General features: G+C 60.2%; 122 protein-coding genes and 6 pseudogenes (2 of these 128 cut by a window edge). 41 read left to right on the top strand and 87 right to left on the bottom strand.

Annotated features, from left to right (window positions below; genetic code table 11):
* The 21 genes from rplQ to GKR99_04630 form a co-directional block, all read right to left on the bottom strand.
* Window positions 1-184, bottom strand: the 5' portion of a protein-coding gene (gene rplQ / locus GKR99_04730) for a 50S ribosomal protein L17 (protein ID NKB26889.1). Its footprint begins 236 nt before the window's first position; 184 of the gene's 420 nt are visible here — the first part of the coding sequence; it begins with the start codon at window positions 182-184; its stop codon lies off the left edge, out of view.
* Between the two features lie 169 nt (window positions 185-353).
* Window positions 354-1,370, bottom strand: coding sequence for a DNA-directed RNA polymerase subunit alpha (locus GKR99_04725; GenBank protein ID NKB26888.1), 1,017 nt, complete (start codon window positions 1,368-1,370; stop codon window positions 354-356).
* A 118-nt stretch (window positions 1,371-1,488) separates the two neighbouring features.
* Window positions 1,489-1,875 (bottom strand): 30S ribosomal protein S11, encoded by a 387-nt coding sequence (gene rpsK / locus GKR99_04720; protein NKB26887.1) that lies wholly within the window; start codon window positions 1,873-1,875, stop codon window positions 1,489-1,491.
* 15 nt (window positions 1,876-1,890) lie between these two features.
* Complete coding sequence (gene rpsM / locus GKR99_04715) at window positions 1,891-2,259, bottom strand: 30S ribosomal protein S13 (GenBank protein ID NKB26886.1); 369 nt, start codon at window positions 2,257-2,259, stop codon at window positions 1,891-1,893.
* A 199-nt stretch (window positions 2,260-2,458) separates the two neighbouring features.
* Window positions 2,459-3,037 (bottom strand): adenylate kinase, encoded by a 579-nt coding sequence (locus GKR99_04710; GenBank protein NKB26885.1) that lies wholly within the window; start codon window positions 3,035-3,037, stop codon window positions 2,459-2,461.
* A 44-nt stretch (window positions 3,038-3,081) separates the two neighbouring features.
* Complete coding sequence (secY, locus tag GKR99_04705; protein ID NKB26884.1) at window positions 3,082-4,446, bottom strand: preprotein translocase subunit SecY; 1,365 nt, start codon at window positions 4,444-4,446, stop codon at window positions 3,082-3,084.
* 105 nt (window positions 4,447-4,551) lie between these two features.
* Window positions 4,552-5,025: a 50S ribosomal protein L15 gene (locus GKR99_04700; protein ID NKB26883.1), complete on the bottom strand. Its 474-nt coding sequence runs from the start codon at window positions 5,023-5,025 to the stop codon at window positions 4,552-4,554.
* Between the two features lie 138 nt (window positions 5,026-5,163).
* Window positions 5,164-5,697: a GNAT family N-acetyltransferase gene (locus GKR99_04695; GenBank protein ID NKB26882.1), complete on the bottom strand. Its 534-nt coding sequence runs from the start codon at window positions 5,695-5,697 to the stop codon at window positions 5,164-5,166.
* Entirely contained in the window at window positions 5,690-5,998 is a 309-nt protein-coding gene (locus GKR99_04690; GenBank protein NKB26881.1) for a DUF1778 domain-containing protein, read from the bottom strand. Before GKR99_04690 ends, GKR99_04695 begins: the two co-directional genes overlap by 8 nt.
* A gap of 138 nt (window positions 5,999-6,136) precedes the next feature.
* Complete coding sequence (rpmD, locus tag GKR99_04685) at window positions 6,137-6,325, bottom strand: 50S ribosomal protein L30 (protein NKB26880.1); 189 nt, start codon at window positions 6,323-6,325, stop codon at window positions 6,137-6,139.
* 12 nt (window positions 6,326-6,337) lie between these two features.
* Window positions 6,338-6,937: a 30S ribosomal protein S5 gene (rpsE, locus tag GKR99_04680; protein ID NKB26879.1), complete on the bottom strand. Its 600-nt coding sequence runs from the start codon at window positions 6,935-6,937 to the stop codon at window positions 6,338-6,340.
* Window positions 6,938-7,033: 96 nt separating this feature from the next.
* Window positions 7,034-7,393, bottom strand: a complete 360-nt coding sequence (gene rplR, locus GKR99_04675; GenBank protein ID NKB26878.1) for a 50S ribosomal protein L18 — start codon at window positions 7,391-7,393, stop codon at window positions 7,034-7,036.
* Window positions 7,394-7,405: 12 nt separating this feature from the next.
* A complete protein-coding gene (gene rplF, locus GKR99_04670; protein NKB26877.1) occupies window positions 7,406-7,939 on the bottom strand; it encodes a 50S ribosomal protein L6 in 534 nt (177 codons plus the stop codon).
* A gap of 11 nt (window positions 7,940-7,950) precedes the next feature.
* The gene (gene rpsH, locus GKR99_04665) at window positions 7,951-8,343 is read right to left on the bottom strand and encodes a 30S ribosomal protein S8 (GenBank protein NKB26876.1); all 393 of its coding nucleotides are present in this window, start codon (window positions 8,341-8,343) and stop codon (window positions 7,951-7,953) included.
* 12 nt (window positions 8,344-8,355) lie between these two features.
* Window positions 8,356-8,661 carry a 30S ribosomal protein S14 gene (rpsN, locus tag GKR99_04660; GenBank protein NKB26875.1) on the bottom strand — a complete coding sequence of 102 codons (306 nt, stop codon included), beginning with the start codon at window positions 8,659-8,661 and terminating at the stop codon, window positions 8,356-8,358.
* A gap of 2 nt (window positions 8,662-8,663) precedes the next feature.
* Complete coding sequence (gene rplE, locus GKR99_04655) at window positions 8,664-9,245, bottom strand: 50S ribosomal protein L5 (protein NKB26874.1); 582 nt, start codon at window positions 9,243-9,245, stop codon at window positions 8,664-8,666.
* Window positions 9,245-9,550: a 50S ribosomal protein L24 gene (locus GKR99_04650; protein NKB26873.1), complete on the bottom strand. Its 306-nt coding sequence runs from the start codon at window positions 9,548-9,550 to the stop codon at window positions 9,245-9,247. The genes rplE and GKR99_04650 overlap by 1 nt, the downstream gene beginning before the upstream one ends.
* Window positions 9,551-9,919, bottom strand: a complete 369-nt coding sequence (gene rplN / locus GKR99_04645; protein ID NKB26872.1) for a 50S ribosomal protein L14 — start codon at window positions 9,917-9,919, stop codon at window positions 9,551-9,553.
* Window positions 9,920-9,983: 64 nt separating this feature from the next.
* Window positions 9,984-10,214, bottom strand: a complete 231-nt coding sequence (gene rpsQ / locus GKR99_04640) for a 30S ribosomal protein S17 (GenBank protein NKB26871.1) — start codon at window positions 10,212-10,214, stop codon at window positions 9,984-9,986.
* Between the two features lie 3 nt (window positions 10,215-10,217).
* Complete coding sequence (gene rpmC, locus GKR99_04635; GenBank protein NKB26870.1) at window positions 10,218-10,427, bottom strand: 50S ribosomal protein L29; 210 nt, start codon at window positions 10,425-10,427, stop codon at window positions 10,218-10,220.
* A 597-nt stretch (window positions 10,428-11,024) separates the two neighbouring features.
* Window positions 11,025-11,219, bottom strand: coding sequence for a hypothetical protein (locus GKR99_04630; protein ID NKB26869.1), 195 nt, complete (start codon window positions 11,217-11,219; stop codon window positions 11,025-11,027).
* Window positions 11,220-11,472: 253 nt separating this feature from the next.
* Between GKR99_04630 and GKR99_04625 the strand changes: the two genes are divergently transcribed.
* Both GKR99_04625 and GKR99_04620 read left to right on the top strand, forming a co-directional pair.
* The gene (locus tag GKR99_04625) at window positions 11,473-11,760 is read left to right on the top strand and encodes a transposase (protein NKB26868.1); all 288 of its coding nucleotides are present in this window, start codon (window positions 11,473-11,475) and stop codon (window positions 11,758-11,760) included.
* Window positions 11,706-12,602, top strand: a complete 897-nt coding sequence (locus GKR99_04620) for an IS3 family transposase (GenBank protein ID NKB26867.1) — start codon at window positions 11,706-11,708, stop codon at window positions 12,600-12,602. Before GKR99_04625 ends, GKR99_04620 begins: the two co-directional genes overlap by 55 nt.
* On the opposite strand, the pseudogene GKR99_04615 reads toward GKR99_04620, so the two are convergent.
* A pseudogene (locus GKR99_04615) lies at window positions 12,600-12,782 on the bottom strand (hypothetical protein). The gene GKR99_04620 and the pseudogene GKR99_04615 sit on opposite strands and share 3 nt — an antisense overlap.
* A 5-nt stretch (window positions 12,783-12,787) precedes the next feature.
* Window positions 12,788-13,408 (bottom strand): glutathione S-transferase, encoded by a 621-nt coding sequence (locus GKR99_04610; protein NKB26866.1) that lies wholly within the window; start codon window positions 13,406-13,408, stop codon window positions 12,788-12,790.
* Window positions 13,409-13,639: 231 nt separating this feature from the next.
* Between GKR99_04610 and GKR99_04605 the strand changes: the two genes are divergently transcribed.
* Window positions 13,640-13,915: a hypothetical protein gene (locus GKR99_04605; protein ID NKB26865.1), complete on the top strand. Its 276-nt coding sequence runs from the start codon at window positions 13,640-13,642 to the stop codon at window positions 13,913-13,915.
* Between the two features lie 12 nt (window positions 13,916-13,927).
* Here GKR99_04605 and GKR99_04600 read toward each other — a convergent pair.
* From GKR99_04600 to GKR99_04515, 18 genes are all read right to left on the bottom strand, one after another.
* Window positions 13,928-14,886, bottom strand: a protein-coding gene (locus tag GKR99_04600; protein NKB26864.1) for an IS630 family transposase whose coding sequence is annotated in 2 segments (ribosomal slippage) — window positions 13,928-14,542 and window positions 14,545-14,886 — 957 coding nt in all. Because the reading frame shifts where the segments join, the coding sequence is not laid out codon by codon here.
* 341 nt (window positions 14,887-15,227) lie between these two features.
* Entirely contained in the window at window positions 15,228-15,641 is a 414-nt protein-coding gene (gene rplP / locus GKR99_04595; GenBank protein ID NKB26863.1) for a 50S ribosomal protein L16, read from the bottom strand.
* 2 nt (window positions 15,642-15,643) lie between these two features.
* Complete coding sequence (gene rpsC / locus GKR99_04590; protein NKB26862.1) at window positions 15,644-16,357, bottom strand: 30S ribosomal protein S3; 714 nt, start codon at window positions 16,355-16,357, stop codon at window positions 15,644-15,646.
* Window positions 16,357-16,737 carry a 50S ribosomal protein L22 gene (rplV, locus tag GKR99_04585; GenBank protein NKB26861.1) on the bottom strand — a complete coding sequence of 127 codons (381 nt, stop codon included), beginning with the start codon at window positions 16,735-16,737 and terminating at the stop codon, window positions 16,357-16,359. Before rplV ends, rpsC begins: the two co-directional genes overlap by 1 nt.
* Window positions 16,738-16,740: 3 nt before the next feature.
* Window positions 16,741-17,019, bottom strand: a complete 279-nt coding sequence (gene rpsS / locus GKR99_04580) for a 30S ribosomal protein S19 (protein ID NKB26860.1) — start codon at window positions 17,017-17,019, stop codon at window positions 16,741-16,743.
* 3 nt (window positions 17,020-17,022) lie between these two features.
* Entirely contained in the window at window positions 17,023-17,865 is an 843-nt protein-coding gene (gene rplB, locus GKR99_04575) for a 50S ribosomal protein L2 (protein NKB26859.1), read from the bottom strand.
* 243 nt (window positions 17,866-18,108) lie between these two features.
* Window positions 18,109-18,396 (bottom strand): type II toxin-antitoxin system RelE/ParE family toxin, encoded by a 288-nt coding sequence (locus GKR99_04570; protein NKB26858.1) that lies wholly within the window; start codon window positions 18,394-18,396, stop codon window positions 18,109-18,111.
* On the bottom strand, window positions 18,393-18,644 hold the full coding sequence (locus GKR99_04565; protein NKB26857.1) for a type II toxin-antitoxin system ParD family antitoxin: 252 nt from the start codon (window positions 18,642-18,644) through the stop codon (window positions 18,393-18,395). Before GKR99_04565 ends, GKR99_04570 begins: the two co-directional genes overlap by 4 nt.
* A 73-nt stretch (window positions 18,645-18,717) precedes the next feature.
* Window positions 18,718-19,764, bottom strand: coding sequence for a c-type cytochrome (locus GKR99_04560; protein NKB26856.1), 1,047 nt, complete (start codon window positions 19,762-19,764; stop codon window positions 18,718-18,720).
* A 214-nt stretch (window positions 19,765-19,978) separates the two neighbouring features.
* The gene (locus GKR99_04555) at window positions 19,979-20,275 is read right to left on the bottom strand and encodes a 50S ribosomal protein L23 (GenBank protein ID NKB26855.1); all 297 of its coding nucleotides are present in this window, start codon (window positions 20,273-20,275) and stop codon (window positions 19,979-19,981) included.
* Complete coding sequence (rplD, locus tag GKR99_04550) at window positions 20,272-20,892, bottom strand: 50S ribosomal protein L4 (GenBank protein ID NKB26854.1); 621 nt, start codon at window positions 20,890-20,892, stop codon at window positions 20,272-20,274. Before rplD ends, GKR99_04555 begins: the two co-directional genes overlap by 4 nt.
* A complete protein-coding gene (rplC, locus tag GKR99_04545; GenBank protein ID NKB26853.1) occupies window positions 20,882-21,757 on the bottom strand; it encodes a 50S ribosomal protein L3 in 876 nt (291 codons plus the stop codon). Before rplC ends, rplD begins: the two co-directional genes overlap by 11 nt.
* A gap of 14 nt (window positions 21,758-21,771) precedes the next feature.
* On the bottom strand, window positions 21,772-22,086 hold the full coding sequence (gene rpsJ / locus GKR99_04540) for a 30S ribosomal protein S10 (GenBank protein NKB26852.1): 315 nt from the start codon (window positions 22,084-22,086) through the stop codon (window positions 21,772-21,774).
* A 126-nt stretch (window positions 22,087-22,212) separates the two neighbouring features.
* On the bottom strand, window positions 22,213-23,388 hold the full coding sequence (gene tuf / locus GKR99_04535) for an elongation factor Tu (protein ID NKB26851.1): 1,176 nt from the start codon (window positions 23,386-23,388) through the stop codon (window positions 22,213-22,215).
* A gap of 51 nt (window positions 23,389-23,439) precedes the next feature.
* Window positions 23,440-25,557 (bottom strand): elongation factor G, encoded by a 2,118-nt coding sequence (fusA, locus tag GKR99_04530; GenBank protein ID NKB26850.1) that lies wholly within the window; start codon window positions 25,555-25,557, stop codon window positions 23,440-23,442.
* A 42-nt stretch (window positions 25,558-25,599) separates the two neighbouring features.
* A complete protein-coding gene (gene rpsG / locus GKR99_04525) occupies window positions 25,600-26,070 on the bottom strand; it encodes a 30S ribosomal protein S7 (GenBank protein NKB26849.1) in 471 nt (156 codons plus the stop codon).
* A gap of 12 nt (window positions 26,071-26,082) precedes the next feature.
* Complete coding sequence (locus tag GKR99_04520) at window positions 26,083-26,454, bottom strand: 30S ribosomal protein S12 (GenBank protein NKB26848.1); 372 nt, start codon at window positions 26,452-26,454, stop codon at window positions 26,083-26,085.
* 284 nt (window positions 26,455-26,738) lie between these two features.
* Window positions 26,739-27,614, bottom strand: coding sequence for an EamA family transporter (locus tag GKR99_04515; protein NKB26847.1), 876 nt, complete (start codon window positions 27,612-27,614; stop codon window positions 26,739-26,741).
* 209 nt (window positions 27,615-27,823) lie between these two features.
* Here GKR99_04515 and GKR99_04510 point away from each other — a divergent pair, with 209 nt between their 5' ends.
* Window positions 27,824-30,010: a glycosyltransferase family 2 protein gene (locus tag GKR99_04510; GenBank protein ID NKB26846.1), complete on the top strand. Its 2,187-nt coding sequence runs from the start codon at window positions 27,824-27,826 to the stop codon at window positions 30,008-30,010.
* An 83-nt stretch (window positions 30,011-30,093) separates the two neighbouring features.
* Entirely contained in the window at window positions 30,094-31,059 is a 966-nt protein-coding gene (locus GKR99_04505) for a glycosyltransferase family 2 protein (protein NKB26845.1), read from the top strand.
* A 6-nt stretch (window positions 31,060-31,065) separates the two neighbouring features.
* Here the strand turns inward: GKR99_04505 and GKR99_04500 are convergent, their stop codons facing one another.
* Window positions 31,066-32,448: a hypothetical protein gene (locus GKR99_04500; GenBank protein NKB26844.1), complete on the bottom strand. Its 1,383-nt coding sequence runs from the start codon at window positions 32,446-32,448 to the stop codon at window positions 31,066-31,068.
* A 1,254-nt stretch (window positions 32,449-33,702) separates the two neighbouring features.
* Between GKR99_04500 and GKR99_04495 the strand changes: the two genes are divergently transcribed.
* Window positions 33,703-34,650 carry an SUMF1/EgtB/PvdO family nonheme iron enzyme gene (locus GKR99_04495; GenBank protein NKB26843.1) on the top strand — a complete coding sequence of 316 codons (948 nt, stop codon included), beginning with the start codon at window positions 33,703-33,705 and terminating at the stop codon, window positions 34,648-34,650.
* A gap of 106 nt (window positions 34,651-34,756) precedes the next feature.
* Here the strand turns inward: GKR99_04495 and GKR99_04490 are convergent, their stop codons facing one another.
* Both GKR99_04490 and GKR99_04485 read right to left on the bottom strand, forming a co-directional pair.
* A complete protein-coding gene (locus GKR99_04490; GenBank protein ID NKB26842.1) occupies window positions 34,757-35,905 on the bottom strand; it encodes a mandelate racemase/muconate lactonizing enzyme family protein in 1,149 nt (382 codons plus the stop codon).
* Window positions 35,905-36,642, bottom strand: a complete 738-nt coding sequence (locus tag GKR99_04485; protein NKB26841.1) for a GntR family transcriptional regulator — start codon at window positions 36,640-36,642, stop codon at window positions 35,905-35,907. Before GKR99_04485 ends, GKR99_04490 begins: the two co-directional genes overlap by 1 nt.
* A 93-nt stretch (window positions 36,643-36,735) precedes the next feature.
* Here GKR99_04485 and GKR99_04480 point away from each other — a divergent pair, with 93 nt between their 5' ends.
* From GKR99_04480 to GKR99_04445, 8 genes are all read left to right on the top strand, one after another.
* A complete protein-coding gene (locus GKR99_04480) occupies window positions 36,736-36,924 on the top strand; it encodes an FAD-binding protein (protein ID NKB26840.1) in 189 nt (62 codons plus the stop codon).
* 162 nt (window positions 36,925-37,086) lie between these two features.
* Window positions 37,087-38,589, top strand: coding sequence for a choline dehydrogenase (locus tag GKR99_04475; GenBank protein NKB26839.1), 1,503 nt, complete (start codon window positions 37,087-37,089; stop codon window positions 38,587-38,589).
* Window positions 38,579-39,967: an aldehyde dehydrogenase family protein gene (locus GKR99_04470; protein ID NKB26838.1), complete on the top strand. Its 1,389-nt coding sequence runs from the start codon at window positions 38,579-38,581 to the stop codon at window positions 39,965-39,967. The genes GKR99_04475 and GKR99_04470 overlap by 11 nt, the downstream gene beginning before the upstream one ends.
* Entirely contained in the window at window positions 39,903-40,904 is a 1,002-nt protein-coding gene (locus GKR99_04465) for a sulfatase-like hydrolase/transferase (GenBank protein ID NKB26837.1), read from the top strand. The genes GKR99_04470 and GKR99_04465 overlap by 65 nt, the downstream gene beginning before the upstream one ends.
* 9 nt (window positions 40,905-40,913) lie before the next feature.
* A complete protein-coding gene (locus GKR99_04460) occupies window positions 40,914-41,600 on the top strand; it encodes a hypothetical protein (GenBank protein NKB26836.1) in 687 nt (228 codons plus the stop codon).
* A gap of 146 nt (window positions 41,601-41,746) precedes the next feature.
* Window positions 41,747-43,525, top strand: a complete 1,779-nt coding sequence (locus GKR99_04455; GenBank protein NKB26835.1) for a TRAP transporter fused permease subunit — start codon at window positions 41,747-41,749, stop codon at window positions 43,523-43,525.
* Window positions 43,522-44,496, top strand: a complete 975-nt coding sequence (locus tag GKR99_04450) for a TAXI family TRAP transporter solute-binding subunit (GenBank protein NKB26834.1) — start codon at window positions 43,522-43,524, stop codon at window positions 44,494-44,496. Before GKR99_04455 ends, GKR99_04450 begins: the two co-directional genes overlap by 4 nt.
* Before the next feature lie 67 nt (window positions 44,497-44,563).
* Window positions 44,564-44,965 (top strand): sulfatase-like hydrolase/transferase, encoded by a 402-nt coding sequence (locus tag GKR99_04445; GenBank protein ID NKB26833.1) that lies wholly within the window; start codon window positions 44,564-44,566, stop codon window positions 44,963-44,965.
* On the opposite strand, the gene GKR99_04440 is transcribed toward GKR99_04445, so the two are convergent.
* Entirely contained in the window at window positions 44,914-46,284 is a 1,371-nt protein-coding gene (locus GKR99_04440; GenBank protein NKB26832.1) for a transposase, read from the bottom strand. The genes GKR99_04445 and GKR99_04440 overlap by 52 nt on opposite strands.
* A 99-nt stretch (window positions 46,285-46,383) precedes the next feature.
* On the opposite strand from GKR99_04440, the gene GKR99_04435 reads away from it, so the two are divergent.
* Window positions 46,384-47,640, top strand: coding sequence for a sulfatase-like hydrolase/transferase (locus GKR99_04435; protein NKB26831.1), 1,257 nt, complete (start codon window positions 46,384-46,386; stop codon window positions 47,638-47,640).
* 127 nt (window positions 47,641-47,767) lie between these two features.
* On the opposite strand, the gene rpoC is transcribed toward GKR99_04435, so the two are convergent.
* Window positions 47,768-52,024 carry a DNA-directed RNA polymerase subunit beta' gene (rpoC, locus tag GKR99_04430; GenBank protein ID NKB26830.1) on the bottom strand — a complete coding sequence of 1,419 codons (4,257 nt, stop codon included), beginning with the start codon at window positions 52,022-52,024 and terminating at the stop codon, window positions 47,768-47,770.
* Window positions 52,025-52,313: 289 nt separating this feature from the next.
* Window positions 52,314-56,450, bottom strand: a complete 4,137-nt coding sequence (gene rpoB / locus GKR99_04425; protein NKB26829.1) for a DNA-directed RNA polymerase subunit beta — start codon at window positions 56,448-56,450, stop codon at window positions 52,314-52,316.
* 1,068 nt (window positions 56,451-57,518) lie between these two features.
* On the opposite strand from rpoB, the gene GKR99_04420 reads away from it, so the two are divergent.
* Together GKR99_04420 and GKR99_04415 are read left to right on the top strand one after the other, a co-directional pair.
* Window positions 57,519-57,884 (top strand): DUF1436 family protein, encoded by a 366-nt coding sequence (locus GKR99_04420; protein ID NKB26828.1) that lies wholly within the window; start codon window positions 57,519-57,521, stop codon window positions 57,882-57,884.
* 74 nt (window positions 57,885-57,958) lie between these two features.
* Window positions 57,959-58,528: a DUF1436 family protein gene (locus tag GKR99_04415; protein NKB26827.1), complete on the top strand. Its 570-nt coding sequence runs from the start codon at window positions 57,959-57,961 to the stop codon at window positions 58,526-58,528.
* An 80-nt stretch (window positions 58,529-58,608) separates the two neighbouring features.
* On the opposite strand, the gene rplL is transcribed toward GKR99_04415, so the two are convergent.
* From rplL to GKR99_04400, 3 genes and pseudogenes are all read right to left on the bottom strand, one after another.
* Window positions 58,609-58,986: a 50S ribosomal protein L7/L12 gene (gene rplL / locus GKR99_04410; GenBank protein NKB26826.1), complete on the bottom strand. Its 378-nt coding sequence runs from the start codon at window positions 58,984-58,986 to the stop codon at window positions 58,609-58,611.
* A gap of 71 nt (window positions 58,987-59,057) precedes the next feature.
* Window positions 59,058-59,576, bottom strand: coding sequence for a 50S ribosomal protein L10 (gene rplJ, locus GKR99_04405; protein ID NKB26825.1), 519 nt, complete (start codon window positions 59,574-59,576; stop codon window positions 59,058-59,060).
* A gap of 355 nt (window positions 59,577-59,931) precedes the next feature.
* A pseudogene (locus GKR99_04400) lies at window positions 59,932-61,170 on the bottom strand (IS1182 family transposase).
* A gap of 56 nt (window positions 61,171-61,226) precedes the next feature.
* Between GKR99_04400 and GKR99_04395 the strand changes: the two are divergent.
* Entirely contained in the window at window positions 61,227-61,529 is a 303-nt protein-coding gene (locus tag GKR99_04395) for a transposase (GenBank protein NKB26824.1), read from the top strand.
* Here GKR99_04395 and GKR99_04390 read toward each other — a convergent pair.
* Complete coding sequence (locus GKR99_04390) at window positions 61,497-62,393, bottom strand: IS3 family transposase (protein NKB26823.1); 897 nt, start codon at window positions 62,391-62,393, stop codon at window positions 61,497-61,499. The two genes, GKR99_04395 and GKR99_04390, sit on opposite strands and share 33 nt — an antisense overlap.
* Window positions 62,339-62,626, bottom strand: a complete 288-nt coding sequence (locus GKR99_04385; protein ID NKB26822.1) for a transposase — start codon at window positions 62,624-62,626, stop codon at window positions 62,339-62,341. The genes GKR99_04390 and GKR99_04385 overlap by 55 nt, the downstream gene beginning before the upstream one ends.
* A 62-nt stretch (window positions 62,627-62,688) precedes the next feature.
* On the opposite strand from GKR99_04385, the gene GKR99_04380 reads away from it, so the two are divergent.
* Complete coding sequence (locus GKR99_04380; GenBank protein ID NKB26821.1) at window positions 62,689-63,534, top strand: IS3 family transposase; 846 nt, start codon at window positions 62,689-62,691, stop codon at window positions 63,532-63,534.
* Here GKR99_04380 and GKR99_04375 read toward each other — a convergent pair.
* A complete protein-coding gene (locus GKR99_04375) occupies window positions 63,502-64,197 on the bottom strand; it encodes a hypothetical protein (GenBank protein NKB26820.1) in 696 nt (231 codons plus the stop codon). The genes GKR99_04380 and GKR99_04375 overlap by 33 nt on opposite strands.
* A 108-nt stretch (window positions 64,198-64,305) precedes the next feature.
* Here GKR99_04375 and GKR99_04370 point away from each other — a divergent pair, with 108 nt between their 5' ends.
* The 4 genes and pseudogenes from GKR99_04370 to GKR99_04355 all read left to right on the top strand — a co-directional run bounded on the left by GKR99_04370 (window position 64,306) and on the right by GKR99_04355 (window position 66,503).
* The gene (locus GKR99_04370; GenBank protein ID NKB26819.1) at window positions 64,306-65,328 is read left to right on the top strand and encodes a substrate-binding domain-containing protein; all 1,023 of its coding nucleotides are present in this window, start codon (window positions 64,306-64,308) and stop codon (window positions 65,326-65,328) included.
* 364 nt (window positions 65,329-65,692) lie between these two features.
* Complete coding sequence (locus tag GKR99_04365) at window positions 65,693-65,926, top strand: hypothetical protein (GenBank protein NKB26818.1); 234 nt, start codon at window positions 65,693-65,695, stop codon at window positions 65,924-65,926.
* 171 nt (window positions 65,927-66,097) lie between these two features.
* Window positions 66,098-66,352, top strand: a pseudogene (locus GKR99_04360) (transposase).
* Window positions 66,270-66,503, top strand: coding sequence for a hypothetical protein (locus GKR99_04355; protein NKB26817.1), 234 nt, complete (start codon window positions 66,270-66,272; stop codon window positions 66,501-66,503). Before GKR99_04360 ends, GKR99_04355 begins: the two are co-directional and overlap by 83 nt.
* Before the next feature lie 58 nt (window positions 66,504-66,561).
* Here GKR99_04355 and GKR99_04350 read toward each other — a convergent pair whose 3' ends face one another.
* The 3 genes from GKR99_04350 to GKR99_04340 form a co-directional block, all read right to left on the bottom strand.
* Window positions 66,562-66,774, bottom strand: coding sequence for a hypothetical protein (locus GKR99_04350; protein NKB26816.1), 213 nt, complete (start codon window positions 66,772-66,774; stop codon window positions 66,562-66,564).
* Between the two features lie 21 nt (window positions 66,775-66,795).
* A protein-coding gene (locus GKR99_04345; GenBank protein ID NKB26815.1) for an IS630 family transposase occupies window positions 66,796-67,753 on the bottom strand; the annotation gives its coding sequence in 2 pieces (ribosomal slippage) (window positions 66,796-67,410 and window positions 67,412-67,753; 957 coding nt in all).
* Window positions 67,754-67,915: 162 nt separating this feature from the next.
* Complete coding sequence (locus GKR99_04340; protein NKB26814.1) at window positions 67,916-68,743, bottom strand: zinc transporter; 828 nt, start codon at window positions 68,741-68,743, stop codon at window positions 67,916-67,918.
* A 69-nt stretch (window positions 68,744-68,812) separates the two neighbouring features.
* Here GKR99_04340 and GKR99_04335 point away from each other — a divergent pair, with 69 nt between their 5' ends.
* The 5 genes and pseudogenes from GKR99_04335 (at window position 68,813) to GKR99_04315 (ending at window position 72,765) form a co-directional block, all read left to right on the top strand.
* Complete coding sequence (locus GKR99_04335; GenBank protein ID NKB26813.1) at window positions 68,813-69,295, top strand: transcriptional repressor; 483 nt, start codon at window positions 68,813-68,815, stop codon at window positions 69,293-69,295.
* On the top strand, window positions 69,268-70,050 hold the full coding sequence (locus GKR99_04330; GenBank protein NKB26812.1) for an ATP-binding cassette domain-containing protein: 783 nt from the start codon (window positions 69,268-69,270) through the stop codon (window positions 70,048-70,050). The genes GKR99_04335 and GKR99_04330 overlap by 28 nt, the downstream gene beginning before the upstream one ends.
* Window positions 70,050-70,835 (top strand): iron chelate uptake ABC transporter family permease subunit, encoded by a 786-nt coding sequence (locus tag GKR99_04325; GenBank protein ID NKB26811.1) that lies wholly within the window; start codon window positions 70,050-70,052, stop codon window positions 70,833-70,835. Before GKR99_04330 ends, GKR99_04325 begins: the two co-directional genes overlap by 1 nt.
* 147 nt (window positions 70,836-70,982) lie before the next feature.
* Window positions 70,983-71,941: pseudogene (locus GKR99_04320) on the top strand (IS630 family transposase).
* Window positions 71,942-72,027: 86 nt separating this feature from the next.
* Complete coding sequence (locus GKR99_04315; GenBank protein ID NKB26810.1) at window positions 72,028-72,765, top strand: hypothetical protein; 738 nt, start codon at window positions 72,028-72,030, stop codon at window positions 72,763-72,765.
* Window positions 72,766-73,124: 359 nt separating this feature from the next.
* Here GKR99_04315 and gndA read toward each other — a convergent pair whose 3' ends face one another.
* Window positions 73,125-74,522 carry an NADP-dependent phosphogluconate dehydrogenase gene (gndA, locus tag GKR99_04310; protein NKB26809.1) on the bottom strand — a complete coding sequence of 466 codons (1,398 nt, stop codon included), beginning with the start codon at window positions 74,520-74,522 and terminating at the stop codon, window positions 73,125-73,127.
* Between the two features lie 147 nt (window positions 74,523-74,669).
* Between gndA and GKR99_04305 the strand changes: the two genes are divergently transcribed.
* A complete protein-coding gene (locus tag GKR99_04305) occupies window positions 74,670-75,899 on the top strand; it encodes a DUF1479 family protein (GenBank protein ID NKB26808.1) in 1,230 nt (409 codons plus the stop codon).
* A 535-nt stretch (window positions 75,900-76,434) separates the two neighbouring features.
* Here the strand turns inward: GKR99_04305 and GKR99_04300 are convergent.
* Window positions 76,435-77,234: pseudogene (locus GKR99_04300) on the bottom strand (AAA family ATPase).
* Window positions 77,235-77,388: 154 nt separating this feature from the next.
* On the opposite strand from GKR99_04300, the gene GKR99_04295 reads away from it, so the two are divergent.
* On the top strand, window positions 77,389-77,667 hold the full coding sequence (locus GKR99_04295; GenBank protein NKB26807.1) for a hypothetical protein: 279 nt from the start codon (window positions 77,389-77,391) through the stop codon (window positions 77,665-77,667).
* A gap of 193 nt (window positions 77,668-77,860) precedes the next feature.
* On the opposite strand, the gene rpmE is transcribed toward GKR99_04295, so the two are convergent.
* The 11 genes from rpmE to GKR99_04240 all read right to left on the bottom strand — a co-directional run bounded on the left by rpmE (window position 77,861) and on the right by GKR99_04240 (window position 85,362).
* Window positions 77,861-78,082, bottom strand: a complete 222-nt coding sequence (gene rpmE / locus GKR99_04290; GenBank protein NKB26806.1) for a 50S ribosomal protein L31 — start codon at window positions 78,080-78,082, stop codon at window positions 77,861-77,863.
* A 13-nt stretch (window positions 78,083-78,095) separates the two neighbouring features.
* A complete protein-coding gene (gene rplS, locus GKR99_04285) occupies window positions 78,096-78,479 on the bottom strand; it encodes a 50S ribosomal protein L19 (GenBank protein NKB26805.1) in 384 nt (127 codons plus the stop codon).
* 61 nt (window positions 78,480-78,540) lie between these two features.
* The gene (gene trmD, locus GKR99_04280; protein NKB26804.1) at window positions 78,541-79,356 is read right to left on the bottom strand and encodes a tRNA (guanosine(37)-N1)-methyltransferase TrmD; all 816 of its coding nucleotides are present in this window, start codon (window positions 79,354-79,356) and stop codon (window positions 78,541-78,543) included.
* A 579-nt stretch (window positions 79,357-79,935) separates the two neighbouring features.
* A complete protein-coding gene (gene rimM / locus GKR99_04275; protein ID NKB26803.1) occupies window positions 79,936-80,445 on the bottom strand; it encodes a 16S rRNA processing protein RimM in 510 nt (169 codons plus the stop codon).
* 114 nt (window positions 80,446-80,559) lie between these two features.
* Window positions 80,560-81,036: a 30S ribosomal protein S16 gene (rpsP, locus tag GKR99_04270; protein NKB26802.1), complete on the bottom strand. Its 477-nt coding sequence runs from the start codon at window positions 81,034-81,036 to the stop codon at window positions 80,560-80,562.
* Between the two features lie 19 nt (window positions 81,037-81,055).
* Complete coding sequence (locus GKR99_04265) at window positions 81,056-81,352, bottom strand: chorismate mutase (GenBank protein NKB26801.1); 297 nt, start codon at window positions 81,350-81,352, stop codon at window positions 81,056-81,058.
* Window positions 81,349-81,882 carry a GNAT family N-acetyltransferase gene (locus tag GKR99_04260; GenBank protein ID NKB26800.1) on the bottom strand — a complete coding sequence of 178 codons (534 nt, stop codon included), beginning with the start codon at window positions 81,880-81,882 and terminating at the stop codon, window positions 81,349-81,351. Before GKR99_04260 ends, GKR99_04265 begins: the two co-directional genes overlap by 4 nt.
* Window positions 81,879-82,406, bottom strand: a complete 528-nt coding sequence (locus tag GKR99_04255) for a GNAT family N-acetyltransferase (GenBank protein ID NKB26799.1) — start codon at window positions 82,404-82,406, stop codon at window positions 81,879-81,881. The genes GKR99_04260 and GKR99_04255 overlap by 4 nt, the downstream gene beginning before the upstream one ends.
* A 457-nt stretch (window positions 82,407-82,863) precedes the next feature.
* On the bottom strand, window positions 82,864-84,357 hold the full coding sequence (locus tag GKR99_04250) for a signal recognition particle protein (GenBank protein ID NKB26798.1): 1,494 nt from the start codon (window positions 84,355-84,357) through the stop codon (window positions 82,864-82,866).
* 172 nt (window positions 84,358-84,529) lie between these two features.
* A complete protein-coding gene (locus GKR99_04245; protein NKB26797.1) occupies window positions 84,530-84,985 on the bottom strand; it encodes a hypothetical protein in 456 nt (151 codons plus the stop codon).
* A gap of 11 nt (window positions 84,986-84,996) precedes the next feature.
* Entirely contained in the window at window positions 84,997-85,362 is a 366-nt protein-coding gene (locus tag GKR99_04240; protein NKB26796.1) for a DoxX family membrane protein, read from the bottom strand.
* A gap of 230 nt (window positions 85,363-85,592) precedes the next feature.
* Here GKR99_04240 and GKR99_04235 point away from each other — a divergent pair, with 230 nt between their 5' ends.
* Together GKR99_04235 and GKR99_04230 are read left to right on the top strand one after the other, a co-directional pair.
* Window positions 85,593-86,480: a LysR family transcriptional regulator gene (locus GKR99_04235; GenBank protein NKB26795.1), complete on the top strand. Its 888-nt coding sequence runs from the start codon at window positions 85,593-85,595 to the stop codon at window positions 86,478-86,480.
* Window position 86,481: 1 nt separating this feature from the next.
* Window positions 86,482-87,444 (top strand): EamA family transporter, encoded by a 963-nt coding sequence (locus tag GKR99_04230; GenBank protein NKB26794.1) that lies wholly within the window; start codon window positions 86,482-86,484, stop codon window positions 87,442-87,444.
* A gap of 140 nt (window positions 87,445-87,584) precedes the next feature.
* Here the strand turns inward: GKR99_04230 and GKR99_04225 are convergent, their stop codons facing one another.
* On the bottom strand, window positions 87,585-87,974 hold the full coding sequence (locus GKR99_04225) for a metalloregulator ArsR/SmtB family transcription factor (protein ID NKB26793.1): 390 nt from the start codon (window positions 87,972-87,974) through the stop codon (window positions 87,585-87,587).
* Between the two features lie 303 nt (window positions 87,975-88,277).
* On the opposite strand from GKR99_04225, the gene GKR99_04220 reads away from it, so the two are divergent.
* From GKR99_04220 to GKR99_04200, 5 genes are all read left to right on the top strand, one after another.
* Window positions 88,278-88,616, top strand: coding sequence for a F0F1 ATP synthase subunit I (locus GKR99_04220; protein NKB26792.1), 339 nt, complete (start codon window positions 88,278-88,280; stop codon window positions 88,614-88,616).
* Complete coding sequence (locus GKR99_04215; protein NKB26791.1) at window positions 88,606-89,358, top strand: F0F1 ATP synthase subunit A; 753 nt, start codon at window positions 88,606-88,608, stop codon at window positions 89,356-89,358. The genes GKR99_04220 and GKR99_04215 overlap by 11 nt, the downstream gene beginning before the upstream one ends.
* Window positions 89,359-89,402: 44 nt before the next feature.
* On the top strand, window positions 89,403-89,639 hold the full coding sequence (locus tag GKR99_04210; GenBank protein NKB26790.1) for a F0F1 ATP synthase subunit C: 237 nt from the start codon (window positions 89,403-89,405) through the stop codon (window positions 89,637-89,639).
* Window positions 89,640-89,711: 72 nt separating this feature from the next.
* Entirely contained in the window at window positions 89,712-90,239 is a 528-nt protein-coding gene (locus tag GKR99_04205; protein ID NKB26789.1) for a F0F1 ATP synthase subunit B', read from the top strand.
* Window positions 90,239-90,799 carry a F0F1 ATP synthase subunit B gene (locus GKR99_04200; GenBank protein ID NKB26788.1) on the top strand — a complete coding sequence of 187 codons (561 nt, stop codon included), beginning with the start codon at window positions 90,239-90,241 and terminating at the stop codon, window positions 90,797-90,799. Before GKR99_04205 ends, GKR99_04200 begins: the two co-directional genes overlap by 1 nt.
* Before the next feature lie 276 nt (window positions 90,800-91,075).
* Here the strand turns inward: GKR99_04200 and GKR99_04195 are convergent, their stop codons facing one another.
* Window positions 91,076-91,720 carry an OmpA family protein gene (locus tag GKR99_04195; protein NKB26787.1) on the bottom strand — a complete coding sequence of 215 codons (645 nt, stop codon included), beginning with the start codon at window positions 91,718-91,720 and terminating at the stop codon, window positions 91,076-91,078.
* 145 nt (window positions 91,721-91,865) lie between these two features.
* Window positions 91,866-92,705, bottom strand: a complete 840-nt coding sequence (locus tag GKR99_04190) for a methylated-DNA--[protein]-cysteine S-methyltransferase (protein NKB26786.1) — start codon at window positions 92,703-92,705, stop codon at window positions 91,866-91,868.
* 109 nt (window positions 92,706-92,814) lie between these two features.
* Here GKR99_04190 and nth point away from each other — a divergent pair, with 109 nt between their 5' ends.
* The gene (gene nth / locus GKR99_04185; GenBank protein NKB26785.1) at window positions 92,815-93,459 is read left to right on the top strand and encodes an endonuclease III; all 645 of its coding nucleotides are present in this window, start codon (window positions 92,815-92,817) and stop codon (window positions 93,457-93,459) included.
* On the top strand, window positions 93,456-94,418 hold the full coding sequence (locus GKR99_04180) for an adenosine kinase (protein ID NKB26784.1): 963 nt from the start codon (window positions 93,456-93,458) through the stop codon (window positions 94,416-94,418). The genes nth and GKR99_04180 overlap by 4 nt, the downstream gene beginning before the upstream one ends.
* Here the strand turns inward: GKR99_04180 and GKR99_04175 are convergent.
* Window positions 94,415-95,373 (bottom strand): IS630 family transposase gene (locus GKR99_04175; GenBank protein NKB26783.1). Its coding sequence is split into 2 segments (ribosomal slippage): window positions 94,415-95,029 and window positions 95,032-95,373, totalling 957 coding nucleotides; the frame shifts between segments, so codons are not numbered across the junction. The two genes, GKR99_04180 and GKR99_04175, sit on opposite strands and share 4 nt — an antisense overlap.
* 489 nt (window positions 95,374-95,862) lie before the next feature.
* Between GKR99_04175 and GKR99_04170 the strand changes: the two genes are divergently transcribed.
* The gene (locus GKR99_04170) at window positions 95,863-97,431 is read left to right on the top strand and encodes a glycoside hydrolase family 2 (GenBank protein ID NKB26782.1); all 1,569 of its coding nucleotides are present in this window, start codon (window positions 95,863-95,865) and stop codon (window positions 97,429-97,431) included.
* A gap of 140 nt (window positions 97,432-97,571) precedes the next feature.
* Here the strand turns inward: GKR99_04170 and GKR99_04165 are convergent, their stop codons facing one another.
* The 12 genes and pseudogenes from GKR99_04165 to uxuA all read right to left on the bottom strand — a co-directional run bounded on the left by GKR99_04165 (window position 97,572) and on the right by uxuA (window position 109,022).
* Window positions 97,572-98,045 (bottom strand): hypothetical protein, encoded by a 474-nt coding sequence (locus GKR99_04165; GenBank protein ID NKB26781.1) that lies wholly within the window; start codon window positions 98,043-98,045, stop codon window positions 97,572-97,574.
* Between the two features lie 41 nt (window positions 98,046-98,086).
* The gene (locus GKR99_04160; GenBank protein ID NKB26780.1) at window positions 98,087-98,452 is read right to left on the bottom strand and encodes a hypothetical protein; all 366 of its coding nucleotides are present in this window, start codon (window positions 98,450-98,452) and stop codon (window positions 98,087-98,089) included.
* Window positions 98,449-99,502 (bottom strand): annotated as a pseudogene (locus GKR99_04155) (gfo/Idh/MocA family oxidoreductase). Before GKR99_04155 ends, GKR99_04160 begins: the two are co-directional and overlap by 4 nt.
* The gene (locus GKR99_04150; GenBank protein NKB26779.1) at window positions 99,499-100,518 is read right to left on the bottom strand and encodes a gfo/Idh/MocA family oxidoreductase; all 1,020 of its coding nucleotides are present in this window, start codon (window positions 100,516-100,518) and stop codon (window positions 99,499-99,501) included. Before GKR99_04150 ends, GKR99_04155 begins: the two are co-directional and overlap by 4 nt.
* A gap of 4 nt (window positions 100,519-100,522) precedes the next feature.
* Window positions 100,523-101,554 (bottom strand): gfo/Idh/MocA family oxidoreductase, encoded by a 1,032-nt coding sequence (locus GKR99_04145; protein NKB26778.1) that lies wholly within the window; start codon window positions 101,552-101,554, stop codon window positions 100,523-100,525.
* Window positions 101,551-102,639 carry a sn-glycerol-3-phosphate ABC transporter ATP-binding protein UgpC gene (ugpC, locus tag GKR99_04140; GenBank protein NKB26777.1) on the bottom strand — a complete coding sequence of 363 codons (1,089 nt, stop codon included), beginning with the start codon at window positions 102,637-102,639 and terminating at the stop codon, window positions 101,551-101,553. Before ugpC ends, GKR99_04145 begins: the two co-directional genes overlap by 4 nt.
* A 16-nt stretch (window positions 102,640-102,655) precedes the next feature.
* Window positions 102,656-103,666, bottom strand: coding sequence for a hydroxyacid dehydrogenase (locus GKR99_04135; GenBank protein ID NKB26776.1), 1,011 nt, complete (start codon window positions 103,664-103,666; stop codon window positions 102,656-102,658).
* Window positions 103,663-104,736: an ABC transporter permease subunit gene (locus GKR99_04130; protein ID NKB26775.1), complete on the bottom strand. Its 1,074-nt coding sequence runs from the start codon at window positions 104,734-104,736 to the stop codon at window positions 103,663-103,665. Before GKR99_04130 ends, GKR99_04135 begins: the two co-directional genes overlap by 4 nt.
* Window positions 104,729-105,751 (bottom strand): ABC transporter permease subunit, encoded by a 1,023-nt coding sequence (locus GKR99_04125; protein NKB26774.1) that lies wholly within the window; start codon window positions 105,749-105,751, stop codon window positions 104,729-104,731. Before GKR99_04125 ends, GKR99_04130 begins: the two co-directional genes overlap by 8 nt.
* 63 nt (window positions 105,752-105,814) lie before the next feature.
* On the bottom strand, window positions 105,815-107,092 hold the full coding sequence (locus tag GKR99_04120; protein ID NKB26773.1) for an extracellular solute-binding protein: 1,278 nt from the start codon (window positions 107,090-107,092) through the stop codon (window positions 105,815-105,817).
* A complete protein-coding gene (locus tag GKR99_04115) occupies window positions 107,092-107,826 on the bottom strand; it encodes an FCD domain-containing protein (GenBank protein ID NKB26772.1) in 735 nt (244 codons plus the stop codon). Before GKR99_04115 ends, GKR99_04120 begins: the two co-directional genes overlap by 1 nt.
* Entirely contained in the window at window positions 107,823-109,022 is a 1,200-nt protein-coding gene (gene uxuA, locus GKR99_04110) for a mannonate dehydratase (protein NKB26771.1), read from the bottom strand. Before uxuA ends, GKR99_04115 begins: the two co-directional genes overlap by 4 nt.
* Window positions 109,023-109,326: 304 nt before the next feature.
* Between uxuA and GKR99_04105 the strand changes: the two genes are divergently transcribed.
* Window positions 109,327-110,760, top strand: coding sequence for a mannitol dehydrogenase family protein (locus GKR99_04105; GenBank protein NKB26770.1), 1,434 nt, complete (start codon window positions 109,327-109,329; stop codon window positions 110,758-110,760).
* A 59-nt stretch (window positions 110,761-110,819) separates the two neighbouring features.
* Here GKR99_04105 and GKR99_04100 read toward each other — a convergent pair whose 3' ends face one another.
* Together GKR99_04100 and GKR99_04095 are read right to left on the bottom strand one after the other, a co-directional pair.
* Complete coding sequence (locus tag GKR99_04100; protein ID NKB26769.1) at window positions 110,820-111,299, bottom strand: hypothetical protein; 480 nt, start codon at window positions 111,297-111,299, stop codon at window positions 110,820-110,822.
* A 128-nt stretch (window positions 111,300-111,427) separates the two neighbouring features.
* Window positions 111,428-111,683, bottom strand: partial view of an IS6 family transposase gene (locus GKR99_04095; protein ID NKB26768.1) — the 3' portion only. Its footprint extends 443 nt past the window's final position; the window shows 256 of its 699 coding nt (coding positions 444-699); its start codon lies off the right edge, out of view; it ends in the stop codon at window positions 111,428-111,430.

The following is a 111,683-nucleotide window of genomic DNA, read 5'->3' as shown; positions in this document are numbered from 1 at the left end:
CGTGCAGATCGCCGCGTTTGCCCAGCGTGATCAGCTTGTCAGCGATCCGCTTGAGTTCCTTGGCTTTGGGCAGGGTCGTCTTGATCTGTTCGTGTTCGATCAGCGATCCGGCCATGTTGGCGAACAGCGCCTTGCGGTGTTCGTGGGTGCGGTTCAGGCGGCGATAGCCCCGTGCGTGACGCATGTGTCTTACTCCGTTTCGATGCCCTCTACGGGCTGTTTTACTTTGTCCGGCTGGCGATGCGTGTCACCAGCTCTCCTTGGGGCGGATGCCCGGGTTTGCGACGTCGGCAGGACGTCGGCAAAGTGTCGGCAAAACGTATGGCACCCGGCCATACGCCTTGCCTATTCGATCAGAACTGGTCTTCGAACTTCTTGGCCAGATCCTCGATATTCTCAGGCGGCCATTCCTCGACATCCATGCCCAGATGCAGACCCATGCCTGACAAGACCTCTTTGATCTCGTTGAGCGACTTGCGGCCGAAGTTCGGCGTGCGCAGCATCTCGGCTTCGGTTTTCTGGATCAGATCGCCAATGTAGACGATGTTGTCGTTCTTCAGGCAGTTGGCAGAACGGACGCTAAGCTCCAGCTCATCAACCTTCTTCAGCAGAAGCGGGTTGAATTCCAGACCGTCATCGTCGCTTTCGGCGCGCGCGCTTTCCGGTTCGTCGAAGTTGACGAAGATGCTCAGCTGATCCTGCAGGATGCGGGCGGCATAGGCCACCGCGTCGTCCGGGCTGATCGAGCCATCGGTTTCCAGTTTCAGCGTCAGCTTGTCGTAATCCAGAACCTGACCTTCGCGCGTCGGCTGAACGTCATAACTGACCTTGCGCACCGGCGAAAAGATCGCGTCGATCGGCATCAGGCCGATGGGCGCATCTTCGGGGCGGTTACGGTCGGCGGCGACATAGCCTTTGCCGGTGCTGACCGTCAGTTCCATGAACAGGTCGGCGCCATCGTCGAGGTGGCAGATCACGTGATCCTTGTTCAGAATCTCGATGCCCGCGCTTTCGCTGATGTCGGCGGCGGTCACAACCGCCGGGCCTTTGGCCGAAATCGACAGGCGCTTGGGCCCTTCGACTTCCATACGGATCGCAACACCTTTGAGGTTCAGCACGATGTCGGTGACATCTTCGCGCACGCCTGCAACGCTTGAAAACTCGTGCAGGACGTTGTCGATCTGAACGCTGGTGATCGCGGCACCCTGGAGGCTGCTCATCAAAACCCGGCGCAGGGCGTTGCCCAGCGTCAGGCCAAAGCCACGTTTCAGCGGTTCGGCAATCACGGTTGCCTGACGCATCGCGTCGTTGCCCGGTTTCACGTCAAGCTGTGTCGGCTTGATCAGTTCGGCCCAATTCTTATGGATCATGTGTGTCTCCTCAATCCTTGCCTGCTGCCCATGTCCGAGGCCGGCAGACGCCCGAGGTTCAAATGACGAAGCCGGGCCAGCGGCAATTTTCCGCGACCCGACCGGGGTTGTTCTTGCCTTAGACGCGGCGGCGCTTTGGCGGGCGGCAGCCGTTGTGCGCCATCGGGGTGACATCACGGATCGAGGTGATGTTGAACCCGGCGGCGGCCAGTGCGCGCAGCGCGCTTTCACGCCCCGAACCCGGCCCCTGCACTTCGACTTCCAGCGTTTTCACGCCGTGCTCGGCTGCTTTGCGACCCGCATCCTCTGCCGCCATCTGGGCCGCATAGGGTGTGGATTTCCGCGAGCCTTTGAAGCCCATGGTCCCGGCGGACGACCAGGCAATTGCGTTGCCCTGCACGTCCGAGATCAGGATCTTGGTGTTGTTGAACGACGAATTCACATGCGCCACACCAGCGGCGATGTTCTTCGAGACTTTTTTCTTTACGCGACGATCACGTGCCATCTGACCAGACCCCCCTTATTTCTTCTTGCCGGCAATGGCCTTTGCGGGGCCTTTGCGGGTACGGGCGTTGGTGTGGGTGCGCTGACCGCGAACCGGCAGGTTGCGGCGATGGCGCAGACCGCGATAGGATCCGAGGTCCATCAGACGCTTGACGTTCATCTGCACTTCGCGGCGCAGGTCACCTTCGACGGTGAAATTTGCGTCGATATGTTCGCGAATGGCGAGGACTTCAGCATCGCTCAGCTCGTTCACGCGGCGGGTGGCGTCGATCTTGACAGCCTCGCAAATCGCTTTGGCCGAGGTGTGGCCGATACCAGTGATATAGGTCAGCGCAATCGGAACGCGCTTTCCGGTGGGGATATTGACCCCGGCAATACGTGCCATGTAATGGACTTCCTTCTTCGTTGCGGGTCCGTCGTTCCAGACCCTTTTTTCACAACGCAAGCCCGAGGCGGCAATCGGCCATCGGGCTGCTGGTTCTTTCGGTGCTGTGGCGATGCGGGGTGCGACCCCAATCACGCCAATTCCCTTGCGGGATGGGCTGCTTTAGGGGGGATTGACTGGGGCGTCAACCCTGCTTGCCTCAGCTTTTCAATGCCTCTGCAATCGACGCCTCGACCACATCCATCGCGGCCAACCCGTCGACCGATTTCAGGTCGCCCTTGGCGTAGTAATATCCGATCAGCGGAGAGGTCTTCTTGTAGTATTCCATCAGCCGGATCTTCAGGCTTTCCTCGTTGTCGTCGGCCCGTGCAGTTCCACCGGCTGCCACGGCCTCACGCGCGCGGTTGACGATCCGCTCGACCAGAACATCGTCATCGACCTGCAGTTCGACTACAGCATCCAGCGCCTGCCCGTGACGTGCCAGCAAGTCACCCAGCGCATCGGCCTGCGCCAGCGTGCGGGGGAAGCCGTCGAAGATAAAGCCGCCTTTGGCGTCGCCGTTCAGCTTTTCCTCGATCAAGCCGATGACAATCGCGTCAGTGACCAGATCACCACGGTCCATCACGGCGGCGACCATCTTGCCCATTTCGGTGCCAGAGGTCCGAGCTTCGCGCAGCATGTCGCCGGTGCTCAGCTGGATCATGTCGCGCTTTTCAACCAGGCGGTGCGCCTGCGTGCCTTTTCCGGCCCCCGGAGGGCCAAGCAAAATGATGTTCATGTCCCGGTCCCTCTGTGAAACCTGCGGCGCGGTGGCCTTTGACCTTACCGGCGCGCAGGGGCCTTTTCGCCAGTCTTACCACGGCGTTTGCCGCGCAGCTGAGATTTTTCGATCAGGCCTTCGTACTGATGTGCCAGAAGATGGCTTTGCACCTGCTGGATCGTGTCCATCGTCACGCTGACAACAATCAGCACCGAGGTGCCGCCGAAGTAGAACGGGATCGCCAGCTGGCTGCGCAGGATTTCCGGCAACAGACACACCAGCGCCAGATAGGCCGAGCCGAGCACCAGCAGACGCACCACCACATAATCCAGGTATTCCTTGGTTTTCACGCCGGGGCGGATACCGGGAACAAAGCCGTTCTGGTTCTTCAGGTTGTCGGCCACATCCTCGGTCTTGAAGGACACGTTGAAGGTGTAGAAGTAGGTGAAGAACACGATCATGCCACCGAAGAACAGCAGGTACAGCGGCTGACCGGGGCCGAAGTAGGCCAGGACGGTCGACATGATCGGCCCGGTTTGCGCGCCCGAGAACGTGCTGACGGTGGTGGGCAGCAATAGCAGAGAGCTGGCGAAGATCGCCGGGATAACACCCGCCGGGTTCACCTTGATCGGCAGGTGCGAAGACCCGCCATCATAGACCTTCATCCCCACCTGGCGGCGCGGATACTGGATGTGGATCTTGCGCAGGGATCGCTCCATGAAGACCACGAAGGCAATCACCACAACAACCATCAGGATCACACCAACGATGATCGCCGGGCTGATGGCGCCGCTGCGGCCCTGGCTGAGGAATTGCGCAAGTGCGGCGGGAACCTCGGCGATGATGCCGACAAAGATGATGAGTGAGATACCGTTGCCGATGCCGCGTGCAGTGATCTGCTCACCCAGCCACATCAGGAACATCGTGCCGCCAACCAGTGTGATCACTGTCGCGGCGCGGAAATACCAGCCGGGATCGGTGACCAGGTCGCCCGCCTCAAGACTGACGGCAAGGCCATAGGCCTGGAATGTCGCCAGGAACACCGTGCCATAACGGGTCCATTGGTTGATTTTCTTGCGCCCCTGCTCACCCTCTTTCTTCAGCTGTTCCAGCTTGGGCACCATGGCCGTCATCAGCTGAATGATGATCGAGGCCGAGATATACGGCATGATCCCCAACGCGAAGATCCCCATGCGCGAGATTGCGCCGCCGGTGAACATGTTGAGGATGCCACCGATCCCTGCGCCGGCGTCTTCCATGAAGCTGCGCAGCGCGGCACCGTCGATGCCCGGCACCGGAATATACGTCCCAAGCCGATAGACGATCAGCAGTCCGAGGGTGAAGACAATGCGCTGGCGCAATTCGGTTGCTTTACCGAACGCGCTCCAGCTCATGTTTGCGGCCATTTGTTCTGCGGCTGATGCCATGGAAAGCGCCTTTTATCATGTCAGCGCCGCCAGACCGGGTCCCGGTCGGCGGCGCCAGAAAACCTGAAGAAAGATGTAAGCAGCGCGGGCGCTGCAAACAACCTTTTAGTCGGCCTTTGCCGCCGTTGTGACCGTCAGAGAGCCTCCGGCCTTCTCAACAGCTTCGACCGCTGACTTGGATGCCCCGGTCACGGCCAGTTTGATCTTGGCGGAAAAGTCGCCCTTGGCCAGGATCCGCACACCGTCCAGCTTGCGCCGCACCAGACCGCTTTCAACCAGCGTATCCTCGGTAATTTCGCCCTTGGCATCCAGCTTCTTGGCGTCGATGAACTTCTGGATCAGGCCCAGGTTCACGACGGCGAATTTCTTGCGGGTCCGCATGTTGAAGCCACGTTTCGGCAGGCGCTGGTAAAGCGGCATCTGCCCGCCTTCGTACCCTTTGATCGCCACGCCCGAGCGCGATTTCTGGCCCTTGATACCCCGGCCACCGGTCTTACCCGTGCCCGAGCCGACACCGCGGCCAATGCGTTTGCGGGGTTTGGTTGCCCCCGGATTGTCGGAAAGTTCGTTCAGTTTCATGTCGCTTCTCCTTGCCGGATGTGCCCCCCAGCGACGGGAGCGGGCAAACGCGGCGTTTCGGTTTTAGGTGGTCCGGTATGGGCCACCGGCGGCGTATAGACGGGGGGGACGGGGGGATCAAGGGGGATTGGGGCCGAGCTAAACTGCGCTGGACAAGTAATTCAGCTTGGCTGCCTTGATCGACAGGAACATTCGATCTGGCGCGCCAGGATCAACGGCCCGAAACCCAAGCCGCGCATAGAACGCCATCCGTTTTTCGCGGGTTTCATCCTGCAACACATCCAATATCAACGCAGCCGCGCCCAACTGTTCGGAAATCGCGATGCTTCGGGCAATCGCGTCGCCCAACAATGCACTCCCCAGCCCTGCCCTCTGGCACGTCCGATCGACCGCCAAGGCCACCAGATAGATCGCCGGAATTGCGTGTCTGTCGCCACGCTGAGCGATCTGGCCCGCGTGCGCCACCTGAACAGAATGTGCGGCGAGTGCATAGAACCCAACCAGTTTGCCGCCATTTTCCGCTGCGCACCACAGACGGATTCGGTTGTTGGCGATCTTGTCGGTCACCGAGTGTTTCAGCCATCGGTCCATCGCATCAACGCCACAAGAAAAAGCCCCGCGATCGTGCAGGGCCTTGTCGAATGGGCGGATCGTATAGGGTTGTTCAGCCATCCTTCAGCAATGCACGGCGTTTTTCAAACAATGCAGTCAGCGCCTGATTCTTCTGCCCTGCGTGGTCCACAGCTTTCGCGAACGCATCAAACTGATCGGGCTGCAAGGTTGTCAGATGCTGCTGCGCTGAAACGTCCAGCGCCATACGGTAGGCGGCCGAGGCCATGAAGGTACTCATATCCATGCCCACGGCATCCGCACCGGCTTGAATTTCGGCGGCGACGCTGGGTTTCAGCTTGAGTTCCTTGCGCTGCGATTTGGTCTCGGCAATCTGGGACGTATGGTCGGCGATGTGAATCATGATGGCGGCTCCTAGCGCAGCGCTATGTACGTATGAAATACGTATGCGTCAAGTTTTCCGATGTGCCGACGTATGCAAAAAAAACGCCGCCAGGTTTCCCCAGCGGCGCTAAATGTATCGATTGAAAGCTGGCCTGATCTAGCCCTTTTCTTCGACGATCTCCACCAGATGCGGAATCGCTTCGACCATGCCGCGAACCGACGGAGTGTCTTCCAGCTCGCGCGTGCGGTGCATTTTGTTCAGGCCCAGGCCGACCAGCGTGGCGCGCTGTTTGGCGGGGCGGCGGATCGGGCTGCCGATCTGTTTGACGACGATGGTTTTTGCCATGTTCCCGCTCCCCTATGCTTCTGCCGTTTCGGCGGCGGCTTCGGACTTCTCTTCCGGCTTGGCGCCCAGAATGTCAGCCACTTTCTTGCCGCGACGCTGTGCGACAGACCGCGGACTGCTTTCCTTGACCAACCCGTCAATCGTGGCCCGGATCATGTTATAGGGGTTCTGGCTACCGATCGACTTGGCGACGACGTCCTGAATGCCCAGCATTTCGAACACGGCGCGCATCGGACCACCGGCGATGATGCCGGTACCCTGCGGGGCGCTGCGCATTACAACGCGCCCTGCCCCGTGACGACCTTCCATATCGTGATGCAGCGTGCGGCCTTCGCGCAGCTGCACGCGGATCATGTTGCGCTTGGCGGCTTCACCGGCCTTGCGGATCGCTTCGGGCACTTCTTTCGCCTTGCCCTTGCCAAATCCGACGCGACCCTTTTGGTCACCAACAACGACGAGCGCGGCAAAGCCGAAGCGCTTACCACCCTTCACGGTTTTGGAGACCCGGTTGATCGCCACAAGGCGGTCAGCGAATTCCGGCGTTTCCTCGCGGCCACGACCACGGCCACCGCCGCGCTGTCCGCCGCCTCTTTGATTTGGTTCACGTGCCATTATGGCGTCCTTTCCGTTGGGCGCGTCGCCCGGTTGTCTCAATCGCAGTGGGCCAAGGCCCCCCGATCATCGAGGCGACAGATGCCGCCTTCGCTGTTAGAACTTCAGGCCACCCTCACGGGCGGCATCGGCCAGGGCTTTGACCTTGCCGTGGAACAAGAAGCCGCCGCGGTCGAAAACAACGTCTTCGATCCCGGCCTTCTTGGCACGTTCGGCAATCGCCGCGCCAACCTTGGCGGCGGCATCCTTGTTGTTCTTGCCAACAACGCCCAGACCCTTTTCCAACGTCGAGGCGCTGGCCAGCGTCTTGCCAGCCAGATCGTCGATCAGCTGCACCTGGATGTTCTTGTTCGAGCGATGGATGCTTAGACGCGGACGTCCGGTTCCCATCTTGCGGAGCTTGTTCCGGACGCGCATGCGGCGCTTCAGGAACAGCTGTCGTTTTGTGTTCGCCATGTTATCCGGTCCTTACTTCTTCTTGCCTTCCTTACGGAAGATGAACTCGCCCTTATAGCGGATGCCTTTGCCCTTATAGGGTTCGGGCTTGCGCCATTCGCGGATGTTGGCCGCGACCTGACCGACGAGTTGTTGATCTATGCCCTCGACGATGATCTCGGTCGGCTTGGGGGCCGTGACCGTGACGCCTTCGGGTACTTCGAAGTTCACATCGTGCGACAGGCCAAGCGCCAGTTTCAGGGTGTTGCCCTGCATGGTCGCGCGATAGCCGACGCCCGTGATCTCCATCTCTTTCTTGAAGCCGTCGCTGACGCCGGTGACCAGATTGGCCACCTGGGTGCGGGACATGCCCCACTGTTGACGCGCTCGCTTGGACTTGCCGCGCGGCGTGACGGTCAGTTCGTTCCCGTCCAGCTTGATGGTGACGTCATCACCAGCGGTGAAGCTGCGGGCGCCCTTGGGGCCCTTGACCTCGACCGTCTGGCCCGACACTTCGGCCGTGACGCCCGAAGGCAGTTCGACCGGTTTCTTACCAATTCGTGACATCGCGCTTCCCCTCAGAAGACTGTGCAGAGCACTTCGCCGCCGACATTTGCCGTGCGGGCCGAAGCGTCTGACATGACGCCCTTGGGCGTCGAGACGATGGCGACACCAAGTCCCTGGCGCACCTGCGGAATGTCGCGCGTGCCCATATAGACCCGGCGACCGGGTTTGGAGACGCGCTTCAATTCGCGGATGACGGGGGTGCCGTCGAAATACTTCAGGCTGATTTCGATGGCCGGGTGGCCATCTTTGCCCGTCTTGGCTTCGTGGCCGCGGATATAGCCTTCGTCGGCCAGCACATCCAACACCCATGCGCGCAGCTTGGACGCCGGTGTTTCCACCGTCGACTTGCCGCGCATCTGCGCATTGCGGATACGGGTCAGCATATCACCGATAGGATCGTTCATACCTTTGCCCCCTTACCAGCTTGACTTTACAAGGCCGGGAATCTGGCCTTGCGAGCCCAGGTCGCGCAGCGCGATCCGGCTCATCTTGAGTTTGCGATAGTAGGCGTGCGGACGACCGGTCAGCTGACAGCGGTTGTGCAACCGGGTGGCCGAGCTGTTGCGCGGCAGTTTCGCCAGCTTCAGCGAGGCGCGGAAACGCTCTTCCATCGGCTTCTTCTCGTCGTTGACAATCGCTTTCAGCGCGGCGCGCTTTTCGGCGTATTGTGCAACCAGCTTCTGGCGCTTCTTTTCACGCTCTATCATGGATTTCTTCGCCATGGTCAGTTGTCTCCCGCGGCTTCGCCGGTGAACGGCATGTTGAATTGCTTCAGCAGCGCCTTGGCTTCGGCGTCGGTGGCTGCGTCAGTGCAGATGATGATGTCCATGCCCCAGACCTCATCGACTTTGTCGAAATCGATCTCTGGAAAGACGATATGTTCCTTGAGGCCCATGGCGTAGTTGCCGCGACCGTCGAACGAGGTCGGCTTTACGCCACGAAAGTCACGAACCCGCGGCAGTGCCACGGTGATCAGACGGTCGAGGAATTCATACATCCGGTCACCGCGCAGGGTGACCTTGGCGCCCAGCGGCATTTCTTCGCGAACCCGGAAACCGGCGATGGATTTCTTCGCCTTGGTGACCATGGCTTTCTGGCCGGCAATCGTCGTCAGGTCTTCCTGCGCCGATTTGGCTTTCTTGCTGTCGCGCACAGCCTCGGCACCGCAGCCGATGTTCAGCACGATCTTTTCCAGGCGCGGGATCTGCATCCCGTTGGAATAACCGAACTCTTCTTTGAGCGCGTCACGGGCTGTCCCGAAATAATGCGCCTTCAGGCGCGGGGTATAGTCAGCGTTGTCCAACATCAGATCACGTCCCCCGTGGTCTTGGCGAAACGCACTTTCTTGTCGCCATCCATGCGGAAGCCGACGCGGGTGGGTTTGCCCTTGGCATCAATCAGCGCCAGATTGCTCAGGTCGATGGGCGTGGCTTGCGGCACGCGGCCACCCTGGCTGGTCTGGCTTTGGCGGGTGTGACGGATGGCAATGTTTATGCCTTCCACGACGGCCTTGTTCTTCGCAGGCATGACGGCGGAAATCTCGCCCTCTTTGCCTTTGTCCTTACCGGCCAGCACGACGACTTTGTCGCCCTTTTTCAGTTTCGCAGCCATTCAGAGAACCTCCGGCGCCAGCGAGATGATTTTCATGAAGTTTTTGCCGCGCAACTCTCGCACCACCGGCCCGAAGATACGGGTGCCGATCGGTTCGTTGTTGTTGTTGAGGATCACGGCGGCGTTGCCGTCAAAGCGGATGGCGGTGCCATCGTCACGGCGGACTTCCTTGGCGGTGCGCACGACGACGGCTTTGCGCACGTCGCCTTTCTTGACGCGACCGCGCGGGATCGCCTCTTTCACGCTTACAACGATGACATCGCCAACGGACGCATAGCGCCGTTTCGACCCACCGAGGACTTTGATGCACTGCACCCGGCGCGCGCCGGAGTTGTCAGCGACATCCAGATTGGTTTGCATCTGGATCATTTGGGTTCTCCCGACCTTTGGGGACTTTCTGCCCCAGGGTTTCGTCGAACCGGAAGGTTAAGGCTTACTGGGCCAAAACCTCCCAGCGTTTGGTTTTCGAGATCGGCGCGCATTCCTGAATGCGGACTTTGTCACCGGTCTTGAAGGTGTTCTTCGGGTCGTGGGCGCGATATTTCTTGGACGCACGCACGGTCTTGTGCAGCAGCGGGTGGGCATAGCGGCGTTCGACCAGAACCGTCACGGTCTGTTCGTTCTTGTCGCTGGTTACGGTGCCGTTCAGGATACGTTTGGGCATCTCTTAGGACTCCGCTTTCGCCGCATCGCGGGCTTTTTCGTTGAGGATGGTCAGCACACGGGCCGCATCACGACGCGCGCTGCGCATCCGGGCGGTGCTTTCCATGGATCCCGTTGCCTGCTGAAAGCGCAGGTTGAAGGATTCTTTTTTGAGGTTGGCCAGTTCGTCTTTCAACTGGTCAGGCGTCTTTTCACGCAATTCAGAGGCGTTCATCGCCGTTCGTCCTTTCAACATCACCGGAGGGCCCTTTGCGACATGCGCAGGTCACCCTGGTTCCAGTGGAGTGGGTGGTGAAGGGGGCCGTATAGGGGGGGTGGGGTTGGGTTGGCAAGGGATAGTTTTCTACTCAGAGTCACCTGACCAACGTTGTTTCAGGCACGCCAGTTAAAGGGGTCTGGAATTGCGTCAGCATTATCAACTCGGAACTGATCTTCGTTCGCCACGAGAAACTCCCAAACATCTTTTTGTACTACATAAGGCCATTCCAACACCCTGTTGGTCCCACCCCCTTTTTGCAGCCAACCTTTAGATACCAAAGGTATGAGCCTTCGATCATTAAATTCGGCCGAAAATGCACGTCGGCGTGTTGTTACCAAATAGGCAAGAACATCCAGCTCTTCTTGCGGCGCCTGGAAGATTTCGGATTCAATTTGCCTTTTGAAAGCACTTCGCCGCTTTGACCTTTGAAATGCCTTCCAAATTACTACCGGCAGATTGTGTTGAAAAACTCCGTTTTAGGGCCTGAACGATGATTTTTCTTTCCATGCAGCCCGATCCTAAATTTTTGGCGCGGGGGTCGGCCCAAATCGCCTACATGCGCTCACGCGCAGCCATGCGCTGTCTCGTGGTCAAAGCTTTCCGACTATTTCGCTTCATAGGTTTTCGCAAGAAATCCGCGACGCTCTGATTTCGGAGTTTTTCAACACAATCCGCAAATAGGCGACATTCGCCAACAGTACACTTAAAGAAAAAAGTCCAACAATGACTGCGGTCGTCAGCAGCCATCCGGGCGTTTCAGTAAGGTACGGCAACCCAAACCAATCTCCGCCAATAACCAGAAAACAACCGATAAGCGCCGCCAACGCAGGGAACCATCCTGCCTGGAGAGCCGCAACAAATTCCTTCAGGCTTGGCATGGCGATTCAATCCGATTGACCAATTGACTGAGCTCAGAATAGCTAAAGTTGAATTTTAGCACACGACTGTCCTTCCCCCCTAAAACTGGGCCACTACATTGGTCTTGAGAGGGGAATATGTAATGGCACGGAAACGGCATTCGGACGAAGATGTATTGAAGCTGCTGCGTGAGATTGAGCTGAAGCTGACGGGAGGAAGTGACGTTGCATCGGCGTGTCGTAGCGTCGGCATCAGCGATGCGACATATTACAACTGGCGGAAACGGTTTGGTGGTATGGGACGGTCGCAGTTGTCGGAGATGCGCAGCCTGGAAAAGGAGAATGGGCGTCTCAAGAAGATCGTCGCTGAGCTTGAATTGGACAAGCTGATCCTCAAAGAAAGCCTGAACTACTTAAAGCCCAGGGCCTGACGACTGGGGAGCTCCGTCAGGCCGTTATTCATACGCGCCAAAAGCTCGCGACCTCGGAGCGGAGGACCTGCCGGGTCGTCGGTATGGCGCGAAGCTCTCTGCAATATCGACCCGCGCCAAAAGACGATGATGCTCTACGGCTCGCTTTGATCCGCCTGGCCAAGCAATATGGGCGCTACGGCTATCGTAAAGTTTCGGAACTCCTGCGCATCGAGGGCTGGCGGGTCAATCATAAGAAGGTTGAGCGTCTCTGGCAGGAAGAAGGACTGCAACTCCCGCAGCGGCACAGGAAGCGCAGACGGCTTTATCACAAGGACAGCTCGATCATTCGCCTCAGGCCGACGCATCCGAACCACATCTGGAGCATCGACTTCGTTCACGACAAGCTCAGCAATGGCCGGAGCTACAAGATGCTGACCGTTCTGGATGAGTACACCCGGCAGGCCCTGGCCGTGGAAGTTCGCAGCAGGATGGGCGCCGAAGATGTTCTGGAGGCGCTATATCCGCTGCTCCTCTGCCATGGCACGCCGGAGTATATCCGCTCCGACAACGGCCCAGAGTTCGTAGCCAAGGCGATGCAGGAGTGGTTGGTTCGCGTTGGTGTTCGACCAATTAGAATCTATCCGGGGTCCCCTTGGGAAAACGGATACAACGAGAGGTTCAACGGCACTCTCCGGCACGAGATCCTCAACGCTGAATGGTTCACAACAACGAAACAGGCACAGATCGTCATCAATCATTGGCTTAAGCAGTACAACCACACACGTCCGCACCAGGCTCTGAACATGCGACCACCAATGCCAGAAACTCTAATCAGAAATGGCCCAGAACTTGGGGGCTAGACAGGCGTAGCTGGTGTAGCCGGGGAAATCGTTCTCCTCGCACCAGGCTTGCCCGGCCTCATCATCTTCGGCCACCGTCAGGCAGGAAGCGTGGAGTTCGCCCGCATCCACCGGCTTGCCCCGTTCGGACAATTGCGCCTGGTAGAGGCGGGTGACGAAAAGGGACCGGGCCTCGGACATCGGGCTTACGCCACGCCTTCCAGCTTGCGGTTCGCCTGAACCGAGGGGCGCGTCAGCATCCGCTGGTAGTGCGCCTCGACGTTCGCAGGCAAATCCCAACCGGCGACATCCTTCGCCCAGTATTCGCAGTAATACAGCGCCGTATCCGCGATGGTGAAATCACCCATCAAAAAGTCTTTGCCGGCGAGCTGTTCGTTCACCACGGCAAAGGCATCCATCATCGCCGCCTTGCCACGTACCTTAAGTTGTTCGTGCTCTTCCGGGTTGTCGGAATAGGCATCCGGGCGGCGGAACAGGCGCCAGGACAGCATGTGCACGGTGCCGACGACGAAATCCATCGCTTCAAGCGTCCGCGCAAACCCCTCTGGATCCGTCGGCATCAGGTTCTTTTCGGGGTTTTTCATCGCCAGCCAGATCGCAATCGCCGCGTATTCCGTCAAAACCGAACCATCGTCGCGCACCAGGGCGGCCACCTTGCCCTTGGGATTCAGCGCCAGATACTCGGGCGACTTCTGTTCCTTCTTGGAAAAATCTACGACCCGAACATCAAACGGTTCGCCGATTTCCTCCATCAGAACATGGATCCCGACCGAGCAGGTTTTCTTGGCGTAGCAGAGTGTGGTCATAAGCGTGTTTTCCTGTGCGAATTAACTGGCGGATCCTCAGACGACTGCGGATGCCGTGCCATGATTAACAGACCTCTACCCGAGGTGCGTCAACAAAGGAAAGGCCCGGCGCCACCTGCTTGCCTATGCGGGGCGTGAAATTGGTTCAGCGACGTTGACGCTGGCGTAATGTCAAACAGCGTACTAACGTCGCAGGAGGCAACAAGGGGAGGACTTAGAATGTTTGCACGAATGACAAAGTTTCAATCAGATCCCGCACGGCTGGAAGAGATGGTCGCGCGCATTCCGGATATTCGCGCTGGCGTCAGCCAGATTTCCGGCGGCGTTGCAAACTGGGCGATGTGGAACGACGACGGCGCTGGATATGCGGTCGCGATCTATGAAGATGAGGCTGCGGCAAATGCCGCGACGCCTCAGATTCAAGCCATTTGGGGCGGGCTGGCGGACTTGCTGACCGCGCCGCCGGAAGTGACGTCCTTTTCTTCCGCCGAGAAGATCCGCGACTAAAGCGTTTCGACATTAACCTGAGACATATCCGGCGGCCTTAAAGTAGTTCCAGCATTCTACTGGGTCGTAGAGATCGCAGATTGCTCCGATTGCTTCGAAGACCTGGGTAAAGGACCTGGCCCCGATCCGTCGCAAATGGGCTTTCAGTTTAGAGAAGGCCTGCTCGATGGGATTCAGGTCGGGCGAGTACGGTGGCAGGTAAAGGAACCAGCAGCCGTGATTGCGTAAAGCCTGCGTCGCCTCCTTATTCCGGTGGGTTGCCAGGTTGTCGAGAATGACGACAGTGCCGGGGTTGATCTCGGGGACCAGCACTTCGCGGATGTAGGCCGCGAAGGCGGGGCCATCTATCGCTCCCTTGATGACCCAAGGTGCGATCAGCGCGCCTTGGGTCAGGCCCGCGATCAAGGTTTGGGTTCCCCAGCTTCCGAAGGGCGCATCCATCGTCAGGCGCTTACCGCGCTTGGCTCTGCCGCGTAGGCGCGTGAGGTTTGTCTTCACTGCGGTTTCGTCAATAAAGACAACGCGCTCAGGAAAGGTCGCAATGGCTGGCGAGCGGTATCTGAACCAGTCGGCCCGTTGCTGCCTTACCTTGGCGCGGCGGCGCTCGGTTGCGACCAGCGACTTTTTTTGTACGTGAAGCCGAGCCGGGACAGAAGGTTGGCGATGGAGGAGTGATGCACCCGCACACCCTCTGCATCGGCCAGCGCATTACGCAACTCAAAGAGCGTGATGTCAGGGTCTTGTGCGATCAACTCCTCAAAGAATTCCCGATGCGGAGCCAGCTTTCCCTTGCCGCGCGGCGGTCCCTGCCGGGCAGGTTCCGCATGACCCTTCATCCTCACCTGACGCGCCCACCGCGCGCCTGTGGCAGGCGACAGCTTCAACCGCAACGCCGCCGCGCGCCCGCTCAACCCTTCTTCAATGTATCTCTGAAACCGTATCCGAAGCGCAGATGGCAAAGGTGCTGACATGATCCATCCTCCCAAACAGGATGAATCACAGATCAGGTCTCAAGGGAATCCCTCGCGATTCAGGTTCAAGCCGAAACGCTTTAGGATGCCACGGCACCTGAGATGACCAGTGGATCTCAGGTCGTCGTCGCGCGTTTTGTGCATCCGGAGCCATGCCCCCCGTGTGCAAGATCTGCGTCAACGGGGTGCAAGTGTCGTGGCTATTGGCAACCCATACATCGACAAAGAAAAGACCCCGCCGCAGTCGCGACGGGGTCTCCTAAGTTTCACCGGGTTGCGGCCCGCAGGTTTTCGGGGAAAACCCGCTGTACCGCGCGTTGACGCGCTAACGCGCGCCGGGCTTACCAGTCTTCGCGTTGGATCGTCCGGGTCTTGACCGGCAGTTTCATCGCGGCAAGGCGCAGCGCCTCGCGTGCGACACCGTCGTCGACGCCGTCAATTTCGAACATCACGCGGCCGGGTTTGACCTTGGCGGCCCAACGATCGACCGAACCCTTACCTTTACCCATACGAACTTCGATGGGCTTGGCAGTGACGGGCGTGTCCGGGAAGATGCGGATCCAGACGCGGCCCTGACGCTTCATGTGGCGCGTCATGGCACGACGTGCGGCTTCGATCTGCCGGGCGGTGATCCGCTCGGGCTCGATCGCCTTCAGGCCGTAGGTGCCGAAGTTCAGGTCAGAGCCACCCTTGGCCTCACCTTTGATGCGGCCTTTGTGCATCTTGCGGAATTTGGTTCGTTTTGGCTGTAGCATGATTAGTTCCTCCGACCGCCGCCGGCACCACGGGGTGCGGGACCGTCTTGCAGTTCCTGCTGGCGACGATCACGCGCTGCGGGATCGTGCTCCATGATCTCACCTTTGAAGATCCAGACTTTGATCCCGATGATGCCATAGGCGGTTTTCGCGTCGTAACCGGCATAGTCGATATCGGCGCGCAGCGTGTGCAGCGGCACCCGCCCTTCGCGATACCATTCGGTGCGCGCAATCTCGGCACCGCCAAGGCGGCCCGCGACGTTGACGCGGATGCCAAGGGCACCCATCCGCATGGCGTTCTGAACCGCGCGCTTCATCGCACGGCGGAAAGAAACGCGACGTTCCAGCTGTTGCGCGATGCTTTCGGCCACCAGGGCGGCGTCCAGCTCGGGCTTTCTGACCTCAACGATGTTCAGGTGCAGTTCGCTATCGGTCATCGCGGCAAGCTTCTTGCGCAGGGTTTCGATGTCGGCGCCCTTTTTGCCGATAACAACGCCCGGACGCGCAGCATGGACCGTCACGCGGCATTTGCGGTGCGGACGCTCGATGATGATCTTCGAGATCCCGGCCTGCTTGCACTCTTCCTTGATGAATTCGCGCATCTTGATGTCTTCCATCAAGAGGTTGCCGTAATCTTTGGTGTCGGCGTACCAGCGGCTGTCCCAGGTGCGGTTGACTTGCAGGCGCATGCCGATCGGGTTGACTTTATGTCCCATTAGGCTTGCTCCTCAACTTGACGGACTTTGATGGTAAGTTCGACAAAGGGTTTCATGATCTTGCCGAACCGGCCACGCGCCCGCGGACGACCGCGCTTCATGGTCATGTTCTTGCCGACCCAGGCTTCGGCGACGACAAGTTCGTCGACGTCTAGGTTGTGGTTGTTTTCCGCATTCGCAATGGCCGACTGAAGGCATTTCTTCACGTCGATGGCGATGCGCTTCTTCGAAAAGGTCAGATCGGACAGAGCCTTCTCGACCTTCTTGCCACGGATCATCTGGGCGACCAGGTTCAGCTTTTGCGGGCTGGTGCGCAGCATCCGGGTTTTGGCAAGCGCTTCGTTGTCTTCCACGCGGCGGGGATTTTTATCCTTGCTCATGGCTTACTTCCGCTTCGCTTTTTTGTCGGCGGCATGACCGTAATAGGTCCGTGTCGGCGAATACTCACCGAACTTCTGACCGATCATGTCTTCGCTGACGTTGACGGGAATGTGCTTCTTGCCGTTGTAGACCCCGAAGGTCAGACCAACGAACTGAGGCAGAATGGTTGAGCGGCGCGACCAGATCTTGATGACCTCGTTGCGGCCCGACTCACGCGATTTTTCGGCCTTTTTGAGGACGTAAGAGTCCACAAACGGGCCTTTCCAGACGGAACGTGCCATATCTTAACGGCCCTTCTTCTTGGCGTGACGCGAACGCAGGATCAGCTTCGACGACGCCTTGTTCTTGTTACGGGTGCGCACACCCTTTGTCGGCTTGCCCCAGGGGCTGACGGGGTGGCGACCACCCGATGTCCGCCCTTCGCCACCACCATGCGGGTGATCGACCGGGTTCATGACCACACCACGCACAGACGGGCGGATGCCCTTGTGCCGGTTGCGGCCAGCCTTACCGAAGTTCTGGTTCGAGTTGTCGGGGTTCGAAACCGCACCAACTGTCGCCATGCATTCCTGACGGACAAGGCGCAGCTCGCCCGAGGACAGGCGGATCTGCGCATAGCCACCGTCACGCCCCACGAACTGAGCGTAGGTGCCGGCCGAGCGTGCAATCTGCCCGCCCTTGCCCGGCTTCAGCTCGATGTTGTGGATGATGGTGCCGATCGGCATGCCCTGGAACGGCATCGCGTTGCCGGGCTTGATGTCGACCTTCGCGCCCGAGATCACCTGATCGCCGACGGAAATCCGCTGCGGTGCGATGATGTAGGTCTGGGTGCCATCTTCATATTTGATCAGCGCGATGAAGGCGGTGCGGTTGGGATCATACTCGATCCGCTCAACCGTTGCGGCCATGTCATGCTTGGTGCGCTTGAAATCAACGATACGGTAAAGGCGCTTTGCCCCCCCGCCTTTGCGACGCATCGTGATCCGTCCGGTATTGTTCCGTCCGCCATTCTTGGTCAAACCCTCGGTGAGGGATTTGACCGGGCGGCCTTTCCAAAGCTCCGAACGGTCGATCAGAACCAGCCCACGCTGGCCCGGCGTCGTCGGTTTGTACGACTTGAGTGCCATGTTTAACTGTCTTCCGTTTGCTTGGCCGACGGAGGCTGCGCCTCGCCGTATGTGAAAGGGCCCCGAAGGTCCCCGGTTAGGGTGGGCAACGCCCAAAACTACGCCACCCCGGACGAATCCGGGGTGGAGCAGATGGGGGTATTTAGCGGAGGGTTGGGAGGGTGGCAAGGGGGTGTCGAGTTTGCCAAACTTGAAGATGCTGCGAGAGTTGCCGATCCAAATAATCAGCCTCGCATTTGTCGATCATAACCTCGAATTCACATCCATCCGCTGATGCAGAATGCGCATAACGATGATACCTTCATCACCTTCTTTGAAGAAAATCACATGCCTTGCAACAGTATAGCGATAATAGCCCTCTCGACCGTGGTACGCGCGTCCCGAACTGCCGCCGGAAGCGAGGTTTTGAAAAGCTGCATTGAGGTCGCCTGTGTAGAGGTTCGCCTGCGCCTCACCCCAAGTTCTTGCCGTGTACCACCAGATTTCACTGAGATCGTTTTCGGCTGCATGCGAAAGCGTAAAACGGCTCATGCTTTCTCGGCTGCGTACTCAATCCTCATGCGTGCTTTAAAGTCATCAAAGTTGAAATCTTCCGCGACGCCTGAGCGTTCGCCTTCTTCAAGGGCAGCATTCAGCCGCGCAATCGCCTGTGCCCGATCCTGATCCTGCCGGATCAGGTGGCGGACGTAGTCGCTGGAATTGGCGAATTTGCCGTCGTCGGTGCGGCTCTCGACCCAGTCTTTCATCTGGTCGGGAAGGGAAACGTTCATTGTGGCCATGGGGTAATATGGTGCGTCATGGCAAAGATTGTCAAGAATACGAGATTTTGGGCGTGTGCAGGGCTGAAACCCCCTACCCACCCCCATAAGTCTCCGCCAGATACGCAACGATCTGGCTCAGCTCGCCCTCGTCCGCCGTCAGGCCGTTGCCAACCATTCGGCTGACCAGAGACTTGGCATCCTCGGGCGTGTTCAGCACCGCGCCCTGCACCAGACCGGGGGAATGACATTGCGAGCATTTCGCCTCAAACACCGCCATCGCGGCTGCGGTGTCATAGGCTTCGGGTGCTCCGATATCGGATTGGCGCACGGCGGTTCGGGCCTGTTGCGCGTCCTGCTCTGTTAGCCTTCGCTCACTGACCGCCTCGCGCAGGGTCGGCGAAATCGCGATCAGATAGGCCGTTACGTGCCACTGATCGCTTTCGTTGATCGGGTTCAGCGCAGTGGCGCGGTTGGCCATGCGGACCACGGTTTTGTGCCAATCCTCGGGCGTGCGGGGTTTGACCAGGATGGTGCGCAGATCGTGGCATTGGGTGCAGCTTCGGGTCAGCACCGTGCGCCCGGCGGCCAGACCCTGGGCGGAGGCCAGAACCTCCAGCCCGGCCTCATCTTCAAATCCGATCTGGGGCAGGAAGGTCGTCACCCGGTCGATCCGATCCTGCGAGAAATTCTGCCCGTCCTGCGCCGTGGCGCGCAAATACGCCTCGCGCGCGGCATAGGGCAGCGCCAGGCCGGTCAGCAGAAGCGTGCAAATCAGCAGCGATGTCCCCAGGATCGGGGCCAGAGTGCTTTCCATATGTTTGAAGAACCGCACGATGACAATCTTGATCAGCAGGATCGCCCCGACGGCGATGCCTAGGGTCAGGTGTATCACGGTACGGGCAGGCAGCTCGATCTGATAGGACCACAGGCGCGGCACCATATCCCACATCAGCACGACATAGATCGCCACAAACACCCAGCCGAACACCCGGTGCAGGTTCATCAGCGATCGCGGGGCCGAGCTTCGGTGCTCTTTCTTGTTGAATGGAAAACCCCAGAGGTAATACATCAGGAACGTCAGAAACAGCGCAAGCAGCAGGAATGCGCCTCCGAAAATTGCGTTTACTGATGCACCCATGATCTTCCCCGTTCTTTGTCCGGGCAACCCAACGGTTGCCTATTCGGGGCAGATTGATGGTGTTTGCTGAACCGATCAAGGGTTGGGGTGCGGTATTGTGCCAAAGAAAAAGCCCCGCCGGGTGTGGGCGGGGCCTTCTATTCATGTGCCGGGCTGACGCCCGGCCTGCCGGTTTGCAGTGTGTCGCAGGCCGGGGGTGCACCCCGGCGCGACGTCACAGACCGGTGGTCACGTCGATCGTGTTACCCTCTTCCAGGGTCACATAGGCTTTCTTGACGTCCTTGCGTTTGCCCGGCTGGCCGCGGAAACGCTTGGTCTTGCCCTTGGTGATCGAGGTGTTCACCGCCTTCACCTTTACACCAAAGAGGTTTTCAATCGCCTCTTTGATCTGCGGTTTGGCGGCGTCGATCGCCACTTCGAAAACAACCGCATTGGCTTCGGAGGCCATGGTCGCCTTTTCGGTGATGACCGGCTTGCGGATCACATCATAGTGCTTGGCTTCAACGCTCATTTCAGGCGTGCCTCCAATGCTTCCAGACCCGCTTTGGTCAAGACCAGCGTGTCACGCTTCAGGATGTCGTAGACGTTGGCGCCCATCGAGGGCAGCACGTCGACGCCGTCGAGGTTCGCAGCAGCCTTCGCGAAGTTTTCATTCACGTCAGCACCGTCGATGACCAGTACGCGCTTCCAACCAAGATCCTTGACCGCCTTGGCCAGCGAACCGGTCTTGGCGTCCTTCATCTCGATATTGTCGAGCACGACCAGGCTGCCGTCGGCGGCCTTGGAGCTCAGCGCGTGTTTCAGACCCAGGGCGCGGAACTTCTTGGTCAGCTCGTGACCGTGGCTGCGCACCACCGGACCTTTGTAGATACCACCACCGCGGAAGATCGGGGCCGAACGTGCGCCGTGGCGTGCGCCGCCGGTGCCCTTCTGGCGATAGATCTTCTTGGTCGAGTATTTCACCTCGGACCGGGTCTTGACCTTGTGGGTGCCAGCCTGCGCCTTGTTGCGCTGCCAGCGGACCACACGGTGCAGGATGTCCGCACGCGGTTCCAGCCCGAAGATGGCATCGTCCAGATCAACCGATCCGGCCTTCTTGCCGTCGAGTTTGATCGCATCAGCTTTCATTGGACTTGTCTCCTTCGCCGGCATCGCCCGGGGCGTCACCGCTATCGGCGGCAATATCGGCCTCGGCCTCTTTCAGTGCAGCGGCTTCCTGCTCGGCAGCTTCGGCGGCCAGGCGTTCGGCTTCTGCGGCTTCTGCGGCGGCAGCTTCGTCAGCAGCGGCCTGGGCCAGCTTTTCAGCCTCGGCAGCGGCAGACTTCAGCGCAGCGGGATAGATCACATTCTCGGGCGTTGGCTTCTTCACCGCGTCCTTGATCGTGACCCAGCCACCTTTGGAGCCCGGGACCGCGCCCTTGACCATGATCAGACCACGATCGGCATCGGTACGGACAACCCGCAGGTTCTGCGTGGTAATCCGTGCGGCCCCCATGTGGCCGGCCATTTTCTTGCCCTTGAACACCTTGCCGGGGTCCTGACACTGGCCGGTGGACCCGTGCGAGCGGTGGCTGATCGACACACCGTGGGTTGCGCGCAGGCCTTTGAAGTTGTGACGCTTCATCGCACCGGCGAAACCCTTACCAATCGAAGTGCCGGACACGTCGACGAACTGGCCTTCGAAATAGTGGTTGGCCGTGATCTCTTCCCCGACGCCGATCAGGTTTTCCGGGGCAACCCGGAATTCCGCGATCTTGCGCTTGGGGGCAACCTTGGCCGTGGCATAGTGGCCGCGCATGGCTTTGCTGACCCGCTTGACCCGGGCCGTTCCCGCACCAAGCTGAACAGCCGAATAGCCGTCTTTTTCAGCCGTGCGCGTGGCAACGACCTGCAGTTCGTCCAGTTGCAAAACGGTAACAGGAACCTGCTTTCCGTCTTCCATGAACAGCCGGGTCATCCCGACTTTCTTTGCGATTACGCCTGAGCGTAGCATAGGCTCGCCCTCCCTCAGACTTTGATTTCGACGTCGACACCAGCGGCCAGGTCGAGCTTCATCAGCGCGTCCACGGTCTGCGGGGTCGGGTCCACGATATCGAGCAGACGCTTGTGCGTCCGGATCTCGAACTGGTCGCGCGACTTCTTGTCGACGTGCGGACCGCGCAGAACGGTGAATTTCTCGATTTTATTGGGCAGCGGAATCGGCCCGCGGACGGTGGCCCCGGTCCGCTTGGCGGTCGAGACGATTTCCTGCGTGCTGGCATCCAGCACACGGTAATCGAACGCCTTCAGGCGGATGCGGATATTCTGGCTGGCGATTGCCATGGGTAAAGCCTTTCGCGTTGAGAGGTGGAGGCGGATCATCCGCCTCCACATCGAACTTGTTGGTGCAAGCCGGGGTTAATCCCGGCCCACAGGCGAAGGTAGGCCGGGCTTCAGCCCGGCATCCCCTTATTCGATGATTTTCGACACCACGCCGGCGCCGACGGTGCGGCCACCTTCGCGGATCGCGAAGCGCAGTTTTTCTTCCATCGCGATGGGCGCGATCAGATCAACCGTGAACGACACGTTGTCGCCCGGCATCACCATCTCGGTGCCCGAAGCCAGCGTAACCGTGCCGGTCACGTCGGTGGTGCGGAAGTAGAACTGCGGACGATAGTTCGCGAAGAACGGCGTGTGACGACCACCCTCTTCCTTGGTCAGGATATAGGCTTCGGCTTCGAACTTGGTGTGCGGGTTCACGGACTTGGGCGCACAGAGCACCTGGCCACGCTCAACACCGTCACGGTCGATACCGCGCAGCAGAACACCGACGTTGTCGCCAGCTTCACCACGATCCAGCAGTTTGCGGAACATTTCCACGCCCGTGCAGGTGGTTTTCTGGGTGTCGCGGATGCCGACGATTTCAATCTCGTCGCCAACGTTGATCACGCCACGCTCAACACGACCGGTCACAACCGTACCACGGCCCGAGATCGAGAACACGTCTTCGATCGGCAGCAGGAAGGGCTGATCCACGGGACGCTCGGGCGTCGGGATATAGCTGTCGACGGCTTCCATCAGCTTGCGGATCGAATCCTCGCCGATTGCATTGTCGCGGCCTTCCATGGCGGCCAGTGCCGAACCCGGAATGATCGGAATGTCGTCGCCCGGATACTCATAGCTGCTCAGCAGCTCACGAATTTCCATTTCGACCAGTTCCAACAGCTCTTCGTCGTCAACCTGATCAACCTTGTTCATGTAGACGACCATGTGGGGGATACCCACCTGGCGGCCCAGCAGGATGTGCTCACGCGTTTGCGGCATCGGGCCGTCGGCAGCGTTCACAACCAGGATCGCGCCGTCCATCTGGGCGGCACCGGTGATCATGTTCTTGACGTAGTCGGCGTGGCCGGGACAGTCGACGTGGGCATAGTGACGTGCTTCGGTCTCATACTCGACGTGTGCGGTCGAGATGGTGATGCCGCGCGCTTTTTCTTCGGGCGCTGCGTCGATTGCGTCATAGGCCTGGAAATCACCGAAATACTTGGTGATCGCTGCCGTCAGCGTGGTTTTACCATGGTCAACGTGGCCGATGGTGCCGATGTTGACGTGCGGTTTGGTGCGTTCGAACTTTGCCTTTGCCATGATGGCCTCCTTAGTGGTCTTGTCGGGGGCCGGGAAAACCCGGTCGGTGTTTTAGGCGTATTTTGCCTGGATTTCGTCACTGATGTTGTTCGGGACGGGTTCGTAATGGTCGAACTGCATGGTGAAGTTCGCCCGACCCGAGCTCATCGAGCGCAGGTTGTTGATATAGCCAAACATGTTGGCCAGCGGCACGAAGGCGTTGATCTGGACCGCGTTACCGTGTGAATCCTGACCCTGCACCTGACCGCGACGGCTGGTCAGATCGCCGATGATGTTGCCGGTGTATTCGTCCGGGGTGACGACCTCGACCTTCATGATCGGTTCCAGCAGCTTTGCGCCGGCCTTTTTCATCGCTTCGCGCATCCACTGACGTGCGGCGATTTCAAAGGCCAGAACGGACGAGTCCACATCGTGGAACTTGCCGTCGATCAGTGCGACCTTGAAGTCGATGACCGGGAAACCTGCCAGCGGACCAGAGTCCATGACCGATTTCACGCCCTTTTCGACGCCGGGGATATATTCCTTCGGCACGGCACCGCCGACGATGCGGGACTCGAACGAGTATCCTTCGCCCGGTTCGGTCGGGGTGATGATCATCTTCACCTCGGCGAACTGACCCGATCCACCCGACTGCTTCTTGTGGGTGTAGGTATGTTCGGTCTCGCGCGAAATCGTCTCGCGATAGGCCACCTGCGGCGCACCGATGTTGGCTTCGACCTTGAATTCGCGCTTCAGGCGATCGACGAGGATATCGAGGTGAAGTTCCCCCATGCCCTTCATGATCGTCTGGCCCGATTCCATGTCGGTTTCGACGCGGAACGACGGATCTTCGGCTGCAAGACGCTGCAGGCCCTGGCCCATCTTTTCCTGGTCGGCCTTGGTCTTCGGCTCTACCGCGATCTCGATAACCTGATCGGGGAAGGTCATGGTTTCCAGAACCACCGGGTTGCCCTTGTCGGACAGGGTGTCGCCCGTGGTCGTGTTCTTCAGACCACCCAGCGCAATGATGTCACCGGCAAAAGCCTCGGTGATTTCATCCCGGTCGTTCGAGTGCATCATCATCATCCGGCCAACGCGTTCGTTGTTGCCCTTCGTCGAGTTCAGCATCGAGTCGCCCTTGCTAAGCGTGCCCGAATAGATCCGCACAAACGTCAGCGAGCCGACAAACGGGTCGTTCATGATTTTGAACGCCAGGCCCGAGAACGGCATCGTATCATCGGCGCGACGCGCGATGTTGCGGGTTTCGGTTTCGTCGCCCGGCTTGAAGCCCATGTAGTCGACCACGTCCAGCGGGCTGGGCAAATAGTCGATGACGGCGTTCAGCAGCGGCTGGACACCTTTGTTCTTGAACGCGGAACCGGCCAGAACCGGGATGAACTTGATCTCAAGCGTGCCCTTGCGGATCAGGCGGCGCAGTGTCGGAACGTCAGGCTCGTTGCCTTCCAGGTATTCCATCATCGCGTCGTCGTCCATGTCGACGGCGGTTTCGATCATCTTGCCACGCCATTCGTCGGCCTGCGCCTTCAGACTGTCGCGGATCGGGCGTTTTTCCCAGGAGGCACCCAGGTCTTCGCCGGCCCAGACCCATTCTTCCATGGTGACCAGATCAATGATGCCTTCCAGCTCATTCTCGGCACCGATCGGGATTTGGATCGGGCACGGTGTGGCACCGGTGCGATCCTGAATCATGTGGACGCAATTGAAGAAGTCAGCGCCGATCTTGTCCATCTTGTTGACGAACACGATACGCGGAACCTTATAACGATCCGCCTGCCGCCAGACCGTTTCGGTCTGCGGTTCAACACCCGCGTTGGCATCCAGAACAGCGATTGCACCGTCAAGCACGGCAAGCGAGCGTTCGACTTCGATGGTAAAGTCAACGTGGCCCGGCGTATCGATGATGTTCATTCGATGCTTTGAAGTATCGGCGGTCGTGCCATCCTCGGTACGTTCCCAGAACGTCGTGGTCGCAGCCGAGGTGATCGTGATGCCACGCTCTTGCTCCTGCTCCATCCAGTCCATGGTGGCCGCGCCATCGTGCACTTCGCCGATGTTGTGCGACTTGCCGGTGTAATACAGAATCCGCTCAGAGCAGGTGGTCTTGCCTGCGTCGATATGAGCCATGATGCCGAAATTACGGTAACGCTCGAGGGGATATTCGCGGGCCATCTGCCTGCTCCTTCAATTCAGTCGTCGGGAAGCCCGACGGTATTACCAGCGGTAGTGGCTGAACGCTTTGTTGGCGTCGGCCATCTTGTGGGTGTCTTCGCGCTTCTTCACAGCCGATCCGCGGCCCTGGACCGAATCGACCAGCTCACCGGCCAGACGTTCTTCCATGGTGTTTTCATTGCGGCTTTTGGCGGCGGCGATCAGCCAGCGGATCGCGAGTGCTTCGCGACGCTCGGGGCGCACTTCGACGGGCACCTGATAGGTCGCACCACCAACCCGGCGCGAGCGGACCTCGACCGAAGGTTTGATGTTGTCGAGGCTTTCGTGGAAAACTTCGACGGGCGATTTCTTCAGCTTATCCTCAACCCGGTCAAACGCGTTGTAGACAATGCGCTCGGCGACGGATTTCTTGCCGTCGACCATCAGGTTGTTCATGAACTTGGTCAGAACCCGGTCACCAAATTTGGCATCGGGCAGGACTTCGCGTTTTTCGGCGGCGTGGCGGCGGGACATATCGTCTTCCTCTTACTTCGGACGCTTGGCGCCGTACTTCGAACGGCGCTGTTTGCGGTCTTTGACGCCCTGGGTATCCAGAACACCGCGCAGGATGTGATAGCGAACACCGGGAAGGTCTTTCACACGACCCCCACGGATCAGGACCACCGAGTGTTCCTGAAGGTTGTGCGACTCACCCGGGATATAGCTGATAACTTCGAACCCGTTGGTCAGGCGCACTTTGGCGACCTTCCGCATGGCCGAGTTCGGCTTCTTCGGCGTCGTGGTATAGACGCGCGTGCAGACGCCGCGCTTTTGCGGGCATCCTTCCAGGTGCAGCGACTTGGAGCGTTTGACTTTCGGCTGACGCGGTTTGCGGATCAGCTGCTGGATCGTTGGCATTGGGCGGTAAACCCCCTCGTTTCAACATGTTGTCGGGGACGGCCCCCGGTATTCAATTCATCAGTCCCGCCTTGCGCGTCCGCAAAACGAAAACACCGCAGCGCTCCCTCTGTCGTTGGGATCGGCACGGTGGGCATTCAGAGGATCGGGGCGGTCAGGCCCGGATCATGGCCGCTTCGGTTGTGTGGCATGAACACGACGGTTCAAACCGGCGGTCCAAGTGGGCGCGATATAGGCGGAGTCGCGGGGGCTGTCAACAGGCGGTAAACGGCGCGTTCGCACTGTCATGAACGACGCGACGCATGTTCCCGTGCCAGCGTGAAAACACCTGTCGCGACGATGATGCCCGCCCCAAGCAACGTCCACGGATCGGGCCATTCATCAAAGAACACAAAGCCAAGCAGCAGCGCCCACAGCAGGTTTGTGTATCGCAGCGGTGTGACGACCCCGATCTCGCCCACGCGCATGGTCATCACCGAACAGACATAGGCCACAAGGATGAAGACCGCCGCCCCGATCAGCAGCGCGATATCGGCCAGCCCAAATCCGACCCAGTGCTCACCAAGCGTGCCGAAACCTGCGAAGACGGTTACGCCCACACCCCCAACCACGGCTGCCAGTACCGACGACGCATCACCACTCAGCCGCCGCGCGGACAGATCGCGGATGACAACAAAAACCACGGCAATCGCTGCATAGACCGAATAGATCGTGAACCCCTCGGCGCCGGGGCGAATGATTATCAGCACCCCCACCATGCCCACGCAGATTGCCACAATGCGACGCCAGCCAACGGGTTCTGCGAAAAACAGCGCCCCGGCCAGGGTGATCGCCAAAGGCAGCACGGCCAGGATCGCCGTGGCGTTGGCAATCGGCATGTTGAACAGGGCATTCAGGAAGAAATAGACGGCCCCGATCTCGGCCAAGGTGCGGACCAGCAGAAGGCGGCGGTCGCGCGCATTGCTCGGGATCTTCAACGCACCCATCCACCAGCCCAGCGCCAGAAACAGCGGCAATGTCACCACCCCGCGCAGAAACACGATCTGGAAGAACGGAACCGATCCCGACAGCGCTTTGATGCAGGCGTCATTCAGCGTGAACGCCGCCATCGACGCCATCATCAGCAGCGCGCCCTTCATGTTGTCGCTTTGTCCCGTCATCATGCTGCGGTATCAGGGCGCACCCGGCGTGACCAGCAAGGACCGCGCAGAAACAGATCCGTCACAGATCCGACGCACCCGTCATTCCGCCCCACAACAATCTGTGCCAGAATGGCCAGCAAGAACGGTGAACCCGCCAAGACCAATGAGGCAGCGACGTGATTTTCGAAACCCGGCGGATCAAGGCGCAAACCATCTGGCCCGACTGCCTGCTGGCGGCGATTGCCGGGCAGGGTCGGCTGGACCTGATCTTCGGTTCGGGGCTTACGGCTGTTCCCGTTGTCACCGCCCCCGATTTCGCACCCGAGGGCGTTCGAACGATTGGCGGCGGTGCACGCATTCCGGGGCTTTGCCATGCGGCGCAACCGGCAACGCACTTAGCCGTCGATGGTGTCCAGCATGCGATAAACACGGTCGCTGCCGAAGTCGATCTGTTCGCCGGGCTGAATTGCGCCATTGTCCTGCGCAATGGCGAGGGCGCGGCAATTGTTGCCGACTGGCTGCGCAATCATGCGCGCCTCCATGGATTGCAGGGGGCGGTGATCGTTGACCGGGCCGGGCCGCAGGAAGACGAAACCTTCAGCCGCCGCCTGGAACGCGCACTGCAGAAATCCGCTGCGGACGGGCTTGAGGCGCTGGTGATCCTCAGCAGCGATGTGCCGCTGGGCCGCAAGGGATTGGGCCCCGAGGCGCATCCCTTCAATGCCCCCGACGCCCCCGGCAAGGATCGAATGGCCCGGCCCCAACCTGACGCCTGGGCGGCCCCCTTCGCGGAACCGGTTCTGTTCGAGTTGATACGCTGTCAGTTCCTGGCCAGCGCACGTGCAGTCCTGAATATCGAGGCCCACGATCTTCTGCGCCCGCCCATCCCTGCTTCGGTCTTTGATCTGGCCGTCGCCTCGGACGTCGGCGTCGTCCCCCTGATCGGAGAGCGGATTTATCCCTGGAGCCTGCGCAAGGGCAAACGCGCCGGATTTGGCGATCATATCTGCCGCCGGTTTGACAGCAGACCGGCCAACCCGCGATGGTGCCTGGCGCCGGGCAAACTGGACCCGGCCGCGAACTGGCAGCATATTCGCGTCGGCGGTGTCACCCCGACCCACGATCCAATCGTCTATGACCGCTGCATGGCGTTGCGCCATCCCGGGCGCAAAATCTCGAAGATCGTACCGAAGGCCAGCCTGATCGAAAATGAGGCGCTGATCGCGCGGGCCAAGCGCGACTTTGGCGCAGCCCCGCTGCGCGCGCCAACAGTCACCTCGGGCGCGGATCAAACCGGCAACCGCACGGTGATTGTCACAACGATGAAGAACGAGGGGCCCTTCATTCTGGAATGGCTGGCCTATCACCGGGCCATCGGGGTGGCGGATTTCCTGATCTACACGAACGACTGCACCGATGGCACCGACGACATGCTGCAACTGCTGGACCGCCACGGCATCGTGCAACACCGCGAAAATCCGTTTAGAACTTCGGGCCAGAAACCGCAGCACGCCGCGCTGGCCGCCGCTGACGATGAACCGCTGATCAACGAAGCCAACTGGGCGGTGTGCATCGACGTTGACGAGTTCATCAACATTCACGCAGGCGCCGGCCGGCTTGACGACCTTTTTGCCGCCACGAAAGGCGCGAACCTGATCTCGATGACGTGGCGGCTGTTTGGCAATTCGGACCTGCATGACTATGTCGATCGCCCGATCATCGAACAATTCACCCGCAGCGCGCCCGAGGTTATGCGCAAGCCGCATCAGGCCTGGGGCTTCAAAACCCTGTTCCGCAACATTGGGCTGTTCAAGAAACTGGGCGTGCACCGCCCAAAGGGGTTAAGGCCGCAACTGGTGGACGAGATTGTCTGGCTCAACGGGTCAGGCAAGCCGCTGCCCAAGTCGATGTACCGAAACGCCTGGCGGTCAACCTCGGCAACCTACGGCTATGATCTGGTGACGCTTAACCACTATGCGGTGCGTTCTGCCGAAAGCTTTCTGGTCAAGCGTGACCGGGGCCGGGTGAACCATGTCGACCGGGATCAGGGCAGTAACTATTGGTTTCGAATGAACAACAACTATGAAGAAAACCGCTCGATCCAACGCATGATACCGATCGTGCAGGCCGAAATGGACCGCCTACTGGCACTGGACGGCGTGGCCGCCGCGCATGCGCATTCCGTCGCCCGCCACCGTACCAAAATTTCTGAACTGAAGGCGCGCGACGACTACGCGGCGTTCTACGCCGAACTGACCAGCGCCCGGATGCAGACCTTGTCACGCCTGCACTATATCTTCGGCCGCGAAACCTATACCGCTGGCCCCGAAGTAATCCCTGATGAGGTTGTGCGCCTGGATCACCCCAAGGGGTTTTTCTTCCGACCCGGACGTACTTCAGCGCAGCCTCGGTGATCACCGGTTGATTGAAGCGGCGATATCGGCCACAGATTCAGATACTGCACCCCTGACCGACTGAAAGACGCAGAATGAAACCATTGGAAGACGCATCCTTCACGGTCATCAGCACGATGAAGAACGAGGGGCCGTATATCCTCGACTGGATCGCGCATCACAAGGTTCTGGGGTTCGACAATATCGTTGTCTGTACCAACGATTGCGACGACGGGACCGATGCGATTCTGGACGTTCTGCAGGAAAAGGGGCTGGTGCAGCACCATCGCACCCGGATCTGGCCCCGTGCCGGAATCCATCGTTCCGCCTTGAAGCAATCGCGCCGCTACAAGGAAACGACCGAGGCGGATTGGTTATACGTTTGCGACGTCGACGAATACCTGAATGTGAAAATCGGCGACGGTTCGGCCCGCGCGCTGGTCGCGGCGTCGGGTGCGAATATCGACGTGATCGCGGTGCCATGGCGCCTGTTCAGCCCGAACGGCATACGCGACTTGCGCGACGAAACCGTCACCCGGCAATTCACCGATGGAGAGCAGGATCACCGCGCGAACCGTCACGCCGGAAAATTTGTGAAATCCCTGTTCACCGGGCTTGAGAACGTCAAGCGTATCGGCCTGCACGGCCCGATCCAACAGGCCGAGCTTGATCGCGAACTGGTGCGCGTTCTGCCCGGTGGCGCGCCCTATACCAAGGACGGCAAGCGCACCGAAAACCCACCGGTCTTCGATATTGCGCAGGTCAACCACTACGCGCTGCGTTCGGTGGATTCGTTTCTGATCAAGAAAGACCGGGGGCGTGCCAATCACATGTCGCACACCATCGGCTTCAAATATTGGAAGACCCACAATCGCGGCGGGGTCGCGGATACCAGCGTATCACGCTATGACGCCGCCAGTCAGGAATGGCGCGCAAAACTGGCCGAATGGCCAGAGCTGACGGAATTGCACGAAAAGGCGCTGGAGATTCACCGTGCCAAGGCCGCCGAGTTGCGAACGCAGGAAGAATTTTTGCCGCTGGTCGAGGCGGTTGAGGCAACGTTGGCCTAACGCGCGTCAGCCATCCCCTTCAGCCAGCCGTTTCTGCAACTGGCGAAAAAACTTGTCGCTGCGCCGCGCGAGTACGTAAGCGCAGACACGTTTGGCAAGGTCTGGCCGCCCCCGTTCCAGCGCAAGATTTGCAAGCTCTCGCTGGTAGCGCGGGAAGTCGTGGCGTTCGCGCAAGTGCTGATAAAACATCTGCCGGTCCAGCACGCCATTGATCGCATCGCGTGCGATATGCTGTAGCACCCCCATCTGGTTCAGCGATGATCCAAGCCGGTGGCCCAGAAGCGGGCAGCGCCATTTGATGACATTGTCCGCGCTGTATCGTTCGGCGTGCCCGGCATCGGCAGGCACATATGGGTCGAACAACAGGTGAACCGCCGCTGCGGTTTGGCTGCTGGCCGAGGCGTCGCCGTAGTGATCCGAAAAATCACGGCCCCAGACAGTTTTGTACCGCATCTCCCAGGGGACAACGGATTTGTCCAAAGTCGATTGCGGACTGATCGCGAAAACGGTGCTTCCCGGCGCTGCCGCGCTGAACGCCGCCGCGCCATAGCCGCCCATGGATGCGCCGTAGAATACCACGCGGTCGAACTGCGCGAAGAAGCCTTCGTCGCGAAGCCGGTCGAATTCGGCGCTGACCTGGGGTTCGCGAAACCAGGTCCAGCCGTTTGCCATGACACCCAGCATCGACCAGCCGTTTTTCTCGATAAAGCTGTAACCCCAGGGGCGGCGGTCATCGCGTTTGTTCATCGCGATGTCGAGGTTATCGAAGGTCACCACCAGCGTCTTGCCGCGTTTCACATGCAAGAAAGAGTGATCCCTGACCTCTTTATAAAAACCCGTCGTCCCGGCCAGTTCGCGCGCCACGCTGCCCCAATCGGCCTGACCTTCGCGCGGTTCGGCCGACATGACCGCCCGCCCGGGCGCGTCCGCTGTCGGCTGCACCAGCGTGTTGCAACTGCCGTATTTTTTGAGGAATGGATAAGTGCCCGACCCTTTTGAGATGTCGATGATTAGGCGACTGTCGGGGCCAAGAACCTTGTTCAGAAGTGGTTCGATCGCGCCGATCTTGCGGGTCATGCCAAACCCGTTGACCGACGCGACCACGTCATAGCGGCGCAGACCGCGATGGCTTTTGACCACGGCGATGCTGGACTTCGGAACGCCCTGATCCGTCAGGTTCCTGACGTAAGTTGCCAGCGCATCTTCGGGCGGCGCGGCGATATTTCCGTCCGCGCCCCAGAACACCACGATGATCCGGCTGCCGAATTTGCGGTAAAACGCTGCCGCCAGATCGGGCGCGCCAGCGTTGATGTCGCAGAAGCGATCCACCTCATCCCGGTCAATCGCCGCGATTACCGGTTCAGGCGCGTGCCGGTCCGCTGCTGCGATTGGTGCGGGGACCGGGGCGGGCGCGGGTGCGGCAGCGGCACGCTCGGCAGCTTCGGCGGCCAAGACTTCCGGGCTTTTGCGCATCATATGCGCGGTCGGGCGGGTATCTATCCGGTGCTTCGCCAACAATGCGTCCACTAAGGAGCCTTCTTCGCAGCGACCGTCGAAATTGCCCGCGATATTGCGGAACCGGCGGCCCCAGAAATGGATCGATAGCGTATCAGGCAGCAGCAAAGAGCGGACATAGCCCAGCCGCTTTTTCACAAACACCGCGCGCGCATTCTTGAATGGCACGGGATAGATCACGTGGCCGGGGAAAGAATGGCTGATCTCTCCGGTTTCTTTAAGGAAATGCGATACTGCGTTGGGGCCCCAAACGCCCCAGGGAAGCTCGGACACATGGGTCGGGGTGCCCTTGTCCTTCAGCCCCTGCAACTCATCACGTTTCCAGCGCTTGAACCAGGGCGGGATCGGGTATTCGTCGGACGTAAACTCCAACATCGCGGCCAGCGTCTTGCTGTCCTTGGGCAGACCCAGAACGCCGTTGTTGACCAGCGGTTTGTCGTCGGAAATCCAGCCGTGGAAATGGGTGCCCGGTTTGATGTCCCATGGCCGGTGGCAATAGGCATCCGTATCGGCCCAGATCAGATCGGTATCGCGCAGCATGTTCAAACGGAACAGATCCGCGTGATAGGCCGGGCTGCCGGTCTTGGCGTGGCGGATGATCCGGTTGGTCGGCAGGATGTCCGAAGCCGGTTCCATCCGCACCCCGGCAGGGACGTTTTCGACGCCGTCATAGGTGAACAACACCACCTCATGCCCGTTATCGAGGAACGACTGAACACACAGTTGTTCCAACCAGCTGAGCGATCCACCGATCCAAAGCATTCCAATTGACGGGAGGGTCATGGGCGCGCGGCATCCTATCTTAATTGGCGGAGCGGCAGTCTCCTCCGGGCTTTTTCAGAGGCTAAAGCAGGACGCGGCACAGATGAAGCAGAAGTTGCTTCGATAGGGGGCTGGGGATTGTCGCGAGCATGGCAAGGCATGGCCGGGTCCGGAACCGTATGTAAGCTGATGGTCATTTCACCGGCCGGACAGGTGTTATAGGTTGCGGCGGCGTCGCAGTGGGACCAATCCGATTCACGTCCGGCGAAAAACGGATCTGGTGCGGCCCGGGGCAATTGAACGGAACGCGCGCTTCGTCGATTGTGACGTCGGAAGATCAGGGCTGACGAATACAATGGGGCATTGATGCAGGGGAACCAACGGCCAACGGGAAAGACGTGTTGCGCACCGGCACGGGCGGGCCAACTTGATGGGGCGCCCGTTGATGTGCCGCGCGGTGGCGGCCAGAGCACCGCGCAAACGGTCGAGATCCCCGGCGGGTCAGCGCGTGTTGGCACGAAATCCCCGCAAATTCCCGATGATGGTGAGGGTCCGGTGCGCACAGTCCCGATCAAGCCCTTTCGCATGGCCGCAACCACTGTCACCAACGACGAATTCCGCAACTTCGTCGACGCCACCGGATATCGCACCGAGGCCGAACGCTTTGGCTGGTCTTTCGTATTCTGGAGCCAGGTTCCGCAATCTGTCGGGCCGACGCAGGCCGTCAGCGAGGTGGAATGGTGGCGGCGCGTCGATGGCGCCTGCTGGTTCGCGCCCAACGGCCCGGATACAGGGGGCGACTGCCTGCCTGATCATCCGGTCGTTCATGCCTCGTGGAATGACGCACGGGCCTACGCAGATTGGGTCGGCGGGCGGCTTCCGACCGAGGCGGAATGGGAACATGCCGCGCGCGCCGGGCGTGGGGACATCCGGTTTCCCTGGGGCGATGACGAACCGAATGATACCGATTTCACGCCCTGCAACATCTGGCAGGGTGAGTTTCCGAAACTGAACACGGCCGCAGACGGGTATACGACAACCGCCCCGGCAATGTCCTTTGCCCCAAACCCCTGGGGGCTTTACAATCTTGCGGGCAATGTCTGGGAATGGACCGCCGACCCTTACCGGGTGCGATCGCTGAAACGTTCGGTCAAGACGCGGTTGTCGGGGATGCGGGGCTATAAGTTGTCCAAGGGCGGGTCGTTTCTGTGCCACCGCAGCTATTGCTATCGCTACCGCATCGCCGCCCGGTCAGGTACGTCGCCGGACAGTTCGACAACGCACCACGGGTTCCGTGTGGTCTGGTCAGATTGAGCGTAAAAAGGGCGCCATCCAAAATATCTGAGTCGCTGATGGAACGGCCCGCGCCCGGTGCGCGCCAAAGGCGCAGGGCGCGTTGGTCTTCTGACAGTGTTGCGGATCAAATAGCGGGCGCGCGCATCTCTCTCTGAAGTGTCTGGAACGTGGCCAGACCGTCCGGCAGGGCGTCGATGCCCAGCCCCGGCTTGTCTGAACAGTGCCACAACCCTTCGGACACAGGCTCTGCCCCGTCAAAGAACAAGGAGCGTAGCGGGTTATCGTTGACGTCCACCTCCAGAAGCCCGTCACCGCCAACACCGGCCAGCAATTCTGCCGAGGCGGCCATGCCCACCCCTGCCCCCAGAAAATGCGGGAAATATCGGCGGCCCCCGGCCAATGCGTTTTGCGCAACGGCCAGATTGCCGGTCACGCCGCCCCATTTCGCTACATCCGGCTGGATCACCGACAAAACGCCCGCCCTGATCGCATCGGCGAAGTCGGTCTGGCCGATGATATTCTCACCCCCGGCCAGCGGGATTGTCGCGTGATCCGCTAGGGACCGCCAATCAGCCGCATCGCTGAACACGGGAAGCGGTTCTTCCAGCCAATGTAGGGGCGCGCCAGCAATGCCGGTCAGGAATGACTTCGCCTGATCCAACGTCCAGGCCTGATTGGCGTCGCAGGCGATCACTTCATCCTCTGTCAGTTCCGATTGTAGTCGCAGCACTGCGGCGATGTCGGCGTCCATGTCGAAACCCACTTTCAACTTGAAGCGCCTATGTCCGGCTGCCCGCGCCTGCGGCATCAGGTCATCCGCCGCCGATATCTGAATGCCGCTGGCATAAGCGGGCACAGACCCCGGTGCGTCCGCACGAATCAGACGGCGCAGCGGCACACCGGCGCGCCGCGCGACCAGATCCCAAAGCGCGATATCCAACCCGGCGATCACCTGCGCGAAGGGCCCAACCTCGCCACATTGGACGGCCCTGATCCGGGTCTGGGCGTCAAGCCGGTGAAAGAACTCTGTCGGAGAGGCGAAAGTCGTCCCAAGCACCAGATGCGCCACATCCATTTCCAGCAAACGGACACGGTGTTCTGCACCGGCGGCGGGCCAGTTTGCCCAGATCTCTCCCCAGCCGAACGCGCCGTCACGATCTTCAAGGCGGACCAATACCGCCGGGCGATCGTGCATGACGCCAAAGGACGTGGCGACGGGTTTTCTGGTGGGGCAGCGAAAGGCCCAGGCCTGAATACGAGCAATGTTGATCATCAAAGAAGGTCCATTTCCAGGCGAACAAAGTCGCTGCGATAAGTCACGTCGGCCAGATAGATCACCTTATCCTGACCGTCGCAGAGTACGCGCCGAACCTCGACCACCGGATCGCCCACTGCCAGGTTCAAAAGCCCGGCGGTGTCATAGTCGCATCTGCCAATCGTCAGTGACTGGCGCGCGCGGGCAACCTCGATATCGTCGGAATCGACCAGGACCGGCAAGGCAAGCTGTGTTCGAAGCTGCGCCTCATGCCGGGCGAAAAGCGTCTTTTCGAAATAGATCGAGATGACACAATAGGTCTCTCCGTCGCGGGTGTGGGTGCGGCGCAGCAGGTGATAACCACTGTCCGCCAATGTGCCGATCAGCGGCTTGCCCGGCACTTCGGCGTCACGGTCTTCCAGAAGATCAAGCGCCAGTTCGTCGCCACGATAATGGTCGGCCAAGGTGGACAGGCGGGTACCCAGATGCAGCCGGTCGCGTACCGGAGGCGGCGGCAAAACCGTCGTCCCGCGCCCGCGCCGCGATTCCAGCAGGTCTTCTTCCTCGAGGATCTTCAGCGCCTGCCGCACGGTGATCTTCGCCACCGAGTATTCTTTCGAAAGCTCTGAAATTGTTGGCAAAAGCTCGCCAGGTTTCCAGACGCCGCGATCCAGGTTCTGGCGAAGAATCTCGGCAATCTGAAGATACAGCGGGGATCGGCTTTGCCGCAGCGTGTTGGTCATTGAAGGTGTCATCCCGATTAATCCTAAAAACCTATATATAGAATTTTTGTTGCACCACCAACAGAATTCTATTAATCCCATTATTAGAACTTTTGGGGCAGATTCGTGCGCGGCTTTGACTATATCATCATCGGATCGGGGACGGCGGGGGCAACATTGGCCGCGCGCCTGACCGAGGATAGCGCCGCGCGGGTTCTGGTTCTGGAAGGCGGCGGCGCGGATCGCGGGTTCTGGCTGATTGTGTTGAAAAACTCCGAAATCAGAGCGTCGCGGATTTCTTGCGAAAACCTATGAAGCGAAATAGTCGGAAAGCTTTGACCACGAGACAGCGCATGGCTGCGCGTGAGCGCATGTAGGCGATTTGGGCCGACCCCCGCGCCAAAAATTTAGGATCGGGCTGCATGGAAAGAAAAATCATCGTTCAGGCCCTAAAACGGAGTTTTTCAACACAATCGGCTGAAACTGCCGGTCGGCTATTACAAATCCATCTATGACAGCCGTGTTGCGCATCTGTATCGCGGTGACCCGGACCCCGGCATTGCCGGGCGACGGATGGATTGTCCGCGCGGGCGGGTCGTGGGGGGATCAAGCTCGATCAACGGGTTGATCTATATCCGGGGCCAGCATGCGGATTTTGACGATTGGGCCGCGCAGGGCGCGGACGGCTGGGCGTTTGACGATGTACTGCCACATTTCCGCGCCTTCGAAACCTATGACGGTGCGCCTTCGCAGTATCGCGGCACCCATGGGCCGCTACAGGTGTCGGACCTGCGTAACGACAACCTGGCCTGTTTCGACTGGCTGGAGGCAGCGCGCGCCCATGGTTTGCCAAAGAACGATGACTTCAACGCCGAGGCGTCCCATGGTGTCGGGTCATACCAACTGACGCTGCGCGGACGCTGGCGCGACAGTGCGGCAACCGCGTTTTTGCATCCTGCCCTGAAACGCCCCAACCTGACATTGCAGACCGGTGCCCATGTCACCGAAATCCTGTTCGACGGCCCCCGCGCAACCGGCGTCCAATATGTCAGCGGCGGCACGACACATAAGGTTCATGCCGATTGCGAGGTTATTTTGTGCGGCGGGTCCGTTCAGTCACCCCAGCTATTGCAATTGTCCGGAATTGGCCCCGCTGACCTGTTGCAAAGCCACGGCATCAAAACGCGCCACGACGCGCCCGAAGTGGGCGAGAACCTGCAGGATCACCTGCAAATGCGTACCATCGTCGAGTTGGAAGATCGCGGAGCATCGCTCAACGATCATATCCGCAATCCGATCAGCCTGGCCCGGATGGGCCTTGAATGGCTGTTGCAATCGCGCGGGCCGCTAACCGTTGGCGCAGGTCAGGTGGGGGGTGCTGCCTGCACCAAATACGCCGAGGGCGGGCGCCCCGATCTGCAATTGTTTGTCATGCCGCTGTCGGTCGACAAGCCCGGCACGCCGCTGCACCGGTATTCCGGGTTCACAACGTCATTCTGGCAGTGCCATCCCGAAAGCCGTGGGTCGATACATATCGCCAACACCGATCCTTTCGCGGATCCGCAAATCCGCACGAACTACCTTGCGACTGAAAAGGACCAGAATGTCATCGTCGAAGGGCTGCGCCTGGTGCGCGAGCTTTATAACCGGCCCGAATTCCGCCATCGCTGGCAGCGCGAGGTTATTCCGGGCGACCAATACCAGACCGATGCCGAGATGTTGGACGCCGTGCGCAATATGGCGGGGACGGTCTATCACCTTGTCGGCACCTGCCGCATGGGCTCGGACGCTAAGGCCGTTGTGGACCCAGCGCTGCGGGTCAACGGTGTCGAGGGGCTGCGGGTTGTCGATGCCTCGGTCATGCCGAAGATCACCTCGGCCAATACCAATGCCCCCACATTCATGATCGCCGAAAAGGCCGCCGCGATGATCCGCGCTGATGCCGCCGGGACAACACAGGACAAAACGCATGCCCATTGAAATTCGCAACCCCGCCGCCCCGGACCAGATTGTGGCGACCTATGACGAAACCCCGATGGAGGCGTTGGACGGTTGTGTCGCCCGCGCACGTCAGGCGCAGATCAAATGGGCCGAAACACCCCAGCCCGAGCGTGGCGCACAGGTCGCCAGATATGTCGACGCCCTGGAAGCACGCATCGAAGACATTGCCCAGTCGATTACCAAAGAAATGGGCAAGCCGCTGGCCGAAGCACGCGGTGAGGTCGCCAAGGCCGTGGGCGAGGCACGCGCCTGCATCGGTCGCGCCAGCGCCCCGATCGGAGAGGTCTTTGCCTCGCAGATCCCCGGAACGGTCACCTATTCCACTCGTCGCCCGCGCGGTGTGATCCTTGGCATCAACCCCTGGAACTTTCCGTTCAGCACGCCGATGCGCAAAGCGATCCCGGCGTTGGTGTACGGCAATGCGATCCTGCTCAAACCCGCGTCGCTGACACCGGGTGCTGTCGCGCTTATGGCAGAAATTGCGGCTGGCATCCTGCCGGCGGACCTTGTGCAATCCGTGATCGGGGGCGGTGCCCTGGGGCAGGCCCTGTCAGAACATAACGGCGTCGACGCCATCAGCTTTACCGGCTCGGTCGGCGTCGGCAAGCGTGTCGCGATTGCGGCGGCGGGACATCTGGCGGAAATCTCGCTGGAACTTGGCGGCAAGAACCCCGCGATCCTGAACGACGCGGGCAACATGGATGCGGCACTTGATCAGATCATGGCATCGGCCTTCGCGGTGTGCGGCCAAAGATGCACCGCCGTCAGCCGGGTCATCGTGAACCGCGCGCTGGAGGACACGGTCGTCGCAGGTCTGGCCGCACGGGCCAAGGCGATGCAACCGATGGACGGAGCACTGGACGGCGCAAAGATCGGTCCGCTTTCCAGCGCGCAACAGGTCCAGGATGTGGATGGCTTCGTCACCCGCGCCAAGGCAGCTGGTGCGACCGTTGCGGCGGGCGGAGAGAAGCTCCGATCAGACACAGGCGGGTATTTTTACGCGCCCACCATCCTGTCAAACGTTACGCGTGACATGGAAGTTGCCCGAGACGAGGTGTTCGGCCCGGTCCTGTCCGTCATCGCCTATGACACCGTGGACGAGGCGCTGAGCATCGCCAATGACGTCGCATTCGGCCTGTCGTCGTGCCTCTATTCCGAACGCACAGACGTCGTGGAACGTTTCGTCGCAGAAAGCGAAAGCGGCATGATCCACGTGAATGCGGGCAGCTTCCCCGAAAACCACGTGCCCTTTGTCGGCATCAAGGACAGCGCCATGGGTGTCAGGGGGTCCAATGGGCCGTCAACCATCCAGTTCTACACCACGGAACACACCGTTTATCGTCGGGCGGCGGTTTGACACGATGACGAAGAAGCCAAATATCCTGATGATCATGGCCGACCAGCTGGCCCCGCAGGCGCTGTCGTTCCATGGCAACACCGTCTGCAAGACCCCGCATCTGGACCGTCTGGCAGCCAACAGCGTGGTGTTTGACAACGCCTATTGCAACTATCCGGTCTGCGTTCCGTCGCGCGCCTCGATGATGTCAGGGCGGCTGACGCCCGCGATCGAGGTTTGGGACAACGCCTGCGAATTGCCCACCAGTCAGCCGACCATGGCGCATCATCTGCGTCATCTGGGGTATCACACGGTTCTGTCGGGCAAGATGCATTTCATCGGCCCCGATCAGATGCACGGCTTTGATGAACGCACGGTGACCGATGTGTACCCCTCGGGCTTTGACTGGGTGGCAGATTGGGACGCCGGTCCGGCGTTTGTGCCGTCAGCCACCGGTCTGAACGGTGTCGTCGATGCCGGACCGGCGGCGCGCACATTGCAGGAAGATTTCGACGAAGAGGTCGCTCATGCCTCGGTTCAGACGATCTATGATCTGGCGCGGCGTAGCGATGATGCGGGACCGTGGTTCCAGATCGCCTCTTTCACCAGCCCGCACACGCCGTTTGTTGCGGCGCGGAAATACTGGGATCGCTACGACCCGGATGAGATCGACCTGCCCAAGGTTGGCGCGCTGCCGTTTGAGGACCTCGACCATGCCTCACGCGCGCTGTTCTTCGCCCACGGGCGGCATCGGCATCGGGTAAGCGATGACGATCTGCGGCGTTCACGCCACGGGTACTATGCAATGATCTCGTTCATTGACGACAAGGTTGGTGAAATCCTCGGCGCGCTCGACGAAAGCGGGCAAGCCGACGATACCGTCATCTTTTTCTGTGCTGACCACGGAGAGATGCTGGGCGAGCGTGGCATGTGGTTCAAGCAAAGCTTCTTTGACTGATCCGCGCGGGTGCCGCTGTTGGTGTCAGCGCCGGGCAAATACGCGCCGCGCCGGGTCAAGGACTGTGTGTCGCTGGTCGATCTTCTGCCGACGCTGGTGGGTATCGCGGGGGGCGAGGTGACGTTGCCTTGCGACGGGGAAAGCCTGGATCCGGCGCTGACCGGCGTGGGCACCCGTGATCTGGCCATCTCGGATTATTACGGGATCGGGCCATGCGTGCCGTACCGGATGGTTCGTCAGGGTCGGTTCAAGCTGATATTCACGCATGGTCACCCCGATCAGCTGTTCGATCTAGAGGATGACCCGGATGAGCTGCGCAATCTTGCCGATGACCCGGCGCATGCGGGCACCCTGTCCGGGCTGAGGGCGATTTTGCTGGATGGCTGGGATCCGGCGGCGATCGACCAAAAAATTCGCACCAGTCAGGCGGAACGGCTGTTCCTTAAGGCGACGAGGCGCGGTATGTGCGCCGGGGAACCGGCGGCGTGGACGGCACCAAGGCCAACCGCCGACTGCCAAGGATTGATCCGATTGCGCCGCATTTCCCAGATCTGTCGCAGGACGATGTGGCCGCGATCATTGATGGCCGGATGCCCCTGCCCGCCTATCTGCAAACAGGAGAGCACGATGTCGACAGCTCCTGATCATCCGAACCACGGCACATTCTGCAAAACCGAAAGACGCCCCGATGCATAGCGCGCTGACAGATCGGGCGTTCGGCTGGGCCATCGGGCTGGCGTCGATCCTGCTGGTCGGGCTGACGCTTTATACGGCCTATTTCGGCGTATTTCCCGATGGTCTGCAACGCAGCGCGCATCTGCTTCTGGTGATGGCGCTGGTCTATGTTGGCGCATTGCGTGCCTTCGTTTTCGGGGGATGGCGCTGCGAATGGCAGCGTTGTGCTGCAAAGGATCTGGTGCCTTGTGGTTCTGAGCGCTGGCATCATCGCCACCGGGCATCACATTATCAATTTTGACGCCATCAACGACCGCTGGGGCGAGATCACCCAGCTTGAGATCATATTCGCAGTCATTCTGGTGATTGCCTTGTTTGATGCCTGTCGGCGCACCATAGGCTGGCCCATTGTGATCCTGGCGGGAATCTTCATCGCCTATGGGTTGCTTGGCGCCTATCTGCCCGATGGGCTGGCGCACCGTGGCTATTCACTGAAGCGTGTCACGGCGCAGCTATACCTTGGCGGCGGTGGCATTTTCGGCACCCCTCTGGGTGTCAGCGCCACGTTTGTCACCGGCGTCGTGGTGCTTGGGGCGCTGCTGGAAAAGACCGGCGCGGGCCAGGTGCTGATGGATTTCGCCACCGGCCTGACGGGCCGGATGCGCGGCGGGCCTGCAAAGGCCGCCGTGGTCGGGTCCAGCCTGATGGGTATGATTTCCGGCACTGCCGTGGCCAATGTGCTGACCACTGGCCCAATCTCGATCCCGCTGATGCGCAAAAGCGGCTATCGCAAGGAAGCCGCCGGCGCGATCGAGGCTGTCGCCTCGACCGGTGGGCAGTTGATGCCGCCGGTCATGGGCGCCGCGGCCTTCATCATGGCCGAGTTCACCTCGACATCATACCTGACCATTGCGAAGGCGGCGTTCCTGCCCGCCGTGATCTTCTATGCCGTGCTGCTGGCCATGGTGCATTTCGAAGCGGTAAAACAGAATATCCCGCTGTTGCGGGACGCGTCGTCCAGAACCGACTGGGCTTCGATCCTGCGGCGCGCCTATCTGCTGGCGCCACTGCCGGTCTTTGTTGGCATGTTGCTGAACGGCTATTCGATCATGCTGTCGTCATTCTGGGCGGTGGCGACCTCGGTGATCGTCAGTTTCCTCAACCGGGCCTCGGCACAGACGCCGCGCCGGATGGTTGAAACTGCGATGACGGCGGCGAATGCGGTCATCCCGGTTGCGTTGGCCTGTGCTGCGGCTGGGTGCATTATCGGCATCATCACCTTGACCGGGATCGGCCTGAAGTTTTCGACCCTTGTGGTCCTTCTGTCGGGCGGACAATTGCCATTGGCGTTGGTGCTGACGATGCTGACCTGCCTGATCCTGGGCATGGGCCTGCCCACTGCGGCGGCCTATATTCTGGTCGCAACGCTGGTGGCGCCTGCGCTGGTCGATCTTGGCGTCAGCCTGCTGGCGGCGCATCTGTTCGTCCTCTATTCCGCGATGTTGTCGTCGATCACACCGCCGGTGGCGCTGGCGGCTTATGCTGCGGCCTCAATCTCGCAAGGGAACCCGCTGAAAATCGCCGTTCTGGCGTGCCAGTTCGGGATGGGCGCCTTCGCGGTCCCGTATTTCTTCGTCTACGACCCTGCCTTGCTGGCCATTGATGTCACCTGGGTGCAGATCACCCTGTCGTTCATCACCGCGATTGCCGGGGGCGTATCAGCCAGCATTGCGATGATGGGCGTGTTCGCCATCCGACTGAGCCTGATCGAGCGGCTTGGATTTGCGCTGGCCGCAGTCCTGTTCCTCAGCTCGGATTGGCGCTTTGACGCCTTGGCGGTGCTGGTTGCCGCCGCGCTTATCGTCTGGAACCTGCGCAACGCATCCGCCCAAACCAACAACCTGGAAGAACCAAGCAAACCAACCACAGAGGGAGTTACCAAATGAAACACACACTCAGATCCGCGCTGATCGCCGCGACCACGCTTGTGGTTCCGGCAAGCGTTCAGGCTGCCGACTTCTTGTCGATCGGCTCCTGCCCGGTCGGCTGCACGGCTTACACCTGGTCCGCTGGCATTGCCGATGTCATCAACAAGAATGTTGAGGGGGTCGAGGCAACAGCCGAGGAGACCAAAGGCTATGTCGCCAACATCAACCTGCTTCAGGGTGGCGAGATCGAAACCTCGATGGCAACCTCGCTGTCGTCTTATGAGGCATGGGCCGCGACCGGACCCTATGAAGGCACCGAGGCGGGCAAGATCCTGTCGTGGATGTCGATTGCCCCGGTGGCGATGCACATCATCACGCTGGAAGGCAGCTCGGTCAATTCGGTCGAAGATTTGAAAGGCAAGCGCGTCGGCATGGGCCAGCCCGGTGGCGTGTCGATGCTGGATGCCAACGCACTGATGGGCATGGTCGCCGGCGATGATTTTGAGGATTTCCGCGTGCGCCTTGGCGACATGGTCGACATGCTGAGCGATGGCAACATTGATGCGGCGCTTTGGAACGGCTCTTTCCCGCTGCCGCCGGTCATCAAACTTAGCGCGCAGCGCGATGTGCGGCTGATCCCGATTTCGGATGAGTTTTACGCCAAGGTCAGCGCCGAATTCCCGCCCTACTTCCGCCTGTCGATCCCCGGCGGCACCTATGAGGACGTGGCCGAAGACACCCCGACCTATGGTCTGGCCAATGGTCTGGTGATCTCGGCAGATGTGTCCGAGGACCGCGTCTACCAGATGACCAAGGCGATCTTTGAAAGCCTGGACGATCTGGCGGGTGTGCATCCGGCCTTTGGCCGCGTTTCGAAGGAAACCGTGCTGAACGGCTTTGGTGCCCCGCTGCACCCCGGTGCGCTGAAGTACTATCGCGAGATTGGCGTGCCCGGCATCGAAGAGTTCGTTGCCCGCACCAGCGGCTGATCTGAAACACCACTGCCCGCCCTGGCCACGCGCCGGGGCGGGCATTACCCTGGCAGGAGGCACCCCGATGACCCGTCCCAACATCCTTGTCATTCAGGCGGACCAGATGACGGCGCTGTGCCTGTCAGCCTATGGCAAGCCCTATGCGATTACGCCGAATATCGACAAGATGGCGGCAAACGGAACGACCTTCGCCAACAGCTATTGCAACAACCCGGTTTGCGGGCCGTCGCGCGCCTCGATGATGACGGGGCGCTTGCCCTCGGACGTCGGCGTCTTCGATAACGGTGCCGAGTTCCTGCCGTCTGAGCCGACATACGCCCACTATCTGCGCAAGCTGGGCTACGATACTGTTGAAGAAGTCGATGTTTTGGTCGGCGCGTTGTTGAGCGAGAGGCGGCCGCGCGCCGTTTTCTTTCACGTTGGCACTGTTGCTGGCACCAACTTCGCCAGTTTCCGGAGGTTTTGAGCTGTTGCTGCGAGTTGGAACTGTTCGGTTGCGCCTTTGGGTCCTCGAAGCCGCATCATCTGCACGCCGATGTATCGTTTCAGGTGGGCAAAGAGCATTTCAACCTTCCGCCTTTGGATGAACGACGTCATGTAGGCATCTGTTTTTCGGATATCGCGAGCGACGTCTCGGGCGGCTTCGTGAACGGACCGCATAAGGCGTCTGCCGTCGTCCTTCGGACAGCATTGCGACTTCAGAGGGCATGCGTCGCAATCGTGCTTTGAGGCTCGGTATCTGATGAACCCGTCTTTGCTGCCATTGGGCTTTCGCGGTTTTGAGAAGTTCCGCCGATATGTTTGCAAGGCTTTGCCGGTCGGGCAAGTATAGCTGTCGGTCGCCGGGTCGTAGACAAAGTCTTCGCGTGAGAATGTGCCGTCAGTTCGTTTTGACTTATCCCAGACCGGAATGTGGGGTTCGATTTGACGTTCGTCCACAAGCCAGCCCAACATCTCGGCTGATCCGTAACCCGTATCACCCACAAGCTTGTCAGGTTTGATGCCAAACCGCTCATGTACACGATCGATCATCTCCCTTGCTGCCCGCGCCTCTGCAGGCCGGATCGGAGCCGTCGGCTCGACGTCCACGATGACTGCATTATCCAAATCGACCATATAGTTAGTGGAATAGGCAAAGTAGGCGGCTCCCCCGTCAGCCCCAGTCCAACGCGCTGCTGGATCAGCCGGTGAGATGTATTTGGGGACGACCTTGGTCGCAGCACCGAAGGCCACATCATCCAGCGTCTCGAGATATTCGTCGACGGCACGGGACGTCAGATCTGCTGGCAGTCCGTCTTTGCTTTCAACGCCGCGCGTCTGGTTTGCATTCGCGGGGATCAGACTGGCATCAACACCAAAGCTGTGGCCGCCAACCAGCCCCTCATCCATGCAGCGCTGCAAAACGACCTCGAACAAATGTCGGAACAAACCGCTCTCGCGGAAACGGCCATGCCGGTTCTTAGAGAATGTCGAATGGTCGGGCACTGGATCAGCCAAATCAAGCTTACAAAACCAACGATACGCCAGATTGACATGAACCTCTTCGCAAAGCCGTCGCTCGGAACGGATGCCCTGACAATAGCCCAACAACAGCATGCGGATCATCAGTTCAGGATCAATCGAAGGGCGGCCATTGGCACTGTAGTATGAAGCGAGCAAGGGGCGCACACCTGTCAGATCAAGGAAGCGATCAATTCCCCGGACGGGATGATCCTTCGGCACAAAACTCTCGATCGAGAACTCATAGAACAGCGCGCCTTGCGCAACTTGCCTTGGACCCATCATCGCCGAACCCTCCACCCTCAAAACAAGTGAATCAGAGCGTGCGCGGCCAATCAACGGACTTTTTCAACAGTATCCTACAAGACGACCCTTTCGGGCAAGATGCATTTCGTCGGGCCGGACCAGTTGCACGGGTTCGAAGAACGCCTGACCACCGATATTTACCCATCCGATTTTGCCTGGACGATGGATTGGGACAAAACGGACGAGGCTTATGCGCCTTCGGTCATGAGCCTGCTGAGCGTCGTGGAATCCGGCCAGTGCGAACGCAACCTGCAACTGGACTATGACGAAGAGGTTTTCATCGCGGCGCGCAAGGAGCTTTATGATCACGCCCGTTCGACCGATGATCGCCCGTTTCTGCTGCATGTGTCCTTCACGCAGCCGCACAATCCGTTCGTTGCGGGCCGCAAATACTGGGACATGTACGAAGGCCGCGATATTCCCGCGCCCGCGGTGCCCTATATCCCCTTTGAAGACCGGGATCCCTGGTCACAGCGCTATTTCATGACCATCCGGCAGGATGAATTCGACATCACGCCCGCGCAGCTTGAAAGTTCGCGCCGCGCCTATTTCGCCATGGTCACCCATATTGACGAGTTGGTTGGCGGGCTGATCGAGACGCTGGACAGCATCGGGCAGCTGGATAACACCTATGTCTTCATGATCTCGGATCATGGCGAGATGCTGGGCGAACGCGGCATGTGGTTCAAGTTCAACCCCTATGAAGCATCGTTGCGCGTGCCGATGATCATGCAGGGCCCTGGCGTCAAGGCGGGTCACCGGGAAGAGGCGAATGCCTCACTCGTCGACCTGATGCCGACGTTTACGGACATTGCCAGCGGCGGGACATTCGATGGCTACGTGGCCCCCCATGATGGTCGCAACCTGCTGAATCTGCCCGAACGCAACACCCCCGAAGACCACGTTTTCATCGAATCCACCGGCGAAAGTCTTTATGGCCCCGCCTTCATCATGATCGAGGGCGCAAAAAAGCTGATCTATACGCGCAGCGATCCCATGATGTTCTTTGACACCAAGGCGGATCCGCTGGAGCTGACCAATCTTGCCGACGCCCCAGAGCATCAGGATCAGATCAACCGTATGTTCGCAGTGATGCAGGATCGGTGGGACGAAGAGGCGCTGGAAAAACGCATCCGCGCCTCGCAGAAAAAACGCATGTTCGTCCATGACGCCATGAAACACGGACGCTTTCCAACCTGGGATTTTGGCCCCGACTATGATCCCGGCAAAGTCTATGTTCGCGGCGGCACCGATCCGAATACGACGGCCACCAAGCAACGCGGGCGGTTCCCTTACGTTCCGGTCACGCCGCCGCAATTCCCGCGCGAAGGCTGATTCAGGGGCGCGGCCAAGGACACAAGCCCGCTATTTGGGCACGGAATGGCACGCATCCGCAGTCTGTAAATAGACGAAAGGCCCCGCTTTGCAGCGGGGCCTTTCATAATTCATCCCTGGCGGGTGATTATTCCGCGCCACCTTCCGGCGTTTCGACCAGGACGTCGTCGTCGGTGCTACCAAAGACCTGGTTCGACATTTCATCCGCGCTTGGTGCGGCCAGGCGGGCAGCTTCTTCTGCGGCTGCGCGGGCTTCGGCGATGACCTTCTGATCGCGGTCGTTGGCGATCTTGCGGACCTGCTGGGTCGCGCCACCGGTGCCTGCCGGGATCAACCGGCCAACGATGACGTTTTCCTTCAGACCAACCAGACGATCCCGCTTGCCCTGCACCGAAGCCTCGGTCAGCACGCGCGTGGTTTCCTGGAACGAGGCTGCCGAAATGAAGCTGCGGGTTTGCAGGCTTGCTTTGGTGATGCCCAGCAGGATCGGTTCGCCCTGCGCGGGGCGTCCGCCACGGGCCAGCGACTTTTCATTGGCCTCGTCAAACTCGGCCTTGTCGACGTTTTCACCTTTCAGCAGCGTGGTATCGCCACTGTCCTGAATCTCCCACTTTTGGAGCATCTGGCGCACGATCACTTCGATATGCTTGTCGTTGATCTTCACGCCCTGCAGTCGATAGACGTCCTGCACTTCGTCGATCATGTAATCGGCCAGCGCTTCGACACCCATGATCGACAGAATGTCGTGGGGCGCCGGGTTGCCATCCATGATGTATTCGCCCTTCTGGACGAAATCCCCTTCGGCAACCGGGATGTGCTTGCCCTTGGGCACCATGTATTCGACAGCGTCCAGAGTTTCGTCGGCAGGCTGAATGCTGATCCGGCGCTTGTTCTTATAGTCACGCCCGAATTTCACATAGCCATCCGCCTCGGCGATGATCGCGTGATCCTTGGGGCGACGGGCTTCGAACAATTCCGCCACACGGGGAAGACCCCCGGTAATGTCCTTGGTCTTGGCACCTTCGCGCGGGATACGCGCCACAACGTCACCGGCCTTGATCTCGGACCCTTCTTCGATCGACAGAACGGCGTCGACCGACATCGGATAGGTGATCGGATTGCCCGCATCGTTGCGCACAGGTTCTCCATCCTTGCCGACAAGTATAACCTCGGGCTTGAGGTCGCTTCCCTTCGGCGCAGACCGCCAGTCGGTGACAATTTTCTGGGTCATGCCTGTGGCATCATCCGTATCGTCACGCACCGAGATCCCGCTGACCAGATCGACGAATTTCGCCGTACCGGCAGCTTCGGCGATGATCGGCAGGGTGTAGGGGTCCCATTCATAAAGCTTGTCGCCCCGCGCCACCTTGGCCTTGTCCTTGACGTGGACTTTCGTGCCGTACCCCAGCTTGTGGGTCGACCGCTCGACGCCATGTTCGTCGATAACCGCGATCACCATGTTACGACCCATGACGATGATCTCGTCATTGGCGTTCTTCAACAAGTTGGCGTTGCGGAATTCGATCTTGCCGTCCTGGCTGGCTTCCTGGAACGACTGCTGACCACCTTGGGCGATACCGCCGATGTGGAACGTCCGCATCGTCAGCTGGGTGCCGGGTTCACCGATCGACTGCGCGGCGATGATGCCGACAGCCTCACCCTGATTGACCAGCGTACCGCGTGCCAGGTCGCGACCATAGCACATGGCGCAGACGCCCTCTTCCGCCTCGCAGGTCAGGGGGCTGCGGATGCGGAACTTGGCCACGCCCGCCGCTTCGATGCCGTCCGCCATGCGTTCGTCGATCAGCGTTCCGGCAGTTGCCAGAACTTCGCCGTCGGCGGGTGCAATCACATCCTCGGCCGCGACACGGCCCAGAATGCGTTCGGAAAGCGAGGCGACAACCTCCCCGTCGTTGACAGCCGCTTCCGCGGTGATGGCCATGTCGGTTCCGCAATCGTGCATGCGCACGATGCAGTCCTGGGCCACGTCCACCAGACGCCGCGTCAGATAGCCCGAGTTTGCCGTCTTCAGCGCCGTATCGGCCAGACCCTTACGGGCCCCGTGGGTGGAGTTGAAGTACTCCAGCACGGTCAGACCTTCTTTGAAGTTCGAGATGATCGGCGTCTCGATGATCTCACCCGAGGGTTTTGCCATCAGACCGCGCATCCCGCCCAGCTGCTTCATCTGTGCCGGCGAACCACGCGCGCCGGAGTGCGACATCATGTAGACCGAGTTCGGCTCCATCTCCGCACCGGCATCGTCACGTTGCATGGACGAGATTTCGTCCATCATCGCGCTGGCAACCTCGTCCGAGCACTTCGACCAGGCATCGACAACCTTGTTGTACTTTTCACCCTGAGTGATCAGGCCATCCATGTACTGTTGTTCGAATTCCTTCACCTGCGCGCGGACACCGTCAACGATGGGCCATTTGGCGTCGGGAATGACCATGTCATCCTTGCCAAACGAAATGCCCGCCTTGAAGGCTTCGCGGAAGCCCATGGTCATGATCTGGTCGCAGAAGATAACCGACTCTTTCTGGCCGCAATAACGGTACACGGTGTCGATTACCTGCTGCACTTCTTTCTTGCGCAGCAGACGGTTGACCAGATCGAAGGGTGTCTTGGCGTTCAGCGGCAAAAGCGCGCCCAGACGGATGCGGCCCGGCGTGGTTTCAAAGCGCGTCAGCACTTCGTTGCCTTCTTCATCAATCTGGGGAATGCGCGCGGTGATTTTGGCGTGCAGATGCACTTCGCCTGCGTCCAGCGCGTGCTGAACCTCATCCACGTTGGCAAAAACCATGCCTTCGCCTTGCATCCCCTCACGCTCCATTGAGATGTAATAGAGGCCGAGGATCATGTCCTGCGACGGCACGATGATCGGCGCACCGTTGGCAGGGCTGAGGACGTTGTTGGTCGACATCATCAGCACGCGTGCTTCCAGCTGTGCTTCCAGCGACTGCGGGACGTGAACAGCCATCTGGTCACCGTCAAAGTCGGCGTTGAAGGCCGAGCAGACCAGCGGGTGCAGCTGGATCGCTTTGCCTTCGATCAGAACCGGCTCGAACGCCTGAATGCCAAGCCGGTGCAGCGTCGGCGCACGGTTCAGCATCACGGGATGTTCGCGAATGACCTCGTCCAAGATGTCCCAGACTTCGGGGCGTTCCTTTTCGACCAGCTTTTTGGCTTGTTTGACGGTGGAGGACAGACCTTTCGCCTCAAGTCGCGAGTAGATGAACGGCTTAAACAGTTCGAGCGCCATTTTCTTGGGCAAGCCGCACTGATGCAGCTTCAGTTCCGGCCCGGTCACGATGACCGAACGACCCGAGAAGTCGACGCGTTTGCCCAGAAGGTTCTGGCGGAAGCGACCCTGCTTACCCTTCAGCATGTCAGACAGCGATTTCAGCGGGCGCTTGTTGGCCCCCGTAATCACCCGGCCGCGACGGCCGTTGTCAAACAGCGCGTCAACGGATTCCTGCAACATCCGCTTTTCGTTGCGCACGATGATATCCGGGGCGCGCAGTTCGATCAGCCGCTTCAAACGGTTGTTGCGGTTGATCACGCGGCGATAGAGGTCGTTGAGGTCGGACGTCGCGAACCGGCCACCGTCCAGCGGTACCAGCGGGCGCAGCTCGGGCGGAATCACGGGCACGACGGTCAGAACCATCCATTCCGGGCGGTTGCCGGATTCCAGGAAGCTCTCGACGATTTTCAAGCGCTTGATGATCTTCTTGGGCTTAAGTTCCCCAGTGGCGACGGACAGATCCTCGCGCAGTTGGTTGGCTTCGGCTTCCAGATCAATCGCGGCCAGCATTTCACGGATCGCCTCGGCGCCGATGTTGGCCTGGAACGCGTCCATGCCATAGGCGTCCTGGGCGTCCATGAACTCTTCTTCGCTCATCAACTGGCCATAGGTCAGGTCCGTCAGGCCAGGTTCAATGACGACGTAGTTTTCGAAATAGAGGATGCGTTCCAGATCGCGCAACGTCATGTCCAACATCAAGCCGATGCGGGACGGCAGCGATTTCAGGAACCAGATGTGCGCAACTGGCGCGGCCAGCTCGATATGGCCCATCCGTTCGCGTCGCACCTTTTGCAGCGTGACTTCCACGCCGCATTTTTCGCAAACAACGCCGCGGTATTTCATCCGCTTGTATTTGCCACACAGGCATTCGTAGTCCTTGATCGGGCCAAAAATCCGCGCGCAGAACAACCCGTCACGTTCCGGCTTGAACGTGCGATAGTTGATCGTCTCGGGCTTCTTGATTTCGCCATAAGACCAGCTGAGAATCCGCTCAGGGCTCGCCAAGGAGATCTTGATCTCGTCAAACGTCTGCGGCGGGGCCAGCGGGTTGAACGGGTTGGTGGTCAGTTCCTGGTTCATTGGGAAGACCTTTCTTTAGTTTGCACAGGAGAAGCGCACGAAGTCCGCGCCGCCCATGACATTGATGTCTCATTGAAACTCTCGACAAGCTGATCGCCGTGACAGATGGCAGCGGTGATCGCTCTGTTGTCTCGATTTCCAAAATTCTGTGGGATTGTGCCGGAAACCTTGCCGCTTGCCCCCCACTCCATTCGAATACTCGAATAAAGAGTGGAGAGCTCACTGTACAAATAGCCACCTGCGAAGCAAATGACGCCAAACAGCAAAGTCAGAGCGAAGCGCAAAAGGCTCACTCCGTCTCCTCCGCATCCAGCAGTTCCATGTTGAGGCCGAGGCCCCGGACTTCCTTCACCAGCACGTTGAACGATTCCGGCACGCCGGCTTCGAAGTTGTCCTCGCCCTTGACGATGCTTTCGTACACTTTCGTCCGGCCTGCCACGTCGTCCGACTTCACCGTCAGCATTTCCTGCAAGGTGTAGGCGGCGCCATAGGCTTCCAGTGCCCAGACCTCCATCTCACCAAAGCGCTGACCGCCGAACTGTGCCTTACCGCCCAGCGGCTGCTGGGTGACGAGAGAGTACGGACCGGTTGAGCGGGCGTGGATCTTGTCATCCACAAGGTGGTGCAGTTTCAGCAGGTACTTGATGCCGACCGTCACGGGGCGGGCAAATTGCTCACCCGTGCGACCGTCAAACAGCACCGACTGACCGCTTTCGCTGAAGCCAGCGCGAACCAGCGCGTCGTTCACGTCCGCCTCTTTCGCGCCGTCGAACACCGGGGTGGCGATCGGCACGCCTTTGGTGACGTTGCCTGCCGCTTCCAGCAGTTGATCGTCGCTCATGCCGCTGATGCCCTCGTTCCAGACGTCATCGCCATAAGCGATTTTCATGGCGTCCTTCACCGGGGTCAGATCACCCTTGCGCTGATATTCGCCCAGCGCGTCGGAAATCTGTTCGCCCAGACCGCGCGCGGCCCAGCCCATGTGGGTCTCCAAGATCTGCCCGACGTTCATGCGCGACGGCACGCCAAGCGGGTTCAGAACGAAATCGACCGGAGTTCCGTCAGCCAGGAACGGCATATCTTCCATCGGCACGACTTTCGAGATCACGCCCTTGTTGCCGTGCCGACCGGCCATCTTGTCGCCCGGCTGTAGCTTGCGCTTAACGGCAACAAAGACCTTGACCATCTTCATCACACCCGGCGGCAGATCGTCGCCACGGCGAACCTTTTCGACCTTATCCTCAAACCGCGCGTCGAGTGCGCGTTTCTGCAGCTCATACTGCTCATTCAGGGCTTCGACCTGCTTGGCCTCATCCTCTTCGGCGATTGCCAGCTGCCACCACTGACCGCGCGACAGGGTGTCGAGCAGTTCTTCGGTGATCTGCGACTTCGGCTTGACGCCTTTGGGGCCTTTGACAGCCGTTTTGCCAAGGATCATGCCCTGCAGACGCGCGTAGATGTTGCGTTCCAGAATGCCGAGTTCGTCGTCCCGGTCACGGGCCAGACGTTCGACTTCTTCCCGCTCGATCTGCAGCGCGCGTTCGTCTTTTTCCACACCGTGGCGGTTGAAGACGCGCACTTCGACGACCGTGCCGAAATCACCCGGCGGCAGCCGCAGGGAGGTGTCGCGCACGTCCGACGCTTTCTCACCAAAGATCGCGCGGAGGAGTTTCTCCTCCGGCGTCATCGGGCTTTCGCCCTTCGGGGTGATCTTGCCGACCAGAATGTCCGCCGGGCCAACTTCGGCCCCGATATAGACGATCCCGGCCTCATCCAGATTGCGCAGGGCTTCTTCGCCCACGTTCGGGATGTCGCGCGTGATCTCTTCCGGGCCAAGCTTGGTGTCGCGGGCTGCAACCTCAAACTCATCAATGTGGATCGAGGTGAAGACGTCGTCGCGGGTGATCCGCTCGGAAATCAGGATCGAGTCCTCATAGTTGTAGCCATTCCACGGCATGAAGGCGACAACCACGTTCTTGCCCAGCGCCAGTTCACCCAGATCGGTCGAGGGGCCATCGGCGATAACCTCGGCCTTGGACACCGTGTCGCCCACTTTCACCAGCGGACGCTGGTTGATGCAGGTGTTCTGGTTCGAACGCTGGAATTTGCGCAAGCTGTAGATATCAACGCCCGGATCGCCGGGTTCCAGATCGGCGGTCGCACGCACAACGATACGCTGCGCATCCACCTGGTCGATGATCCCTGCCCGCTTCGCGGTGATCGCAGCGCCGGAATCCCGGGCCACGACTTCTTCGATCCCGGTGCCGACAAACGGCGCTTCGGCCTGCAACAGCGGCACCGCCTGGCGCTGCATGTTCGAGCCCATCAACGCGCGGTTGGCGTCGTCGTTTTCAAGGAACGGGATCAGCGATGCCGCGACCGAGACCAGCTGTTTCGGGCTGACGTCGATCAGGTCCACATTCTCGTTCGGTTGCAGCGTGTATTCGCCCGATTTCCGGGTCGAGACGAGGTCGTTGACGAATTTGCCCTTGTCATCAAGGTTCGCGTTCGCCTGCGCCACGGTGTGGCGCATTTCCTCGGTCGCCGACATATATTGCACATCGTCGGTCACCTGACCGTTTTCGACGCGGCGATAGGGCGTTTCTATGAAGCCATACTTGTTCACGCGGGCAAAAGTCGCCAGCGAGTTGATCAGGCCGATGTTCGGCCCTTCCGGCGTTTCAATCGGGCACATCCGGCCATAGTGAGTCGGGTGCACGTCGCGCACTTCAAAACCGGCACGTTCGCGGGTCAGACCGCCCGGCCCAAGGGCCGACAGGCGGCGCTTGTGCGTGACTTCGGACAGCGGGTTGGTCTGGTCCATGAACTGCGACAACTGGGAGGAGCCGAAGAATTCGCGCACAGCCGCAGCGGCAGGCTTGGCGTTGATCAGATCCTGCGGCATCACCGTGTCGATCTCGACGCTGGACATGCGTTCCTTGATCGCACGTTCCATCCGCAGCAGGCCGACGCGGTACTGGTTTTCCATCAGCTCACCGACCGAGCGCACCCGGCGGTTGCCAAGGTGGTCGATATCGTCGATGTCACCGCGCCCGTCGCGCAGGTCGACCAGCGCTTTGATGCAGGCGACGATGTCTTCTTTGCGCAGCGTGCGCTGGGTGTCTTCGGCGTCCAGATCAAGGCGCATGTTCATCTTGACCCGGCCAACGGCGGACAGGTCGTAACGCTCACTGTCGAAGAACAGGGTGTCGAACAGGGCGGATGCGGCGTCAACGGTGGGCGGTTCGCCCGGGCGCATGACGCGGTAGATGTCCATGAGTGCGGTTTCGCGGCCCATGTTCTTGTCGGCCGCCATGGTGTTGCGCATGTAGGGGCCGACCGTGACGTTATCGATGTCGAGCACGGGGATGTCGGTGACACCGGCATCCATCAGCTCTTTCAGCGTGCCGCCGATGACGGTTTCGTCCTTGTCCAGCTCCCAGGTCAGCTCATCCCCGGCCTCGACGTAGATCGCGCCGGTTTCTTCGTTGATGATGTCCTTGGCAGCATAGCGTCCGACGATCTGATCGAAAGGCACCAACAGCTCGGAAACATTGCCTTCGTCGATCAGCTTTTTCACAGCGCGCGGTGTGACCTTCTTGCCCGCTTCGGCGATGACCTTGCCGGATTTGGCGTCCACCAGATCGGCAATCGGACGGGTGCCGCGCACGCGCTCTGGGAAGAACGGCGTGACCCAGCCCTTGTTCTTCTTCAGCTTGAAGGACACCGTGTCGTAATAGGCATCCATGATGCCTTCCTGATCCAGCCCCAGCGCATAAAGCAGCGTGGTGACAGGCAGTTTCCGGCGGCGGTCGATGCGCGCAAAGACCAGATCCTTGGCGTCAAACTCAAAGTCCAGCCACGAGCCGCGATAAGGAATGATCCGGCACGCAAACAACAGCTTGCCCGAGCTGTGCGTCTTACCCTTGTCGTGATCGAAGAACACACCGGGGGAGCGGTGCATCTGCGACACGATCACCCGTTCGGTTCCGTTCACGATGAAGGTGCCGTTGGGCGTCATCAGGGGCATGTCGCCCATGAACACGTCTTGTTCCTTGATATCCTTGACCGATTTCGCGCCGGTATCCTCGTCAATATCAAACACGATCAGGCGCAGGGTGACCTTCAGCGGCGCGCTATAGGTCATGTCGCGCTGCTGGCATTCCTCAACATCGTATTTCGGATGCTCAAGTTCGTACTTCACGAACTCAAGAATGGCGGTTTCGTTGAAGTCCTTGATCGGGAAAACCGACTGGAACACACCGTTGATGCCTTCGCCGTCCATCGGCGTCAGCTGATCGCCGGAATTTAGGAACAGATCATAGCTGGATTTCTGAACCTCGATAAGGTTCGGCATTTCCAGAACTTCGCGGATTTTGCCATAGTATTTGCGGATGCGTTTCTGGCCAAGGAAGGTAGACGCCATGGGGTACGGAACTCCGTTTTCATCACGGACCGCAAACGGTTGGGGCGCACCGCCGACGGACCAGACATGGATTGTTCCGTTTCCATACCAGAGGCGTTTCCCAAAACGCCTCGCCCGAAACGGAAAACAACCCCGTCAAAACGGGACGTATCCCGCTTTGAGAGGGTAGTTTTAAGTGGTGTTTAAGTAGTCAAGTTGCCTGCGCGCCGAATCACGAAGGCGTATGTAACCGCGATGCGGGTGGGTTTCAAGGTGTTGGGGGCTTGGCGAAAAGACGTGCATTGACGTTGCTGTTGCGATCTCACAGCCGAACCGATGACCAACCAGAGTCAAATTTCGATGGAACTACGCGGGCGCGCCCGGCATGCCCAGGGAATAACTGGGCAACGAACGGTTTGAATTCATTCTGTTCACCAGTTTCCCAATAGACGTACACGTGTTCGTCAAATGCAGCGCGGTTCATGGAAACATAGTTTACTCAATTTCTATGGTCTGGCGGGAGCGGCGGTTTTGTGCTGTCGAGAGGCGCGGGCGGGCTGGGAGATCGCACACCTGACAACTTCAAGACGTTCGATTTCTGGGACAGCGATGCAGGTACCGCGAAAGACACTGGACACGCGAGCGCCGGGGTATGTAGACCGGCCCAGCCGTATCTATGGCGCATTGAAGCGCTATATTGACCAGATAGACAGGTTTGATGGGGATATCGTAGGTGAGACAGATATTCGCTCCGGTCAAATTGACCTCAAGCGCCTTGAACTTGCCATTCCAAATGACACCACCGCGGAACAATTTACTCAAATTCAACGCGCGATAGACTACGCTGAGGGTTCGGGGATCGACCTAGAAGTGAGGCGAATCCAATGAGAAATGTGCTAAACTTCGAAGAACAAAGAGCGAAAGCGCTCGCGGAGGCGGCTGAGCGCAAAAAGCGGGCCAAGCCTCCTAAGGAATCAAAAGCCGCTCTGGTCACGGCCTATCGTAAGTTCACAAAGATAGTCTCACAGGCCGTATATCGCTCTGGTTGTCGTGACCCCAAGGGGCTACGAAAACTACTTTCCCTCAGACATGAACGCGTTTGATATCGGGCGCGAAGCGCGCAAGGCCCTATTGGCCAGCCGATTCATTGCGCCAGATCACCCCGAGTTGGATGAAGTCATGCGGTTTCCCACAGCGGACGAAATTAAGGCTGCACAAGAGGACAACAAGGCGCGTGCTGGCGTCAAGACACTGAAAGCGCTGTTCAACGGCGCTGGCAATGTGTCGTTACAGTTGCAGGAAGTTCAAATCGAAATCACACCATGGCGCTATCGCGGGCGTGGCCATTGGGAGGGCATTCGCGGCCACGCAGATACTGTCTTGCCGGAAGGCGTATCGGACGAAGCGCTTGGCAAGGCCATTCTGGACGCACTGGACGTAAGCCGGAGTGCGTGACGCGAAGCTCAAATACAACGCGCGATAGACTACGCTGAGAGTTTGGGGATCGACGTAGAAGTGAGCCGTATCCGATGAGAAAAGTACTGACCACAGAAGAATGGATCGCGAAACGTCGTGCGGAGGCGGCTGAGCGCAAAAAGCGCGCCAAGCCTCCTAAGGTGTCCAAGGACGCAATCATAAATGCGCATCGCGCCTTCACGAACATTGTCTCATTTGCAGTCTATCGGCGGGGGTGCCCTGACCCCAAGGGTAACAATGAATACCTCGCGCCAAACATGAATGCAGAAGACATTGGGCGTGAAGCGCGTGCAGCGCTCATGGCGAGCCGCTTCATAACGCCCGATCATCCGGAATGGGATTCAATCATGCGGTGGCCGACGCCTGAAGAAATCAAGGCGCTTAACGAAGCCGACAAAGCGCGTGCGGGTGTCAAGACCCTGAAAGCGCTGTACAACGGCGCAGGGAGCGTGACGCTGACCTTGAAGGACGCAAATATCAGGCTCAAGCCATGGCGCTATCGCGGACGTTCCAGTTGGGAGGGCATTCGCGGCCATGAAGATACGGTCTTGCCGGAAGACGTGTCGGACGAAGCGTTTGGTAAGGCCATTCTGGACGCGCTGGACATAAGCCGCGCAGCCTAAGCCTAATTCAATACGAATAATAAATTAAGCCGGGCATCGCTGCCCGGCTTTTCCACGTTAGCGCAAAGCGCCCCTCGTGATTACTTCAGTTCCACCTCGGCGCCAGCTGCTTCCAGCTTGCCTTTGATGTCTTCTGCTTCGGCTTTGTCGACGCCTTCTTTGACGGCTTTGCCGCCGGCTTCGACCAGGTCCTTGGCTTCTTTCAGGCCCAGACCGGTGATCGCGCGGACCTCTTTGATGACGTTGATTTTCTGAGCGCCAGCGGCCTTCAGGATCACGTCAAATTCGGTCTGCTCTTCAGCGTCGGCACCGGCGTCGCCAGCGGGACCAGCCATCATCACAGCGCCGCCAGCGGCGGGCTCGATGCCGTATTCGTCTTTCAGGATGGTTTTCAGTTCCTGGGCTTCGAGAAGGGTCAGACCCACGATCTCTTCCGCCATTTTTTTCAGATCAGCCATGTTTTCGTTTCCGTTCCTAGATGTGTTCCAACGTGCAGGTGTCTAACCCCACGCGGATCGTTCCAATTGCCTCACGCCGCTTCGGCGCGTTCCTCCACCGTCGAAAGAATGCTGGCAATGTTGCTTACAGGCGCGCCAATGGCCCCGGCGATGTTTGCGGCTGGTGCCCCGATGCAACCGGCGATGGAAGCGATAAGCTCCTCGCGGCTTGGCATCCCGGCAACGGCTTTCACACCGGCGACGTCCAACGCATTCTCGCCCATGGCACCGCCCAGGATCTCGAACTTCGAGTTGTCCTTGGCAAAGCCATCCGCAACCTTGGCCGCAGCCACAGGATCTTCGGAATAGGCGAGAACGGTCATGCCCGTCAGGTAGTCGGCGATAGAGGCCACCGATTTCCCCTCAAGGGCGATCTTGGCGAGCTTGTTTTTGGCAACACGCACAGATCCACCCGCATCACGCATGCGTGCGCGCAGATCCTGCATTTCGGCAACTGTCAGACCCACGTAGTGGGCAACCACTACAACGCCAGAGCTTTCAAAGATCTGGCCGAGTTCCTCGACCACTTTCTCTTTCTGGGCTCTATCCACAGTTTCACTCCAAATTTGGAGGGTTCCCCCTCCGGCTCAGTTCAGGGCCGAGGCCCTACGAGTCCTTACGGGGGTCAGTGGACAGCGCCCCCGGAGCAGTGGCCCAGGCGCGAATATCTCTGTTCCCGTCTCAGGTAGGATTTATGACCTTGAGGTCACCCACCGTCTCGGACGAATGCACGGCCCGACGAATCGGACGCAGATGTGCAGGGGTGCACTTAGAGGGGTTGGGGGGGGATGTGAAGGGGGAAGGTATGCTGCACCGGGACGGCTGAATTGAGTCGATTCTGTGGAAAAACAACGTGTTGCGGGCGCAGAAAGTAGCGATTTGAACATAGCGCGAGCGCCTTTCTGATCAGGCTTTGCGCGTTTGCTGCGGTGCAGGAAAGATCTTTGCCAGTTTGCGAAGGTTTTGGGCAGTGGCGGCGAGCAGGAATTCGTCATTTGCGCCGCATGGTCCACGTAATCGGAGCCGTCCCAGGCCGAGAATGCGCTTGAGGTGGGCAAAGAGCATTTCGACCTTCTTCCGGAGCTTCACCGAGATCTTGTATTGCGGCGTTTTGGCGATTGCGCGGGCGATGTCGCGAGCGTCCTCATGTTCCTCACGGGTGATCTTACGGGCGTCGGCATTCGGGCAGCACTTCGGCTTGGAAGGACAGGATTGGCAGGTGTGCTTCAGCGCTTGGTACTTGGCCACGCCCTTGCCGGTTGGGCCGCGATTGGGGTCGGAGTAGTTTCGGCGGAACTGCTTCAGAGCCTCGCCTTCCGGGCAGATGTATTGATTGTTCTCGGCATCCCATTCGAAGTCAGCTCGGGACCAGGTGCCATCGGTGCGCCCGGCTTTGTCGAAGACCGGGATGTGCGGTGCGATCTTTTCACCCACCAGCCATCCGAGCATGGGTCCCGATCCGTAGGCGGTGTCGGCGATCAGCCGTTCGGGATGAAGATCGAAGCGCTCTTTGGCCCGCTTCAGCATCGTCTTGGTTGACCCCACCTCGGCTTGACGGATCGACCGTGTCGCTTCCACGTCGACGATGACACCATGATCGGTATCGATGAGATAGTTGTCGGAGTAGGCAAAAAATGCGGGACCCTTACGCGCCGCCGTCCACTGGCTGGCTGGGTCGGAATAGGACGTGAACTTTGGCTCGACCGGTGTCGCTGCTCCGAATGCGGCCTCATCCAGAGTGTCGAGATACTCGCGGACCGCGCGGGGTGCAGCGTCTGCATCGATCCGCGCAATGTCCCATTCTTCCTTTGGCGCAGAGTACTGCTTGTTGGCATCCGCCTCGATCAAGCTGGCATCGACGGCCAGGCGCTGACCGCTGACGAGACCTTCGGCGATGCATCGCGCGACCGTGGTCTCGAAGAGATGGCGCAGCAGCTCACTCTCGCGGAACCGACCATGCCGGTTCTTTGAAAAGGTCGAGTGATCCGGCACCCGATCGGCCAGGTCGAGCCGACAAAACCACCTGTACGCGAGGTTCAAGTGTACCTCTTCACAGAGCCGCCGCTCGGACCGGATGCCGAAGCAGTAACCGACGATCAGCATCCGGATCAGCAGTTCAGGATCGATCGAAGGACGACCGGTGTGGTGTCCTTCCCCCCTAAAACTGGGCCACTACATTGGTCTTGAGAGGGGAATATGTAATGGCACGGAAACGGCATTCGGACGAAGATGTATTGAAGCTGCTGCGTGAGATTGAGCTGAAGCTGACGGGAGGAAGTGACGTTGCATCGGCGTGTCGTAGCGTCGGCATCAGCGATGCGACATATTACAACTGGCGGAAACGGTTTGGTGGTATGGGACGGTCGCAGTTGTCGGAGATGCGCAGCCTGGAAAAGGAGAATGGGCGTCTCAAGAAGATCGTCGCTGAGCTTGAATTGGACAAGCTGATCCTCAAAGAAAGCCTGAACTGTCTAGCCCCCAAGTTCTGGGCCATTTCTGATTAGAGTTTCTGGCATTGGTGGTCGCATGTTCAGAGCCTGGTGCGGACGTGTGTGGTTGTACTGCTTAAGCCAATGATTGATGACGATCTGTGCCTGTTTCGTTGTTGTGAACCATTCAGCGTTGAGGATCTCGTGCCGGAGAGTGCCGTTGAACCTCTCGTTGTATCCGTTTTCCCAAGGGGACCCCGGATAGATTCTAATTGGTCGAACACCAACGCGAACCAACCACTCCTGCATCGCCTTGGCTACGAACTCTGGGCCGTTGTCGGAGCGGATATACTCCGGCGTGCCATGGCAGAGGAGCAGCGGATATAGCGCCTCCAGAACATCTTCGGCGCCCATCCTGCTGCGAACTTCCACGGCCAGGGCCTGCCGGGTGTACTCATCCAGAACGGTCAGCATCTTGTAGCTCCGGCCATTGCTGAGCTTGTCGTGAACGAAGTCGATGCTCCAGATGTGGTTCGGATGCGTCGGCCTGAGGCGAATGATCGAGCTGTCCTTGTGATAAAGCCGTCTGCGCTTCCTGTGCCGCTGCGGGAGTTGCAGTCCTTCTTCCTGCCAGAGACGCTCAACCTTCTTATGATTGACCCGCCAGCCCTCGATGCGCAGGAGTTCCGAAACTTTACGATAGCCGTAGCGCCCATATTGCTTGGCCAGGCGGATCAAAGCGAGCCGTAGAGCATCATCGTCTTTTGGCGCGGGTCGATATTGCAGAGAGTTTCGCGCCAGACCGACGACCCGGCAGGTCCTCCGCTCCGAGGTCGCGAGCTTTTGGCGCGTATGAATAACGGCCTGACGGAGCTCCCCAGTCGTCAGGCCCTGGGCTTTAAGTAGTTCAGGCTTTCTTTGAGGATCAGCTTGTCCAATTCAAGCTCAGCGACGATCTTCTTGAGACGCCCATTCTCCTTTTCCAGGCTGCGCATCTCCGACAACTGCGACCGTCCCATACCACCAAACCGTTTCCGCCAGTTGTAATATGTCGCATCGCTGATGCCGACGCTACGACACGCCGATGCAACGTCACTTCCTCCCGTCAGCTTCAGCTCAATCTCACGCAGCAGCTTCAATACATCTTCGTCCGAATGCCGTTTCCGTGCCATTACATATTCCCCTCTCAAGACCAATGTAGTGGCCCAGTTTTAGGGGGGAAGGACACCAGGGCCTGACGACTGGGGAGCTCCGTCAGGCCGTTATTCATACGCGCCAAAAGCTCGCGACCTCGGAGCGGAGGACCTGCCGGGTCGTCGGTCTGGCGCGAAACTCTCTGCAATATCGACCCGCGCCAAAAGACGATGATGCTCTACGGCTCGCTTTGATCCGCCTGGCCAAGCAATATGGGCGCTACGGCTATCGTAAAGTTTCGGAACTCCTGCGCATCGAGGGCTGGCGGGTCAATCATAAGAAGGTTGAGCGTCTCTGGCAGGAAGAAGGACTGCAACTCCCGCAGCGGCACAGGAAGCGCAGACGGCTTTATCACAAGGACAGCTCGATCATTCGCCTCAGGCCGACGCATCCGAACCACATCTGGAGCATCGACTTCGTTCACGACAAGCTCAGCAATGGCCGGAGCTACAAGATGCTGACCGTTCTGGATGAGTACACCCGGCAGGCCCTGGCCGTGGAAGTTCGCAGCAGGATGGGCGCCGAAGATGTTCTGGAGGCGCTATATCCGCTGCTCCTCTGCCATGGCACGCCGGAGTATATCCGCTCCGACAACGGCCCAGAGTTCGTAGCCAAGGCGATGCAGGAGTGGTTGGTTCGCGTTGGTGTTCGACCAATTAGAATCTATCCGGGGTCCCCTTGGGAAAACGGATACAACGAGAGGTTCAACGGCACTCTCCGGCACGAGATCCTCAACGCTGAATGGTTCACAACAACGAAACAGGCACAGATCGTCATCAATCATTGGCTTAAGCAGTACAACCACACACGTCCGCACCAGGCTCTGAACATGCGACCACCAATGCCAGAAACTCTAATCAGAAATGGCCCAGAACTTGGGGGCTAGACACCTGTGCGCAAGACCGATGGCTCTGTTAAGAAAATCCTCGTCACCTGTTGCTTGCCACGCTGCGATACAGGCCTCGCACATATGCATGTTTACGTTCTGGCCCCGATACTCGGATGGTTGCGCAAATCCGGCGGTGAACTCGTCAATATATGCGCCATGCTCGGGGTCCCAGAACCGGCCCTCCATCAATGACCACACGTGACTCAAAATCGCACGGCCAGACGAAAGGCCAGCCTTGATCGCAGAGGCGGCAGCCAGAAGAACAAAGGCATGCCCGTAACCCATAATGGCCGGATCGGCGACCTTGCCCGCCCGCATTTCCCAGATGTAAGTGCCATCTGCCTGCTTGTGCGCCTTCTCCAGACACGCCAACCCATGTTCGGCGAGCGCCCTGTCATCCTCATTGCTGGTACGTGCGGCCGACATTGCGAAGTTGAAGACAAAGCGGCAAGAACTTACCAGGTGGCGAAGGTCTTTGTCGTATATTGAACCATCGTCATTGAAACAGTGAAAGAACCCACCCGCCGGATCTGTCGCGTTCTTGCGATAGAATTCCAGCGTGCTTTCCGCATGACCTTTCAAGAACTCGGGCAGATGAAAGGAGGGATATGCGTCCACCGCGGGATTCACTTTGTTGACCTCTTGTGAAAAAGCAGGCAGCGATGGGAACTGACACGCGCCGGCTCATCTTGATACACGTGTAAAATTGCACTTGATACTGGTCGTGTCAAGGAATTTTGGGGTAACAGGAGGGGCAATGGAGGAAAGATGCCGACACAGAGCAATTTGACGATGGAAGAATTTGCCCGCCTGTGCGGATTGTCGCGCCCGACGTTGTCGCGGTATTTCAATGACCCCGATTCCGTGCGCGCAAAGACGCAAGAGATCATCAAAGAGGCGATTGAGAAGCACAATTACACGCCAAATTTCCTCGCTTCCAGCCTTATACGCGGCCAGATGAAGGCGCTAGGGATCGTCATCCCGTCACTGATCGACCCGTTCTACAGTGCCCTGGTCAACGCTATCGAGTTTGCCGCCGAGGAAAGCGGATATCTAACCGTGCTTCAGTCGTCTCATAACGATCCGCGGCGCGAAAGGCGGGCGATATCGCGTCTGCTTTCACTTGATGTGGCGGGGATCGCAATTGCGCCCCTGGGGTACAGTTCGGACACGGATGTCATCATGTCGGCCCGCGAACGCGTGCCACTGGTAATCATGGATTCCCGGTTGCAGCCCGACATCCCTTATGTCGGGACCAACAACGATCAAAGTGTTTCGCTGATGGTTGATTATCTTTGCCGGTCTGGCCCGCCCCCGGCGCTTTTCACGATGCCCAAAATGAACATCAACGTGGTCGAGCGTCAGCAAGCCTATTGCAATCGCATGATAGCTTTAGGGCATGACCCGATCATCCTAAACCCCGACGACGCCCGTATCGAAGACGACTACGAAAAGTACGGATTCCAGAAGTTCCTTTCTCTGGGACCGAAGAAACTGGAAGGGGTTAAATCAATCCTTTGCCCCAATGACCGTGTCGCTTTGGGTGCAATAGCCGCTGCCGGAAAGCTCGGGCTGAGTGTCGGAAAAGGCGCGAATGATGATCTTCGGATTGCAGGGCATGATGGCCAGCGTTTCGGAGCCTACACGCAACCCGAACTCACAACTGTTGAGCAAGATATTCGAGGGATGGGTGAAACGGTTGCCGCCGCATTACTTGAGGGCACAACGCACGCCGCGTTCAGCGAGGACATCTTTCTGGACGGGCGTTTTGTAGGGCGTGATTCAGCTTGAACGACCTCCAGGTGGCAGCATGAGACAGGTAGAGCCGGACCATTTTTCAGTGGGCGCAAGGTGGGTGATCGGACGTTCAAGGCGGCTGGTGGACTCACGGATCAAGGATCCGAAGGTTGGCAAAACCGTTGGTCCGCACGGACAGATCGCGACACCACAAGGTCTGCATTGGGAATATCGTTTGATTGCGCTCGCTCAATAGCACCTGCGGAGTCGTACCCATTGTCACGCCAACGCTTTACTAAACGCCGCTCAAGCGTTTCCAATGGCGCTCCGACAAAGACGGTATGATCAAAAAGTTGCGTAATTGCCGGCCAGTTGCCGCAATCAAGCAATAGGTAATTGCCCTCCACAACGATTATTGGTGTCTGCGCGTTCACTCGCCGCGCACCAGCAATGGCAATATCTCGAGCTCGGTCAAACGTTGGGGCAAACTGATCATGTTTTGCCTCGCAAATACGTTTCAGAAGTGCATAGCGACCAGGGCGCGCAACACACGTCGGTGGCTTTTGGTCTGCGCTGCAAAGAAATGGGTGTCCGCCCGTCGATGGGATCCGTTGGCGATTGTCACGACTGTGAGTATGGTATTGCGGCTTGATGGCCTGACCCATGCTACGATTGACTGCGTGTCATTGCGTTGACGTGTCGACCACCAAGTCGCCCGGCAACGGGCGAGATGTGACCTCATAGGAGCCTGACGGTCTGCGTACCATCACAGTCCTGTCGCCTCGGTTCGGTTGCTTTGGCATTCTGAACAATGAGGGCATCCTTGAAGACCACCCATCCGGCAATCATCGGCATTGATACGCACAAAGCAACCCATGTTGCGGTCGCTATTGATACGCAAGGCACCCGGTTGGCGGCGCTGTCTATTCCAACCAACCCAAAAGGATACTTGGAGCTGGAACCTTGGGCCCAATCTCATGGGCAGGTTCTGGCATTTGGCATCGAAGGAACCGGATCATATAGCGCGGGCCTTTCTCGGTCTTTGTTGGCGCAGGGGCACAACGTCATCGAAGTCACCACCAAATGGAGCTGATTGTTCGATTGCGGCCGATTGTGTTGAAAAACTCCGAAATCAGAGCGTCGCGGATTTCTTGCGAAAACCTATGAAGCGAAATAGTCGGAAAGCTTTGACCACGAGACAGCGCATGGCTGCGCGTGAGCGCATGTAGGCGATTTGGGCCGACCCCCGCGCCAAAAATTTAGGATCGGGCTGCATGGAAAGAAAAATCATCGTTCAGGCCCTAAAACGGAGTTTTTCAACACAATCGGCCCATCGCCCCCAACTGTCAGCCCACCGGGGTCGGCCTTGGCGGCTTCGGCGAATTCGGCAAATGTTTGATACGGGCTGTCGGCGGGGACCGCCAGGACAACCGCATCAAGCTGAATGTTTCCGATGGGTTCAAAGTCCGGCATTTCAAACGGAACATCGTCGCGCAGCATCTTGACTAAAGCGTTTCGACATTAACCTGAGACATATCCGGCGGCCTTAAAGTAGTTCCAGCATTCTACTGGGTCGTAGAGATCGCAGATTGCTCCGATTGCTTCGAAGACCTGGGTAAAGGACCTGGCCCCGATCCGTCGCAAATGGGCTTTCAGTTTAGAGAAGGCCTGCTCGATGGGATTCAGGTCGGGCGAGTACGGTGGCAGGTAAAGGAACCAGCAGCCGTGATTGCGTAAAGCCTGCGTCGCCTCCTTATTCCGGTGGGTTGCCAGGTTGTCGAGAATGACGACAGTGCCGGGGTTGATCTCGGGGACCAGCACTTCGCGGATGTAGGCCGCGAAGGCGGGGCCATCTATCGCTCCCTTGATGACCCAAGGTGCGATCAGCGCGCCTTGGGTCAGGCCCGCGATCAAGGTTTGGGTTCCCCAGCTTCCGAAGGGCGCATCCATCGTCAGGCGCTTACCGCGCTTGGCTCTGCCGCGTAGGCGCGTGAGGTTTGTCTTCACTGCGGTTTCGTCAATAAAGACAACGCGCTCAGGAAAGGTCGCAATGGCTGGCGAGCGGTATCTGAACCAGTCGGCCCGTTGCTGCCTTACCTTGGCGCGGCGGCGCTCGGTTGCGACCAGCGACTTTTTTGTACGTGAAGCCGAGCCGGGACAGAAGGTTGGCGATGGAGGAGTGATGCACCCGCACACCCTCTGCATCGGCCAGCGCATTACGCAACTCAAAGAGCGTGATGTCAGGGTCTTGTGCGATCAACTCCTCAAAGAATTCCCGATGCGGAGCCAGCTTTCCCTTGCCGCGCGGCGGTCCCTGCCGGGCAGGTTCCGCATGACCCTTCATCCTCACCTGACGCGCCCACCGCGCGCCTGTGGCAGGCGACAGCTTCAACCGCAACGCCGCCGCGCGCCCGCTCAACCCTTCTTCAATGTATCTCTGAAACCGTATCCGAAGCGCAGATGGCAAAGGTGCTGACATGATCCATCCTCCCAAACAGGATGAATCACAGATCAGGTCTCAAGGGAATCCCTCGCGATTCAGGTTCAAGCCGAAACGCTTTAGGAAAATGGACGGGATGTTGATGAAGCGGATGCGGGAACAATTGGCCCTGACATTAAAGGCGACACCGCGCGCCAGCGTTCACCCGCCGTCCGCACAGCCCGCAATGCCCTGTGCCACGCCTTCCAGCAGCGCTTCGTAGAACGCCGGTCCGGGCGTGATCCCCTGACCAACGGGATGCAGATTTGTCACCGGAACGCCGCTGCCAGCGGCCAGTGTTTCGACCAGCGCGTCGCTTTCGACCCCTTCCGAAACAATGCAGTCAACCGCGCCTTCGCGAACCAGTGCGCCCAATTCCGCCAGATGCCGCGCACCCGGGGCGCTGTCCTCATGGGTGCGGATGGCACCGACAATCTGCAGGCCGAACGCATCCGCAAAATGTCCCCACGCGTCATGCGCTGTGATCAACCGGGCACCGCGATCGTCTTTCAGAATGCCCAGGGCCCGAAGTGTCAGATCGGCCAGTCGCGCCCCGGTTTCCTTGGCGTTCTGCTGATACAACGCGGCATTCTGCGGGTCTGCCACGGACAATGCCTCGGCAATTTCGGGCAGCCAGCGCAGCGCCTGCGCCGGGTCCAGCCACAGATGCGGGTCGTCCTCATCCTCGACCAGGTCAGGGGCCAGGGGCAATGTGCGCGCGCCTTGCGTTGCCAATACATCACCCAGCCACGAGGCCAGTGCCGGGCCGACCCAGATCACCAGATCAGCCGAGGCGATGGCACTGGCCTGCGACGGGCGCAGTGCCATGTGATGCGGGTCGTCCCCGGGCTGCAACAGAAGGTCGGGGACGCCGACCCCGTCCATCACCTGCGCCACCAGCGAATGCACCGGTGCGATATCGGTGACAACTTTGGGGCCAGCGGCCAGGGCCGGGCTGGCCAGCCAGATCAAAATCAAAAACGTGCGCATCAGTGCCTCCTTGCGGTATCCGCGATGGTCGATTAGACAATATGTTATAAGATAACAAGTGAGGATTTCATGGCGACCACGCCCGCCGCATTCTGCAACCACGATCACCACGCCTGCGCGTCGCAGGTTCTGGCGCGTGCCGATGCCCGTGCCCGCGCCGAAGGTCTGCGCCTGACAGCGGTGCGCCGACGCGTGCTGGAAATCCTCGCCTCGGGGCATCGTGCGCTTGGTGCTTATGAAGTGCTGGATCAACTGGCCCGGGATGGTGGCAAGCGGCAGCCTCCCGTTGCTTATCGTGCGCTGGACTACCTGGTGAAACACGGGTTCGCGCATCGCATTCAGGCGCTGAATGCCTTCGCTGCCTGTACCGAGGCGACGCCGGACCACATCCCGGCGTTTTTCATCTGCGATACCTGCCAATCCGTCGCCGAAACCCCGGTGCGTGCGGTGGGCCGGGCGATGCAGGACGCCGCAGGACGCATCGGATTCGCGATGGAGGCGATGAACCTGGAGGCTGTCGGCCAATGCCCTGCCTGCGAGGGCGCGCAGTGAAGGACAACGCTCTGATCTCAGCGCAGGGGCTGCACGTGCATCACGGCGACTTGCCGGTTCTGCACGGCATTGATCTGGCCATCGCACGTGGCGAGATCGTGACCCTTGTCGGCCCGAATGGGTCCGGCAAATCGACGCTGATCAAGGCGCTGCTGGGCGTGGTGCCTGCCAGCGCTGGGAATGTGACGCGCGCGCCGGGGCTGCGGATTGGCTATGTGCCGCAAACCCTGTCTTTGGATGCGACCTTGCCGATGCCGGTGGCGCGGTTCCTGTCGCTGCCGACGCGCCACGCCAAAGCCGAAATCGCAGCCGCCTTGGAACGCACCGGCGTCGCCGGTCTGGAAGCCAGGCAATTGTCAGCCCTGTCCGGCGGCCAGCGTCAGCGCGTGTTGCTGGCCCGTGCGCTGCTGGGCGATCCGGATATCCTGATCCTGGATGAGCCGACGCAAGGCCTCGACCAGCCGGGCATCGCCGCCTTTTATGCGTTGGTGGCCGAGGTTCGCGCCGAACGCGGCTGTGCGGTGCTGATGGTCAGTCATGACTTAACCGTGGTGATGCGCGCCTCGGACCGGGTGATCTGCCTGAACGGGCATATCTGCTGTCAGGGCACGCCCGAAGCGGTGCTGGACGCGCCCGAGTACAGCGCCCTGTTCGCCGATAGCGCCGCGGCGCTGGCAATCTATCGCCACGCCCATGATCACAGTCATGACCATGACCATGACTTGGCACAGGATCACGCCCATGGGGATCATTGATGCTGGATGACTTCCTGCTGCGCGCCGGGTTGGCAGGCGTCGGCGTGGCCCTGGCAACCGGCCCGCTGGGGTCTTTTGTCGTCTGGCGGCGGATGGCGTATTTCGGCGATGCAACAGCCCATGCCGCCATTCTGGGCGTCGCGCTGGCGCTGGCGCTGGATCTGCCGGTTGTGCTGGGGACGCTTGTGATGGCCGCCTTCGTCGGGTGGGCGGTTGCGGCCCTCGCCGCGCGCGGGCGGGCCGTGGATATGTCGCTGATCGTCATCGCCTATGGCGCGCTGGCCGCCGGGCTTGTCGGCGTCTCGCTGGCGGGGGGCGGGCGCATCAACCTTGAGGCTTATCTGTTCGGTGACATCCTGACCGTGACGGTGCGTGACCTGTTGGTGATCTGGGGCGGGGCGATCCTGGTCCTTGGCCTGTTGCTCTGGCGTTGGGCGGCGCTGCTGACTGCGACCCTGAACGAAGACCTTGCTTCGGCCGCCGGGCTTGATCCGGCACGTGAACGATTGGTGCTGACGCTGGCGCTGGCTGTTGTGGTCGCCGTTGCACTGAAAGTCGTGGGGGCATTGCTGATCGGGGCCATGCTGGTGATCCCGGCGGCGGTGGCCCAATCGCTGGCCCGCAGCCCCGAGGCGATGGCGATCCTGGCCGTAATCGCCGGAATGCTGGCCGTGCTGGGCGGTTTGGCCGGGTCATACTTTTTCGACACGCCGGCCGGGCCGTCCATCGTCGTTGCGGCGGCAGTGCTGTTCGTTGCATCGCTGCTGGTGCGCAGATCGCGCTGATATCGCGATGGCCCCCCTCACCACGCCGCTACATTGGTTGAGTTGATGTGCGACGCGGGTGTGCTAAAGCGTTTCGGCTTGAACCTGAATCGCGAGGGATTCCCTTGAGACCTGATCTGTGATTCATCCTGTTTGGGAGGATGGATCATGTCAGCACCTTTGCCATCTGCGCTTCGGATACGGTTTCAGAGATACATTGAAGAAGGGTTGAGCGGGCGCGCGGCGGCGTTGCGGTTGAAGCTGTCGCCTGCCACAGGCGCGCGGTGGGCGCGTCAGGTGAGGATGAAGGGTCATGCGGAACCTGCCCGGCAGGGACCGCCGCGCGGCAAGGGAAAGCTGGCTCCGCATCGGGAATTCTTTGAGGAGTTGATCGCACAAGACCCTGACATCACGCTCTTTGAGTTGCGTAATGCGCTGGCCGATGCAGAGGGTGTGCGGGTGCATCACTCCTCCATCGCCAACCTTCTGTCCCGGCTCGGCTTCACGTACAAAAAAAGTCGCTGGTCGCAACCGAGCGCCGCCGCGCCAAGGTAAGGCAGCAACGGGCCGACTGGTTCAGATACCGCTCGCCAGCCATTGCGACCTTTCCTGAGCGCGTTGTCTTTATTGACGAAACCGCAGTGAAGACAAACCTCACGCGCCTACGCGGCAGAGCCAAGCGCGGTAAGCGCCTGACGATGGATGCGCCCTTCGGAAGCTGGGGAACCCAAACCTTGATCGCGGGCCTGACCCAAGGCGCGCTGATCGCACCTTGGGTCATCAAGGGAGCGATAGATGGCCCCGCCTTCGCGGCCTACATCCGCGAAGTGCTGGTCCCCGAGATCAACCCCGGCACTGTCGTCATTCTCGACAACCTGGCAACCCACCGGAATAAGGAGGCGACGCAGGCTTTACGCAATCACGGCTGCTGGTTCCTTTACCTGCCACCGTACTCGCCCGACCTGAATCCCATCGAGCAGGCCTTCTCTAAACTGAAAGCCCATTTGCGACGGATCGGGGCCAGGTCCTTTACCCAGGTCTTCGAAGCAATCGGAGCAATCTGCGATCTCTACGACCCAGTAGAATGCTGGAACTACTTTAAGGCCGCCGGATATGTCTCAGGTTAATGTCGAAACGCTTTAGGGTTCGCCATTCCGTCCAGCCGAAAGCCCTTGAGTGACCGCGAAACCGCCAGATCGCAGCCGATGCGCCCGTGACGCCCAACCCATTGCCGTCCCGTGGCCGGAGCATGCCTTTGACCGGGTCTGATCCGGGCCTTGATGGCACCCCGGACAGGCAGCGCACCGGGGCCGGGCTTGCGCGGCTGATCCTGCGTTTGGTACTGATTGTGGTGATCGTTGTCGCGATCAATCGGCTGGCCGCCTGGGCCATCGACCCCGAAGATTTCGCCCCTGGCCATTTCGCCGCCAGCGATCCGATGGTGATCGTGGCCGCCGGATTTTACGCCGCGCTGTTGGCCTTGCCTTTCGTACCGGGGGTCGAGATCGGCGCCGCAATGCTGAGCGTGCTCGGCCCGCCGGTGGCCGCGCTGGTCTATGGTGCGACGCTGGTCGGGCTGTTGCTGGCCTATGCGGCGGGTCGCTTGATTCCAGTGCGCCTGACGACAGGGGCGCTGCGGCGGATCGGGCTGCACAGGATGGCCGACGGCATCGCGCGCATCGCGGCCATGAAGCGCGCTGAGCGGATGTCGGCGCTGACCGAAGGATTTTCCGGCCCCGTCGCGGCCTTCCTGCTGCGCTATCCCGAGTTGACGCTGATCCTGCTGTTCAACATCCCCGGAAATGCGCTGATCGGTGGGGGCGGTGGCATCGCCATGGTCGCGGGGATGAGCCGTGTCGTGTCGCTGCCGCGTTTCATCCTGGCCACCGCCATCGCCGTCGCGCCGGTCCCGCTGGCGGTCTATTTCTTCGGGATCGATCCGTTTCAGTGAGGTCAGGGCGACGTTCGGATGTCACCCAACTGCCTTATCCTAAACTAATGAACCACGTCCCGGATACCCGCGCCGGCCTTAGCGCGTGTTGGCCTGGAACGGATATTCACCAATGCATCGCAAGCAGGGCGCGCGCCGGACTGGTGGGCTGGCGCTGCACCGTTGAGTTTGCATGATTTATGGCTCAGGTTTGGTCATCAGCTCGCTTGGACGCGCAAAGTTCAGACCAGCGCCTGACCGGCGGGACCGGTCCGGCGCGCGCCCTGCGCCTTACGGCGCGCACCGGGCGCAGGTACAAACTGCCAATATCTGCTTCTAACCAATTGTGACCGAGAGAGTTAGTTTGATCAGACGGCGGCTTAACTGCCCCACGGCCCGTGATGCCCCGATCCGCCATCCACGCGTTCAAACCCATGCGCGCCGAAAAAATCGCGCTGGCCCTGGATCATGTTGGCGGTGCCGCGCGCAGTGCGCATCATGTCGAAGTAGCTGAGCGCCGCTGAAAGGGCAGGGACGGCCAGACCGTGTTCGCTGGCGCGCGCCACCACTTTGCGCAAAGCGCCATGTGTGTCGCGCATCTTGCCCGCAAAAAACGGCGCGAACATCAAGTTGGCCTCGGGCGTGTCCGCCAGGGCCGAAGCCATGTCGTTCAACATGCTGGAGCGGATGATGCAGCCCGCGCGCCAAACGCGCGCAACCTCGGGCATCGGCAGGTTCCAGCCGAATTCGGCACTGGCGTTGTTCAGCAGGTGGAAGCCTTGGGCATAACACATGATCTTGCCCGCGATCAGCGCGCCTTCCAGATCGTCCAGCGTCAGCGCCCCGTCGAGCGCAACCGGGGCGGCACCAAAGATCGCCTCACCCGCTTCACGCGCCGGTTTCGCGGCACTGATGTTGCGGGCTGCCACCGCAGCCTCGATCACCGGGATCGGCGCGGCCAGATGCTGCGCCTCCACCGCAGTCCAGCGTCCGGTGCCCTTCTGACCGGCGCGGTCGAGGATCACATCCAGCATGGCGGCCCCGGTTTTCGGGTCGGCGGCGACCTCTCCCGAAATCTCAATAAGATAGCTTTGCAGGGGCCCTTCGTTCCAGGATTTGAAGGCACCGGCGATGTCACCCGCCGATTGTCCCATGCCGTCGCGCAGGATGCCGTAAGCCTCGGCGATCATCTGCATGTCGGCGTATTCGATGCCGTTGTGGACGGTCTTGACGAAATGCCCGGCGCCGCCCGCGCCCATCCATGTGGCACAGGGCGTGCCGTCGTAGTCGGCGGCAATCGCAGTCAGAATATGCGCCACCCGGTCCCAGGCCGCGCGCGGCCCACCTCCCATGATCGACGGGCCAAACCGCGCGCCTTCTTCGCCGCCCGAGACGCCGATGCCCAGAAACACCTCGCCCGCGTTTTCGGCGGTGGCGGCGCGGCGCTGCGTGTCGCGGAAATTCGCGTTGCCCGCGTCGATAATCAGGTCGTCGGCGTCCAGCAAAGGGCGCAGCGCGGCGATCTGTTTGTCCACGACCTCTCCGGCGGGGACCATCAGGATGATGGCGCGCGGGGTTGCCAGCGAGGCGACGAAATCCTCCAGCGTTTCGGTCGGTGTGATCTTTTCGACCAGCGGTCCGGCATCACGATGAAACGCCTGCGTGGTCGCGGTTGTGCGGTTGAACACCGATATTGCGAAGCCGTTGTCCGCGATGTTCAGCGACAGCGCCGCGCCCATCGTGCCAAGGCCGATCAAGCCAATTTCGCTGTTCGCCATATCGTGCCCCGATCCTTTGGTCAGTTTGATTGCCTGGTCTCATGTTGGCGCAAACAGGCACCGGATTACAAGGAGATGGCACAATCGTAACGCTTGACGACACCGCCCCACAGGCCAAGACTGCGCCCAACTAACAGGAGCGATACAATGGACGCAGCATTCAAGACATACGTGGCCGAAGCCAAACGCCATCTGCGCGCGCAAGGCGACGTCGGCGCCGCATTTGCAAGCGTTTGCGATGCCATGAAAGCCGAAGTTGATGTGATTCGAAACGCGGACGCCAAGGGCGGCACCGTCATCCCCGAGGTATCTTATGCCAGCATCGCCGATGGCACCGTCACCCAGGCGCAGCGCGCCGACATCCGCCACCGCGGCTGTGCGGTGATCCGGGGCGTGTTCCCGCGTGCAACTGCCGAGGGCTGGAATGACGAGCTTGGCCAGTACATCGCCGACAATGATTATGTGAAACGTTCGCAGGAAAAAGCGGGCATGGATGAATATTTCAGCGGGCTGGACGCCGGCGCGCCGCAGATATTTGGCCTCTACTGGTCGCGCCCGCAGGTGATGGCGCGCCAGGATCCCGCGATGGCGGCGACCAAGCGGTTCATGAACCGGCTGTGGGACGTGGCCGGGCCGATGGGGGATGAATTCGACCCTGATCATGACTACGCTTACGCCGACCGGACGCGGCGGCGCGCACCGGGCGACAAAACGCTGGGCCTGTCGCCGCATATGGATGGGGGCAGCTATGAACGCTGGCTGGACCCCGCATACCAGAAAATCTATGGCCCGATCTTTGCGGGCAACTGGCAGGATTATGACCCCTGGAAGGCGACGTTCCGGACGCAGACGCGGGAATTTGCTTCTCCGGCGGTGTGCTCGATGACGCGGACGTTTCAGGGCTGGACCGGGCTGACGACGCAAGGCCCCGAAGACGGCACATTGCGCCTGATCCCGCTGGCGGGGTCCATCGCCTATTTCCTGCTGCGCGCCCTGCAGGATGACGTTGCCGAAGGTGATCTGTGCGGCGCGCTGCCGGGGCGCGCCTTGGGGGCAACGCAGGACTGGCACGGCGATATCCTGAAAGGGCTGGTCAGCATTCCGGTGGTCGAACCCGGCGATACCGTCTGCTGGCACCCGGATGTGATCCACGCCGTCGGGGATGAGCATAACGGGAAAGAGTACGCCTCGGTCATCTATATTGGCGCGACCCCGAAATGCCCAAAGAACGACGCCTATGCGCGCCGCCAGTCCCAGGCGTTCCTGGAGGGGCGCAGCGCCCCGGATTTCGCGGCCGAGGATTACGAGGTCGATTTCAAGGGGCGCGCGACGTTGGATGATCTGACGGATCTGGGACGCGCGCAAATGGCGTTGTGATTGGGGACATGCTGGCGGACCGGACGCTGCGAAAGTGGTTAACAAATCGCTAAGTGTTTCGAATCCGGCGACATTTCGAAGTGATTTCGCGCGGATGTGTTGTCAGGCGAAACGAACGCCAAACAACACCCGAAGTGGGCCATAGTCTTGCCGCAAGTTCCCGTGAGTTCCCGTTCAGTGGTAATTAACGAGGGCTCTGATGGCTTTGAGAAGACGTTGCGAAACCGATCCGAAAGTTTTTGATCAACAATCATAGGTGCGTGTCACCGCTGTCGATGGCGAAACCCTTGTGGATGCAAGATTTCCATTTTTGCCAACACAGTCGGACCTTGATGAACGCGATAGGCCAGAGCGCAAGAAGGGGCGGTTGTCGGTCTGGGTGAATTCGCGGCTTCGGAGAGTGCCCGCAATCACCCTGAAACGCGGGGACCAAGGGCGAGACGCTGACGCAAAAATTCGGCACTGCGCCAGGCGACCTTTGGTTTGAGCTGTCTGGCAAGGCGTCAAACCGCTGTAACTGCGGGCGATGCCGGCGTTAGAAATCGACGGTGACACCGGGCAGGTTCAGGGTTTTCATCAGGTCGCGCACCTCTTGCCGGGCGGCCACGTTTGAGATGTTCAGCCCCTTCACCCCGATGTCCAGCAGATCCAGCAGCGTCAGACCGCGCGGAAACAGCTCGCGAAAGATCACACGCTCGGAAAAACCGGGGGCAGCGCGGAACCCGATACGTTCGGCCAGCCGGTCCAGCGCTTCGCCCATCTTGCGTTTGTTGTGCATTTGCTGGGCGCCAAGACGGTTGCGCACTACCAGCCAGTCAATGGGCTGCAACCCCGCCTGAGCGCGCAACTGACGCGCGTTCCACACCATCTCGGCATAGACAGACGGCCCTAGGATCTCATTGGTCACCGGATCGGTTTTGGCCAGCAGGTCGAAATCGACAAAGCTGTCATTCAGCGGCGTCAGCAACGTGTCCGCCAGCGAATGCGCCACCTGTGACAGCCGGGTGTGCGAACCGGGGCAGTCGATCAGGATGAAGTCTTTCTGCCCCTCCATCCCGGCGACAGCCGATGATCATGAACATTCTCACCCGGCTGCAGCGCCGACTGATCGACATCCGGCAGATCGCGATATTCGGGAATTGGCAGCGCGATGCCTTCGCGTGCGCAAAAATTGTGCCGGTTCTCTACAAATCGGGCGAAAGAACGCTGCCTGAGGTCGAGGTCCAGCACCCCGACGCCATGCCCCATGCGCACAAGAGCAGTTGCAACATGCATCGAGGTTGTGGACTTCCCCGACCCGCCCTTTTCGTTTCCGACGACAATGATATGCGCCATGTTGTCTGCCCTTTGCCTGTCCACCTGCTGCGCCGCCTTGTGACGGTTCGCGCCGGCACTATATTGGCGGTCCCGGTTTGAGGGAAGCGGAACCGCTTGGGTGCTGAGGCGCCAGTTGATTGTGTTGCAATTGGTTCGCTTCAGACGATGTGCGATGCAAACGGTATGGGTGCGGTGGCCGGGGACGGACGTTGGCGATCAATCGAATAGCCGGACGATCGCCTGCCCGCGGGACGGTCAGGCGATCGCCCGGCACCCTTGCGGGCTTGATTCCGGGCGAAATAACTGGTCGTGCCAAAGCCCGCTTCCGGCCGATTGTGTTGAAAAACTCCGAAATCAGAGCGTCGCGGATTTCTTGCGAAAACCTATGAAGCGAAATAGTCGGAAAGCTTTGACCACGAGACAGCGCATGGCTGCGCGTGAGCGCATGTAGGCGATTTGGGCCGACCCCCGCGCCAAAAATTTAGGATCGGGCTGCATGGAAAGAAAAATCATCGTTCAGGCCCTAAAACGGAGTTTTTCAACACAATCCGCCCCCTTCACGACGCCCGCAACCGCGCCGCCCGCAAACGAAAAACGCCGCCCCGAAGGGCGGCGCTTGATCCGTCGAAAAGGCGAGGGGTCGCTTAGAACCCGAGCCCTTCGTATTTCTTTTTGAACTTCGACACGCGCCCGCCGGTGTCCATCAGGCGGGTGCCGCCGCCGGTCCAGGCGGGGTGAACCGAAGGGTCGATGTCCAGCGACATCTGGTCGCCTTCCTTGCCCCAGGTCGATTTCATCTGCACGACGGTGCCGTCAACCAGCTTGACGTCGATCATGTGATAATCGGGATGTGTATCTGCTTTCATGCTACCGCTCCTCCTAAGCGTTCGCGCCCGAGGGCGGGCGATAGTTTGTCTGCTCGGCGATGCGGGCGGATTTGCCACGGCGCGCGCGCAGATAGTACAGCCTGGCACGTCGCACCCGGCCACGGCGGACCACGGTGATGCTGTCGATGTTGGTGGAGTGCAGCGGGAACACACGCTCCACACCCTCACCAAAGGAAATCTTGCGCACCGTGAACGATCCGGCGATGCCGCGGCCATTCTTGCGCGAAATGCAGACGCCTTCATAGTTCTGTACCCGGCTGCGGGTGCCTTCGGTGACTTTGTAACCAACGCGGATGGTGTCACCCGCCTTGAAATCGGGGATATCTTTCCCCAGCTCGGCGACCTGTTCGGCCTCCAACTCAGCGATCAGGTCCATCTGATCCACTCCTTAACAATGCGCAGTTGTCCTGCGGTATGGGGCCAACCAATGAGAGCTCTCAGTCTTTATCCGGGTCCATATCATGCGCTTCACAATATGCCCGCCAGAGGTCAGGTCGGCGTTCTTTTGTCAGCCTTTCGGCCATGACCTGTCGCCAGTCGGTGATCTTCGCGTGATGGCCCGACAAAAGCACTTCGGGAATCAAGCGACCGTTCCAGTCGGCAGGTTTCGTATACTGCGGGTGTTCCAGAAGCCCGGTGCTGAAGGATTCTTCTTCAACGGACGCCTGATTCCCAAGCACGCAGGGTATAAGGCGGACTGTGGCGTCGATCAAGGCCATTGCGGCAATCTCTCCACCCGTCATGACGAAGTCGCCCAGGCTGACCTCGGTCATGTCGCGCGCGTCCAGAACGCGCTGGTCTACGCCCTCAAAACGCCCCGATAGCAGCGTGATACCGTCTGCTGCGGCCAAACGCTGGGCCATGGGTTGGTCGAACGGTTTTCCGCGCGGCGACAGATAGAGGGTGGGCCAATCTTTCCCGTCGATCCCGCGCGCCGCCTCGTCCAGTGCGGCGTCCACGATATCGGCCCGCAACACCATCCCGGCGCCGCCCCCGGCGGGCGTGTCATCGACATTGCGGTGCCGCCCTTCGCCAAAGCGGCGCAAGTCGATGGTTTCAAGCTGCCAAAGTCGGTCTTTCAGGGCCTTACCCGTCAGGGATGTGCCAAGCACACCGGGGAAAACCTCGGGCAACAGCGTCACGATGCGGGCTGTCCAGACGCCGGGGGCGGGCGTGTCCGCCATGAGATCCCGCGGGCGGGCCGAGGCGGAAATCGATTTCGCACCGTGGGATTTGCTGGGTGGAATGGACATCTCAGGCACCGGGATTGCGGGCGATCCGGCCTTTTACGCGGCTCGGTCCCGGGCTGCAATCAGCACCGCCGAACCCGCGCGCGGCATGGGCTTAGCCAGGCAGTAGGACAGGGTGCCATTGTGCCACCAATCAGGCGCACAACGAGGGTCGGCGCTTTTTCCCTGTTCCAAAACCCATCTGCGGCAGGGTAAACGCCGCGCGGAAGAATTCGCCAATCCAGTGCATAAGTTCCACCCCCACCAGAGTGCCGTCCTGAATACCTGAATCGCGATCGGAAATGGCTGCGCCCGGTGCGCGCCGCAGGCGCAGGGCGCACGCCAGACCGGCTCCACCGGTCTGGCGTCGGTTCGAGGTGGGCACATCCGGGATAGTTGACGGCTAACACGGAACCATAAATCATGCCGGTCAACCGTCGCTGCACCAGCCCGCCGGTCCGGCGCGCGCCCTGCTTAGGGTGTTCGTTTTGGGCATTGTAAAAGAATACGTGGATGATGTTTGGACATGCGCATGATCGGCAGTGCCCGGGATCCATGCGTCGATCAAACCCAAGCCAGTCGTTGAACGTTCACATTAGAACGTCAGTCCCCGAACAAACCCTCGGGCGGGTCGGCCACGATGCACTTGGCGGTCAGATCGACGGTCGGTGCGGCGGCGCTGGTGAAGGGCAGCAGCACCGGTTCGCCCCCACCGGGGGGCGTGATCTCCAACAGGTCCGAAGCGCCATGGTTCAGAACATTCTGAACCGTTCCCAGTATCGCGCCGCCCGTATCAACGACCGTCAACCCGATCAGATCGGCGTGGTAGTATTCATCATCCGGCAGCGCGGGCAGGCGATCCCGATCAGCAAAAAGGCGGGTTCCGCGCAACGCCTCGGCAGCCTCACGAGTGCCGACACCTGTCAGCTTCGCCGCAAAACCGGCACTTGCCGGGCGCAGGCTTTCAATATGGAAATCGCGCAGGCCCTGTTCGTCCGTCAACGGAGCGTATTGGGCAATGGCCGCCGGTTCGGCGCAGAAGGACTTCAGGCGAACCTCGCCCGTGACCCCGAAGGCCCCGGCAATGGCGCCGACGCATATGCGCCCGCTCATCGTCGGGCACCATTCGTGGTGGGGGCGGCGCGCGATTGCGCCGCCCCGGCATGTTTGCGATGTGTCCGCCATGGCCGGGTCATCTGATCACGCGGTCTGGCCACACCCAATTGGTCACTCGGCTTTCCCGGCGTCGTCACCTGCAGCGACGGCATCGTCCGCCGGAGCGTCCTCTGCTGCGGCTTCGGCGGGGGCCTCTTCGATCTGCGCTTCCTCAGCGGGGGCTTCCTCTTCAGCGGGGGCTTCGGCAGCGGCGGCAGCTTTGGCGGCCTTTTCTTCGGCGCGCTCAACCGCTTTCTTGCCAGGCTCGGCCTTCTGCGGGTTGTTGCGTTCGACCTTGGCGCGGTGGCCTGCGGCCTCTAGCATGCGGGCGATCCGGTCGGTGGGCTGGGCGCCAACACTCAGCCAGTATTCGACCCGCTCCATGTTCATTTTCACACGCTCTTCGCTGTCTTTGGCCAGCAGCGGATTATAGGTGCCCAGCTTTTCGATAAAGCGGCCATCGCGCGCCATGCGGCTGTCGGCGGCGACGATCGAATAATGTGGGCGTTTCTTGGACCCGCCACGGGCGAGCCGGATTTTCATAGCCATTGTGTTCTTCCTTCCAGACTTACTTTTGATGTTGTTTGTGATGGTGGATGACTTCCTGAATGATAAAATTCAGGAATTTCTTGGCGAACTCGGGGGCGAGTTCGGCTTCACGGGCCAGCGCCTCAAGGCGCGCAATCTGCGCAGCCTCTCGGGCCGGGTCAGAGGGGGGCAGATCGTGTTCTGCTTTCAGCTTGCCGACCGCTTGCGTATGCGCAAACCGTTCGCCCAGCGTGTAGACCAGGATCGCGTCCAGCCGGTCGATACTGGCGCGGTGGGATTTCAGCAGTGCAGCTGCGCGGGTGGTTGCGTCGCTCATTTTGCGGCCTCCGGGTGGGGGTGGCGGTAGACAAGGATCGGCCTGTCGGGATTGGGCTGGGGCGCGTCCGGATCCAGCACCGCGCCAAGCCGTTCGGCCAGCGTGACCGACGGGTCATTGCCCGGCACAATATAGCTAACGACCGTGTCCCAGCCGAGGGTGTCCCAGGCGTGATCTATCGCGGCCTGCGCCGCTTCGCGGGCATATCCTTTGCCCTCATCAGCGGCCTTGAACAGCACCCAGCCGACTTCGGTTTCTGGCCAGTTGCTGGGGAACCAATGGCCGACGATGCCACGGGCCGTGTCATCCCCCTTCAGCGTCAGAATCCACATCCCGCAGCCCTGCAGAACCCAATGACCAATCTCGCCTGCGAACGCATTCCAGGCGTCGCGTCCGTCAAGCGGCCCGCCAACGTATTGGGACCGCTCGCAGGCATAGAAATCGACAAACGCATCATAGTCACGCGGCTGCGGCGCGCGCAGGATCAGGCGCTCGGTTTCTAGTGCGGGCGTGGTGAAGGTGACACTCATGCCGCTACCTGCGGTGTGAAGCGATAGGTCAGGTCAGGGTCCCCGCCCGGCGTTGCGGCATCCGGGTCAAGGATGCCGCCAAGTCGCTGCGCCACACTGATCGAGGCGGCGTTCTGCGGATCGATATAGGCGACCACGGCCGCAAGGTTCAGCGTTTCGAACGCATATCCCCAGATCGCCGCCATTGCTTCGGAAACGTAGCCTTTGCCTTCATGCACGCCGTCCCACAGGCACCAACCGAATTCAGGCTCGGGCCAGGTCTGCGGATACCACAGGCCGCCATGGCCAATCACGGTTCCATCCTTCAGGCACCAGATGTGAGAGCCATATCCGCGCAGAAGCCAAAGCCCCGCCATGTGGCCATAAGCCTTGGCAACCGCCCAACGGTCGGTGGACGGACCGCCGACAAACCGGGACCGTTCAGTGGCGAAGAAGTCCACGAACGCCTCAAAATCCGTCGCGCGTGGTTCACACAGGCAAAGGCGCTCGGTCTCGAACGTCGGGATGGACAACGCGCGGGTCATTGAACGAAAGTGCCGCGCTGACGCGCGATTTCTTTTACGGGCGTCCGTGGCGGCGTGAGCCCACCGTTCTGAGGACGCGCAATCTGCATTGGGGCCGCTGTGCTGAGAGGCGGTTGAGGGGCAGGTCTGCCCTCAACGCGCCTGTGCAAGGCTGATGGGCGAGTCGCCGCAGCCTCAAGCCCGGGCCGCGCGTGCGCGCGGTCGCTGCGCGAGGCTTGACCCTGCGTCGAATCGCTGTGTGCGCCAAGGCGTCTGGCCGATGTGTTCACGCGTTTGTTCTTTGCGCGGATGTACCTGACCATAAATCCGGCGCTGACGCGGGTCACATGCGGCAGGTCTTCGATCACAGGGGCGCGCAGTACAAGCCGTTTGGCTTCAAGAACAGGCAAGGCGGCACGATAAAGTACCGTCGCCATCGCCGCCTTGCCGGACGGGGGCTGAGTGCAGTGCCGCTGCGTCATTTCTTTTTGCCAAAACCGCTGAGGCCGGGGGGCAATCCGCCCGCGCCGCCCATGCCGGGGAAGCCCGGGGGCAGGCCGCCTGCGCCCTTGCCAGCTTCGGCCTGCGCGGCGGCGATATCGGCAGCACTTGGCCCGCCTTTGCCGAACATTGTGCCGATGGCGTTTTTCAGCGCGCCGCCTTTGCCCATTTTGCCTAGCTTTTTCATCGTGTCCGACATCTGCCGGTGCATTTTCAGCAACTTGTTCAACTCGCTGACCTCCAGCCCGGCGCCCCTGGCGATCCGCTTCTTGCGGCTGGCTTGCAGCAGAGCGGGGTTGGCGCGTTCGCGTTTGGTCATCGATTGGATCAGGGCGATCTGGCGTTTCAACAGGCTGTCATCCATGCCCGCCGCCGCCACCTGGCCCTGGTATTTCTTCATGCCCGGCATCATCCCCATGAAACCGTCCATGCCGCCCATCTTCAGCATCTGTTCCAGCTGGGCGCGCAGGTCGTTCATGTTGAACTGGCCTTTCTGGAAGCGCCTCATCATGCGCTCGGCCTGTTCAGCCTCGATCGTTTCCTGCGCTTTTTCGACCAGCGAAACGATATCGCCCATCCCGAGGATCCGCCCCGCGACACGGTCGGGGTGGAATTCTTCCAGGTCTTCCAGCTTTTCGCCCAGGCCAACGAATTTGATCGGCTTGCCGGTGACCGCGCGCATGGACAGGGCCGCGCCGCCGCGTCCGTCGCCGTCCATGCGAGTCAGGACGACGCCGGATACTCCGATGCGGGTGTCGAAGTTTTCCGCAGTGGAGACTGCGTCCTGCCCAGTCAGGCCGTCGACCACCAATAGCGTTTCGCGCGGGGTTGCGATGTCGCGCACGGCCTCAACCTCGGCCATCAGAATGTCGTCGATGGACAGCCGCCCGGCAGTGTCGAGCATATAGACGTCGTAACCACCAAGGCTCGCCTGTTGCTTGGCGCGTTTGGCGATGTCGGTGGCGGTCTGACCCGGCACAATCGGCAACGTGTCGACGCCGATCTGGGTGCCCAGGATCGCAAGTTGTTCCATCGCCGCCGGGCGGTTGGTATCGAGGCTTGCCATCAGCACCCGCTTGCCGTCCCGTTCTTTCAGGCGCTTGGCAAGCTTGGCCGTCGTCGTCGTCTTGCCGCCGCCCTGCAGGCCGACCATCAGGATCGGCGCGGGCGGGTTGTCGATCTTCAGCTTGCCAAGCTCGGCCTCGTCACCGGCAAGCACATGGACAAGTTCGTCGTGAACGATTTTCACGACCTGCTGGCCGGGGGTGACCGATTTTGTGACGTTCTGGCCGGTGGCCTTTTCCTGCACCGCAGCGATGAAATCGCGCGCGACCGACAGGGACACATCCGCTTCCAGCAGTGCCACGCGCACTTCGCGCAGCGCGGTCTTGACGTCATCTTCGCTGAGCGCGCCGGCCTTGGTCAGCCGGTCGAAGACCCCTGACAGGCGGTCAGAGAGGGATTCGAACATATGCAGCCTCCTTCATCCAAGTCACGCCCCCAATCTGGGAAGCGATCCGCCAAACGCCAAACGCACCCGCGGGCGAAACCTCGCTGACGGGTGGCGATCCCGGCTGATCCGGGACCGGAAGTCTGTTGTCACTTCCGGATTGGAGGCGTCATATTGTCGTGAGGGGTGGCTGTCAAGAATGGGTAGAAAGCCAGGCATTGATGGCTTCTGCGGCGCGCGCGCTCGAAGCGCTGCTTTCGTAGGCACCACGTGTCGACACCAGGCCCGTAGGTTCGGCGAAATTGAGCGCAACCCGAAATGTATTGCCGCCGCTGGTCTGAACTTCGGCGGAATGCAGATCGCTCAGGCGAAACTTTTGCGACGACATGCGTTTTGCGCCCTGTGTGCGGATTTCGACCAAATCATTGCGCCGGTCGAGGTAGACCCGCGTTCGACGTAGCGCCCACAGAAGCGCAAGCGCGATACCCCCGAAGCCCGCACCCCAGATCAGAAGCAGGACCTCACCTCCGAATATCCCGCCCAGAAAAAAGCCCAATCCGATCAGAACCATGATCGCCAGAACGAATGCCCAGAAAACCGGACGATCTTCGAGGATCAGCATGTCGGGGGTATTCGACAAAATGCGCATCTATAGGCACCTTAGAGCGGTGTTTTGAGGATCTGGTCTTTATGGGCATAAAACACCACCGACGCCAAAACGCCCAGCACCAGCGCCGGGATGGCCGATGGCCCCAACACAACCAGATGTGCAATGACCGCGCCGATCATGGTGCAGATCAGGATCAGAGCACCGCGCGCCTGCCAACCCGGAATGAACAGCAGGGCTGCGCCGATAACCTCGATCACCGCCGTGAAGTAGCGGAACCATTGGCCCCAGCCGATGGCCGCAAAGGTCTGGACCATAAGCTCGACGCCCATCAGCTTGGCAATTCCGGCGCTTAGGAATGCCAGCGCAACAACGATCTTTATGGCAAGCAGGCCATAGAGGCGGATCGGGTCGGACATGGTGAACTCCGGTTCTGTGTGACGTCGGGTCGTGGCAAACTGTGAAATCACCGGCTTTCTAACAAGGGCTGCCGGCGAAGAATATCCGCATCTGCGCACATATCGCGGCTATTCTGGCGCATTCGGTGCGCATTCGCAAAGTGTGGATTGTACATGCTGCGGAAATGGCGTTTGCTGCGCCGTACGCGGGCGCGTGTCCGCCCGGCAGGAAAGCAGACCCCGCGATGGCGATCAGCGACTGGGATGAAATCCGCACCGCTTATTATGTGGCGCGCCATGGCACGGTGTCGGGGGCCGCGCAGGCGCTGGGCGTGCATCATGCGACAGTGATCCGCCATATCGACGCGCTTGAAGGGCGGCTGGGGTCGAAACTGTTCCAGCGGCACGCGCGCGGCTATACCCCGACCGAGGCGGGCGCGGATCTGTTGCAGGTCGCGCAGGTGACCGAGGATCAATTCAGCCAGCTGGCGGGGCGTATTCGCGGCGGTGGCGCCGATGTTAGCGGAGAGCTTGCCGTCACCTCGCTGGTGCAACTGTCGCCGCTGATCGTGCCGGTTCTGGCGCGGTTCCAAATGGCCCACCCTGACGTCAATATCCGCCTGCTGACCGGAGAGCGTCTGTTCCGTCTGGAATATGGCGAGGCCCATGTTGCAATCCGTGCCGGGTCCGCTCCGGATGATCCCGACAACGTGGTGCAGCCGTTTTTTCGCGCGCCCATGGCGCTGTATGGGTCGGCCGATTATGTCGCGCGCCACGGTCGCCCCGAAAGCGACGCGGATTTGCGGGGCCATCGTTTTGCCGGTTACAGCGCCGAAACCTCTCCGGCGCCGTTTGAACAATGGTTGCGCAAGGCCGTTCCGCCCGAGGCAGTCGTCTTTCGCGGGGCCGATACGCGGGTTCTGATCGATGCTGTGCGTGCCGGGGTCGGCCTTGGGTTCCTGACCCGCTGGGAGGCTGCGGATGCAAACCTGGTTGAGGTTATGGCGCCGCGCGATGAATGGGCGGTCGCGATGTGGCTGGTCAGCCACGTGGACTTGCATCGCACCCCGAAGGTACAGGCGATCCTGGCCGAATTGAAACAGGCGGTCCACGACTGGCCCGCAGATTGGGTCGCGTGATATGACCGCCCCGGCAGAGACGCCATCCAAACCGGCCCTGCACCGCCGCCTGCCGCCTGCTACTGCCGGACACCTGGCAATGCTGGCGTTTTCCGTTCTGGTGGCCGGATCGTTCAGTCTGGGCGCGATGATGGCGCGTGATATTGATCCGCTGGCCCTGACAACTGCGCGCTTCTTTCTGGCGATGATCGTGATCGGTGCGCTGGCCACCGCCACCGGGCACCTCGACCGCTGCGTTGCCAGGCAACCCTGGCGGCACCTGATCCTTGGCGGGCTGTTTGCGCTGTACTTCGTCCTCATGTTCGAGGCATTGAAGACCGCATCGGCGGTGTCGACCTCGGCCATATTCACATTGACGCCGCTGCTTGCCGCCGGCTTTGGCTGGTTGATTTTGCGACAGGTTGCGACGCGCCGCATTCTGGCGGCACTGGCCGTGGGCGCTTTCGGTGCGCTTTGGGTGATCTTTCGCGGCGATCCTCGCCTCGCCATGGAATTCCGCGTTGGCGAGGGGGAAGCGATCTACCTCCTCGGCAGTTTGTTCCATGCGCTTTATATCCCGCTGGTTTCGCGTTTGAACCGGGGCGAAAGCGCGCTGGCTGGCACTTTCGCCATGCTTATCGGGGGCACGCTTGTGCTGGCTGTTCTGGGGGGACGATCCGTCCTTGCGACGGATTGGAGCGCGCTTGCCCCACTGGTCTGGATAACGCTGGCCTATCTGACGCTTGCATCGGGCGCGGGTACATTCCTGCTGCTGCAATTTGCCAGCATGCGCCTGACGGCGTCGCGGGTGATGGCCTATACCTATCTGACCCCATGCTGGGTGATCGTTTGGGAGTTGGCGCTGGGCAACGGCGCGCCGCCGCTGATTGTTCTGGGTGGTATCGGGCTGTGCTGTGTCGCGCTCTATATGCTGCTGCGATCGGACCCTGCGGTGCGGGATGGCGCGGCACCACCCTCGGTTTGATGAACCACGAATTGGCCCTGTCAGCAGGTTCGCGCCCCGGAAATCCCGTGCCTGAAGGTTGTCCTGCCCCGGTGTCCGTCCTTATGTCGGGGGTGTGACCGTTCGGGCGCCTGTGTCAGGACGGCGGTTAACAATTGGAGTTATTCATGCGTAGGATCATCTACCTCGTCGGGCTTGTCGTCATCGTTCTGGTCATCGTCCAGTACGTTCGCTAGGCCGGTTTCGGCTTCCAAAAACCGTTCGAACGCGTCCAGATTGACGGGTTCGAACTGCCCGAAGGATTGCATCCAGACCGAGGCATCCTTCAACGCGTCGGGTTCCAGACGGCACCAGGTCACCCGGCCGCGCCGGTCGCGGCTGATCAGACCGGCCCTGGTCAGGATCGTCAGATGCTTCGAAATGGCCGCCAGCGACATCGCGAAGGGTTCGGCCACATCGGTGACGGCCATATCATCTTCCAGCAGCATCGCCAGAATCTGCCGCCGGGTCGGATCGGCGAGGGCCGCAAACGTCTGGTCAAGATCGGGCATGGCACCTCGGGCGGGGCAATTGGGTCGGCGGACCTGTTTAACACGCGGGCCCGCCTGATTAGCAACCCGGGCGCCCTATGCGCGCTTTGCGATCCGCCTCACCAGCCTTTGACCGCGCCGGGGCATCCGCCAATCCCTTAACCGATTGGTTGAATATCATCCGCACGAATCCGGGCGCTGTGACGCGCTGACGCAGTCGGATTATATTATTTGATAACAACGATTTATAAGATTATCTGCATCGCTTGACTCGGGCCCGCACCAAACCTAGGTTCCGCGCAAAGAACGAAGGGGTCTTTGCCGATGCCTGATGATCCGGAAAAGGCGCAACTGGACGCGCTGGACGCCCGGATCAAGGCGGCAAAGGGGGAAGACACGCCCACCCGGAGTTTTGAAGAGCATCATTCCCAAGCCCATCTGGCCTGGCGCATGGTGATCGAGCTTGTGGCGGGTGTCGTCATCGGTTTCGGCATCGGATACGGGCTGGACAGCCTGTTCGGGACGCTCCCGATCTTTCTGATTGTCTTCATATTGCTGGGGTTCGCGGCAGGCATCAACGTGATGCTGCGATCCGCAAAGGAATTGAACGCAGCCGCGTCGCAGGACGGGGCAGGGACGAAAGGCGACGAAGATGGCAGATGACGCGAAAGCCGAAGGCGGTCTTGAATTCCACCCGATGGATCAGTTCATCGTGAAACCGCTGTTTGGCGGCTCCGAGGTCAACTGGTACACGCCAACGAATGTAACCCTGTGGATGGGTCTGGCCGTGCTCTGCGTTGTGCTGCTGCTGGTCATCGGCACCCGCCGCCGCGCAACCGTTCCCAACCGGATCCAGTCCATCGCCGAGCTGGCCTATGGCTTCGTATATAAAATGGTCGAAGACGTCAGCGGCAAAGACGGGGTGAAATATTTCCCCTACATCATGACGCTGTTCATGTTCATCGTTTTCGCCAACGTGCTTGGCCTGCTTCCGATGAGCTTTACGACAACCTCGCATATCGCCGTAACTGCCGTAATGGCCTTCACGATTTTCATCGCCATTACCGTGCTGGGCTTTGTCAAGCACGGCGCGTCCTTCCTGGGCCTGTTCTGGGTCGGCTCAGCCCCGCTGGTCATGCGCCCGGTGCTGGCGGTGATCGAGGTCATCAGCTATTTCGTGCGCCCCGTCAGCCACTCCATTCGTCTGGCTGGCAACGTCATGGCAGGCCATGCGGTCATCAAGATCTTCGCAGGCTTCGCAGCCGTCACCTGGCTTGCCCCGGTGTCAATCGTGGCCATTGTTGGCATGTATGCGCTGGAAACGCTGGTCGCGTTCCTGCAGGCATACGTCTTCGCAATTCTGACCTGTGTGTACCTCAAGGATGCGCTGCATCCGCACCACTAGGTCTGAACTCAAACAATCCAAATTCCATCGTAAGGAGAAAGATCATGGAAGGCGATATCGTAGAAATGGGGAAATTCATCGGCGCAGGCCTGGCCTGTACCGGTATGGGCGGCGCCGGTGTTGGCGTGGGTAACCTGGTTGGTAACTTCCTCTCTGGCGCTCTGCGCAACCCATCGGCAGCTGCCGGTCAAACCGCGACAATGTTCATCGGCATCGCGCTTGCCGAAGCCATGGGCATCTTCTCGTTCCTGGTTGCGATCCTGCTGCTCTTCGTCGTCTAATCCCGACGTCATTCCTTACGGTCGGGGGCGCCTGTCGCCCCCGGCGTTCCCTTGAGGTTTTCGGAGGACGTTATGGCGACCGAGACACATGCCGCTGAAGGCGCGGAACAAGCTGCAGGCATGCCACAGCTGGATTTTGCGACCTTCCCGAACCAGATCTTCTGGTTGGTGGTCACTCTTGTGGTCATCTATCTGATCCTGAACAAGGTCGCCCTGCCGCGTATTGCCAGCGTTCTGGCGGACCGTGCCGGGACCATCAGCAATGATATTGCCGCAGCCGAAGATCTGCGCAACAAGGCGGCCGAGGCCGAGGCCGCGTATGACAAGGCGCTGGTCGATGCCCGTGCCGAGGCGCAGAAAATCATCGCCGACGCCAAGGCCGACATCCAGAAAGACCTGGACGTCGCAACCAGCCATGCCGAGGCTGAGATTTCGGCCAAGTCCGCCGAAAGCGAAGCGCGTATTGCGGAAATCCGCGACGGCGCCATCGAAAGCGTGCGCGAAGTTGCCACCGATGTCGCAAAGGACATCGTCGCGATGCTGGGCCAGAAGGCCGACGCCAAGACCATCAAGGCGGCTGTGGAACAAAGGATCAAATGATGATGCGCCTGTCCCTGACCCTTGTCGCGGCCCTGTCCGCCAGCCCGGCGCTTGCCGCTGACGGCCCGTTCATTTCGCTGGGCAATACCGATTTTATTGTTCTGATCTCCTTCCTCGTCTTCGTCGGCATCCTGATGTACTTCAAGATCCCCGGCCTGCTGGCGGGTCTGCTGGACAAGCGCGCCGACGGCATCCGGGCGGAACTCGACGAAGCCCGTGCCCTGCGTGAAGAAGCCCAGACAGTTCTGGCCGGAATCGAACGCAAACAGGGTGAGGTTGCCGCACAGTCCGAACGCATCATCGCCCAGGCCCGTTCGGAAGCAGAAGCCGCAGCAGAAAAGGCGAAAGCGGATATCAAGGCCTCAATCGCGCGCCGCCTTGCCGCCGCAGAAGATCAGATCGGCAGCGCCGAACAGGCCGCTGTGCGCGAAGTGCGCGACAGCGCGATCCAGATCGCCATCGGTGTGGCATCCGAAGTTGTCACCAACCAGATGAGCGATGCCGATCAGGACAAGCTAATTGAAGAGGCGATCGGCGCGGTGGAAAAACGCCTGCACTGATCCGGCCCACTCTATTCACCAATGACACATCAAAGCCCGGACCAAGCGTCCGGGCTTTTTCATTGCAGCCCTGAACACTGCCTTTACATCATCATTGATCCAAAAATATCCCCGCCGGAGGCTGCGCAACATTCCCGCGCCCGACAACTTCAGTGCGGTGGGCTCACCCCTCCCCAGGCGCCATGCAAAAACAGCGAAGCCGCAGGCTTCACCGCTTCATAACGAAAAAGGCCGGGCGCGATGGCCCGGCCTGATCCAAATCTCTCGACGACGGGATTAGCCGTTCGGCGTGATGATAATATCCACCCGCCGGTTCTGTGCGCGGCCTGCATCATTCAGGTTCGACGCAATCGGCTGGCTTTCGCCCTGACCGATGGTGACGACCCGCGCGCGTGACACGCCCGAGCTGACGAGGATCGCCCCGACATTCGCCGCGCGGCGTTCCGACAGGTCCTGGTTATAGGCAGCGGTGCCGACGTTGTCGGTGTGGCCGACAACCTGCACGGTCGTGTTCTGGTATTTGTTCAGGCTGGTTGCCAGAACCTGCAGGTCCGACCGCAATACGGCGCGCACAGCGTCGCTGTCGAATGCAAACAGGATCGCCTCGGGCATGCGCACGATAAGCTCGTTGCCGGTGTTGATCACGTTGATCTCACCATTGGCAAAGCTGCCCTGCAACTCGGCGGCCTGCCGGTCCAGATCGGCACCGACAGCGGCCCCGATACCGGCGCCGATAATGGCCCCACCCAATGCACGGTTACGACGCTCTCTCGAGTTATCGCCCGAGGCCGCCCCGGCCAGAAGACCCAGAAGGCCACCGGTCACAGCACCCTGTTTGGCCTGCTGATTGGGGTTGTTGGGGTCAAACGGCTGCGGCTGACAGGCGGCCAGAAGAAAGGCGGAGCTGACCGCCAGAATCATCGGTGTTTTGATATATTTCATGGGGTCCTTGTCCCTGATGTCCCACATCTCCAGCCGGTTTTGTACGTCCCGGGGCACGCAAAGGACACCCCTGGCGTGAGGATACGCGGCGGAAAGCTCGGCGGAATGCTGCCGAAGGGTGTGTTCAGGCGGTTTCGGCGGCCTCCCAGGCCAGCAAGACGCGTTTGACCGGCAATCCCCAGTGATAGCCGCCCAATCCGCCCGATTTGCGCAAAGCCCGGTGGCAGGGAACCAGCCAGCTGATCGGATTTCGGCCCACAGCGGTGCCGACGGCGCGCACGGCCTTTGGGCTGCCGATGGCGCGGGCAATCTCGGAATAGGTCGTCACATGGCCGGTGGGGATGCGCAGCAACGCTTCCCACACTTTGATCTGAAACGGCGCACCGATCAGGTGCAACCGGGTTTCATCGCCGCCGAATGCCGCCTCGATCCAGGGACGCAAGGCGTCCGGATCTTCAACAAAATCCGCTTTCGGCCAGCGGCCCCGCATATCGGTCATCGCCGCCGCATCCCCGGATTCTTCGGAAAACGCCAGCCCGCACAAACCGCGATCTGTCCCCATCGCCAGGGTGCGCCCGAACGGCCCCTCAAACCAGCCCCAGCGGATCGTCAGCCCCGCGCCACCAAGCGCATAATCGCCCGGCGTCATCGCCTCCCAACGCACAAACAGGTCATGCAGCCGCCCGCCGCCCGACAGGCCCACGGCGTCGGCGGTTTCCAGCGTTGTGAACCGGTTCGCCAGCAGATCCTTTGCATGCCCCAGCGCCAGCCACTGCTGATAGCGCTTCGGCGACACCCCGGCCCAGCGGCTGAAGATGCGCTGAAAATGCGCCGGGCTCAGGTTCATTTCGGACGCGATATCCGGCAGGGCCGGGGCATCCGCGCCCCGCGCGTCAATCAGGTCAATCGCCCGGCGCATCAGCTTATAGTGGTAGGCGTCTTCGAAATTCAGTGTATCGGTCATGGGGTCCTCCGGCGTTGCCCCAGAAATAGGGGCTGCGCCGCCCCCATGCGACCCGAAACCTGCGCTTTGTCTTGCGCCATCTGCATCGCCCCGCCATAACGCGCGCGCCATGCAAGCCACACTGCCCTATTCTACGATCCACGAGATCTTCACCCGCTTTCGCGATGCCGAACCGGAACCGAAGGGAGAGTTGGAGCATTCCAACGCCTACACCCTGGTCGTTGCCGTCGCACTCAGCGCGCAATCAACAGATGCGGGTGTGAACAAAGCCACGCGCGGGTTGTTTGCCGTGGCCGATACACCCGAAAAAATGCTGGCCCTGGGTGAGGCTGGCGTGATCGAGCACATCAAAACCATCGGTCTGTTCCGCAACAAGGCCAAGAACGTCATCAAGCTATCCCAGCGGCTGGTGGACGAATTCGACGGTCAGGTGCCATCGTCGCGCGCCGCGCTAGAATCGCTGCCCGGCGTGGGCCGCAAGACCGCCAATGTCGTGCTGAACATGTGGTTCCGCCATCCAGCACAGGCCGTCGACACCCACATCTTCCGCATCGGCAACCGAACCGGCATCGCACCCGGCAAGGATGTCGTCGCAGTTGAACGCGCCATCGAAGACAACATCCCGGCCGAGTTCGCCCAGCACGCCCACCACTGGCTGATTCTGCACGGTCGCTATGTCTGCAAAGCGCGCAAACCGATGTGCCCGAACTGCCTGATCCGCGATCTCTGCCCGTTTGAGGAGAAGACCCAATGAGCACCCCCCGTGTCGTCGGCATCGGCAACGCCATCGTCGATGTGATTTCCCATGCCGATGACAGTTTTCTGGACAATATGGGGATCGAGAAAGGCATCATGCAGCTGGTCGATCGGGCCCGGGCCGAACTGCTGTATGCCTCAATGGAAGATCGCACCCAGACACCCGGTGGTTCTGTGGCGAACACTTTGGCCGGCCTGGGAATGCTGGGGCTGGAAACAGCGTTCATTGGCAAGGTCAAGAACGACGGGTTAGGGCGGTTCTATGCGAAAAGCATGGCCGATGCGGGCACGATTTTCCCGAATCCGCCCGTTGATGGCGCCGAGGCGCCGACCTCGCGCTCGATGATATTCGTCTCGCCAGATGGCGAACGCTCGATGAATACCTACCTGGGTGCGGGGGCCGATCTGGACAGTGGCGACGTTGATCCGGGTGTTTTCGCAGGTGGCGGCATCCTCTTCCTTGAGGGGTATCTGTTCGACAAGGACGATGGCAAAACCGCCTTTGCCGAGGCCGCGCGCCAGATGCGCGCCGCGGGCGGGCAAAGTGGTATCACCCTCAGCGATCCGTTCTGCGCCGACCGGCACCGCGCCGACTTCCTGCGCCTGATCCGGGACGAAATGGACTTTGTCATCGGCAACGCCGACGAATGGAAAACATTGTACGAAACCGACGATCTGAAATCCGCAATTCATCAGGCTGCCGAGGTCTGCGAAACTGTGGTCTGCACCCGATCCGGCGATCCAGTCTGGCTGATCCGGGCCGGGGATCAGGCCGAAGTGCCGGTGACACCCGTCACACCCGTTGATGCAACCGGGGCCGGGGATCAGTTTGCCGCCGGCTTCCTTTATGGTTTTGCCAAAGGCGCGGACCTCGACACCGCAGGCCGCATGGGCGTTGCCGCAGCAGCTGAGGTGATCGGCCATGTCGGCCCGCGCCCTAAAGCGTTTCGACATTAACCTGAGACATATCCGGCGGCCTTAAAGTAGTTCCAGCATTCTACTGGGTCGTAGAGATCGCAGATTGCTCCGATTGCTTCGAAGACCTGGGTAAAGGACCTGGCCCCGATCCGTCGCAAATGGGCTTTCAGTTTAGAGAAGGCCTGCTCGATGGGATTCAGGTCGGGCGAGTACGGTGGCAGGTAAAGGAACCAGCAGCCGTGATTGCGTAAAGCCTGCGTCGCCTCCTTATTCCGGTGGGTTGCCAGGTTGTCGAGAATGACGACAGTGCCGGGGTTGATCTCGGGGACCAGCACTTCGCGGATGTAGGCCGCGAAGGCGGGGCCATCTATCGCTCCCTTGATGACCCAAGGTGCGATCAGCGCGCCTTGGGTCAGGCCCGCGATCAAGGTTTGGGTTCCCCAGCTTCCGAAGGGCGCATCCATCGTCAGGCGCTTACCGCGCTTGGCTCTGCCGCGTAGGCGCGTGAGGTTTGTCTTCACTGCGGTTTCGTCAATAAAGACAACGCGCTCAGGAAAGGTCGCAATGGCTGGCGAGCGGTATCTGAACCAGTCGGCCCGTTGCTGCCTTACCTTGGCGCGGCGGCGCTCGGTTGCGACCAGCGACTTTTTTTGTACGTGAAGCCGAGCCGGGACAGAAGGTTGGCGATGGAGGAGTGATGCACCCGCACACCCTCTGCATCGGCCAGCGCATTACGCAACTCAAAGAGCGTGATGTCAGGGTCTTGTGCGATCAACTCCTCAAAGAATTCCCGATGCGGAGCCAGCTTTCCCTTGTCGCGCGGCGGTCCCTGCCGGGCAGGTTCCGCATGACCCTTCATCCTCACCTGACGCGCCCACCGCGCGCCTGTGGCAGGCGACAGCTTCAACCGCAACGCCGCCGCGCGCCCGCTCAACCCTTCTTCAATGTATCTCTGAAACCGTATCCGAAGCGCAGATGGCAAAGGTGCTGACATGATCCATCCTCCCAAACAGGATGAATCACAGATCAGGTCTCAAGGGAATCCCTCGCGATTCAGGTTCAAGACGAAACGCTTTAGCGTCGCCCCAAGGTGCGGCCCGTCAACGATTTGGCGTGCATTGCAATTACACGCAGGGGTCAGCAGTGAATAAGGGCCTGCGCGCCAACCAAAGGCAAGACAATGACGAATGACTCCAGACAGACCGGCGTTGTGGAAGACCCTTACTGGCAGATTGTGTTGAAAAACTCCGTTTTAGGGCCTGAACGATGATTTTTCTTTCCATGCAGCCCGATCCTAAATTTTTGGCGCGGGGGTCGGCCCAAATCGCCTACATGCGCTCACGCGCAGCCATGCGCTGTCTCGTGGTCAAAGCTTTCCGACTATTTCGCTTCATAGGTTTTCGCAAGAAATCCGCGACGCTCTGATTTCGGAGTTTTTCAACACAATCGGCACCTCCATGACGAAGATTTCGAAGCGCCGTTCATGACGCCGCGCCTGACGGCTGAGGGGGCCGTGTTCATGGGCGGGCGCACGGTCGTATCGCTGAACGGCGCATGGCGTTTTGCCATCGATCCGATGCGCGAAGGTTTGCGACAGCGCTGGTTCGAACATGACACCCTGCCGATAGATGACTGGGTGATCCCGCGCGATTATGACCACGGCAGTTGGCAGGTGACGCCGGTTCCGGGGTGCTGGACGACGGAGCGCGATGAATGGCTGCGCTATGAAGGCGCGGCCTGGTATTCGCGCGAATTTGACGCCGAGGTGCCGACCGGCGACACGCGCATGTTCCTCAGGATCGGGGCCGCAAATGAACGGGCGCGGGTGTTCCTGAACGGCGTGTTTTGCGGCCTGCATGTCGGAGGCTCGACTCCGTTTTTCGTCGACATCACGCCGCATCTGCGATCCGGGACGAACCTTGTGATGATCGAGGTTGACAACACCCGCCGCGCGGATGCGGTTCCGATGCATCATACCGACTGGTTCAACCATGGCGGCCTGTACCGCGACGTTGAGCTGGTGACCGTCCCCGCCATCCACATCACACAGTTGTTTGTGCGCTGGACTGGAAGTGCGGTGGCCATCGATGTGGCGGTGTCTTGTGACGCAAACGGCATGGCCCAGGTGGATATCGCCGGCTTGGCGCAAGGACAAATCGACGTGCGCGCGGGCAAAGGCAGCGCAGTTCTGGATTGCACGCCCAAGCTTTGGTCGCCGGACGCGCCCAGACTGTATGATGTCGCCGTCAGTTTTGGGACCGACCGCGTTTCCGACCGGGTGGGATTTCGCAGTATCGAACGCCGGGGCCGCGCCTTGTTTCTGAACGGTCGTCCCCTGCAATTGCGCGGCATCGGTGTTCACGAAGAAGACCGCAATGTCGGCAAGTGCAGCGACGCCGGCGATATCCGCCGCCGATTTGCACATCTGCAAGCCCTTGGCGCCAATATCGCCCGGGCCGCACATTATCCGCACCACGAACTGGTCGCGCGCATCGCGGATGAGGTGGGTATCTTGCTGTGGGAAGAGATCCCTGTCTATTGGGACATTGCATTCGACAATCCCCCCACCTTCGAAAACGCGCGCAACCAACTTGTCGAGCTGATCCGCCGCGATGCCAACCGCGCCAGCGTCATCCTGTGGGGCGTCGGGAATGAGAATGCGGATACCGATCCGCGACTGGCGTTCATGCGCGGACTGGTTGAGGCCGCGCGCGCCGAAGATCCGTCGCGCCTGGTCACGGCGGCTTGCCTGATCAACCGCGACACTTTCCGTATCGAAGACCGGCTGGCGGACCATCTGGATGTGATCGGGCTGAACCAATATTTCGGCTGGTACGAGCCGGGGTTTGAGGGGCTGGAGACGCTGCTGAAGAACTCCGATCCCGACAGGCCGGTGGTCATCTCGGAAACCGGTGCTGATGCGGCGGCTGGGTTGCACGGGCCTGACAACCGGCTGTTTACCGAGGAATATCAGGCAAGGATCCTGACCTGGCAGGTCGAGATTGCGGCAAGCGCCGACTATGTCGTCGGCACTTTCATCTGGCTGCTCTAAGATTTTCGCACCGACCGGCGGCAGACACGGCATCAGCGTGGGTGGAATCTGAAAGGTGTCGTTGCGGCGGATAAAACCACGCGAAAACTGGGGTTTACGGCATTGGCGCAAGCCTATCAGACGCATTTCCGCGACGCGGATTAAAGGGCCCGAAGGAACTCCAACAGCGCTCGGCGCATTTCGGGCGTTTCCTGGTGACCCGTCTCCTCGCTGCGAAAAACCGTCAATTGTTCAGGGCAATCCGCATAGGCCCTGCGCAGTTCAGCAAGCGCCGGGTCAACCGCCCCCGCCGGTGTCAGCGGATCCTGATCGCCAATGCCGACGAACTGCGGTCGCGGGGCGATTTGTCCGGCGATTTCGCCGTTTGTGGCAATGTTCAACAGCCCCGGAACCGTCAGGTATATTCCGTGCAGATCATGCGCGCCGCATTCAATGAGCTTTGCAAAATCGGCAAAACAGCAAAGCTGCGCAACAGCGGCAACCCGGGGTTCGGCAGCGCCAAGCCAATACCCAAGCGTGGCCCCCATCGAGATACCGAACACGCCCACGCGGGTCTGATCGACGCGGTCCTGCTCGCTCAGCCATTCGAAGGCGGCCTGAAGCTCTGCGATCATCTGACCTGCCAGCGACCCGCCCTGCCAAAGCGCGGCCTTGGTCAGATCACTTTCCGATCTGCCCGCCCGCCGAAACCCGGCAGATCCACACACAGAACGGCAAACCCCATTTCGACGAGTCTTTGTCCAAGCGCGCCCTGCAATGCGGGCCTGCCATCCAGAACCTCGCGCGCGCCGATATCGTATCGGTTGCCGTGGGCGTGAATATAAAGGATCGCCGGGGCTGGTGACGGGGCGTCGGGGAGCGCAAAGAAGGCGCGAACCTCCTGCCCGGTTTTGGTGGAAAATTCCAGTTGCTGAAAACTGCCGCCGGGGATTGGCCGGGCTTGCGCGGGTTGCAGCGTCAGCGAATGGTGGCCAACCTCAAAAATCTGGCGCAGGTGGTCACGCAGATCGGGCCGGATCACGGCCTAAAACCATCACAGATTGGCAGGTTTCGGTCCAGCGGCAGCGACACGCGCTGAGCGCTGCGATCCGAATGGTATATTGCCGCTGCAAGTTCGATAGATGCGACCCCGTCGCTCAGCGATACTTCCTCGCCGCCCTGACCATCCAGAGCCTGCGCCACCGCCGCGCAAAATCCGGCGAAGCCTTCATGGTCGCGCTCAACCGTGGACAGGATGCGATCAACCTCGGCCTGGCGGGCGGGATCGCGAGGCTGAAAAGTCCAGGTCGCCTCACCCGGGGTGTATGGAAGCCGGGTGCTTTCAACCGTCATGTCATCGAAAATAATCCGCAGGCGGCTGGTGTCATCCGCCGCGCCAAGAGTGATGGATGATGTCGCGGTTGCGCCGTTGGCCATGCGAAACGCGATCGCGGCGCAGTCTTCGGTTTCGATCGGATTTGCGCGCGTGGCAAGCGTTGCCGATACGTCGGCCACCGGCCCGAACTGCTGTGTCAGAAGATCGTGGGCGTGAATCGCGTGGCTGAGGACCGCGCCGCCGAATTCATGCGCCCATGTGCCGCGCCACGGGTTGGCATAATAGTCGGCGGCGGTTCCAGTGGGTTTCCAGCGATGCGGTCAGGGGACGCGACAGGAACCCGGCGCGGCGCAGTTGCGCCAGCGCCTTGAACGCGCGGCCATAGCGGTATTGGAACACCGGAAAAATCCGCCCCTTCGATCCAGCCTGCGCCGCGACCAACCGATCGGCGTCGCGCAACGATCCCGCAATCGGTTTTTCGACGATCACGTGTTTGCCCTGTGCCAACGCCTTCAGCGTGACCGGGACATGCAGGGTCGGGGGCAGGCAGATGTCGACGACCTCGACCGCCGGATCGGCGATCACATCATCCAATGACGCCGAAGGGGTGGCGCCAACCTGTGACGCAAGCCTTGCCGCCAATTCAGCGTTCAGATCGCAAATATGGGTCACGGTGAACCGGCCCGGCAATTCGGCATAGGCCGCCAGATGCTTTTCCCCGATCCCTGCGCCCAGAATCGCGACGCGGCGCGTCACCGCAGCGCACCCAGCCGGATGGCGTTTGCCTGCGCTGTCAGGGCAAGCTCCATCACCTTGAAGCAATGTTCCTGGTGCATCGCGTTTTCAGTGCGGTTGTTCACATCGTCAATCAACCGCTCAAAATAAGGCAAGGGCGCATCCGAGGCGTCGATGTGTTCGCAGGTGTCGCCGTTCACCAGGAAAAGATGGTCGGTGCCATCGCGCCCGGCCACATCCACATATTTGCGCAACTCGATATAGCCGTCGGTCCCCAGGATTGTCAGCCGCCCGTCACCCCATGTTGGCAGGGCGTCGGGCGTGTACCAATCCACGCGAATATACCCCTGCGCGGTGTCGGAACGCAGCAAGATCTCTCCGAAATCCTGCAAACCGGGATCGCCCTGATTGGCGAAATTGCCGACGCTTGCGGTGACGACCTTCGCATCGGTCGATCCGGTGAAAAACAGGAACTGGTCCACCTGATGCGAGGCGATGTCGCACAGGATGCCACCGTAAGACGCCTCATCAAAGAACCAGTCAGGCCGCGTCGGTCGGTTCAACCGATGCGGGCCCAGACCCACGGTCTGCACGACCTGCCCGATGCGGCCTTCGGCAATCAGCTCTGCCGCCCGTGTCACTGCCGGAACCTCGAACCGTTCCGAAAAGTCGATGGACCAGATCCGGCCCGTCCGGGCCACGCAATCGCGGATCGCGGCAAGCTGATCAAGGGTGGTGCAGCCGGGCTTGTCGGTCATCACATCCTTGCCGGCCTGCATCGCCTCTATCGCGCGGTCGGCGCGGTGCACCGGCACGTCGGCGATCAGGATCATGTCAATCTCGGGATCGTCCAGCAGATCCTGCCGGTTGGCGACCCTGGGGATGTCGGGAAACCGCTTGAGGAACCCTTCCAGCGGTTCAGGCGCCCCTTCGGTCCACCAGCCTTTGCAAGTACAGCCCAGCGCCTGCATTTTGTCCAGCTGGCCAAAGATATGCCGGTGATCAATGCCGATCACACCAAGTTTGAGGGGCTTCATACGTCTATCCTTTGACAACCTGCTGCTTATTACCTTCACGAGACGACGCCTCGATAGCGGCAATCAGGCGGTGCACATGCAGCGCCTCGGCCCCGGTGCATCCGGGCGGGCGCCCTGCCCTGACCGACACCGCGAAATCCGCAATCAGCGATTTGTGCCAGTCATAAGGGAACGCCATCGGATCGGCCCCGCCGCCGGTCGCGGCCTCATCACCAAAAACCTCGACCCGGCCATCGCGCCAATGGACCGTCAGAACACCGGATTTGAGCAGTGCCGATCCCTTGTCACAGTCAAACGTCAGGCTTTCTGCATCGCCGGGAAAACTGGCCGTGCTGGCAAAGACCGCGCCGACCGCGCCGTTTTCAAACTCCATGGCACCGGCGGCGAAATCCTCGGCCTCCATCCGGTGAAAAGCGGTCGTCGCACAAAGCGCCTGAACATTGGCCACGGGGCCGGTCATGGACAGCATCAGATCAAGCGTGTGAATGGCCTGGCTGATCAGCACGCCGCCGCCGTCACGCGCATAGCTGCCCCGGCCCGGTTCGTCATAGTAACTCTGGTCGCGCCACCACGGCACCTCGGCGCGCACCACGCGGATTGCGCCAAGATCTCCATCGTGCAGCATCTTTGCCAGAATTTGCGAGGCTGCCCGGAACCGATGCTGAAAGACGACACCAAGAAAGACATCGGAGGCGGCGCAAAGATCGACCAGGCCTTCGGCGGCCTGCATCGTCCGTTCCAGCGGTTTTTCGGTCAGGATGTGTTTTTTCTGCCCCGCAAAGAGGGCGATCAAATCCTGGCGGGCATTCGGCGGCGTGATCACCAGCACCGCATCAACCGAGGGATCATGGGCCAGCGCATTCACATCGCGCGCTTCGGGAAAGCCGTAGGTGTTGCAGAACGCGGCGCGCGCCTCGGCAGATCGTGCGTAACAGCCGCGCACGTCGATCAGATCTTCCAGGTCTTTCAGCGCCAGCGCGTGCGGCTTGGCAGCCATGCCCAACCCGACGACGGCCAGACCGAGCCGTTCGGTCATCCCGCGACCCTGTTCACGATCACCTGACCATCGGCGTCGAACAAATGCATCTCGGACAGGTCGAAATTCAGCGCCAGCTGCTGGCCCTTCACGACCGGCAATTGACCGGGTTGATGAACAGTGATCTGGGGGAGGCCTTCAACATCGCAATAAAGGTAGGTTTCACCGCCAAGCTGTTCGGTGAACGCGACCTTGCAGGTCATGTGTCCGGTGTCGTCAGTGCTGACACGCAGATGTTCAGGGCGAATACCAAGCGTGCAGCGCATGCCATCTGTCAGCCCGGCAATTTCGGGCACGGGGACGGACAGGTTTGCCGCGCTCAGCGTCCAGCCAACGGTTGCCTTGTTGGCCGTCACCTCGATCAGGTTCATCCGCGGTGACCCGATGAACCCCGCGACGAACGCATTTTGCGGGTTGTTATAAAGATCCAGCGGCGCGCCGGTCTGTTCGATCCGCCCGTCCTGCAGCACGACGATCTTGTCGGCCAGGGTCATCGCCTCGGTCTGGTCATGGGTGACGTAGATCATCGTGTCGCCGATACTGGCATGCAGGGCGGCCAGTTCCTTGCGCATGGTGACGCGCAGTTCAGCGTCAAGGTTGGACAGCGGTTCGTCCAGAAGGAATGCCTTGGGTTCACGCACGATGGCCCGACCAATGGCAACACGCTGACGCTGTCCGCCCGACAGCGCCTTGGGTCTGCGATCCAGATAGTCGGTGATCTGCAACATTTCGGCCGCGTCACGGACACGACGATCAATCTCGGCCTTGGGCATCTTCGAATTCTCAAGCCCGAACGCCATGTTTTTGTAGACGCTCATATGCGGGTAAAGCGCGTAGGACTGGAACACCATGGCAAGACCGCGCGCTGACGCGCTGACATTGTTCACGGCCTCGCCGTCAATTTCGATCGCGCCAGAGGTGACATCGTCCAGCCCTGCGATGATCCGCAGCAATGTGGATTTGCCGCAGCCGGAGGGGCCGACAAAGACGCAGAACTCACCCGATTCAACGGTCAGGTCGATGCCGTGAAGAACCTCGACCTCGCCATAGGACTTGCGGACCTGCTTGAGTTTTATTTCGGTCATGGGCGATCTTTCCTGGTCATCTGCTGCGCATCTGCGCGGCAAGTTTGGGGTCGGCTTTTTGCATGCGCAAAGGTGGAAGCCCCTTCAGTATCTGGCCGATGTCATCCAGCATCGCTTCGCGGATTCGGGCGTAAGAGGCATGAAGCCCGCCGGCAAGATGGGCCGAGAACAAGACGTTCGGCGTGCTGCGTATGGCGCTGTCGGCAGGCACCGGTTCTTCGGGGTAAACATCCACCGCCGCGCGGAAGGCCCCTGCCCCGGCAAGGTTCAGGAAGTCCGAAAACTCCACAATCTCAGCTCGCGAGGCCAGGACAACGGTGGCATCTTCGCGGATCGTTTCCAGCAAGGTCCGGCCCAGAAAGCCTTCGTTCTGCGCTGTGACGCCTGCCAGCAGGAATACAACGTCCGCCCCGCCCAGCGCGGTTTCCAGCGACACAGGCTCCAACCCTTCGGCCCGCAGATACCCGTCTGACAGCCATGGATCATGCACCATCAGGCGAACCCCAAATGGGCGCAGAAGAGGTGCCAGCGCGCGGCCCAGATTGCCATAGCCGATCATCGCGACCTCGGCCCCAAAAAGACTTTTCGCGGAACCGTTTCCGGCGATCCCGTAAGCCTCTCTCCCGGTGCGCAGCAGCGGGTCGGCCAGGTGCAGCCCGCGCAGCAGCGTGATCGCCTGCGCCAGGCAGAATTCAGCCACGGCAGGTGCCATTGCAGGTGCCGCTGAAAGCACGTGGATGCCGCGTGCATGGCATTCGGCATAGTCGATATTGTCTTCCCAATTGGCCTTCACATTCAGGATTGCCCGCAGGTTCGGGGCGCGGTCCAGCCGTACCTTCGCCATTGCGGTCTGGCCGATCAGAATGGTCATATCGGGCAGATGCGCCTCGACCAGGTCATCGGGCGCGCGCGATCCCCAATGGGCAACGACCTGCCCCATCGCCGCCAGCGCACTGGCACAATCGGGGGTGTAGACCATCGCCTCGTTGCGCGGAAACGGGTCCATGAAGATCAGCGGATCGGTCATTTCATGCCCGAACTGGCGATGCCGGTGGTGATGAATTTTTGCAGGAAGGCGAAGACCACGACCACGGGGATCAATGTGACGACGGTCATCGCAAGGATGTAGTGCCACTGCACGTCCAGCTCGCCCTGGAACGCGTTCAGGCCAACCTGCAACGTATAAACTTCGGACCGGTTCAGCACGATCAGCGGCCAGAGGAATTCATTCCAGCGCCACATGATCGAAAAGATGGCCAGCACCGCAATGGCGGGCATCGCAAGCGGCAGCACGATCTTTGCATAGATCGTCCATTCCGAGGCGTTGTCCATCCGCGCAGCCTCGATCAGGTCTTTGGGAATGGTCAGCATATACTGGCGCAGCAAAAACACGCCGGTGGGTGTGGCAGCCCCCGGCAGGATCACTGCCCAGAGCGAGTTGATCATCCCAAGCTGGGTAACAACCAGATAGACGGGCACCAGGATCACGGTGATCGGGATCATCAGGGTGCCGATAACGAACAGCATGATCGCATTTCGACCGCGAAACTCGTAGATGCTCAGCCCGTAGGCAGCCATCGAGTTGATCAGCAGCGTCACCAGTGTCGCAATGACCGTCACGATGACCGAGTTTTGCAGAAACTGCACGAAGTTGAAGCGTTCAAGCGGGTCAATGTAGTTTTCCGTCGCCAGCCGAAACTCCCGCACTTTGGTACGCTGGTCGATTGGAATCTTGAAGGTTTGGGCCGGGTCAGCCGGGTCAACCATCTGGCTGACAATGCCGATCCGCCGCACCTGGGCCAGCTGTCGGGTGGACCCGTCCTCCATTGTGACATCGAACAGCAAAAGCGGATCGTCATACCCTTCTACCGGAACCTCGATCTGGCCAAGCGGAAGGAATGTGGGCGGGAATTCGATCAGCCCGGCGGGCGTCTTGAACGAGGACATCACCAGCCAGACGACAGGCCCGAACATAAGCAGGACACCGAACAGCAGATAGACGTAGGTGAAAATATCGCTCCAATGCAAACCGTTGCGGCCGCGCCGGGCGGACAGCAAGGTTGCCAGTGAACGGGTCGGCGTTGTCGTCTCAGCCATTGTCGCGCACCCGTGTTGCTGCAAGTTGCGTCATTGTCAGAACAAACAGCACCACGCCCAGCACAACCGAGGCCGCAGAGGCGAGGCCGAAGTTCTGCACCTGTTCGGTAAAGCCGGTGTTATAGATGTACTGAACGATAAATTGCGTCGCCGTGCCGGGACCGCCGCCGGTCAGCACGAACACTTCGTCGAAAATCTGCACGCCCTTGATCAGCGCCAGAACTACAACCACCAGAAGGTTGGGCCACAACAATGGCAGGGTGATGCGCCAGAACACCCGTTCTTTCGACGTGCCATCCATTTCGGCGGCCTCATAAAGGTCGGGTTGTATCGCTTGCAGCCCGGCCAGCAGGATCAGCGTATAAAATCCCATATGTGCCCAGATCGACACGAACACGGCCCAGAACATCGACCATTCCGGGCTGACGAAAAACAGGATTTTGTCCATCCCCATGGACACCAGAAAAGCATTCAGAATGCCGTCGCGCAGCAGAACCCATTTCCAGATCAGCGCGACAACAACCGGCGACAGCAGCACCGGAAAGAAAAACACGGCGCGAAAGAAGCCGCGGGCGCGGATCTTGCGGTTCAGGATCAGCGCGGTGATCAGCGAGAACAGCACAAGAAATGTGACCTGGAAAAAGATGAATATTGCCGTGTTGTACAGGCCCTTCCAGAACCGATCCTCGCGACAGGTAATCGGGTCGCCGAATGTCTCGCAATCCAGGAGGAACCCGTATTGTTCGGTGCCGGTGTAGACCCGGTTGCTCAGGTACAGCTCCGTGCCCCCGGTCAGGGAAAATGCAAAGTTGATAAATAATGGAATGACGCCGAAAATTCCGAAAAACGCCAGGTTCGGCAGCAGGAATATCCAAGGCATGTGCCGGATGCCGACAATCCGCTGTATCCAGGACAGCGGGTAATCCAACAGCTTGAACAGCATGCTCAGCGGCCGGGCGACCAGCACCGCAAGACGGTCAAGAACGCCGATCCGGCCTGACTTTGCGTCATTCATTATGTCGCCTCCTAAGCGGCAGGCTTCGGGGCCGGCCCGGATCGGGCTGGCCCCATTACACGATCACTCGCGCGCTTTTTCAGCCAGTTGATTGGCGATGTCTTCTTCCATCCGCTCGTAAGCCTGATCCAGCGTCAGCTCACCAACAATCGCTTCGTTCAGACGCGAAATCAGCGCGTTGAACATCACGCGGTTGTTCTTGTACCCCTGCAGGTCAAACGCGACCGGAGAGATGGTCGGAACCGCGCCCGAGAAGGTTTCCAACGCGTGTTTGGCGCGCGGATCCTCGGTGGCGAAGTCAACGCCGCCGGTGGCCAGTTTCAGGTGCCCCGGGATGAACAGCGTCTTGCCGTAGAATTCGGCCAGGCTTTCCTCTTGCGCAAGGAAGTCCATCAGCTTGCCGACTTCTGCGGGATGCTGCGTGTCCTTCATAGCAACCAAGGCCGCCCCACCCGGCATGCCTGTGCAGGCTGCGGGGCCACAGGGCGCAGGCACGGCCCACCAGTCGAACGCATCGCCGATCTTGTCGGCAAACTGCGGGATCTGCCAGGATCCGGACATGTACATCACCACTTGGGCATTGGCGAAGTCTTCGTTTGCCCCAAGATAGGTCGAGCCTGAGACCGAGCCCCAAAGCTCTTTCGACATGGTGCCGTCCTGGTGCCAGTCATAAAGACGTTGGGTCATTTCCTTCAGGCCGTCGTCGACCAGCGCGGGTTCGCCAGCTGCGTTGAACATCTGCGCGCCCATCGCAATTGCCGGGCCGGAAACACGGTGGCCCGAACGGTCCCAGGCCATCGGGATCGGGATGTCCAGCTTTTCAGCGACCTGATTGACCGCAGCGGCCCAGTCATCCCAGGTGGCACCCTCGCCCGGCATGGCAACTTCGGCCTGTTCGAACAATGTCTTGTTCACATAAGGCCCGGTCACTGTCAGCTGGGTCATGAAGCCCGAGATCTGATCGGAATCCGGTGCCAGCCAGTCCAGGAAAGGACCAAAGCTGGCCTCCCAATAGGCCGTGTCCGAGATGTGCGGCGTCAGATCGAGGTAGAATTTGTTCAACCCCCCAAGATCAGTGACGCGCGCAAGGTCAGGCCCCGCACCAGCGGCCAATTGAATCGGCAGCCCTTCGATGATCGACTTATAGGGCACAACATCAAGCGTGACCGAGATATCGGGGTTTGCAGCTTCGAAACGATCCAGAAGCGACTGCATCACTTCGCCTTCGTTGCCGTCGTTGTACCACATCATGCGCAATTCGGTTTCCGCCAAGGCCGAACTGGCCATCAGCGTCGCGGCGACAGTGGTGGTCGCCAGCAGCTTTCCTAAGTTGAAAGACATCAAGATACTCCCTTTGGTTGGTTTCGTCGTTCGCCATCCGGCCCGGCGTTTCCGGGCGGAATGATCCTTTGTCCACGTTCATCGAGTTCCAGAACCGAGTTTACATGGTCGTGCATCGCCCTGGCGGCGCCATCGGCATCGCCAGATCGAATTTCGTTAATTATTTCAATGTGCTCTTCATAGGCACGCTGCGATCGCCCGGAGATTCCCGCCATCAAAAGATAGCGTTGGCGATCTACGTGGCCCTTGATCGACAGGGCCAGTTTCCAGGTACGGGACACGCCTGCAATCCGCGACAGTTCGCCGTGAAAGGCTTCGTCCTGCACAAAGAAGGCGGCGTAGTCATCGCGCCTGGCAGTGCGTTCCTGAATCTCCATGATTGGATCCAGACTGCTGAGGTCCGCGTTCATCCCGGCCAGCCTGCGCACCACGGCAGTTTCCAGCGCGGCGCGAATGAAAACCGCTTCCTGAAGCTGCGCGACGTCCAGTTTGGCCACTGTCGAACCGACATGCGGCCGGGTGTTGACCAACCCTTCGGATACCAGTTTCTGCAAAGCGGCACGAAGCGGCGTGCGGCTGATGTTCAACGTATCTGCCAGCGATGCTTCGCTGATCTGCGCGCCCGGAGGCAGCCGATTGTCGACGATGCGAACCCGCAGATAGCTGTAGACCTGCGGTGCAATCGGCAAGCTGTGGTCAATCTCTTGCGAATAGAGCAGCGCATCGACGGTCATTGCACGACCTCGCGACTGAGCGCGGCAACCACCCCGCGAATTTCGGCCAACCCTTTCAGGCGACCCACCGCGGGATAGCCGGGTTGCAGATTGGCGCTGAGGTCTGACAGAATCTCTTGCCCGTGGTCCGGGCGCATCGGGATCTGCGCATCCGGCCGCCCCTGTTCGCGGCGCCGGGCCTCTTCAGCCAGGATGACTTCGATCACGCCCACCAAGTCCACCTGCCCGGCCAGATGTTCATCCTCAAAAAACGAACAGGGCGTCTGTTCAGCGTCGCGTGTTACATTGCGCAGGTGCAGGAAGTGAATTTTCGGTGCAAATCGGCGTGCTATCGCGACGCAGTCATTGTGCGGGTTCGCGCCAAGCGACCCGGTACAAAGTGTCATTCCGATTGAAGGGCTGTCGACCGCGTCCAGAACGATACCATAGTCGTCCCCGGTCGACATGATCCGGGGAAGCCCAAGCAGTGGGAATGGCGGATCGTCGGGGTGGCAACACATCCGCAGGCCCAACCGTTCCGCAACCGGCGCGATTTCGGACAGGAAATCGATGTGGTTCTGGCGCATCTGATCGCTGTCCAGATTGTCATAGCGCGCAACGGCGTCCTGCAGTTCGCCCAGCGACCAGGATTCGGTCGCCCCCGGAAGCCCGGCGACGATGGACCTGGACAGCTTTGACTTGTCAGCATCCGTCATCGAGGCATGAAGGCGCCGCGCCGCTTCCAGCGTTGCCCCCTCGTATTCCTCAGCGGCACCGGCCCGGTTCAGAATAAAACAGTCGAATGCGGCAAACTCGACCAAGTCAAAACGCATCGCCGCCCCGCCATTGGGCAAGGCCCAGCGCAGGTTCGTCCGCGTCCAGTCCAGCACCGGCATGAAGTTGTAGCAAATCGTCGATATGCCAGCATCGGCCAGTGCTTCCATTGACGCGCGATAAGCCTCAACATGGGCGCGGCAGTGATTTCCCTGTGTCTTGATTTCTTCAGAAACCGGAAGGCTTTCAACAACGTCCCATTGCAACGCGCCGTCGGATTTTGCCTTGATGTCGTCCTGACGCGCACGGATGTCTTCCGGGGTCCAGACCGCTCCCGCCGGGATATGATGCAGCGCCGTTACGATTCCGCTGGCTCCGGCCTGCCGCGCGCTTGGCAGGTCTACGCGGTCATCGGGTCCGAACCATCGCCAGGTCTGCTTCAATTCATGCTGCCTTCCGAGATTGACAGCTTGCAGCATACCGGTATACCGGAGCACCGCAACCGCATATTTGCGACCGTGCTGGCGGGAAGCCTCGTCACTTTGAATGCGTTCGCACCGCGGTAGCATCAGATCGGAGGCGCCCATGGCGGTGGATCAGAAAGGGCATTCTTCAGCACGATGTGACGCGCCGGGGCGCAGGTGCCAGACGGGCCGGATTGGCACGGCCCATCCGATTGCACGAAAACGACACCCTCGGTATGTGCCATGACCTGACACCTGCTTTAGCAAAAAGAGCCGTTTGATAATGACTGCCCAGCCACCCCTTCTGTCGCGCAAGGCCCCGCCCCCCAAGGCTGGCATCGTTCACCTTGGCCTTGGTGCCTTCTTCCGCGCCTTCGGAGCTGCCATGGTTGAAGAGGCCATGGCCACCTCGGGCGGGAACTGGGGGATCTGCGGCGTCAGCCTGCGATCACCAGAGGTACGCGATCGACTGGCTGCACAGGGCAACGTCTATACGGCTGGCGAACTTAGCACAGACGGGCAGAAAACTCGGATCATCACCTCGGTAAGCGACGTGATCTTCGCCCCGGAAAACCCGGGCGCACTGTTGGACAGGTTGGCTGACCCGGCTGTCAAGATCGCCTCACTAACCGTTACCGAGAAGGGGTATTGTCACATTCCCAGCACCGGGGAATTGGACACAAGGCACCCGGACATTCAGCATGACATCGCAAACCCGACACCGCGCAGCGCCGTCGGCTTCCTCGTCCGGGCATTGGATGCGCGGCGCAAGGCTGGCCACAGGCCGTTCAGCGTCCTCAGCTGTGACAACCTTCCCAACAACGGCCTTGTGGTCAGAAACGCCGTGCTTGGGCTGGCCGCGGAAATCGACCCGGCCCTGGCACGCTGGATCGCCAGCGAAGGCCGGTTCCCGGCCACAATGGTCGACAGAATTGTTCCTGCGGTTACCGAAGACGACATCACGCAGTTGATGCACCGGACAGGATATCTGGATCGCGCAGCTGTCTTCCACGAACCATTCCGGCAATGGGTTATCGAGGACGATTTCGTGGACGGCGCGCGCCTGGATTTCACCCATGTCCCCGGCGTGCAGATGGTCGCAGATGTCGCACCGTTCGAGCATATGAAAGTCAGAATGCTGAACGGCACACATTCGGCGCTGGCCTACCTTGGCTATCTTGCCGGGCATCAGACAATCGCCGAAACGGTGTCGGACCCGGTGTTCAGATCCTATGCGCAGAACCTGTGGAAGCGAGAGATTATCCCGACCTTGGCGCCACCCGAAGGTGTCGACCTGAACCACTATGCCAGCGAATTGCTGGGCCGCTATGACAATGCGGCGGTCCGGCACAGAACGTGGCAGATCGCCATGGATGGCAGTCAAAAACTGCCTCAACGGCTCCTCGGTACGATTGCCGACAACACCGCGGCCGGGCGGCCCTGCGACGGCCTGATCCTGGCCGTGGCGGCATGGATGCGCTATGTCGGCGGCGTCGATGAACAGGGCGACCCGATTGACGTCAGGGATCCGCTGGCATCGCAGCTGCGCAGCCTGTCCGATTCCCGCGATACCCCGCGCGGCAAGGTCGACGCGCTGCTAACCCTGGACCAAATCTTCGGTGCCGCCCCCGCCGAGCGTTTTCGAAACACCCTCGCCCAATCCTATGAATCGCTTGTCCGCCTGGGCGCGAAACAAAGCTGCCAGAACCTGCAATAGTGCCGGAAGCGTTTGGTTCGGCAGCGTCGCCTTCGCCGCCCGGACAGAACGACTGTAACTCATGATGCGCCGAGACTGCGCCACTCAGCAAGAACAGCGGCGCGGTTCAGCTTGAAACTGTCCTGTGAGTAAAGATGGCGTTCCTGATTGAAGTGGTTGTGGACCGAGGCTTGGGCGGCCAAGAATTTCTGTAAACATCGCATTCGCCTGAACGGCAACATAGCAGGATTCTTTCGTCGGAAAAGTTGGTGGATAGTCCCCGCCCAATTGTTCAGCCAGCGGCCCGTGTGCGGTCGTTCAGTTCTGCCGATCACTTTCATCGCTGCGCGACATGGTCGGAATCTGTCAATCACGTCACCTATGTTTTGCGGCGCCTCTTCATTGATCCCCTGAGGAATTTCGCTGCTCCTGTTGCGGTCGCGGCGTTTCGTGACGCAACTTTCCAGTACCTCGCCGCCGAGGTGAGGTGCCACTAGCGTATTTGCCCTGACATTTGCATTTTCCTTTGCTTTCATTAATTCTAAGAAAAGCGTCGACAAATCTAACGGCACCTCACGGACGCTACGAATGACATGGTGTTTTGGTCGGCAGAAAGCTCTTAAAGCCCACTATGGGGTGCTGTCAGACGAATGCGAACCAGTCTCTGCAAGGACAGTCGGGCTGTCCCTTATGCCGCGCCCAGACCGCGCCACTCTGTAAGAGCGGCGGTGCGGTTTGCTTTGAAATCGAGCCGCGAATAGAGATGGCGTTCCTGATTGAAGTGATTGTGAACTGAAGAGTGAACGGCGACAAATTTCTGTAAACTTCGCATACGGCGGAAGCGGAGCATTGCCCGTTCTCGTCGTCGAAAAGGCAGGTGAGAATTCTCCGCCCGATTGTTCAGCCAACGTCCCGTTTCTTGTTTCGGTGCGTTGCCGATAACC

It is taken from the genome of Paracoccaceae bacterium (assembly GCA_012103375.1).
Classification (GTDB): Bacteria; Pseudomonadota; Alphaproteobacteria; order Rhodobacterales; family Rhodobacteraceae; genus WLWX01.
The sequence above is the reverse complement of the archived record's forward strand: the minus strand, read 5'-3'. Positions and strand labels throughout refer to the sequence as shown.

Coding starts and splice junctions, on each gene's coding strand:
- rplB (NKB26859.1), bottom strand. CDS start 17,865: ATGGCACTCAAGTCGTACAAACCGACGACGCCGGGCCAGCGTGGGCTG.
- GKR99_04215 (NKB26791.1), top strand. CDS start 88,606: ATGGCAGATGACGCGAAAGCCGAAGGCGGTCTTGAATTCCACCCGATG.
- GKR99_04335 (NKB26813.1), top strand. CDS start 68,813: ATGGCGACCACGCCCGCCGCATTCTGCAACCACGATCACCACGCCTGC.
- rplN (NKB26872.1), bottom strand. CDS start 9,919: ATGATCCAGATGCAAACCAATCTGGATGTCGCTGACAACTCCGGCGCG.
- GKR99_04625 (NKB26868.1), top strand. CDS start 11,473: ATGGCACGGAAACGGCATTCGGACGAAGATGTATTGAAGCTGCTGCGT.
- GKR99_04450 (NKB26834.1), top strand. CDS start 43,522: ATGAAACACACACTCAGATCCGCGCTGATCGCCGCGACCACGCTTGTG.
- rpmC (NKB26870.1), bottom strand. CDS start 10,427: ATGAACGCCTCTGAATTGCGTGAAAAGACGCCTGACCAGTTGAAAGAC.
- GKR99_04305 (NKB26808.1), top strand. CDS start 74,670: ATGGACGCAGCATTCAAGACATACGTGGCCGAAGCCAAACGCCATCTG.
- rpsJ (NKB26852.1), bottom strand. CDS start 22,086: ATGGCAATCGCCAGCCAGAATATCCGCATCCGCCTGAAGGCGTTCGAT.
- rpsQ (NKB26871.1), bottom strand. CDS start 10,214: ATGCCCAAACGTATCCTGAACGGCACCGTAACCAGCGACAAGAACGAA.
- GKR99_04170 (NKB26782.1), top strand. CDS start 95,863: ATGACGCCGCGCCTGACGGCTGAGGGGGCCGTGTTCATGGGCGGGCGC.
- GKR99_04560 (NKB26856.1), bottom strand. CDS start 19,764: ATGGGTGCATCAGTAAACGCAATTTTCGGAGGCGCATTCCTGCTGCTT.
- rplF (NKB26877.1), bottom strand. CDS start 7,939: ATGTCACGAATTGGTAAGAAACCGGTCGAACTGCCTTCGGGCGTCACG.
- GKR99_04210 (NKB26790.1), top strand. CDS start 89,403: ATGGAAGGCGATATCGTAGAAATGGGGAAATTCATCGGCGCAGGCCTG.
- rplS (NKB26805.1), bottom strand. CDS start 78,479: ATGGACCTGATCGCTGAGTTGGAGGCCGAACAGGTCGCCGAGCTGGGG.
- rplP (NKB26863.1), bottom strand. CDS start 15,641: ATGCTACAGCCAAAACGAACCAAATTCCGCAAGATGCACAAAGGCCGC.
- GKR99_04150 (NKB26779.1), bottom strand. CDS start 100,518: ATGAAGCCCCTCAAACTTGGTGTGATCGGCATTGATCACCGGCATATC.
- GKR99_04650 (NKB26873.1), bottom strand. CDS start 9,550: ATGGCTGCGAAACTGAAAAAGGGCGACAAAGTCGTCGTGCTGGCCGGT.
- GKR99_04350 (NKB26816.1), bottom strand. CDS start 66,774: ATGCTGCGCGACGATGTTCCGTTTGAAATGCCGGACTTTGAACCCATC.
- GKR99_04240 (NKB26796.1), bottom strand. CDS start 85,362: ATGTCCGACCCGATCCGCCTCTATGGCCTGCTTGCCATAAAGATCGTT.
- rplE (NKB26874.1), bottom strand. CDS start 9,245: ATGTTGGACAACGCTGACTATACCCCGCGCCTGAAGGCGCATTATTTC.
- GKR99_04690 (NKB26881.1), bottom strand. CDS start 5,998: ATGATTCACATCGCCGACCATACGTCCCAGATTGCCGAGACCAAATCG.
- GKR99_04490 (NKB26842.1), bottom strand. CDS start 35,905: ATGATCAACATTGCTCGTATTCAGGCCTGGGCCTTTCGCTGCCCCACC.
- GKR99_04695 (NKB26882.1), bottom strand. CDS start 5,697: ATGGCTGAACAACCCTATACGATCCGCCCATTCGACAAGGCCCTGCAC.
- rplL (NKB26826.1), bottom strand. CDS start 58,986: ATGGCTGATCTGAAAAAAATGGCGGAAGAGATCGTGGGTCTGACCCTT.
- rpsS (NKB26860.1), bottom strand. CDS start 17,019: ATGGCACGTTCCGTCTGGAAAGGCCCGTTTGTGGACTCTTACGTCCTC.
- gndA (NKB26809.1), bottom strand. CDS start 74,522: ATGGCGAACAGCGAAATTGGCTTGATCGGCCTTGGCACGATGGGCGCG.
- GKR99_04485 (NKB26841.1), bottom strand. CDS start 36,642: ATGACACCTTCAATGACCAACACGCTGCGGCAAAGCCGATCCCCGCTG.
- GKR99_04445 (NKB26833.1), top strand. CDS start 44,564: ATGACCCGTCCCAACATCCTTGTCATTCAGGCGGACCAGATGACGGCG.
- ugpC (NKB26777.1), bottom strand. CDS start 102,639: ATGACCGAAATAAAACTCAAGCAGGTCCGCAAGTCCTATGGCGAGGTC.
- rpsK (NKB26887.1), bottom strand. CDS start 1,875: ATGGCACGTGATCGTCGCGTAAAGAAAAAAGTCTCGAAGAACATCGCC.
- GKR99_04265 (NKB26801.1), bottom strand. CDS start 81,352: ATGAGCGACGCAACCACCCGCGCAGCTGCACTGCTGAAATCCCACCGC.
- rpsP (NKB26802.1), bottom strand. CDS start 81,036: ATGGCTATGAAAATCCGGCTCGCCCGTGGCGGGTCCAAGAAACGCCCA.
- GKR99_04420 (NKB26828.1), top strand. CDS start 57,519: ATGAACGCGTTTGATATCGGGCGCGAAGCGCGCAAGGCCCTATTGGCC.
- GKR99_04340 (NKB26814.1), bottom strand. CDS start 68,743: ATGCGCACGTTTTTGATTTTGATCTGGCTGGCCAGCCCGGCCCTGGCC.
- GKR99_04515 (NKB26847.1), bottom strand. CDS start 27,614: ATGACGGGACAAAGCGACAACATGAAGGGCGCGCTGCTGATGATGGCG.
- rpoB (NKB26829.1), bottom strand. CDS start 56,450: ATGGCGTCTACCTTCCTTGGCCAGAAACGCATCCGCAAATACTATGGC.
- GKR99_04610 (NKB26866.1), bottom strand. CDS start 13,408: ATGACCACACTCTGCTACGCCAAGAAAACCTGCTCGGTCGGGATCCAT.
- rplD (NKB26854.1), bottom strand. CDS start 20,892: ATGAAAGCTGATGCGATCAAACTCGACGGCAAGAAGGCCGGATCGGTT.
- GKR99_04200 (NKB26788.1), top strand. CDS start 90,239: ATGATGCGCCTGTCCCTGACCCTTGTCGCGGCCCTGTCCGCCAGCCCG.
- GKR99_04145 (NKB26778.1), bottom strand. CDS start 101,554: ATGACCGAACGGCTCGGTCTGGCCGTCGTCGGGTTGGGCATGGCTGCC.
- GKR99_04260 (NKB26800.1), bottom strand. CDS start 81,882: ATGAGTGTCACCTTCACCACGCCCGCACTAGAAACCGAGCGCCTGATC.
- GKR99_04605 (NKB26865.1), top strand. CDS start 13,640: ATGACAAAGTTTCAATCAGATCCCGCACGGCTGGAAGAGATGGTCGCG.
- GKR99_04245 (NKB26797.1), bottom strand. CDS start 84,985: ATGCGCATTTTGTCGAATACCCCCGACATGCTGATCCTCGAAGATCGT.
- GKR99_04250 (NKB26798.1), bottom strand. CDS start 84,357: ATGTTCGAATCCCTCTCTGACCGCCTGTCAGGGGTCTTCGACCGGCTG.
- GKR99_04330 (NKB26812.1), top strand. CDS start 69,268: ATGCCCTGCCTGCGAGGGCGCGCAGTGAAGGACAACGCTCTGATCTCA.
- GKR99_04395 (NKB26824.1), top strand. CDS start 61,227: ATGGCACGGAAACGGCATTCGGACGAAGATGTATTGAAGCTGCTGCGT.
- rimM (NKB26803.1), bottom strand. CDS start 80,445: ATGAGCGGGCGCATATGCGTCGGCGCCATTGCCGGGGCCTTCGGGGTC.
- secY (NKB26884.1), bottom strand. CDS start 4,446: ATGGCATCAGCCGCAGAACAAATGGCCGCAAACATGAGCTGGAGCGCG.
- GKR99_04230 (NKB26794.1), top strand. CDS start 86,482: ATGACCGCCCCGGCAGAGACGCCATCCAAACCGGCCCTGCACCGCCGC.
- GKR99_04165 (NKB26781.1), bottom strand. CDS start 98,045: ATGATCGCAGAGCTTCAGGCCGCCTTCGAATGGCTGAGCGAGCAGGAC.
- GKR99_04570 (NKB26858.1), bottom strand. CDS start 18,396: ATGAGCCGTTTTACGCTTTCGCATGCAGCCGAAAACGATCTCAGTGAA.
- GKR99_04130 (NKB26775.1), bottom strand. CDS start 104,736: ATGGCTGAGACGACAACGCCGACCCGTTCACTGGCAACCTTGCTGTCC.
- GKR99_04710 (NKB26885.1), bottom strand. CDS start 3,037: ATGAACATCATTTTGCTTGGCCCTCCGGGGGCCGGAAAAGGCACGCAG.
- GKR99_04520 (NKB26848.1), bottom strand. CDS start 26,454: ATGCCAACGATCCAGCAGCTGATCCGCAAACCGCGTCAGCCGAAAGTC.
- fusA (NKB26850.1), bottom strand. CDS start 25,557: ATGGCCCGCGAATATCCCCTCGAGCGTTACCGTAATTTCGGCATCATG.
- rpsG (NKB26849.1), bottom strand. CDS start 26,070: ATGTCCCGCCGCCACGCCGCCGAAAAACGCGAAGTCCTGCCCGATGCC.
- GKR99_04415 (NKB26827.1), top strand. CDS start 57,959: ATGAGAAAAGTACTGACCACAGAAGAATGGATCGCGAAACGTCGTGCG.
- GKR99_04195 (NKB26787.1), bottom strand. CDS start 91,720: ATGATTCTGGCGGTCAGCTCCGCCTTTCTTCTGGCCGCCTGTCAGCCG.
- rpmD (NKB26880.1), bottom strand. CDS start 6,325: ATGGCAAAAACCATCGTCGTCAAACAGATCGGCAGCCCGATCCGCCGC.
- nth (NKB26785.1), top strand. CDS start 92,815: ATGCAAGCCACACTGCCCTATTCTACGATCCACGAGATCTTCACCCGC.
- GKR99_04135 (NKB26776.1), bottom strand. CDS start 103,666: ATGACCGATCCGCTGATCTTCATGGACCCGTTTCCGCGCAACGAGGCG.
- GKR99_04255 (NKB26799.1), bottom strand. CDS start 82,406: ATGACCCGCGCGTTGTCCATCCCGACGTTCGAGACCGAGCGCCTTTGC.
- GKR99_04205 (NKB26789.1), top strand. CDS start 89,712: ATGGCGACCGAGACACATGCCGCTGAAGGCGCGGAACAAGCTGCAGGC.
- GKR99_04105 (NKB26770.1), top strand. CDS start 109,327: ATGACTGCCCAGCCACCCCTTCTGTCGCGCAAGGCCCCGCCCCCCAAG.
- GKR99_04725 (NKB26888.1), bottom strand. CDS start 1,370: ATGATCCATAAGAATTGGGCCGAACTGATCAAGCCGACACAGCTTGAC.
- rpsC (NKB26862.1), bottom strand. CDS start 16,357: ATGGGACATAAAGTCAACCCGATCGGCATGCGCCTGCAAGTCAACCGC.
- GKR99_04700 (NKB26883.1), bottom strand. CDS start 5,025: ATGAAACTGAACGAACTTTCCGACAATCCGGGGGCAACCAAACCCCGC.
- GKR99_04325 (NKB26811.1), top strand. CDS start 70,050: ATGCTGGATGACTTCCTGCTGCGCGCCGGGTTGGCAGGCGTCGGCGTG.
- GKR99_04220 (NKB26792.1), top strand. CDS start 88,278: ATGCCTGATGATCCGGAAAAGGCGCAACTGGACGCGCTGGACGCCCGG.
- GKR99_04225 (NKB26793.1), bottom strand. CDS start 87,974: ATGCCCGATCTTGACCAGACGTTTGCGGCCCTCGCCGATCCGACCCGG.
- GKR99_04455 (NKB26835.1), top strand. CDS start 41,747: ATGTTGGCGCATTGCGTGCCTTCGTTTTCGGGGGATGGCGCTGCGAAT.
- rpsE (NKB26879.1), bottom strand. CDS start 6,937: ATGGCACGTGAACCAAATCAAAGAGGCGGCGGACAGCGCGGCGGTGGC.
- GKR99_04125 (NKB26774.1), bottom strand. CDS start 105,751: ATGAATGACGCAAAGTCAGGCCGGATCGGCGTTCTTGACCGTCTTGCG.
- GKR99_04440 (NKB26832.1), bottom strand. CDS start 46,284: ATGATGGGTCCAAGGCAAGTTGCGCAAGGCGCGCTGTTCTATGAGTTC.
- GKR99_04180 (NKB26784.1), top strand. CDS start 93,456: ATGAGCACCCCCCGTGTCGTCGGCATCGGCAACGCCATCGTCGATGTG.
- GKR99_04370 (NKB26819.1), top strand. CDS start 64,306: ATGCCGACACAGAGCAATTTGACGATGGAAGAATTTGCCCGCCTGTGC.
- GKR99_04470 (NKB26838.1), top strand. CDS start 38,579: ATGCCCATTGAAATTCGCAACCCCGCCGCCCCGGACCAGATTGTGGCG.
- rpsN (NKB26875.1), bottom strand. CDS start 8,661: ATGGCGAAGAAATCCATGATAGAGCGTGAAAAGAAGCGCCAGAAGCTG.
- GKR99_04465 (NKB26837.1), top strand. CDS start 39,903: ATGGGCCGTCAACCATCCAGTTCTACACCACGGAACACACCGTTTATC.
- rpsH (NKB26876.1), bottom strand. CDS start 8,343: ATGAACGATCCTATCGGTGATATGCTGACCCGTATCCGCAATGCGCAG.
- rplV (NKB26861.1), bottom strand. CDS start 16,737: ATGAGCAAGGATAAAAATCCCCGCCGCGTGGAAGACAACGAAGCGCTT.
- tuf (NKB26851.1), bottom strand. CDS start 23,388: ATGGCAAAGGCAAAGTTCGAACGCACCAAACCGCACGTCAACATCGGC.
- rplR (NKB26878.1), bottom strand. CDS start 7,393: ATGGCGAACACAAAACGACAGCTGTTCCTGAAGCGCCGCATGCGCGTC.
- GKR99_04630 (NKB26869.1), bottom strand. CDS start 11,219: ATGGCTGCTGACGACCGCAGTCATTGTTGGACTTTTTTCTTTAAGTGT.
- GKR99_04555 (NKB26855.1), bottom strand. CDS start 20,275: ATGAGCGTTGAAGCCAAGCACTATGATGTGATCCGCAAGCCGGTCATC.
- GKR99_04565 (NKB26857.1), bottom strand. CDS start 18,644: ATGGCCACAATGAACGTTTCCCTTCCCGACCAGATGAAAGACTGGGTC.
- rpsM (NKB26886.1), bottom strand. CDS start 2,259: ATGGCACGTATTGCCGGGGTCAATATCCCCACCGGAAAGCGCGTTCCG.
- GKR99_04435 (NKB26831.1), top strand. CDS start 46,384: ATGCATTTCGTCGGGCCGGACCAGTTGCACGGGTTCGAAGAACGCCTG.
- rpmE (NKB26806.1), bottom strand. CDS start 78,082: ATGAAAGCAGATACACATCCCGATTATCACATGATCGACGTCAAGCTG.
- GKR99_04190 (NKB26786.1), bottom strand. CDS start 92,705: ATGACCGATACACTGAATTTCGAAGACGCCTACCACTATAAGCTGATG.
- GKR99_04495 (NKB26843.1), top strand. CDS start 33,703: ATGCAGGGGAACCAACGGCCAACGGGAAAGACGTGTTGCGCACCGGCA.
- GKR99_04115 (NKB26772.1), bottom strand. CDS start 107,826: ATGACCGTCGATGCGCTGCTCTATTCGCAAGAGATTGACCACAGCTTG.
- trmD (NKB26804.1), bottom strand. CDS start 79,356: ATGTCCATTCCACCCAGCAAATCCCACGGTGCGAAATCGATTTCCGCC.
- rpoC (NKB26830.1), bottom strand. CDS start 52,024: ATGAACCAGGAACTGACCACCAACCCGTTCAACCCGCTGGCCCCGCCG.
- GKR99_04385 (NKB26822.1), bottom strand. CDS start 62,626: ATGGCACGGAAACGGCATTCGGACGAAGATGTATTGAAGCTGCTGCGT.
- rplC (NKB26853.1), bottom strand. CDS start 21,757: ATGCTACGCTCAGGCGTAATCGCAAAGAAAGTCGGGATGACCCGGCTG.
- GKR99_04120 (NKB26773.1), bottom strand. CDS start 107,092: ATGTCTTTCAACTTAGGAAAGCTGCTGGCGACCACCACTGTCGCCGCG.
- GKR99_04295 (NKB26807.1), top strand. CDS start 77,389: ATGCAAACGGTATGGGTGCGGTGGCCGGGGACGGACGTTGGCGATCAA.